The following is a 115,343-nucleotide window of genomic DNA, read 5'->3' as shown; positions in this document are numbered from 1 at the left end:
TCTCACATTAGAAGGAGCTAATGTCTTTAGTCAGGTGACTTAAATTATGTGCACAATTATATATGTGCGTGTACAAAAAATAATACAGTCACTTTGTAGCAGGGAAGCAAGCAATGGTGTGTGTGTCGTTCGATTTTGAGAAAGTATTTCAAGATCAAGTTTATACCTTCAAAGCCAGTGATGAGCGAAAGCATCAAGTACAGCAACTGACGGAAAAGCTAAAACAAGAAATATTTGACCTGGAGCAACGCATTGAGCAGATTGTGACAGCTGATAGTTGCTGCCGAGAGTCAATGATTAGAACCTTTCGTACTATGGTTAAAACGCGTAAACAATTACTGAAACAACTGATCGAAAAGTAAAGCTGGCTTAAGTTTCAAAAAAGGTTGCTTACAAGATTAGGGCTTTCTTTGGAGTTGTTTATTGATTTATTGGAGCGGAGAGTTTGCAGGTATACTCTCTTCTGTTTCCAGCTGGCTTGCATACATCTGAAAAATGCGGCTTAGGGTATAAAAAGCCAGAGCGCGTTGCTCCTGAGAGAGCTTGCTATTGATTTCATCACTGACATTGATTGCTTCGTTATAGCCATTTACTGCTGCCATTTTCATCATGATATAAGCCTGGGTATAGTCTTGATTTATACCGATTCCTCGATAATACATAAAGGCAAGTTGGTATTGAGCTTTGCTGTGTCCTTGCAGTGATGACAGCTCAAACCAGTATTTAGCTTGTTCAAGATCTAAATCCACTACAACCCCTTGGTAATACAAGTGGCCTAATAAATACTGAGCTTCTGGATCACCATTACTGGCTGCTAATTCGCAAGCAACGACTGCAGCAGGCAGATTTTCTGTTTCTGGGTTTATATGACAGCGCTCTGAAGCGGGAATTAATAACTGATTAAAACCATATTTCTCTGGTATGCCTATTTGACTTGAGTTGTGCTCTGCATGAGCAACACCAATATTTGTAACCAAAAAAAGTTGGCAGCAAATGAGTGAAAAGAGCAGGGATAGCAAAGGCCTCAAATGACGAATAGCTTGATTATACACTCCTGGTAATAAGGAGGAGTCAATGCGAAATTGCTGGCAAAAGCAGTTCACGAAGCTGGCCTTTTTCACTTTTTAAACAATTATTAGAGGCGCCCTAAAGTAAATTTATCAGACGATAATGGCTTTGCTAGTTTAACAAGCTAGCAGACTAGTGTCTGCTAGTTGTCGAAAATAAGCGCGCAGGGTTTATCGCAAAGAAATTATAGGTGTGAACTGGTATTTCTATAACAGTTTTGCAAAAGCGGCTTTGGCTGCGATCAAGGTTTTTTCAATTATTTCATCAGTATGAGTAATTGAAACAAACCCAGCTTCAAAAGCAGAGGGTGCTAAATAGACTCCTTGCTCAAGCATCGCGTGGAAAAAGCGTTTAAACCGCTCAAGGTCGCAATTATTGGCTTGCTGAAAACTAGTGATTTGCGAGTCTTCAGTAAAAAACAGGCCAAACATGCCGCCTATTTGCTGGGTGGTAAAAGGAATAGCTTGTTGACTGGCGAGCGTAGCTAAACCGGCTGTAAGCTTGCTGGTTGTAGCTGTTAATTTTTCATAAAAATCGGGTTGATCCAGCTGTTGTAAAGTAGCTAAGCCCGCCGCCATGGCAACTGGGTTACCTGATAAAGTGCCTGCCTGATAAACCGGTCCTTCGGGTGCTAAGTGCGACATGATTTTTTGATTGCCGCCAAAGGCTCCAACGGGCATGCCTCCGCCGATAATTTTGCCTAAAGTGGTTAAATCTGGAGTCACTTGGTAATAAGCTTGAGCCCCGCCTTTGGCTACCCGAAAGCCTGTCATGACTTCGTCAAAAATGAGTATGCTTCCATATTGATCACAAATACTGCGTAAGCCTTCTAAAAAACCTGGTGCTGGAGGAATGCAGTTCATGTTGCCTGCTACTGGCTCTACAATAATACAGGCGATTTGTTCACCTAATTCTTTAAAGGTTGCTTCAACTTCGTTTAAGTCATTAAAAGATAGAGTAATCGTATGGTTAGCTAAGTCAGCAGGCACACCAGGAGAAGTAGGCACTCCCAATGTTAATGCCCCAGAGCCCGCCTTGACTAATAATGAGTCTGCATGGCCATGGTAGCAGCCTTCAAATTTAACAATTTTATCCCGGCTGGTATAACCCCTTGCCAGGCGAATAGCGCTCATAGTGGCTTCGGTACCGGAATTGACCATCCGTACTTTGTCCATACTAGGGACCATTTCACAAACCTTATCGGCCATCGTGACTTCCAGGGCAGTAGGAGCGCCAAAGCTTAAGCCCTGCTTAATTTGCTGTTGAATAGCCTCCATCACGGCTGGATGATTATGGCCTAAAATCATTGGCCCCCATGAGCCGATATAGTCGATATATTGTTTGTCATCTTCATCATAAAGGTAAGGACCTTGTGCTGATTTAAAAAATATCGGTGTACCACCTACCCCTTTAAAGGCTCTTACTGGGGAATTAACCCCGCCAGGAATATGTTGTTGGGCTTGCTGAAAAAGGTGTTCTGACTTGGACATTAGGCTTATTCCTATGTAAAACAGGCGTAGTAGTCTTCAGTTGATTAAGAGATACAGCTTGCTCCTGAAAATAACTGAGTAAATTGCTGGGCAGTGCCTTGAATATTATCGCTGGCAAATAAACCATGAATAACCGCCATCAGATGAGCACCAGCATTGATAACCATTGAAGCATTATCCAGCGTTATTCCGCCAATGGCTACTATAGGTAAAGGAATATTAGCTGAGACTTGCTGAATTATGCATAAGCTTGCTGGTGGCGCATTAGGTTTGGTAGCGGAAGGAAAAAAGCGACCAAGAGCAATATAGTCTGCACCTTGTTGATAGGCTGCTTCTGCTAATGGGTAACTATCATGGCAGGTCACACCAATGATGGCATTTTTCCCCAGGACTTCTCTCGCTTGAGTAATGGCTTGATCCTGCTGGCCTAAATGAACGCCATCTGCCTTTACCTCTGCAGCCAGGTGAATATCATCATTAATAATCAAACAAGCATTATACTGCTGACATAGTGCTTTTAGCTGACTGGCTTGATTGAATCTTTTTATTTTATTTTGAGATTTATCTCGATATTGTAAAATTCTCATGCCCCCTTTGAGGGCAGCTTCAACAGCACTGATTAATGCATTTGTGTCAGGAAGCAGTTGGCTGTCGGTAATACCATACAGGCCGTGAAGCTGAGTCGTCATAATTTTTAATAGGAGCGTCGAGTAGGAATTAATTGACCACTGCCGATTTGCACAGCATTTAGCAAGCTTTGGTACGTAAAATCCAGTGCTTGCTGGCAGGCTGAATTAATCGGCTTTTGTAAGGCAAGCTGAGTTGCTAATGCTGAAGCGAGCGTACAGCCAGAGCCGTGAAACTCCCCCGGCAATCGTGGAGAAAATAAAGTCTGTGCTGGTTGATTACTGGTAAACAGTTGGTGTTGTATAGTGTTGGCTGAGTCTAAAAGATGGCCGCCTGTCGCTAGTACCGCTTTAGTACCCTGCTCAAGCAATAATTGGGCTGCTTGGTTTATTGACTGCTTTGAGGTTAATTGCTGTAGCTCAATAGTGTTTGGGGTGCAAATAGTGGTTAACGGTAACAACTGATGTTTAATGACCTCAATTAGTTGAATAGTCGCAAGAGCTGTTCCTCCGCCGGCTGCAAGTACTGGGTCTAATACTACAGGGCAGTGTGGAAATTGTTTTATAGTGTCAGCAACTAGCGCTGCATTTTCAGAGCTGCCAAGCACACCTAATTTAAAACCATTAGGCTGAATATCGCTGAGTAAAACATCTGTTTGTTCTGCCAGTAATTGGGTATTAACTGGCTCTAGCCGTTTTACATTATGAGTATTTTGTACTGTTAGGCTGGTAATTAATGATGCGCAGTGACCATCATTGGCTTTAATGGCTTCAATATCGGCTTGAATACCTGCACCGCCAGTTGGGTCTAGGCCAGAAAAACAAACAATAACAGGTGGTTTTGATGATTTGTCAGTTTTTTCAGCCATTTTTACAGTGCATCCAGTGCTTCTGCTAAGGTTTTTACACCAATAACTTGCATATCGGCAACAGCCCCTTTGGGAGCATTGGCTGCAGGTACAATGGCTTTTTTAAAACCATGTTTCGCTGCTTCATAAATCCGCTCTTGGCCACTGGAAACAGGGCGAATTTCCCCGGATAAACCAACTTCACCAAACGCCACTACATTGTGAGGAATTATCTGGTCTTTTAAGCTGGAAACCATGGCTAAAATAGACGCTAAATCGGCACTGGTTTCAGTCACACGCACACCACCCACTACGTTGACAAACACGTCCTGGTCGCTGGTGAAAATGCCCCCATGACGAGTCAGTACCGCTAATAACATGGCAATCCGGTTTTGGTCCAAACCAACGGTTACCCGCCTTGGGTTGCCGAGTTGAGAGTCAACCACTAAAGCTTGAATTTCTACTAAGAGTGGTCGGGTGCCTTCCCATAAAACATTAATAATGGAGCCAGGGGCAGGCTGCTCTGAGCGAGATAAAAATATAGCCGAAGGGTTTTTAATTTCTCGCATCCCTTTCTCGGTCATGGCGAAAATACCTAGCTCATTAACCTGACCGAATCGGTTTTTAGTGGCGCGTAAAATTCGAAAACGAGAGTCGTCAGTATTACTCAGCATCAGTTGGGTATCGATAATATGGGAGAGAGTCATTGGTCCCGCCAAAGAGTTATCTTTGGTCACATGCCCCACAATCAATAAGACGGTATTGGTTTGCTTAGCAAAGCGAGTTAAAAATGAAGCACTTTCTCTAACTTGGGAAATACCACCAGGTGCAGAATCAACCCCTTCAAGAAACATTACTTGGATCGAGTCAATCACAATAATGCTGGGCTTTTCCTGTTTAGCCACTTCAACAATTTGGTCAACGGAGGTTTCTGCGAGCATTTTTAATTGATGTTTGGGTAAATCTAAACGCTCGGCACGGGCTGCAATTTGTTGCAGGGATTCTTCGCCAGATACATATAAAGCAGGCTGGTTTTGGGCTATATGACAGAGCGTTTGTAATAAAATCGTGCTTTTTCCTGCGCCTGGGTGGCCTCCAATGAGCACAGCGCTACCAGGCACAAAGCCACCACCTAAAACCCGATCAAGTTCACTGATTCCACTGCTAAAACGAGGGGCTTCGGAAACATCGACATCTTGAAGTAGGGTTATGTCAGTACGACTACCAGCAAATCCGCTAAAATTTGCAGAAGCTGCGCGACTGGCTGGAGAGGCCCCTAACTTAATTTCAGTAAAAGTATTCCATGCTTTGCAGTCAGGGCATTGCCCTTGCCACTTGGAAGACTCACTGCCACATTCTGTGCATACAAAAGCTGTTTTGGCTTTTTTAGCCATTGTCATTAAACCCTGCTATCAAGAAGTGAACATTTTAGCTGGCAGGGTTAGCTTGGATCAATCACAGCCGAGTGCGCAGAGTTCTCTTTCCAACAGATCAGTTGAGCCAAGGTTAAGCTCAGTCAGACGCCGTAGATGGGAAATACTGTCAATATCAATTTGAGTACAAGTAAAACCTATATGATCGCCTTCTTTATGGGCAAAGCGCAGGGCCATCGTAATATTGAGAACATTATCCAGCTGAATTTTAGCTAGCAGGGGTTTATCTGGATTAATATCAAAATCTTTTGGGGCTTTTACAAGAATCCCTTTTAAGGAAATATCAACCAGTGACACTTTCCAATCTTGCTCGTTTTGAGTGAGGACAGTGCCTGCATCGAATGCAATACGACTAAACTTGCGCCTTTCTTGATCACCAGAAGAATCTTTTGCCATAGCGATACCTATATCCAAGATCAGCTTACTTAACTATAGCTAAGGCGGTTAAGGGGGCAAGTAAGGTGTGGTTGTGAGGCTGTCGCGAAATAGTGTAAAAAATAAGATTGGTGTTCGATATGGAATAATAGGCTATTCTTCCACCGCTCTTGAAATGCCTTCTCTGGCATATCAAGAGCTAAAGCGACATCCCTGTCGCAGCTACAGAATTTCCTATTACTCCATATACACAGGCTTTAGTGATAGCCCTCCTACCGAGAGAGCTAAAACGAGATTTTACGACAGTGCTAGTGATTGAGTGTGAGAGATAAGGGGGTTAAGCCAATCGCTTGTATTTCACCCGTTTCGGTTGAGCATTATCGCCCAGACGCTTTTTCCTGTCGGCTTCGTACTCGGTGTAGTTGCCTTCGAAGAAGGTTACGGTTGAGTCGCCTTCGTATGCCAAAATGTGAGTAGCAATCCGGTCTAAGAACCAACGATCGTGGGAAATTACTACCGCACAGCCTGGGAAGGCCAGTAAGGCTTCTTCCAATGCACGTAAGGTTTCTACGTCCAGGTCGTTTGAAGGCTCATCCAGTAATAATACGTTGGCACCTTTTTTCAGGGTGTTTGCCAGGTGTAAACGGCCGCGCTCACCACCGGATAAATCTTTAACGAATTTTTGTTGATCGGAGCCTTTAAAGTTAAAGCGGCCCACATAAGACCGAGATGGTACTTCGTAACTACCGATACGGATCATATCTTGGCCTTCGGAAATTTCTTCCCAAACCGTTTTGCTGCCATCCAAGCTATCTCTGCTTTGATCAACAAAAGCCAGTTCTACGGTTTCACCAATAGTCACTTCACCACTATCAGGCTGCTCTTGACCTGAAATAAGTTTGAATAAAGTGGATTTACCCGCACCGTTACCACCGATGATACCGACGATGGCTCCTTTGGGAATAGCAAAAGATAGGTTTTCAAAGAGTAGCTTGTCACCGAAGGCTTTGCTGACGCCATTAAACTCAATGACTTTTTCACCTAAACGTGGACCCGGTGGAATGTAAATTTCGTTAGTTTCGTTACGGCTTTGAAAGTCTTGTGAGTTCATTTCTTCAAAGCGAGCAAGACGGGCTTTGCTTTTCGCCTGGCGGCCCTTGGCGTTAGAGCGAACCCACTCTAACTCATGCTTGATAGCTTTGTCTTTTGCTTGTTGCTGCTTTTCTTCAATGGCTAAACGTTGTTCTTTGGTTTCCAGCCAATGGGTGTAATTACCCTCAAATGGAATACCGTGGCCACGGTCAAGCTCAAGAATCCAACCAGCAACGTTATCAAGGAAATAACGATCGTGGGTAACCGCGACGACAGTACCTGGGTATTCATGAAGGAAGCGTTCCATCCAGCCCACGCTTTCTGCATCCAAGTGGTTAGTTGGCTCGTCTAGTAGCAGCATGTCTGGGTTAGATAATAATAAACGGCATAAAGCTACCCGGCGTTTTTCACCACCTGATAGGTTTTTCACTTGAGCATCCCAAGGCGGTAAACGAAGTGCATCAGCCGCGACTTCCAGTTTGCGCTCCAGGTTATGGGCATCGGCGGATTGAATAATATTTTCCAGACGAGCTTGTTCGGCTGCTAATGCGTCAAAATCTGCATCAGGTTCGGCATAAGCGGCGTAGACTTCATCAAGACGTTGCTGGGCTTCTTTAATTTCAGAAACGGCTTCTTCAACAATTTCTTTTACATTTTTCTCTGGATCTAGCTGGGGTTCCTGTGGCAGGTAACCTACGTTGATGCCAGGCTGTGGGCGAGCGTCACCTTCTATTTCGGTATCGATCCCTGCCATGATTTTTAGCAGGGTAGACTTCCCTGCACCATTTAAGCCTAAAACACCAATTTTGGCGCCAGGAAAAAAGGAGAGAGAAATGTCTTTTAAAATTTCACGTTTGGGGGGAACCACTTTCCCCACTCGGTTCATAGTATAAACGTATTGAGCCATTGTTATGTATTAACACTTTGCTTGGTTAAAAATGCTGCACAAGGTACCGAAAGCGGTCGCTGATGGCAATCCGTAGCAGTCAGTTTTTGATAATAGATGTGTCGAATATAAGACGAAAAATGCCGTAATTAAACCGTTTATCAGCAAACTTGAGTAAAATAGTTAATGTTGTTGCCGTTATTTCATATGCCTTGCATTGCTCTAATGAGGTACAATATTACTTTAATTGCAGTTAGCAGACCTGTATATGGGTAAAGGTCTTAATAGTACATGACATTTTTAGTGGTAGTGCTTTTTTAGTAAAGGCATTCTACTGCAAAAAGTACTATCACTAAAAAGTACTACCAATAAATTAGCGCCTTTGGCTTTTCAGTAAATAGCGGAGCATTGCCGCGGTAACCTTGTGTTTAAGATGGGAGTAGAGGATTTTCATGTTTACACGTGATATGAATATTGCCAGTTTTGATCCAGATCTATGGCAAGCGATGCAAGACGAGACCTGTCGGCAGGAGGAGCATATCGAGCTGATAGCTTCTGAAAATTATGCCAGCCCGCGGGTAATGGAGGCGCAAGGCTCTGTGCTGACTAATAAGTATGCTGAAGGCTACCCTGGCAAGCGTTATTACGGTGGTTGTGAGCATGTTGATGTGGTTGAAGAGCTGGCTATAGAAAGAGCTAAAGCCTTATTTAAAGCAGATTATGCTAACGTTCAACCTCACTCTGGTTCCCAGGCAAATGCAGCAGTTTACATGGCTCTGTTGAAGCCAGGCGATACTGTTTTAGGAATGAGCCTAGCTCACGGTGGCCACTTAACCCACGGTGCAAAAGTAAGTTTCTCTGGTCGTATATATAATGCCGTACAGTATGGCTTAAACCCTGAAACGGGTGAAATCGACTATGATCAAGTTGAGCAGCTTGCTCTGGAATACAAGCCAAAAATGATTGTGGGCGGCTTTTCTGCTTATTCTCGTGTAGTTGACTGGGCTCGCTTCCGTGAAATTGCTGATAAGGTTGGTGCTTATCTTTTAGTGGATATGGCTCATGTGGCTGGTTTGATTGCTACAGGTGTTTACCCTTCGCCTGTTCCACATGCTCATGTAGTCACAACGACTACCCATAAAACCTTAGGTGGTCCTCGTGGTGGTTTGATTCTTGCCGCTGGCAACGATGAAGAATTACAGAAGAAATTAAACTTCGCTGTATTCCCTGAAAGCCAGGGTGGTCCTTTAATGCATGTGATCGCCGCAAAAGCGGTTTGCTTTAAAGAAGCTATGAGTGAAGAATTTAAAGCCTATCAAGAGCAAGTGGTTAAAAATGCTCAAGCTATGTGTGATGTTTTCTTGAGCAGAGGCATTAAGATTGTTTCTGGTGGTACCGATGATCACCTGTTTCTGGTTGATTTAATCGATAAGGAATATACCGGTAAGGATGCTGATGCTGCATTAGGCAAAGCAAATATCACTGTAAATAAGAATGCAGTGCCTAATGACCCGCGCTCACCCTTTATTACCAGTGGCTTAAGAATTGGTACTCCAGCAATTACTCGCAGAGGTTTTAAAGAAGCGGATGCTAAAGAGTTAGCAGGCTGGATCTGTGATGTACTGGATAACATCAATGATGAGTCAGTTGCTGAGTCTGTTAAAGAAAAGGTAAAAGCAATTTGCGCTAAATTGCCTGTTTACAGCTAATTGCTGAAGCATCGCTAAAACCTTACAAAAAGCCCGGCATTTGCCGGGTTTTTTGTTATTGCTTAATCTGGCATAGCACGCTGGTTTTTGTCATTATTGCTTCCCCCTAAATACTGCTGTGTGAATTTTAAACTATACCCAAAGCGAAGGGTTTTTAGGGGCGGCTGTCAAGCGATGAAGCCCCATGAGTTTATGTGTTTATAAATGATTGGGGTGAAGACAGTTTATTGCTCCTCGGCAATTGCTCCTGCATTGCTCTAATTAGTGGTATCCATACCACCATGCATAAACTGCATTCACACCATCCATGGTGCTTAGCGGCGACAACAAACCCTAAAAATCATTCGAGAAGGGTATATATGTATTACTTAGTAGGTGTCACTTTACTTTGGGCTTTTTCATTTAGCTTAATTGGTGTGTATCTGGCAGGCCAGGTAGATGCCTATTTTTCGGTGTTAACGAGAATCATACTTGCCAGCTTAGTGTTTTTGCCTTTTCTAAGAAAACAATGGCTAAAGCCTGGTTTAATGCTCAAGCTGATGGGGGTAGGGGCTGTGCAGTTGGGAATGATGTATGTGTTTTATTACCAGTCATTTCTCTTGTTAACCGTACCCGAAGTCCTTGTATTTACGATATTTACGCCAATTTATGTGACGCTAGCTTATGACTTGTTAGCAGGACGGTTTTCCCCCATTTACTTGTTAACGGCTGGACTGGCTGTATTGGGAGCAGCGGTAATGCGTTATGACAATTTAACCCAAGATTATGTGCTGGGCTTTTTTGTCGTTCAGGCCGCTAATCTCTGTTTTGCATTGGGGCAGGTGGGTTACAAAGTCATTATGCAGCGAGAGTCAGAACAGTTACCCCAGCATGCCGTGTTTGGTTGCTTTTATTTGGGTGCCTTAGTGGTAGCCCTGGTTGCTTGGGGTGTTATGGGGCAGCCCAAATATCCTGAGTCAGGGCTACAATGGGGAATTTTATTATGGCTAGGTATTGTCGCCTCTGGTGTTGGCTATTTTCTTTGGAATAAAGGTGCAACCCTGGTTAATGCCGGGGCACTAGCTATCATGAATAATGCGCTTATTCCTGCAGGCATTCTGGTTAACTTGCTGATTTGGAACCGAAATGCTGATATTTTGAAGCTCTGTTTAGGAGGGAGCTTTATTCTGATTGCTTTACTGTTAAATGAATACCTGGCCAAGCGGTTTGAACGTAGGGGGCCAGTAGAGGCCTAGCTTGTTAGAAATAGTTTGTTGAGATAGTTCGTTGAAAAAGCTTTTTATCGAAGTGTTTGGTATTTTGTTAGGAATGCTTTCTGTTGTGTATACCGTTTCGATAATACACATGGATATGCGCCAAGCTTATTACCAAGAAACAGGAATACTGCCTGAAATGGATCCACGACTCAACGTTACTATTGCTGTTTTTTTGGCTGTCTTTGCTTTAATAGCAGTAGGATTGACTGAGCTGGTTCGGTTGTGGGTATTCGAAAGCCGGATGCTTGAGTTTAAAGCGGCTGTATTATTTGGCTTGATATCAGTTAGCTTTATCCCATGTATGTTTTTTATCCCTGAGCTAGGCTGGTTTGGACTTTTAGGTGTTCAAATAGTATGCATGGGGCTTTTTTACTACTTTCTTAGGCGATTCTGTATAGAGAAGCCCCTGAGTAAGTTGGTAAAGTGATACTCAGGGATCCATCTCCCGCATAAAAGAGCACTTTATAGTGTTATCCTTAAGCTATTAATAAAGATTAATGTAACATCCTTGGTGGTACGAATCAGTTTACATATCTTCAATACTAATAACTTCATCTTTATTAATAGATTTTTTTCTTCCTTTACTATTGATATACCAATAGAACTCTGTCTCCTCGTCAAAAAAGACATTGTCTGTTGTTTCAATTGTTGATCCATCTTTCATCTGAATTATTTTGGGGTTAGCGCAACCAGCTAAAATAACCAAACTTAAAGATAGCAATACTTTTTTCATGATTCGCACCAATATAAATTTGTTTGATTGTATGTTTATTTAACAATAAACACCAGCTTGTTTTGTCACCTCAATGTAAAATAAAATATAATGATAGGGGGGGCGAGCCAACATCCATAAAATTTATATAGCTTGTGTATATGGTTTTATGTTTGAAGATGCGTTGAGAATATTTTAGGTGAAGTCTTTGATCGTTTTTTATTAAGTGAGGTTGCACTGATTTTTAGTGCCGATTATAAATTAAGGATTTTCATAATAACCCTCCAAAAGTAAATCATAATACTTATCGTAGAAGCCATCTTGTTTTATCGCCTGTAAGCCTTTATTAAAAGCTTTAAGTAAAGGCTGTGCATCTTCTCTTGTTTTTGGAAATAATAAATGGGCAGTGCTGCTAAATAAAGGGGTGTGGTGGTAGGTTAAGGTTTGAGCTTGGGGGGCAGAGAATTCTTTTTGTAAAAGACTATAGCCGGCAACTGTAGCCATTAAGAAAAGATCAACTCTTTTTCTTAACAGCATTTTGAAATTAATTTTATCTGACTTATTAACAATTATATTTAATGTGCCAGTCTCTTGAGCTTTCCAAAACTCTGGCGTGTAGGTGTAGCCTCTGGTGGCACCAATTCGGTATCCTTCTAAATCTTTCAGGGTTTTCCATGTTGTAAAAGCAGTGGTTTTTAAATGGAAAAAAACCACATCCTCAGAATATAGCGCGTCGCTGTAATAAAAGGATTTCGCTCTTTCTTCAGAGTGGTACCAAAATGCGGTAGCATGGTATTTCCCTTTTTGTCCTTCTTTATAATTTCTTGCCCATATGTGGTATGTGTAATCCACTTTGTAGCCTTCTCGTTGAAAGGCTTCTGTAATCATGTGGTGAACAAATCCGCCATGCTTGTAATCTTTAGCTGACCAGGGAGGGTATTCGCCAGTGGTGATTTCTAATAAATTTGCTTCTTCTGCAACAGCAGAGAAACTAAGTAAAACGATAAAAAGAGCAGTTAGCAGCCTCATGAGATTTTATTTCAAGTAGAGTGTTAGCTAAAAGCTTAGCAGTTTCTGGCTGAGCTGTACTAGTAGCTGGTGCTGAGAAGGGCTTTGCTTTTGTAGCTGTATCCAGTAAGCTGTTGTTATTGGGTGACTTCGCATCCATCTTCCCACAAGAGAAGGCTGATCTGCCAGGAAGTATTATTTGTAGCTTGACTCTTTTAAGTAACATTAACTGATTGTCAAAGTATATATGGCTAGTGCCTGTAGAGTGGGACGTTGGCACTGTTAGGCTAGACAAAGGTAAATGTTATGCCCTTACTCATTTCTGCGCGTGCTTTTAAGCAGCAAGCAAAATCTATTGTTAAACACTGGCCTCGTGACTCTATTAAACATGCTACGGCAAGAGAATTACTGGCCCAACTATATGGGTTTAACAGTCACCATCACTACATTAACTACCTTAAACATCAAAATGGTCTATTTCCGAAGATAAACCGCACCCTGGTTTTTTCGTTATATCCTGGCTGGATAAAAAAGCTGGCTGCCTTAGCTGGAATTAATGAAATTCAGGCAAAAAATATGATTATTCAATTATGGCCTGGTTTTTTAGAGAACAGTCAATTGGCGAATCAAAAAATGTATGCCAGTAAAATACATTTTTTAGGTGAGTGCGTTGACTTGTTACCCGATAGCACAATCCATTTTACATTTGACGATAAGCCATCTATCAAAGATGTGATTGAGTCATTAGGCTTGCCCCATGTTGAAGTGGCTTACATAACAGCTAATGAGCAGTCTGTCGACTTTACTTATTTATTGAAAAATAAGGATACAGTTGTAGTGCATCCGTATCCTCATCCACAAGCGATTGTGCAACAACTGCCAGAGTCGGGGCCGCGTTTTCTACTTGATGTTCACTTGGGTGGGCTGCTTCGCTACTTGCGGATAGCTGGTTTTGACTGTTTCTATCAGAACAGTGATCTAGGAGATCAAAAGCTTGCATCTATTGCTGAACAGCAGCAGCGTATTCTGTTAAGCCGGGATATTGGTCTGCTAAAGCGAAGTAATGTCTGCTATGGGCGTTGGGTGAGAAATACCGATCCATTGGCTCAGTTTATTGAGATTATGGCGTTTTATCGACTTTATGATTTGGTTCGACCGTTAACCCTATGCAGCAAATGTAATGGTGAAATAAAGGCAGTCAACAAAGATACTATTTATGATCAGGTGCCTGAAGGTGTGTTTGAATTTTATGATGAGTTTAATCAATGCCAGAGTTGTCAGCAGGTGTACTGGAAAGGTAGTCATTACCAGAAGATTCAAGCAATTTTAGAAAAAGTTTCTCTTTAGTTTTGTGGGTGCTCTATAGAAAACGACAACTGAATTATTTGGTACGGTACGCTCAACAGTGCTTGATTTGGTCAGTTTGTTGTATTGATGAGTTACCTCCCCCTGTTTGTATGGTGTTGACTTAATTCAACCACAGGCTTGTATTAGTGCTATTTATAGGTAGTATGCTTGACTATAAATTACCAGAATTATCTATTGTTTAGGGCTGAAGAAAAGGCTCTAAAAAGCAACTAAATGCAGGAATCGGGTTGGGCTCAGAACTACTATGCATTGTCCGTTTTGTGGTGCGCATGACACTAAGGTCACAGACTCTCGGTTAGTAACTGAGGGTAACCAGGTAAGGCGGCGTCGTGAATGTCTGTCTTGTAGCGAGCGTTTTACGACTTATGAAACTGTTGAGCTGGTGATGCCTCGGTTGATTAAGCAAGACGGAAGTCGTGAGCCTTTCGATGAAGATAAACTGCGAGGGGGAATGCTGCGTGCTTTGGAGAAGCGCCCGGTCAGTATGGAGCAGGTAGAAGAGGCCATTAGCCGACTTAAGCACCGGGTTCGAGCCAGGGGAGAAAGAGAGGTGGAATCTTTGCTGGTTGGCGAAATGGTTATGCACGAGCTAAAAAAACTGGATGAAGTTGCTTATATTCGTTTTGCTTCCGTGTATCGGCAATTTAAGGATTTAAACGAGTTTCGTGAGGAAATTGACCGGCTAAAGCAGGACAGTGAAAGCTGACGCTTTTCAAATCGGTATTTTTCTACTCCTCTTTCTATTGAGATTGTCGCAAAAGTCATTTTTAGCACCCTCTCCTGCTGGGAGAGGGCTGGGGTGAGGGTGAACCCCTCATCCTAACCTTCTCCCCACGGGGGAGAAGGGGTTTGATTTGAAATACTTTCGCGACACCCTCTTTTTGTTTTGTGGCAATTTTAATGAGGTGAACGCGTGTCAACAGAATTCTCTGCCATTGACCATGCCATGATGAGCCGTGCCTTACAGTTGGCAAAACAGGGGCTATATACAACTAGGCCGAACCCTCGGGTAGGTTGTGTGGTAGTTAAAGAGGGTAAAGTTATTGGTGAGGGCTGGCACCAGAGAGCTGGTGAACCCCATGCGGAAGTTCATGCGCTTAAACAAGCTGGAGCAGCAGCAAAAGGTAGTACTGTTTATGTCACTCTTGAACCTTGTAGCCATTTTGGTAGAACCCCACCCTGTGCTGATGCTTTAGTAGAAGCGGGTGCTGCCAAAGTCATTATTGCCATGCTTGACCCCAACCCACTGGTTGCTGGAAGTGGGAAAAAACTCTTGCAACAACAAGGAATTGATGTGGAAGTAGGATTGCTGTACGGGGAGGCTTATCAGCTTAACCAGGGGTTTTGCCAGCGTATGACTATTAAACGACCGCTAGTGCGCTGCAAGCTTGCTATGAGTATCGATGGCCGTACAGCTAAAGCCAGTGGTGAAAGTCAGTGGATTACAGGATCTGCTGCCAGAGCTGATGTGCAGCAGTGGCGTGCCAGAAGTTGTGCAGTGATAACTGGCGTCAAAACAATTATTGATGACGATGCAGCATTAACCGTTCGCTCTGAGCAGCTCCACATAGAGGCTGCAAAAGCGTGCCCACCGCCCTTGCGCGTTGTTGTCGATAGTCAGCTTAAAATACCAGTATCAGCAAAAATATTTAATGGTGCAGGTAAAGTACTGGTTGCGACGACTTGTAAAGAGCCCAATGCGATTAGTCGTATAGAAAAGCTGGGAGCAGAAGTTGTCGTATTTAATGATACAAGTACGACAGGTTCAGTAAGTGGTGATAATAGTAATCAGCGGGTGCCTTTAGATTTATTACTTAACTACTTGGCTGAGCACTGTCACTGTAATGAAGTTATGATCGAAGCTGGTTCTACCCTGGCTGGTGCATTTACTAAAGCGGGGTTGGTAGACGAACTAATAGTGTATATGGCTCCTGTTATTATGGGGCATGAGGCAAAGCCATTATTAACGGTTTTCGATATGCCCAAAATGGCGGATAATATTGCTCTTGAAATGAGAGATGTTCGCCAAATAGGTAGAGACTGGCGAATGCTGATCCAACCCATTAATAAGCTTAGTTAGCTATCTTATGTTTACAGGCATCATTCAAGCGGTTGGTATAATCCGCTCGCTTAGCCCCCATGCAGGGGACTTATCGCTTACCATTGATACTCAGGATTTAAGGATAGCAGGTGTGCAATTGGGTGATTCCATTGCGACCAATGGTGTCTGTTTGACGGTTGTAAAACTTGGCCAGCAAAGTTTTACCGCTGATGTATCAGCAGAAAGTTTACGTTGCTCCACTTTGGCAGACTTAAAAGCAGGGGACCCTGTTAATTTAGAAAAAGCCATGACTCCAACCACCCATTTTGGTGGCCATATCGTCAGTGGTCATGTTGATGGTGTTGGGACGATAGTTAAACATTTTAAAGATGCTCGAGCTCATCGGTTTTGGCTAGAAGCGCCAGCTCAACTGGCAAAATATATTGCTGAAAAAGGCTCGATAACGGTTGATGGTGTCAGCTTAACAGTCAATGAAGTTAGTGGTAGTCAGTTTTTACTTAATATTGTTCCTCATACCATTACTAACACTATTATTAAACACTATAGCCAAGGCACTCAGGTTAATCTTGAAGTGGATATTATCGCTCGGTATTTAGAGCGCTTATTAACAGCAACTGATCAGCAGTCTGAATCCCCTATAAATAAAGCATTTTTAGCCACTCATGGCTTCTTGAAGTAACAGGCGGAAATACTATGCAGCTAAATGCCATTGAGGAAATAATCGAAGATATTCGTCAGGGTAAGATGGTTATCTTGATGGATGATGAAGATAGGGAAAATGAAGGTGACCTGATTATTGCCGCTGAAAAAGTGACGCCAGAGGCAGTAAACTTTATGGCGAGTAAAGCACGAGGGCTGATTTGTTTAACTCTGACTGGCGAACGTTGTGATTATTTAGGTTTGCCCTCTATGGTGCAGGGCAAGAATGGTGGTCAATATGGCACACCATTTACTGTTTCAATTGAAGCGGCCCATGGAGTCACTACTGGTATTTCTGCTGCAGATAGGGCAAAAACAATTCAAGTGGCGGTCGCGCCTGACAGTAAACCAGATGATATTGTTCAGCCTGGTCATATCTTTCCTCTGAGAGCGCAGCCGGGTGGCGTGCTGAGTAGAGCGGGCCATACTGAAGCTGGTTGTGATCTGGCCAGGTTGGCAGGGCTGACACCTGCTGCAGCTATTGTGGAAATTATGAACGAAGATGGTACCATGGCCCGCCGGCCAGACCTGGAAACATTTGCGGAGACGCATGGGTTAAAAATCGGTACCATTGCCGACTTGATTCACTATCGGATATTAAATGAAAGAACCGTTACAAAAGTGGATCAGCAAACGTTAACAACCGAGTTTGGCGAGTTTGAACTCACAGCGTTTAAAGATTCTATTCAAGGTAATACCCATATTGCATTGGCACTTGGTGAAATCGGTACAGATGAGCCGACCCTGGTAAGGGTGCATGTGACTGACCCGATTCGTGATTTGCTAGCAGCGCAGCCTCCTCAGCATTCAAGCTGGAGTATTCAAAAAGCGCTTAAAAAGGTGGCAGATGAAGGTAAAGGGGTAGTGGTGCTGTTGAACCCAACAGCCTCACTAGATTTTCAAGGTAGCATGAACCGATTTTTTCACCCGGAGCAAAGCCAGCGAGCACCAGGCCAATCTGGCTCAGGGGCTTACTTAATGGTTGGGACCGGCTCACAAATTCTTAGAGAGCTAGGGGTAGGTAAAATGAAACTGCTTAGCTCGCCAATGAAATTTGGTGCTATTTCTGGGTTTGAATTAGAAATTTGTGAATATATCCCGTTTGAAGAGGCATAGTAATCAATGTCAGAAATTAACACAGTAGAAGGCTTCTTAACCCCCAATGATGGTAAATATGTCATCGTTGTTGCTCGCTGGAATGGCTTTGTGGTTGAGAGCTTACTGCAAGGGGCTATTGATACACTGATTAGGCATGGTATTGATCGGGATAACATAACGATTGTTCGTTGCCCAGGTGCATTTGAAATTCCTCTCACTGTAAAGAAAGTTGCCAAGCAGGGGCAATATGATGCCATTATTGCTTTAGGTGCAGTGATTCGTGGCGGTACCCCTCACTTTGAGTATGTGGCCGGCGAGTGTACCAAAGGGCTAAGCACCATTTCTTTAGACTATGAACTACCCATTAGCTTTGGTGTGCTGACAGTAGACACTATTGAACAGGCGATCGAGCGTTCTGGTACCAAGGCGGGTAACAAAGGCGAAGAAGCGGCTTTGTCAGCGCTGGAAATGGTAAGTTTGTTAAGTAATTTAGAGGCTTAAGTTAAGTGAGCGACGCAGTATCACACCCTACTGGGGATAAACCCAAACCTTCAGCTCGCCGTAAGGCTCGTCAGTTTGCACTGCAAGCACTTTATCAATGGCACATGGCTGGTGGTAATGTGGCAGCAATTGAAGCGCAATTTCGTACTGATAATGACATGAAAAAAGTGGATGTCAGCTATTTTCATGATTTGCTTCATGGTGTTACCCATAGCCTGGCTGATATCCAACAAGCTATTGAGCCTTATCTAGACCGCGATTTAAAAGAGCTTGATCCAGTTGAACTAAACACCCTTCGTATCGGGGCCTTTGAGCTGTTAAAGCGAATTGATGTTCCCTATAAAGTGGTAATTAATGAATCAATTGAGCTGGCCAAGCGGTTTGGTGCTGAGGAAAGCCATCGATATGTTAATGGGGTGTTGGACAAAGTCGCTGCTAGAGCCCGTTATCAGGAAGTCAATAGCCACCGGCTGAAACCATAGTTCAAACCGTTCATTGTGCTCTGATGAGCTACCTATGATCGGGTGAAATATCCAAGCTGTCAGTAAATCAGTGGATTTTGGTAAAGATTGAGCGAATTCCAACTCATTGCTAATTATTTTAATCAGCCATCCCTGACCTCGGTAGGTGAGATCCCTGCTGAAATAGGGATAGGTGATGACTGTGCGCTACTCTCAATTCCTGAACAGCAACGACTGGCTGTGTCTATAGATACATTGGTTGCTGATGTTCACTTTCCTGCGGAAGCAGCCGCAGAGCAAATTGGTTATCGTGCCCTTGCTGTGAGTGTCAGTGACCTGGCGGCAATGGGAGCCACTCCAAGCTGGTTTACCCTTGCCTTGACCCTCCCTGAAGCCAATGAGTATTGGTTGGCGGAGTTTGCCAAGGGCCTTAGTCTTGCAGCAAGCCAGTTTGGCATTAGGCTGATAGGAGGTGATACCACTAAAGGGCCTTTGACGATTTCCATCCAGGTACAAGGAATGGTCAGTGCCAGGCATGCCATGCTGCGCAGTAATGCGAAGGTGGGTGATCATATTTATGTGTCTGGCACCTTGGGTGATGCAGCAGCAGCGCTTGACTATGTGATCCCCCAGCCAACCCTGGCAGCTGCTAATGAAAATTCCTCTGTCGCTTATTTGTATCAGCGCTACTTCCAGCCAGAACCACGTTTGGCTCTGGGTAAGCAGTTGGCAGCACTCGGTGTAAATTGTGCCATTGATATTTCTGATGGATTACTGGCTGATTTAGGCCATATCCTGTCAGCCAGTGCCAAAGTGGGGCCGTGTTTGGGGGCGCAAATTGACCTCACTGACCTGCCTATCTCCAAAGCGCTTATGAGCCACACAGATAAAGCCCGAGCAACTAGTTTAGCTTTAACAGGAGGGGATGATTATGAGCTGTGTTTTACAGTACCTGCAGATCTTATCCAGCAACTGTCTCCTTTGATTGAAGCTGGTGAAATAACCCTGATAGGCCATATTACTGCTCAGCCAGGCATAGTCGATAATCTTGGTCAGCCAGTGATGGTTGCCTGCTCTGGCTATCAACACTTTTAGTGGTGCCCTTTATATGTCCGAAATCCCAAAAGTAACTCTAGCGAGTGTCTTACGTAACCCTGTTCATTGTCTGGCTTTTGGCTTTGGCAGTGGAACCGCGCCAATAGCTCCAGGGACATTCGGTACCTTGGCAGCAGTGCCTATTTGGCTGTTGTTGTGTCAGTTACCACTGGTTTGGTACAGCCTGATAGTATTGGTTGCTGCTGTTGTGGGGGTCTGGCTGTGTGGTAAAGCAGCAGAAGATCTCAAGGTGCATGATCATCCTGGCATTGTTTGGGATGAAATGGTGGGCTACTGGATTACTATGTGGGCTGCTCCTGCTGGATGGTACTGGCCAATATTAGGTTTTGCGCTGTTTAGGCTTTTTGATATCTGGAAGCCTTGGCCAATTTCAGTGGCTGATCAACACCTTAAGGGGGGGGTTGGGATAATGCTGGATGATTTGTTGGCTGGATTGTTTGCCCTGGGAGTAATGCAGCTAGCTTATTATTGGGCAGTCTAATATAGCGCTACACTTAGTTCATAATTCTGTCATTAAATGCTGTCATTGAAAATGATGCAGTGGGTCATGGAGGGGGTGATGAGTAAAAGAATCCTAACCTTAAGTTTGCTTGCTGGCATAAGCTACTCACTGTTCTGTTCTGCTGAGCCACAGGTTAGTGTGGTGGGTTTGTTTAGTGGTAAAGCCGTCGTCAATATTGATGGTAAAAGGTACATATTAAAGCAGGGTAAAACAGGGCCAAAAGGCATTAAGTTGATTAGTGCCAATGCTTCAGAGGCTGTACTGGAAATAAATGGTAAAACCCGCACCTTTGGTTTGTCACGTGACTACAGCAGTCAATATTCTGCACCCAAAAAAGTAACAGTTACCCTTAACCGCTCTTCAGACGGCCATTACTATGCCTATGGTGCTATCAATGGGGTGCCCACAAAATTTCTGGTTGATACTGGTGCTACTTCTGTTGCAATGAACTCGATAGTAGCCAAGGCAGCTGGGGTTAATTATATTGCCGACGGTACTCCAATTAATACGGCAACTGCCAGTGATATAGTCAAAACCTTTAAAGTAAAGTTGCAGTCAGTGAGTATTGGCGGTATCAAGGTCAATAATGTTGAGGCAGGGGTTCATGAAGGTCGAATGCCAGATATTACCCTGTTAGGTATGAGCTTTCTTCGTCATGTCAAAATGATCGAAGAAGGTAATGTATTAACGTTAGAGCAAAAGTATTAGTAACTGTAATTGTCATCTGCGAAGGGATTGTTTTTTTTAGTCTTGATAAAAACTGTTGGCTAAGCCATCTCATAGCAGTAGTGAGTTAGGAGTGATTGTGTCGGTATCATTTGTTGCTTCATCAAAGCTTCCCACCCCGTTTGGAGTGTTCGATATGCACGGCTTTATAGATGAGCTGACTGGTAAAGAGCATGTTGCACTAACAATGGGGAATGTTAGTGATGGTGAACCAGTATTAGCACGTGTTCATTCCGAGTGTTTGACAGGTGATGCATTATTTAGTTTGCGTTGTGATTGTGGGGCTCAGCTTCAGGCTGCATTAAAAGCAATCGCAGAAGTAGAGCGAGGAATTATTCTTTATTTACGGCAAGAAGGCCGGGGAATTGGCCTGTTAAATAAGATCAAAGCTTATCACTTACAAGATGGTGGCGCAGATACTGTTGAGGCTAATGAACAGTTGGGTTTTGCAGCAGACTTGCGTCGTTATGATATGTGTCAGCCAATACTGAAGTATTTGGGGATTGGTAGCCTGTGTTTAATGACAAATAACCCTGCAAAAGTCGCTGCCCTGGAGAAAGCGGGCTTAAAAATCATTGAGCGAAAACCGATAGAGACTGGCAGAAACCCCCATAACGAACGTTACTTGTTGACTAAGGCAGATAAGATGGGGCATTGGATTACGCCTCCCGAAACCTAAAAATGACACTATATACAACTAAAAAAGCCAGCAATTTGCTGGCTTTTTTAGTTGGCTTACAAAGCTAGTCAAGCAAGAGAGGTGTGAGCCTTTGGTTCTGCAGCTAAACGTGCTTTCACTGTAGTAACAATACTTGCTACATCTAAACCACATGCTGTGAGTTGTTCACTGCGCTTGGCTTGCTCAATAAACTGATCAGGAATACCTAAGTTAATAACTGATACGTTAATGTCCAGTTGATGGAGTAGTTCGTTAACGCCTGAACCTGCGCCACCCAACACAGCGCCATCTTCAATAGTTACCAATAATTTATGGCTTTCTGCTAGTTGCTTGACGAGCTCCTCATCCAAGGGTTTGGCAAAGCGCATATTGGCAACTGTTGCACCTAGTTCATCAGCAGCTTCAAGGGCATTTTCTAGTAATGTGCCAAATGCAAGGATAGCAGCATCATGACCTTGTTTAACTACTTCACCTTTGCCAATAGGTAGGATTTCAAGCCCTTCAGTAATCTCAGTACCTACTCCTGTACCACGAGGATAGCGAACAGCTGCAGGCCCTTGGTGTTGGTAGCCTGTAGACAGCATGAGTCGGGTTTCGTTTTCATCAGAAGGGGTCATGATGACCATTTCAGGAATACAACGAAGGTAGGCAATATCATAGCAACCGGCATGGGTTGGGCCATCTTCACCAACCAAGCCAGCACGGTCAATAGCAAATAGGACGTCAAGGTTTTGTACTGCAACATCATGCACTAACTGGTCATAGGCACGCTGTAAAAAGGTTGAGTAGATAGCAACCACAGGCTTTAATCCTTCACAGGCCATACCTGCTGCAAGAGTAACAGCATGTTGTTCAGCAATGGCAACATCAAAATAACGGTCAGGATACTGCTCAGCAAACTGAATCAGGTCTGATCCTTCTTTCATGGCAGGGGTAATCCCTATCAGCTTCTCATCAGCTGCTGCCATGTCACACAACCAACTGCCAAACACATTGGAGAATTTGGGCTTTTTCACTTTTGGAGCAACAGGCTTAACTGGCGGTGCTGGCTCTAGTTTAGTAATGGCATGGTAACCAATGGGGTCTTCTTCAGCAGGATTAAAACCTTTGCCTTTTCGGGTAACTACATGAAGAAACTGAGGGCCTTTCAGGTCCTTAATATTGCTTAAAGTATGAACCAGTGTTTCCAGGTCATGGCCATCAATAGGGCCGATATAGTTAAAACCAAGTTCCTCGAACAATGTGCCAGGAACTACCATGCCTTTCACATGCTCTTCAGTTCGGCGGGCTAACTCCCAGGCTTTGGGGATGTTACTTAATACCTTTTTGCTGCCCTCGCGCATGGAGTGGTACATTTTGCTAGACAGAATTTTAGCAAAGTAGTTAGAAAGTCCACCCACATTATTAGAAATAGACATGTCATTGTCATTAAGAATGACCAGCATATTGGCATTAACGTCTGATGCATGGTTAAGTGCTTCAAAAGCCATACCTGCTGTGATTGCACCATCACCAATAACAGCAATGGATTTACGGTCTTCGCCTTGCAGTTTTGAGGCAATTGCCATGCCTAAGGCTGCACTGATGGATGTGCTGGAGTGACCGACCCCAAACGTGTCGTATGGGCTCTCAGAGCGTTTGGGAAAGCCTGCCAGTCCATCCTTCTGGCGCAGGGTGTCCATCAACTGGCGTCTGCCAGTCAGCAGTTTGTGAGGGTAGGCTTGGTGGCCAACATCCCATACCAGTCGGTCGTATGGGGTATTAAACACATAGTGAAGGGCGATGGTGAGTTCAATGACTCCCAGCCCAGCACCAAAGTGTCCGCCGGTCTGGCCAACACAAAAAAGTAAATATTCTCGAAGTTCTTTTACAAGTTGCGGCAGTTGTTCTTCAGATAGTTTGCGTAAATGTTCTGGCAAATCCACCTGATTCAAAAGTGGTGTAGCTGGTTTTGTTAGAGGAATCTCATTAAACATTGACATGCAAACTCATTCTAAAATGGGGATGAGCTCAGGCTTTAAGCAGGTAATGCTGGAAAGTGCTTTATACTGCACTAGTGGTACACCGTTAGTTTACGTAAGGGGCACCACTAGCACCCTGTGACCCAAAGCGGGCTATTTTACCTGAATTATGAATTTTTGACCATTTCAACAGGGTTTGTTCTAGCCAGAATACTTCACCAATCTACAGAAATGTTGGAGGTACTAATAGAGTTGTAGTCTGTATGAATGCCACTCAACTATAGTTCATATTTCTAGTATTGAGTTATGCACTCAGGTTAGTGATTCCTTTGGATAATAAGTAATGCCAGCTGCTTGAGTGGGGCAGCTGCTTGGCCAAGTGGTGCTAAAATAGCCAGTGCTTCATCAGTTAGTTGCTGAGCCTTTTGTTTAGCTTGTGATAAGCCCATTATGGCTGGATAGGTAGGCTTGTCATTAGCAATATCTGCTCCCTGAGTTTTACCTAAGGTTTCAGTATCAGACTCAATGTCCAATATGTCATCCTGAATTTGAAAAGCAAGACCGACGGCGTCTGCAAAGCGACCTAGCTGCTGCCAGGCTGACTCCTCTACTTGATTACTGGCCAGTGCACCCAGTTGGATACTGGCTTTGATGAGTGCGCCAGTTTTGCAATGGTGCATATTTTCAAGCTGCTCAAGCGAGAGTTGCTTACCAACAGAGCTTAGATCAATTGACTGGCCTGCAACCATGCCATTCATGCCTGATGCCTGTGCCAATATTTGGATTTGCTTGAGTTTGGTTGAGGGTGGCAGAACGCAATCTGGATACCAGTCGTTGGTAGATAAAGCTTCAAATGCTAGCGCTTGGAGTGCATCACCTGCAAGAATTGCAGTGGCTTCATCAAAAGCAATATGGCAAGTTGGTTGGCCACGACGTAGCGCATCATCATCCATTGCGGGCAGGTCGTCGTGAATCAGGGAGTAGGTATGGATGCACTCAATAGCCATTGCTGCTGGGTCAGCATTTTCTAGGCTGCCATTTAGCCCAGCACATGTTGCATAAGTGAGTAATGGACGAAGCCGCTTTCCACCTTGGGTTAAGCTATAGTTGATTGCTTTTTTTAAATAAGGTGCAGTATTTGGGCGGCTACTTACAAGGTTATCAAGCAAATGGTTGGCTCGCTGTTGTAACTCAACCAGTTGCTTCTGTTGCGACATCATAATAGCTAACTACTCTTCGGTATCAAATGGCTCAATGGTTTGTAGGCCATTTTTTTCAAGCAATAAATTCACTTTTTGCTCTGCTTTAGTTAATGACTGCTGACATTCGCGAGTGAGCTTGATGCCTTGTTCAAAGGCTTGTAATGAATCTTCTAAGGAAAGTTCACCTGATTCAAGTTGTTCGACTAGTGTTTCTAGCGCTGTCAATGACTCCTCAAATGAGGTTGAGGCTTTTTTTCTGGCCATAAGCATACTCCCCTGTTGATGGTTGGCAACAGTACCTAACCCAGCCTTGCCGGTCAATGGGGTGCGTTTTTTAAGAAACTGACTAGACTTTGAAACTGGGGCATCTCTACAAACTTTCAACCTTATAGATTAAGGAGTGTACCGGTGGATCTTGCGACACTGGTAGGGCTACTTGGCGCATTTGGTATCGTCTTGGCGGCGATGGTGCTGGGCGGTTCGGTGCTGGTATTTGTTAATGTACCGTCACTGTTAATTGTTATTGGTGGCAGTATTTTTGTTGTTTTAATGAAGTTCACATTGAAGCAATTTTTGAGTGCTGTGGGGGTGATGGGTAAGTCCTTCAAGTTCAACTCTGTCGACTTAAATGTGTTGATGGAGCAGATTATTGACCTGGCTGAAACTGCGCGGAAAGGTGGTTTACTGGCATTGGAAGATAAGCAAGTTGACCATGAGTTTTTGCAAAAGGGTATTCAAATGCTGGTGGATGGCCATGACCCGGAAGTGGTTAAGGCTGTGCTTTCCAAGGATATGCGACTGGCTATTGCTCGTCATGAGTTGGGGGCGAAAATTTTTTCATCTATTGGCGATGTGGGGCCAGCGATGGGAATGATTGGGACATTAGTAGGCTTGGTACAGATGCTATCCAATATGTCTGATCCTAAGTCAATTGGCCCTGCAATGGCGGTTGCTCTGTTAACTACCTTATATGGTGCAATGCTAGCAACAATGGTTGCGCTGCCTGTAGCAGATAAGTTATCAGTGCGTCGTGATGAAGAAGCGTTAAGTAAATCATTGATTATTGATGCGCTACTAGCCATACAAGAAGGGCAAAACCCTCGAGTGATTCAAACCATGCTGAAAACTTATCTGCCGGAAGGAGTGCGTGGCTCTGAGGAAGGCTGAAAGGTCAAGCTATGGCTGATGATAATGACGAATGCGAATGCCCGCCGTGCCCGGCCGGGATACCTGCTTGGGTAATGACATTTGCTGACTTGATGTCATTGCTGATGTGCTTTTTTGTCTTGTTACTCTCATTTTCTGAAATGGATGTTAAAAAATACAAACAGATTGCTGGCTCCATGGCCAGTGCATTTGGTGTGCAAAATATTATTAAGCAAAAAGATATTCCCAAGGGTACCAGTGTTATTCAGCAAGAGTTTAGCCCTGGGCGCCCTGAGCCTACGCCATTAAATATTATTCAACAGCATACGACAGATGTAACCAAGCAAGAACTGGAGGCCAGTACGGAGCAGCTTGAGGCTGCTGATGGGGTTCAGAGTGAAAAGTTTCAAGAGTTGATTGAAATCATGCAGCAGTTGCAAGAAGAACTCGATCAGGAGGCGATGAAGCTAGCTAATTCACTTCAAGAAGAAATTGATAAGGGGAATATTGAGGTAGAAACCAAAGGACGAAAAATAGTGATTCGGGTTCAGGAGAAAGGCTCTTTTCCTTCTGGGTCTGCCGAATTGCAGCCAGATTTCATTCCCGTGATGGCAAAAATAGCAGAAGTGTTGTCTAGTCATAAGGGTAGTATTTCTGTAGAAGGCCATACTGACTCAATTCCAATTGATACAGAAGAGTTTCCATCAAACTGGGCGCTAGCATCAGCCAGAGCAGTTTCTGTGGCGCATGAGCTGATGGCCGATTCTCGTATGGATCAAAGTCGGTTTCAAATTAAAGGTTTGGCTGATACCCGGCCTCTGGTGGATAACGAAACGCCAAGCAATCGGGCAAAAAATCGTCGAGTAGAAATTGTGATAAAACAAGGAGAGGATAAAGAGCTTAAAGATGGCTTGAATGAGTTAAAAGCTGAAGACAAGGATCTATTTGAAAAATTACAGGAGAAAGAGCCAGACTTTTTCTTAACGCCAGATGAGATTTTTTAACTGAGATTTCAAACGATGGAAGAGCGCCGCCGTTTTTTTCGCATAGATGATAAAGTAGGACTATACTTTAAAGCCATTTCTGAGCAGGAATGGGGGCAGTATAAAGACAGCGGTATTGCTCCAACTACAGACTCACAAGGTTTACCTTGTCCCGCATTAGAGCAGCAAATAACAGATGCAATAAATAGTTTAAGGCAAGTTTCTGGCGAAGCCGCCGAAGTAGCCTGGCTACTTAATACCAAAGTTAATGGTTTGATGGAACTCATTGCTGAAGATACTGCGCTCCCTGAGTTGGTAAAATCAATGGATGTGAATATCAGCGCTTGTGGAATGGCGTTTCGGGCAATGAAGTCTTTGCAGCAAAATCAACTGTTGTATTTGGAAATTACTTTGAAGCAACAGGAGCAGCCATTGATAGCACTTGCAAAGGTGGTCAGTTGTAGTGAGCTTGAAGAAGCAGCAAGCCTTGAGCAGTTTCTGGTGAGAGTGGACTTTTGTGATATTGAGCCAGATGCTCAGGAACTATTGATTCAGTATGTAGTTAAGCAGCAGGGCCAACTGCTACAACAGAAAAAACATCGTAAGTGAAGAGCATTAAAAAAGCCCCAATAACAGATGCTATTGGGGCTTATAAATAAGACAGTCTTACTACTTAACTAGTTTTTTTTGTTCCACACATTTTGGTCCATAGTACGATCCAAGAATGGGAATTTCTTACGGTCAAATACAGGTTTCTTGTTAGCTTTCAATTGCTCATCAAAATCTTTCAATACTGTAAAAGCAATCTTAGACAACAATAAGATGGCAATAATGTTAATGATGGCCATTACACCCATTGACAAGTCAGCCATATTCCAAACCAGGCTTACTTTTGCTACTGCACCGAATAAAATCATGCCAAGTACAACTAGGCGATACGCAAATAGTAAGGCTTTACTTTCCTTGATAAACATCAAGTTAGTTTCGCCATAGTAATAGTTTGCAACGATAGATGTGAAAGCAAACAATAAGATAGCGAAGGCAATAAAGTAGCTACCCCAGGTGCCTACGTGCTCAGTAAGGGCTTCTTGAGTTAAGTTTGAGCCACTAAGTTCGCTTCCAGGTACTAGCTGGTTAGATAGTAGAACGATAGCTGCAGTCGCTGTACAGATAACCACTGTATCTATGAACACACCCATCATTGAGACAATACCTTGGGTTGCTGGGTGTGGTGGATTAGGGCTGGCAACTGCAGCAGCGTTTGGTGCACTACCCATACCCGCTTCGTTAGAGAATAAGCCACGCTTCAAGCCGTTCATGAAGGCTTCTTTAATCATCCAGCCAGCAGCACCACCTGCAGCGCTTTCTAGTTTGAAAGCATGATCAAAGATAGTGGAAAATACGCCAGGTAATTTGTCAATGTTCATGAGGATAACAACGACGGCTATCAGCAGATAAATCAGCGCCATGACTGGCACGCAGTATTCTGCAAAGCGGGCAATAGAACGGATTCCGCCAAAGATAACAATGGCCGCAACAATAATAATGGCGAAGCCAATGTAGTAATCAATAAACTTGATGTCGCCTGTGTTAAAGGCAGTTTGCATGGCTGCAGAGATGGTGTTGGATTGAACGGCATTGAACACCAAGCCAAATGCAATAATTAAGCTGATAGCAAAGATAATTCCTAGCCAGCGTTGTCCTAGGCCTTTTTGAATATAGTAAGCAGGGCCTCCACGGAAGGTGCCATCGCCACTATCTGTTTTGTAAACCTGAGCTAGGGTACACTCAATAAAACTAGTAGCCATACCAAGCAGAGCGATTACCCACATCCAGAAAATAGCGCCTGGACCGCCCGCATAGATAGCCGTTGCTACCCCAGCTAGATTTCCTGTGCCTACCCGTGCTGCTAAGCTGGTACAAAATGCCTGGAAGGAGGAAATATTGCCGTCACTGCTTTGGCGACTGCTAAACAGGGCTTTAGCTGAATAACCAAACCGTCTGATTTGAATAAAGCCTGAAAAAACTGTGAAATAAATCCCTGCAGCTAATAGCAACCATATCAGAAGGTTACCCCAGATAAGGCCGTTACCGGCATCAACAAAGCTGCTAAGCGCTTGTTCCAAAGCTTCAAGGCTGGTCACTGTTTCTGTTGTACTCATACTGCATACCTTTGTTTTACTACTTAAGTTGGCGATGCATAGTGACATTGCCGATAAGACATACATAAGGAGGCGAAGCATAATGGTGGTAAGTCGCTTTTTAAATAGTACTTATACGTAGTGACATAAAATAAAAAATATGGCTAATGAGGTTGGTGAGGTATAATTTGATAGTGCCAGACATTAAAACAGAAAAAAGTTAACTTATTGAAATATAATAACTTATTGTTTAATTTTGATGCCGGGATTCAAGCAGTCAGGCTGCATATGCTTTGTGTCTAACAAGTGTTTTGAAATAGAAACATTTTTTTTAAAATGTTTAAAATGTGATCTATATAAGGGGCGGAATACGCTTCTTAAGGCCTTCAATTCGCTTTGTAAATAAATAAGTTCAAGAAAAACAGTATAACTACCTACCTGTATGTGAACTTAGGTGCTTATTTAGGCCTGGTTATTTAGTCAAAATGTCTGAAACTTGAGTAAGAAGAGTCTGACTTCAAGCAGGGTAATCATTGGATTAGACTTGAATAATTATAAAGCAGAACAAATATTGGCAAGCTGTTGTCACTAGATAGCGGTTATTAATGAGTTTTTTAGTGAGCGTAATACAAGGTCTGTAGGCTTAGGGAAATGCCTGAATTGGTAAAATAGCAAAGAACGCTACTAGAAGTATGATCTTTATCGCTATAATTGTTGAATAGACTGCAATGCTAAAGCTCTACCTCTCACACAGTCAGGTCGATATAGAGGATGTCAACGTCTAAACGGTTTCAAGTATTTGTTAGTTCTACCTATCGTGACTTGGTAGATGAGCGTCAGCAGGTATTTCTCGCCTTGCTTGGGTTGGGCTGTATTCCTGTTGGGCCTGAATTTATCCCTGGATTTGATAATGATAGCGACGATTGCTGGCCAAAGGTACGCCAGCAAATTGATGAAAGCGACTATGTCGTCTTATTGCTTTCTGGGCGCTATGGCACTTTGACTCAAAGTGGGATTAGTTTTTTACATCGTGAGTATACCTATGCAAATACGCTAAAGAAGCCAATTTTGTGCTTTATTCGCGATCCTCGTTATCCATTAGCACCCAACAAAAAAGAAAGAACAGCTGATGGGGTTGCCCGTTTCAGGGTATTCCGTGATTCTTTGCAAAAGCATGAACACTTATCCTGGGATACCACTGACAGTTTAATCATGTCGCTGCGTCAATATCTGCCGCAGTTTATGGGTAAGCATGAGGCAGTTGGCTGGGTTAGGGCTAATGCGCTTCCTGATCAGCAAAACCAGCAGGGGGCTAAACTGAGCTTTTCTGAGCAACTGACTGAGTTGCAGGAAGTGAAAAATGCGTTGAATTATCCTGACATGCTGCAGCAAAATCGTTCTGTTGCCTTACTTAAGCAGTCTGTTGAGTTGACCTATATCTGTAATATCTATATTCAGGGTAACTGTAAGCTGATAACTGAAAAAGCATCGTTGCTTTGGCAAGATATTTTTACTGCGTTTGTTAGCCATATGCAGCAAAGTGCCTCAGAAGACCGAATTAAGCAATCATTAGCGCATTTTTTAGAAGAGCGTTTTGCTAACACGATTTATGAGCAAAATCAGGAAGTTCATGCAATTAACGACTTTCAGTTTACTGATACCTCGCTACGAATGATTCGCTTGCACTTACGGCGGATGGGGTTGATTAGAAAGGATACCTTGCGCTCAAGTCGAACTCGCTCTGTTTGGCAGTTAACTCCAATTGGGCGCAAGGCATTGCAGGATCTTTCAATAGCTGAAACCATGAAATCCTAAGGTTTGCCATCGGCTATATTATAGTGCTTCGCCTCTGAGATTAAGTACTACCTCCTGTAGTTTGTCTGCAGAAACGGCTTCTGGTTGAATTAAGTCACCAGTTATTACTGAGACTTTGGACCAAAAGCGCTTTGGACGCTTCGTTAGAGCGTGCCCTCCTTTATGGCTGAAGAAGCTACCCCATAAACCTCGCAATGCCATTGGGATGACGGGGACAGGGTCGCGTTCGATAATTTTTTCAATACCTCTTTTAAACTCATTAATTTCTCCGTCTTTGGTGAGCTTGCCTTCAGGGAAAATGCAAACTAACTCCCCTTGTTTGAGTGCTTCAGAAATACGTTCAAATGCAGCATTAAATGTGTCAGGATTTTGATTGCGAGAAGTAATAGGTATTGCCTTAGCAACTCGAAAAATAAAATTCAGTACCGGTAGATCATAGATAGGCTTATACATCACAAAGCGTACAGGTCGGTGACAGGTGCCGGCTAGTAATAGAGCGTCTACATAACTGACATGGTTACAAACAATCACGCCAGGACCATCATCTGGAATTTTATTGATATTCTCACTACGTACTCGATACATGGTGTGCGTAAGTAAATAGATTAAAAAGCGCATGGCGAATTCAGGTACAGTCGAATATACATACACCGCTATGACTGCATTGAGTAAAGCCAATACCAGAAAAAACTGAGTGATCGTGAGCCCTGCAACGCCAATAAACAAAATGCCGCATAATGCACTTACCACCATAAACATTGAGTTGATAATGTTGTTGGCAGCAATCACCTGGGCTCGGTATTCCTCTGGAGTGCGATGTTGTATCAAGGCATACAAGGGTACAATAAACAGGCCGCCAAAAAAGCCTATTAAGGTCATGTCAATCAGTACACGATAGTTACTACCGCTTCGGAAGAACTCAGTAAAGCTTAACAATTCTGCTGAGCTGCTTGGTTGTGTTGCAAAGAACAGGTCAACCCCAAAAATAGTTAAACCAATGCTACCTATAGGAACAATGCCAATTTCAATCTTGTGGCCAGATAAGCGTTCGCAAGACATTGAGCCCAGCCCAATACCAATAGAAAAGGCTGCCAGCAAACTGGTGACAACACCTTCAGCACCACGCAATATTTCTTCAGTAAAATTAGGCAGCTGAGTTAAATAAGCCGCACCTAAAAACCAAAACCAGCTAATGGCCATAATTGAGAGGAATACTGAATGAGACTGTTTAGCTTGTTTGATGATGCGCCAGGCCTCAGTAACTGGGTTCCAGCTTATTTTGAGAGAAGGAGCGCTAGCGGGTGCTTCAGGGATTTCACGACTGCAAATATAACCAATAATGGCAAATACAATGATGGATATCGAAATCCAGGTAGATGCCATTTCCAAACTGGCCAATAAACCCCCCGCAATGGTGCCAAACAAAATCGCGAGGAACGTACCCATTTCAACAAAGGCATTTCCACCGACTAGCTCATCTTCATAAAGGTGTTGAGGAATAATAGCGTATTTGACAGGGCCAAAAAAAGCGGATTGGGTACCCATTAAAAACAGGATAAACAACAGTAACCAAAGGTTATTAAAATAAAAGGCAACGGCAGCGGTAAGCATAATGCATATTTCAAGGATTTTAACTCGCCGGATAATTTGCGACTTTTCATACTTATCCGCTATCTGCCCAGCTAAAGCCGAAAACAAAAAGAAGGGTAAAATAAACAAGCCAACGGCTATGTTAATTAAAATGTCTTCAGAAATTGACGCAGTCTGACTACCAAATTGAGTAATATTGAAAGTGACTAAAAAAACCAAAGAGTTTTTAAAGATATTGTCATTAAAGGCACCAAAAAACTGGGTAAGAAAGAAAGGCAAAAAGCGGCGTCGTTTCAGTAACCCAAACTGACTTTTTTCCTCATTAGGGTGCATGTTTACTACTCCTTTATCTTTTTTAGGCGTGCCTTAGCTTGTAAGCCCTGTTAAAAAGTAATGTATTAATTGTTCTAGCATGTATTCGGCGCTTGTTGTATTGCTAATAAACAACTTATCACCTAATGCTAGGCTGGTGATGCCATGAACACTGCCCCAAAGCGTTCGAGCAGTAAGCTTAATTGCCTCTGTTGATTTGTTAGGACTGAGTTGTGCCAGCTGATCTTCAACTAGCTCAAAGAGTCGGTTTATCTTTTGTTGATGCCATTCAGGTACAGACTCGTCGTTAGACATTTTGTGGGTAAAGACTAAAGCCCAGTGATTGGGCTCAGTTGCTGCAAACTGTAAGTAACACTTTGCGAGTGTGCTGATAGCTTTTTCTGGCGACTGATCGTTTTGAGAGCCGCTATCAGTCAGCTGCTGATATAGGCGGTCTAGGGTTCGGCCATTGACTTGCAGCAACATATCATTTTGGTGCTGAAACAAGGTGTATAGAGTGCCAGGCGTGTAGTTAATAATGCTGGCAATCTTTCGTACAGAAAGCTTGTCTGCAGGTAGTTCATCAAGTAGTTGCTCAATTGCCTTTAAAGCCATTTCCTTGATTTGTTCCTGGGTATGTTCGTGTCTTCTTGCCATAACATTTAGCTTCGCTTAGGAATGGGGTTGCGCCAAGCAATCGACTACTCTAATTGAACGGTGTTCAATTAGAGTAGTCGATTTAGCTGATAGATACAAGCTGCAATGGTGAGTAAGTGGGAAGGATGCTGTTTGGCAGTATTGATTATTAAAAGTTATAGGAAATTCTATGACTATAGTTTTTGTTGATAATCCTTAATCAATACTGACCTTAAGTCAGCTGACATATTAAAGTCACAGCTACTATAGTAAAGCATAGGTTTATATAATAGAGACTGTTTCGATGAGCATTAAGTTGGTTGCAGTACTAATCAGCTTCTTAGTTAAGTTTAGTGTGGTGTACGCCTCTGCATTAAATGTCACCGTGCCTGTACTGTCTTATCGAGCAGCTGCATTTGATTATCAGTATAGATTACTTGAGTTTGCTTTGGAAAAATCAGGTTATAAATATCAATTAAAAAAAGTAAAACTTGATACTTCTCAGGCTCGTCTAGAAAAAATGTTGAATAAAGGAGATCAGGTTAATGTATATTGGATGGGAACCTCTATAGAAAAAGAAAAACAGTTGACCCCGGTTCGTATTCCAATACTTCGAGGACTGCTTGGACACAGAGTATTTATTATTCATAAACAGGATCAGGAGCAATTTAATCAGATTAAAACAATAGATGATTTAAAAAAAATGGTTGCTGTGCAGGGGATCGGTTGGTCAGATATAAAAATTCTTAAAAATGCGGGTCTTAATACGATAGCTAAAAAATATAAAACGATTTTTGATATCATTAATGCTGGTGGTAGGGTTGATTACTTCCCAAGAGGCGTAAATGAAGCTTGGGATGAGGTAGAGCAGTTTAAAAAAACTAGTCCTAATATAACGGTTGAGTCTAAAATATTACTTGTTTATCCATTTGCAATATTTTTCTTTGTCAGTCCAAACCATCCTGAAATCGCTCAGGCACTTACTGAAGGGTTAACAAAATCTTATAAAGACGGTAGTTTTATGGAATTTTTCAATAATCACCCAAGTATTGTCGCTTTGTTTGAGAAGGCTAATATTGAAGGCCGGATGAAACTTGTGATTAGTAATCCTTTAATGAGTCAGGAAACTATGTCGATACCAGATGAATACTGGCATACAAAGCAGTAATTATCAGGTTATAAACTTAATGCAATAGGTAAAATGCTGAATGAGAGTCAGTTAGTGGTGTCAGATAGTCATGCTAATATGGAAAAAACTAACTAGACGAAACTCTTTAGCAGCAAAATCGCTGGCACGTATTCTATTAATTAGCTCTATTGTTACTTTATTTGTTATCTGTGCACAAATTTACTCCGATTATAATGCTGATATAAGTGCCATAGATGAGCGATTGAGAAATATCGAAAGAAGCTATTTAATAGCAATTGGTGAGCAAGTTTGGAATTATGATATTGATACGCTGAACGGTTTACTTGAGGGGATTGCGCAGCTACCTGATATTTCATCGGTTAAATTTGTTGCTGAAAACGGGTCTGAGTACTCGAAGCAGAATGTTGGTGAGGTTGAATACCCTAAAGCAGAAACATTTAAAATTAATTATGAGGTAGAAGGAAAAGTCAACATCCTAGGAGAACTTACCGTTGTTGTTGATTTACAGAGAGTATATCAGCGACTCATTGATCGCTCAGTTTTTATTTTGATCTCACAGTTTTTCAAAACATTTTTAGTGTCGACCTTTATTTTGTTTATTATTTATTATTTGATAGTGCTTAGGATAAATAAAGTTATTCACTTTGCATCTTCATTTTCGTTGAATGGTATGAATGATGTTGATATGGAAGATTTTCATGCTGAAAATATTAAAGGTGAGGATGAGCTATCTGAATTATTCAGAACGATTGCAAAAATGAAAAAGCAGTTGGAAGAGGAGGTAAAGCAAAAAGAAGAAAATCAGCAAAAGTTATTTCAACAAGCAAACTTTGATTCATTAACCAAGCTGGTTAATAGAAAGTGTGCGCTTGATCGGCTTGAGTTATTGCTAGCTCAGTCAAAGCGATATAGTAATTCATTAGGTGTTATCTATTTGGATATCGATCACTTTAAAGATATTAACGACTCATTAGGACATGATGCAGGGGATAGTTTACTCATTAAGTCAGCAGATCGTATTAGAAATACTATCCGGCAAGAAGATATAGCTTGCCGGCTGGGAGATGATGAGTTCTTGCTGGTATTAACCAGTTTAAAAACGCCTAATGCGATCGAGGTGGTGATTGAAAAACTGAAGCTGAGTTTTGTAAAGCCTGTTGATATATCTGGAAAAGCCATTTATGTTACGTTGAGTATTGGTATTTCAATATATCCTACAGATGGTAATACAGTACAAGAATTAATAAAGAATGCCGATGCAGCATTATATAGTGCAAAAACAGCGGGTAGAAATTGCCATAAATATTTTGAGCCAAAAATGAACTCTTGGTCTAAACAGCGTTTAGAAATCAGCTCAAGATTGCGTAAAGCAATATCTGATAATGAGTTTACTATACATTACCAGCCATTATTATGTTTGAAAACGAATAAAGTAGTGGGAGGCGAAGCATTAATTAGGTGGTTTAATAAAGAGGAGGGGATAACTCCACCTGACAGGTTTATTCCTTTGTCTGAGGAAAATGGATTGATTGTTCGTATAGGTGATCAGGTTACTGAAATGGTATTTGCAACGGTTGTTAGGTGGAGTTTGTATTGGGAGGAAGAGTTTAGAATTGCACTCAATATTTCGGCTAGAGAGCTACAAGAAGCGAATTTTGTTGACCGTCTTACACAACAAATAAAAAAATATAGTGTTAAAAAATCGGCAATAGAAATTGAAGTGACGGAGAGATTGCTGCTTGATAATAGAACTCAGTCTGTTAAGAATTTATTAAAATTATCTTCACTTGGTATTCGACTATCACTGGATGATTTTGGTACGGGCTATTCATCATTAAGTTATCTGCAAAAATACCCATTCAGTACTTTAAAGTTAGATCGCTCATTTTTAAAGCTGGTTCCTCATAATGAAAAAAGCGCGGCTTTATCTTCCTCGATTATTCACTTAGCGCATAGCTTAGGTTTTGAGGTTATTGCAGAAGGTGTTGAAACTCAAGAACAATATGAGTTTCTCAAAGCAGAAGGCTGTGATATTGCGCAAGGTTATTTTATTGCCAAACCAATGAGTGTAGAAGAGTTTGAAAACTGGATGGATCAATGTGGTGGCTACATACATATAGCACCAGATGACAAGGGTTCTAAAAAACGAGCTAATCGTTGAATTTTTATTATTTGGTTGAGTTTTAGTCTACAGTAGACCAGTTTTAGTGATTAATAGTTTGCAAACCTGGTGAAGGCTGTTGTGAAAGGATGCTAAAAATAAGTCAAGTGTCCAATATGGAATAACAGTGGCTTTTTCTGCCGTTAGTCTTGTAGTAGCTGATTACCCCTGTTTTTTAGCTCTAGAATATCCCGTTACCCCATATCTTTTGTGTCTCTTTCATATGACAGACAACACTATTCATACACTCTCCCTTGAGAGAGTAGGGCTAAGGGGGAATACAAGTGAAATACTTCCCCTGTTGCATGTGCTCCTATTGGCACTATAATATCGGCCATTTTTTAAACTGACGTTCAACAAAAAACACTAGAAGTACAACATTAAATGTAAGGTAGTAGATGAAGAAATTTACACAATGGCTAGTTGTAGCTGGGGCAGCTGCATCCTCCTTGGCAGGAGCTAGCATCAACAACACTATGGTAGGCACCTTGCCTGGCGATGTTACAGTCACCGAAAATGGTGCGGCAAGTTATCGTATTCCCATTGAATTGCCTCCAGGTGTGAATGAAATGCAACCTGATTTGGCGTTGGTTTATAACAGCCAACAGCGAAATGGATTGTTAGGTATAGGCTGGAGCTTATCAGGCTTATCCTCCATTACCCGCTGCCCAACTACTTTGATTCAAGATGGATTTATTGATGGGGTAGATTTTGACGATAACGACAAGTTTTGTCTAAGTGGTGATCGATTAGTAGCCGTTAATGGTAATTATGGGGCAAGTGGTACTGAGTACCGCACTGAAAATGCCAGCTACCGTAAAATTGTATCTTATGGCTCAGCAGGTAATGGTCCAGCCTATTTTAAAGTCTGGTACAAAGATGGTCGCATAGCTGAATTTGGAAATACTGAAGACTCTTTAGTAGAGGCCCAAGGCAAAGCAGATGCATTAAACTGGGCAATAAATAAAGTAGAAGATCGGTTTGGTAATGCCATTAATTACCAATATTTAGAAAATAGTGATACTGGAGAACATTATCCTGCTTCTGTTTCTTATGCTGGTACTGAAGTTAAGTTTGAGCTTGAAGATAGACTTGATGTGATTTCTGGCTATGTTTCTGGTTCTATGTATCAAACTAAAAAACTACTAACAAAAATAAATATTTTTGTACCTAATAAAACTAGCCATTACGTTATTAACTATCGTGCTACAAAAGAATTGAAAAATAGCTTATTCGATTCGATAGAAAAATGTAGCTCAAATGAGTGTTTACCTAAAACTCAAGTAAGTATTGAAGATAACCCAGCGTCTTTTATAAAGCTATCTAGTACTTCAACTGGTCGTAGAGGTGATATTCATGGATGGAACTCTGGATATCGCTATTTTGTAATGGATATCAATGGTGATGGCCGACAAGACATGTTAATGCGAGATGGTGAAGGGACATTATCCAGCTGGCTTTCCAATGGCAAAACCTTCGAGCAGGCTGGGGACACGCCAACAGGCAAAAGGGGAGATCGCTATGGTTGGAATTCGGGGCATCGCTATTTTGTAATGGATATTAACGGTGATGGCCGACAAGACATGTTAATGCGAGATGGTGAAGGGACATTATCCAGCTGGCTTTCCAATGGCAAAACCTTCGAACAAGCTGGGGACACGCCAACAGGCAAAAGGGGGGATCGCCATGGTTGGAATTCGGGACATCGCTATTTTGTAATGGATATCAACGGTGATGGTCGACAAGACTTGCTAATGCGGGATGGTGAAGGAACTTTATCCAGCTGGCTTTCCAATGGTAAAACCTTTGAACAGGCAGGATATACGCCAACAGGCAAAAGGGGAGATCGCCATGGTTGGAATTCGGGGCATCGCTACTTTGTAATGGATATCAACGGTGATGGCCGACAAGACATGCTAATGAGAGATGGTGAAGGGACATTATCCAGCTGGCTTTCCAATGGCAAAACCTTCGAACAAGCCGGTGCTACACCTACGGGCAAAAGAGGAGATCGTCATGGTTGGAATTCAGGGCATCGCTATTTTGTAATGGATATTAACGGTGATGGTCAACAAGACATGCTAATGCGGGATGGTGAAGGAACACTATCCAGCTGGCTTTCCAACGGTAAAACTTTCGAACAAGCCGGTGCTACACCTACGGGCAAAAGGGGAGATCGCCATGGTTGGAATTCGGGGCATCGCTATTTTGTAATGGATATTAATGGTGATGGAAAGCACGACTTATTGATGCGAGATGGTGAAGGCACATTGTCGAGCTGGCTGTCAAATGGACAAACACTAATTGAAGCGGGAGCTATTAGAACAGGCCAAAGTGATAGAGGTGATTGGAATACTGGGCATCGTTACTTTGTAATGGATTTTAACGGAGACGGTAAATCGGATATTGTCACTAGAGATGGGGATGGAAAATTAACTCCATTTTTATCTACCTGGAATTCTAGTAATATAAAGCTATTCACCAACGGCCTCGGCTATGTTGCCAAACTGTCGTATAAGCCATTAACCAATAAATCCATTTTCACCAAAAGCTCTGGTAGCCAATATCCAGTTAGAGATATTCAGCCTACAACTTATGTAGTGTCTAAGTTGGAAAAAGCTAATGGTATCGGTGGCTTCACTACTACAACCTATGAATATGAAGGTTTAAAGTTTCACCAAAAAGGCTTGGGGTCATTAGGCTTTGCCAAGATGACTAGCATCCAAGTAGATACTGGGATTAAAACCATTAATCATTATGCTCAGGATGTAGCTAATCGAAAAATTGGTTTACTCTCCCATAGCCAAACTTTGTCAAAAAATGGCGTGGTATTAAAGGATGTTACGCAGGATTGGCAAGTTAACAAACTAAGTGATGGAGATATTCCTCGTTATCAAGCCTTGTTAGCTAACAGTAAAACTATCCAAAAATCATTACAAGGTAAATTACTGTCAACCATCACTCAACAGTTGACTTATGACGAGTTTGGTAATGCAACAGAAAAACACACTACTACTGTTGATAAATATGGTAGCTACCAACAAACAGTAAATACAACTTACGATAACAATGAAGGTCAGTGGTTATTCGGCTTAGCTACGCGTATTGAAGACACCCGCAGTAGTGATTTTTCTGCTAGCTTAACCCGTACTCGTGCTCTTAGTTTTGATCAGAATACAGGTATTGTATTACAAGAAACAGTAGAGCCTGATAATGGTGATTTATTCCTGAAAACTCAGTATGAGTATGATGGTTATGGTAATCGAATTGCTATTACTCAAAGTGGGCCAGGGATTAAAACTACTACGACTCGCTTTAATTTTTCTGATAATGGGCGCTTTTTAAAATCGTCAGTTAATGCGCTAGGGTTTACTACTCATCAAGTTATTGATCCGTTCTTTGGTGTAGCCACACGCACGACTGATGCTAATGGTAAAGTTACTGAGTTTACATATGATAGTTTAGGTCGTGCTTTAAAAGAAAAACGTGCTGATGGTACTGAAACTGTAATCAGTCGTGGCTGGTGTAATGATGCTTGCCCAGCGAGAGCAAAATATTGGGTAACCACTACTGCTAGTGGAAATAGACCAGTAACCGTTTATTTTGATAGTTTAAGTAGGCAAGTACGAACAAAAACCCAAGCGTTAACTGGGCAATCAGTGTTAACCGACACTGAATATAGCTCATTAGGTGTTGTTAAGCGCCAATCACAGCCTTATTTTTCAACAGATACTCAAGTCTATTGGACAAGGTATCAATACGATGAATTATTAAGGGTTACACAAACAACTGCACCTGATGGTTCTATTACTAAGACAGAGTTTGATGGTTTAAGTCAAACAGCTATTAATGAAAAAGACCAAGTAAGCACTATTAATAAAAATGCGCTTGGGCAAGCAGTGAATGTAGTTGATGCCTTAGGCAATACCATTCAATATCAATATGATGCTTTTGGCGGATTAGCAAAAACTACTGATCCGGTAGGAAATATAACAACCATTGAATACGATGCTCGTGGTCGTAAGGTTGCAATGAATGACCCTGATAAAGGCCGCTGGACATATGGTTACGATGCACTGGACCGATTAACTCAACAGCAAAACGCTAAAGGTCAAATTACTAAAATCGAATATGATCTACTTGGGAGAAAGGTTAAACGCATTGATAATGCACAACTAGATAAAGACCAACAGGAAATAAGTCAGTGGGTTTTTGACAAGTCTTATAAAGGTGTATTAGATCAAGTAACTAGCCCTAATTTTTCAAAACAGTTTAGCTATGATCAATATCAACGGCTGGTAAGTACAATACAAACCGCGTTTGGTGAATCTTTTACGATTGCAACTGAGTACGATAATTACAGCCGTCCTTTGGTTACTACTTATCCTACAGGCTTAACCACTAAAAATGTGTATAACGAAAGAGGCTATTTAGTTGCTATAACTGATGGTAAGGAAAAAAATCCTAAAAAATACTGGCAAGCTAAAACGGTAAATCCGCAAGGGAGTGTTATAGAGTCGGTATTAGGTAATGGAGTGGAAACTTTACGTTATGTCGATCCACAAGCAGGTCGGGTTACTGATATTGCTGCAAACTTGGGGTCAGTAAATCAAATTGAACTACTTCACTTTAGCTACGATAAGTTAGGAAATTTACTCAGCCGTGAAGATGTTCGCCAAGGGATAACGGAAAGCTATAGTTATGACCAACTTAATAGATTGACTGAAAGTACTGCTGTTTTAAACGATGGCTATAAAAATACCCAGCATGTCTCATATGATGAGTTAGGTAATATTACTTTTAAATCGGATGTGGGTAACTATAGCTACGGTGGCAGCTGTGATAGTGGTGTTAATGCTGGGCCTCATGCAGTTACCCAAACCGCAGGCGTACAAAACGCCCATTATTGCTATGATTTAAATGGTAATATGGTGTCGGGTAATGGCCGTACAATTACTTATACGGCATTTGATAAACCAAGCCTAATTACTAAGGGCAATTTATCTACCGCTATTGACTATGATACCAACCGTTCTCGTATCCGCCGGATTGATAATACCAGTAATGGTAATACAACCACTTACTATATGGGAGGCATTTACGAAAAGGTTGTAGCTAATAACAGCAAGGTAGAACACAAGCATTATATTGGTAGTTTTGCAATTGTTACCCAAGCGGAAGGGAAAGATAAAACTAATTATCTACATAGGGATCACCTAGGTTCTATTGTTGCAATTACTGATGAAAAAGCGAATGTAGTTGAACGCTTTAGTTATGATCCTTGGGGCAAAAAGCGTTTTACTAACTGGAAACCTAGCACTAACTATACTGCTCTACCAAGCAAAGTAACGACTCGCGGTTTTACAGGGCATGAAAACCTGGACGCAGTCGGTCTAATCCACATGAATGGTCGGGTTTACGATCAAAATCTTGGTCGCTTTTTAAGTGCTGATCCATTTATTCAAAACCCTTACAATTCACAGTCATTAAACCGATATACTTACGTATATAACAACCCACTAAACCGAACAGATCCAACTGGGTATTTTAGTTTTAAAAAACTAAGAAAGAAAATTCGTAAGTTACATAGAAAAAGTCATTTTTTAAGGCCTGAATTTGCCTTAGAAAGAGCTACCTTCAAGTGGACTCAGCGTAAAGTGCATAATGAAACCATGCGTCTTAGAAGCAGACTTTGGCTTTCAAGAAAAGTAGATGCTGAGTTTGTTCGCAGCAAGTCACTAAGATTTATAGGGCAAGTTGTAGCTGGTGCTTTAGATTACAAAGGCTGCGCTGGTAGGTGCTCTGCGGCATATAATGCTTATCTAACGTCAATTATGGGTGGTGACTACCGTGACGCCTATAAGGCTTTTGCTAGGTCTTATGCCAGCTATGTAGCAGGACAAGCTGCATACAATGCTACTTATCAATATGCAGCTAAATATAATCTGGACTTGAGTTATCAGAATAACTTTTCATTAGGGGAGAATACAAAGTTAGCTGTAAAGTGGGATATAACGAAATATGCAGCTTCTTTTAATAAAGGTGTTGTATCCTCAACTATTTCTGGTGGGAAAAATCCACTAAAAGATGGTGCTATGGGTGGGTTACAATCGTTTGGTTTAGATATTGCCTACTTGGCTAGAGCAGCTTATAGGCCTCTAGCTGGAATTGGCGAGGATATGACAGTATTTGACTTAACAGAAAGGTTAAATGGTGTTGCTGAGGTTGCTAATGAATTTAAAGGTTCTTTAAGAAGTATGGGAGTAGATTTCGATTCTGGTCCTCCAACAACACATGGAATTGCAATTCATTTTCGAACAGTCAATCTTAATCCAGGTGAAGTACGGGTTTTATCTATTGGTTACGCTAATGATTCTTTTATGAAGGAACCTTTTACTATTACACAAGATATTGACAATAATAAAATAGTCAGTGTAAATGGATCGAGTATGTAATTAAAACAAAATTCTTAAGCCCACTTAGGTGGGCTTGTTATAGGAAAATATATTTTTTATGAGACTTGATGGCTAATGATTTTTACCTAAAAATATGTAAGGATTGGAAATAATAAAAATATTGTGAATTCAATCTCTATTGAAATATCTTGATATAAACACTTATCTCAATGTGGAAATCTTCTTTAATCTAAAATTTTCTTAAATTAATTAAAAAGCCTACCAAACTAATTCAGCTTAACAGGCTATATACACTTAGGAACACCCCAGCCTCTTTTATTGAAACCATTCACCAATCTGTAACACGCTTATGGCCATATCAACAATAATGGAACAACTGTTTAACTTTGTGGTCTCTTATACCTTACGGGTTTGATTTCAGTAGTGGGCTTAGTCCCGTGCTTTCGCTGAGGTAGTTGGGCTAATTGAGAATAGAGTTGTAAGCAATTAGGTTGCTAACAGGCCCTTAGCTAATAGAGCGAGCGACTAGATGTATTAAACTTGAATAATCTATTGGTAATAAAACAGCACAACTAAGATATATAATGAAAAAGCTTACTTATCTTATTCTCTTCATTATTAGCAGTACCTTATTACTGGTGGCTTGTGCAAACAGACCAGTGGGTATTGCTTTTGAGCCCTCATCTGCTTTGCCCGAATATAAGCAATCAAGCTTTAGCCTTTATCTAAATGAAACCAAGCAATGGCTTGCAGAGAATCGTGCCTATTTAACTGATAATACCCGTCATGAGCTGATACTTAATTCACCCTACGAATTACGACCAAAGCAGAAAACGACAAAAGGTGTATTACTGGTTCATGGACTTGGGGATTCCCCTTATTCATTTATTGACATCAGCCGCACCCTACAAAAACAAGGGTTTCTAGTGCGTACTATTCTGTTGCCTGGTCATGGTAGTAAGCCTGCTGACTTAATGTTGCCGACATTGTCTGATTGGCAATCAATTGTGAGCTATCATACTAAGCTAATGGCAAATGAGGTTGATGAACTGTGGTTAGGAGGCTATTCGACAGGGGGCAATTTGGTTACCTCTGAAGCCTACCGAAACGATAAAGTTACTGGTTTGCTATTGTTCTCGCCTGCTTTTCAAGCTACGAGTGATGCTGTCAAATATGCCCCAATCGCAAATTGGTTTATTGATTGGGTAGATGTTGATCCAGAAACTAATATTACCCGTTATGAGTCATTACCTACTAATGGTGCGGCGCTTTATTACCAGACTTCAGAAATTGTTAGAGACGATTTAGCAAAGCCATTTAATAAACCTGTGTTGATGGTGTTGAGTGAGACGGATAGTGTAGTAGATAGTCAAACAACAGCAGGTTACTTCACCCAAAGCTTTACCCATCCGAATAGTTTATTAATTTGGTATGGTGGCAATCCTCCGCAAGACAAGCGTACTATAAGTCATACAATGAAACTGCCACAGTATCGTATTAGTGCAGGTTCTCATATGGGGCCTTTATTTTCCCCAAACAATCCTCGTTATGGGCAGTTTGGAAATACCCGTATTTGTAATAATGGCCAGTCCGAAGAAAAAGAAGCACTATGTTATCAAGGCACTAAGCCTTGGTTTTCAGGCTGGGGTTATCAGGCAGCTAATAATGAAGCCAATAATAACGTATATGCGCGTTTAACCTGGAACCCCTATTATGATGAGCTAGTTTCTCAAATGACCAAGCTTATTCGCAGCACAGCAGTCGACAGTCCATCTAATGTAGCCAGTAAATAAAAACTAGCCTTAACAGAATAAAGTAGTTTTTTAAACTTTCTTGTATTTAGTATATTAAACTTTAATTTTATATTTTTTAATATAGAGTTACATGCCAAGAAACTACTATTCTCACACAGCCTCTATATAGCTAGCGCTAAAAAGTATTAGTAAAATTTTCAGACACTTGGTCTTGTAACTAAGCCTATTTATATGTTTTCAAAAATATTACACTAGACAGTTTGAGTGGTAGAAGGGTAACTTGGCAACACACTAATTAATAAAGGGATGCTTATGAATATACAGTTAAACAAAAGTGTTTCTATTATCTTAGCTGTTGTTATTAGTTGTATAACATACCTCCCTACTCATGCCAAAAGTCGATACACGCCTAACAGGAGTACCATTGATTACTCAGCGGCACTTTCGCCAAAAAAACAAGTTAAGTTAGAAAAGCATCACAAGCGTGCTTTACAATATATTCCTCCCTCTAAGACTAAATCTGAAGATTCTAATACCGTTGATCTTAATGCAGAGAACTTTAAATTATTAGCAGTAATGACACCTTCTATGCCCAAGGCTGGTAAGTATATTAGTGCTTCAACACCATACCTTAATGAGTATGTGAAGGGCGCTTATGTCATGTTTAGAAATATTCGAATGTATGAACTGGATGAAGTGCTAGATGAAGATGCATATACATATGATACAGCGGGTAATTTACCAAAGGAGCCTATTGCACATGTGAGTGTAGTACCTCGTTCAGGTTGGGTTGGCTCAAGTTATTATCGAATTGCAGTTGACTTTATGCCTTCAGGAATTAGCAAGTATGATAATGATAAAGCGATTGAGCTGTTAACCTGGAATTCAGGTGAGTCACTAGGTGTGATGAATCTTTCTAAAGAAAATAATGACCAAATGTTAACTTATATTTCTGACCCTTTTGTGGTTGAGCATGATATTGATGAAGGGTTGCAAGTTTCTTGGACGCCAATGCCAGTTAATTTACATACATCTGGTGATGGCCATTACTATAGTGGTAACACTGGTAAAATTTACGCTATTAGGCTTTATCAAGTGCTATATTAATCCGAATATCTTATTAAAGAGATTAAGTGAAAATAGTTTATTTTATAGGGGCGCTTTAATGCGCCCAGTACTAGTTTAAAATGTCCCGCTTCCCTGTGGTTGCCGATTCAAAACTTACTGAATACCAAATAAGGCTTTGATTATTATCTACATTGCATGTGCTCCCGGAATTGCTACGTTTGTAAAAAAACTTACCAGCACAATAAGGAGTATCGCTCCTTGTAGATGGTCGAGGTCGATTTTGATCTAGATAACTCTAATTTACTCAGTGTTGGTTTAAGGAATACGGAATTTGATACTATACCCGTCGCGAATCATTTTTAGGTTTTGTTATCATCGTTCCTCACCCCAATCACCTATTAATATAGGCTCATGAGGCTTCGTCACTTGATGGCCTCACCTAAAAGTCCTACGCATTGGGTATATAATATGGAATTTGTGCAAAAATAGCCGGTTCTTGGACTTATTGGCTGAATTTGAAAGGGCTACAGGTGAGGTGGGTGGGGAATAAAGAACTCAGCATACCGTGAGGAGATGCTGGTTTTAAGCTCGCCTTCAGACCCAAATAACCCTACCTTAGAAAGTCGATTGCTAACAGGCGCGGCTCACCCTGATGTTGTTGATAAATTACTCAGTGACGTAGAGCAAAGTAGGCAAAAAGTCATTAGTGAAGTCAATGAAAGGCTACATGACTTTGTTAATACGATCGAAGGATTAGGTGGTATTAATTTTAGCGAACCATATTCGAGTGATAGCTCTACTGTCGGTAGTGAAAAATTATTCAAAGGGATAAAGCAGATTCAATCAACTTGGAATCATATACAGTCTACCTTTGGTAGATTAAATAATGCACTAACAAAAGCTAAAGACTTCGGAGTTTCTGATGAATACTTAGCAACTGGACTGAATGCTATAGATTTTCGAACTAAAACAGGACTTGATGCGCTAATGTATATGGAGTCAGCTATTCAAGCTTCAGTAGATACCTTTTTAGAAAAGGCATCGCAACTGATGAAATCAGGAGATCAATTAATTAGTAACATCGAAAGCTATGAGGAAAAGAAAAAAACTTGGGAAATGGTTGAAACAATTATGAGCTTTGTTACATTAGCAACTGCTGGAACAGGGATGGTGAAAGGTATTTTCAAAGGAGCTCGTTCCTTTATGAAAAAATCTGGTGAAGCTGTGACAGCTAAACAAGCTGCTGATACTGCTCGAAATGCAGCAACTAAAGAACTTGAAAAGCTTAACCGTATGAATGGGCACCCACATGGGATGCTTAAGGTTCAGCAAAGGAAGCTAGTACTTCAAACTCAGAAAACTGCAGGCGATGAACAAGTAAAATTTTTAGCTATTCAGAAAGAAGTGAGTAAAGTAAGAAATAACTTAATTGAAGTAGCTGGTATAAAACCTGTTGATTGGTCAGCTACCAGTGTTAGGACATCATTATCTACTGTAAATAAATATAAACAAAATCCAAGTAAAGTAAATACAGAAATCAAAGAAAAGGTGACAGACTTCATCAATCGAGGAGATAGTTCTTTATTGCAGCAATCAGAAAGTTTCAAACGCTTTCATAAAACTTTTATTGATCTGTGCATTGAGTACTCTTGGAAAACAAACAGCTATACAAGGGTTTCGGAGAGTGAAAATAATGGTCATCTAACTTACAAACAGGAGGTCTATAGAAATGCTGCTCGTACTAAATCGACAACTTCAAAAGAATATCAGAAAATAAAGTGGCAAATGGTAGAGGATGCTAAAAAGCTCAACGAGAGAAACGATGACTATTTTTATTATGTAAAGGATGATAAAGAAGAATATCCATTGGCTTTAAAGAATAAATATAGCCTAACATTAAACAAGCTATATACAGGATCTTATATTCCAGTTACCCATAGAGATGTGTTAGTTAAAGGACATCAGGATACAGATAAACCACCAAAAGTTGATAATAGTAAGTATAAATGGTGTCCCCGCGGCGACTGTTAAAAAGCCGGATGAGGGTGTAATTCAACACAAGATCAATGCCCAAACCCTGCTTAAAAGTATCCCCTTGGCTAGTGTGTAGCAATAAATTTTTTGCAATTTATACGCTTGCTGAGGAGACACGAACAAACTACACAACATTAACTTTACCTGATGCACCAGAAATGACTATACCTCTTCGATAGCCATATTACGTCAGAAATAGTTAAAGGAAAAATTACTGAATGGATTTCAACTGTCGTTGAATCTGGGCTAAAATGCTTTGACAATTTCATTAAAACCTTAATGAAATATAAGCAGCCAATCACTAATTATTTTATTCGACGTGACAACAGTGGGTTTGTGGAAGGCTTCAATAATAAGATGAAAGTGTTAAAGCGTCGGTGCTACGGATTATCCAGTACTAAAAGACTATTTCAGCGACTAGACTAATAGTGGAGACTATGGGGTTGGATTATCGCTCACCCAGCGATGTTTTTTTAGAGTATTTAATAGTAGCTTAGAAAATAATAGTTAGTAGCTTAGAAAATAACAGTGGTGCGTTTCAGATGATGGAGGGCGCAATTCAAAAAGAAGACGGTAGCAGTCAGCCTCTTATAATATCATGTATAGAAGACAAGTTATTATTGACTTACCTTTACTAAGATGTTACTAATAAGTAACATCTTAGGGGTTAAGTTAGGCATTTATATTTTCTATCGAGTTAAGTGCTAACTTAGAAAAAACAAAGGGGCAGTTAGAGTGGAGTATGTGTTTTGTTAAAGAAGTTTTGTGTACTATTCGTTTGCTTTTTAGCATTTCCATTATTAGCTGATAGTTATAAAAATATTGCTCTCATTTCAGTATCAACCCAATATGATGAAGAAAAAATAGAAACTGTTGTTGATGCTTTATTGAAAAATGGTTATCTTATTTCAAGAAAACACTTGAACCAAGTCGTTTCTGACTTTGGCTATGTAAATACAGAAAAAGCTAGGGCAGAAAGTTTAATAAATGCTTTATTAGATGATGATATAGATATTATATGGTTTGTTAAAGGTGGTGGTGGTGGAGTAAATATTCTACCTTACCTTCATATGGAAAAGGAAAGATTACTATCAGCAAAACCTAAAATATTAATTGGCTTTAGTGATGTCACAGCCATTCACTCATTTGTGAATGAAACCCTACAATGGAAATCTTTGCATGGTGTTGTAGCAAGCTATAACAAGGACAACAAAGATAAAAATGAAAAAAAGATACAAGTAAATGACTTAGAACCGATACCTTTGGTGGAACAGATATTATCTAAGGGTGTATTTTACCAAAATGTCATTCCATTAAATACGTTAGCTAAGAAAGGTGCTAATGGCGAGCTAAGAGGTGGTAATTTTACTTTAGTTTCTTCATTGTTTTCTACAATATATGAGCCAAATCTATCAGGTAAAATTCTTCTGTTAGAAGATATTGGCACATCGTTCCGTCAATTAGATAGGCGTCTTCACCAACTTTTGTTTAAGAAAGAGTTAGATGTCAGTGCAATCATATTTGGGCAGTTTTATCCCCTTGACCCAACAGATGAACAACGTCTAATTTATAAGTCTGTAATTGAGAAATTTGCACAACAATTCAATAAGCCTGTTTATTATTACCCTTATGTAGGCCATGGAAGAAAAAATCATCCATTAATCTTGGGAACTAATTCTACTCTTAAATGTGAAAAAGAGTCTGAGTATTGTTTTATTAGAGAATAACCTTATCAGCTATTTTTTGGCCTAAAAACTGGTTAGCTTTTATATAAAATTTAGCCAGTTTTACCATGAAAATCAATCACTTAGGGCTTTGCGACACAACCCAGCAATGGTACGTCAGAGAGTGGCATTCATGAATCGTTAGGAGAGTGAAATGAAAAATATAGTACTCTACTTGGCTCTTTCACTTACTTCGTCGAGCATTTTCGCTTTGGAAATAACATGTCCTCAGCAGATTTCTACGAACCAGTCGTTGGTTGAGCCAGTTGCAGAGTGGGAAGAATTTATTCGGCCGTCTGGCGTCGATCGGAATCTGAAGCAATCAAATATCTATCGAATTGACCTCTATGACGGAGAGCCCAAGGAAATTGCACAGCTAAAACCAAATGACGTAAATGCTTCTAATCAAACCTGGATTTTTTCCGGTCCTGCACCAGCTAACAGGCCAGTTTATATGTCTTGCGCTGCAAGCAATTTTGATCCTACCAAAGCTTTTCACAGGGACAAATTACCAGTCCAAAAGCGGACTAACGTTTAGATAAAAGTTAGTCAGTTTACACTATATATAGCCAAAGCGAATGGTATAAATCAATCATTTAGTGTTTTTCTACACATCTTAAAGTCTTAACTGGCTAGTTTAGATCTCTAATGTAATTATTAATAATATTTGAGTTGTCAATAATATAGTTAAACTCTTCTATAACATTCGACTCTATATCCTTGCTGAAACCAAAATGTCCACTTACCATATTTATTTTATGAGCGTGATATTCTTTAAACCCATTTTTATGTAATATCCATTTAAATGTAATTAACTCATACAGCGCACCATCAACTCGTTTTTTTATAAACATAAGTGCAAGGCTATCAATATTATTTGAGTAAATTATTTTGGCTTTATGTTTTAAATTTTCATTTAAAAGAGACGCTGCATAGTCATTTATTATAGTTCCAATGGATTTTAAACTATTAAAATCATCCGTTTTTAATTGGTTGTGCAAAAATAAAGCCATACCAGTTTCTATGAAAGCCGACGACCATTTAAATAACTTCTCTCTTTCTTCTGATTTTGCTAAGGTAAATATAACAGTTCTTTTATTTGATATTGATTCTTTATATGCTCTTGCCCAAGGCATGAAATTAATTTCTACCTGATTTCTTTTGCACTTTAATTTTTTTGCAGTATGATATAATATATCGATTGCAATTCCTTTAAATACTCCATCTTTTTCAATGTAATTAAAAGGTGCTAAATTTTCAGTAACAAAGCTAATATTTTTAAGGGGGCAAGCATAACCACTAACGCTTAAACTAATGATAGTTGTCAAAATATATATACTAGCTTCTAAAATAGTTTTCATATACTTAGTTTAGTGTAATTTTATACTTTTATTAATTATATCTCTTATTGTAATATGTTATAATTAGCTCCCTTCATGTATTTAAATTTGATAACTAGCATTTATCGGTAGCTGCCGTAGAAAGATCTTAAATAACTAATTTATAAGGGCTACAGGAGAAGAGCGCTCAACTTAGAAACCCGCAACCAGTAGCTCTTCCTACACGAGTCTTCATTAACCTCAGTGTTGAGTTCCCCTCTATCAACACTGCATACCTTATAATCAAATTGTCAAAAATATAATGATAACTGGCACTAACTGGCCTTATCGGCTGTTTTTGAAAAAGCTTCAGGTGAGGTAGATAGGGGTAGAAACAGGAGGTTGTGAAATAGCAATAGGGTAGGTGAATATAAAAGGGGCAACTTCTAGAGCTAATACCTGAAGATTAACTAAAAGATATCAAAAAAAAATTCAAATTTTTAATTGCTAAGCTAATAATTATTAAAACTACTCTCCCATATTTTTTGATATTTTTTTATTAGACGCTTGGTTAAATTAATAGCTTTAAACTCATTCATCTTTTGGCTAAGTAATTGATAATACTTTCTACAAGGTGACTTTTTAGAAATAGCAATGTACATCCCCTCTGATGTTACATATGGTTTTAAAGGCACAATTTGATTTTTTAAGTCAGTTGAGGCTAATGCTGATAAGGTTGGATATAGTCCGTATATCATATAGTCAACTCGTTTTTTATTTAATTTATTAATTACATTTAGTAAACCATGAGACTGCTCTATTTTCAAGTGATCAGCCGCATAAGCATCGAACTCTTCACCAAAGCTGTTACCAATTAAAGTAGCTCCTCTGAAGTTAACTAAGTCACTCCATTTTTGATAGTTAAACGTAGATAATTTCCTAGTAAAAATTGCTACAGGATCTTGCATGAAAGGTGGAAAAACATAATCCATGTACTCTATTCTCTCTTCATTTATATATGGACCAGCTAATATATCGGCAGCACCAGTCTTTGTAACTTTTTGTGCTCGAGCCCAAGGTAATGGTAAGGTTGTCATTGGTATAGCTATGTCTTTAAATGCACGCCGTAGAATTTCTACAGCAACTCCTGTCATTTCTTGTGATTTACTGTCAGTCCAAGTGATAGGGGGGTATTCTGCATTGCCTGCAACCACAAGACGATCACATGTTTTTGCTGATACAGTTGGTATATATAAACAAAAGCTTACGGTGAACAAAAGTCGATTGAGGCAATACATATAACTCATATAATCTTTTAGATACCTATTCTCTCTACTTCTAATGGTGGCTCTTCTGTAGGGAACCATCGTTTGTAGATAGTGCTAAAGCTTCCATCTTGTTTCATAGCCTTTAGTGTTGCAAGCCATAAGGTGACTACTTTTTGATCTGAATTTTTTGAAAAACATATATAGAGTTTATCTTCAAAAAAAGTATATTTCTTTTCTATATCTAACAAAGAGAACCCTGCCTGTTTTAAAATATCACCAACTGTAACACTAGAAACAGCCCATAAATCTATTCTTTTATTCATGAGCTTTTGAGCATTAGTCAGGGGTTTTATTGCTTGTTTTAAATTCGTAACCCCCTGTTTGGTCAATAGTTGTTCAGCAAATCCTTCTCGAGTAACACCCACTTTTAATTTACCAATTTCATCTAAACTTGATAATGACAAATTATTTCCTTTAATACTATATAAACTGAGCTTTCCTATAGCAATAGGGCCTATCAAAGTGAATAATTTTTCTCGTTCAGGTGTGGCTGACATACTAAATAATACAGTATTTTTTCGCTCCTCTACCATTTTATAACCTCGTGCCCATGGTAGAACTTGTATCTTAGTTTTATCATTTGTCTTTGCTAGGATTTCCTCAACCACTTCTACAGCAAGCCCTGTCACCTTCCCGTTTTCAGTAAAACTGATCGGAGCGTATTCTTCTGTTATAATTTTCAACTTATTTGCATACGCTAGTGAAGAGATATAGCTTAAAGCAAAAAAAACTATTAGAAATATTCTATTTATATTCATACAAGCCATAAAAAAGCCCTCTCTCTTTAATTTTTTGAGTATAGCTTAGATATTGGAGCAGGTTTCAATTCGGAAATTAGCTTATAAATGGGGATTGAAGCCCAATGGGGCGAAACTGTATCTTAAGGAAGGTTAATCTTGAGTTAGTGTCTAAAAATCGATTTGGAGACACAATAGCCTACTAAGTGCTAGATATTATTTAGTAAACACAATCAAACTAAAACTACTTGATATACCAGACAATTAGGGCTTAGGGTTTTGCTACACAGCAAGAGCACTGCTCTGCTATAGCCTTGTGATGGAGGCTTTGGCTCCATGGGCAGCTAGGTCAAAAGTATATAATCCTTCAAACGGGCTGTTTTTCTGGGATATCACTTGCTTAGATTTATTGATAATCAAGACATCAGCCTCTTTTGTTGCTGCCCACTTTTACTTTTTCAGAAAGCCGATAATTGTTCATGGCTCGCATGTTCGAAGGCTTCCATAAGCACAGGAACCGGGGCGCTTTCTGGCCCCCGTATTAGTTTAAAATAACCTGCTTCCCTGTGGTTGCCGACTCCAATGCAGCATCTGCCAAAGCCAGTGCTTGTAAACCATCATGCTGATTTGCCAGTGGTTTTTCGGTGCCGCGAATAGTAGCAATAAAGTTATCTAACTCTGCTTTATAGGCATCTGCATAACGTTCTAAAAAGAAATATAAAGGCTTTTCGCTTATAACCCCTTGTTCACCACTAAAAGATAAATTAATTGCAGTATTATTATTGGCTTGCAACATACCCTTACTGCCGAATACTTCGATTCGTTGATCATAACCATACACAGCCTGACGGCTATTGCTGATTTGACATAGTTTACCCGATGTAGTTTTGAGTATTACCATAGCAGTATCAACATCACCTAATTCACCAATGGTTGGGTCAATCAAGCAGCTGGCACTGGCAAATACTGCAGTTGGTTCTTCATTTAATAGCCAACGGGCCATATCCAGGTCGTGAATCATCATATCTCTAAATAGCCCTCCTGTTGCTGGCAAAATATGAGCAGGTGGGGGAGCAGGGTCACGACTGGTGATGGATACCATTTGTAACTCACCAATTTTACCCTGATTTAACTGGTTATGAAGCTGATTGAACTGAGGGTCGAAACGGCGATTAAAGCCTAAAGCGCATGCTACTTGAGTATCTTCTATCACTTGCAGGCATTCTTTTACTCGATCAATATTGAGGTCGATGGGTTTTTCACAAAATATGGTTTTACCTGCTCGTGCCGAGCGAATCATTAAATCTGCATGGGTATCGGTTGAGCTGGCAATAATAACTCCGGCAACTGTCGTATCTTCCAAGGCTGTATCTACATCAGTGACAGTTGCGCCATACTGCTCTGCCATTTGGTTGGCTACTGTTCGATTAACATCCACAATATATTTAATTTGTACATCGGGATGCTGCGATACATTTGCGGCATGGATTGAGCCAATTCGACCAGCGCCGAATAAGCATAAGTTAATCATTAATTACTCTCCTAATGTATACCCTTCACGAATGATCTTTATACCCCTAGGGCACAAGTGCTTTGTTATCTTCGCTAAGCACCAAGGATGGTGTGAATGCAGTTTATGCAGGAGCAATAAACTGTCTTCACCCCAGTCACTTATTTCAATAAGCTCCTGGGGCTTCCTCGCCTCGCCTAAACATCCTTCGTTTTGGCTATGTTTTTTTATCAAATATAGAAATAATTTTTTATCTATTGGTCTTCATTAAGTTGATTGCTACTTATATTTCTTCCTGTCGATAAGCTAGCCCAATGGAAAGTGCTTGAGCAATACATAAAGAAGAAGTCAGTGAACGAAATGAACGTACCTCAGCTTCTTTTACTACAAAACTCACAGTTGCTTGTTGCACTAATGGACTGAGCTGACTATCAGTAATCACGATTAAAGGAACTTCAGCAGGCTTTGCTTTTATTGTTTCTTGAGTTTCTGTTGCATAAGGTTTAAAGCTAATGGCAACCATTGCATCCTGTGGTTGAATAACGCTAGCTTGCTCTCTAAACATGCCACCCACTCCATCAACTAGAAATGCGCTTTTATCAATATGACGCAGTGCATAAGCAAAGTAAGAGGCTATGACAAAAGAGCGGCGAAACCCGACTATATGGATCACATTCGCCTTTTCCAGAATATTGATAGCTAATTCTAACTTATCGGCATCTGCTTCAGCTTTTAGTTGGTCCATGGCAAGCATGTTAGCTGAGGCAAACTCATTCAGTAGCTGAATAGGTGAGGTAGGGCTTGGCTGGCTTAGTTGCTCTTTAGCCAGGCGAATACGCTCGTTATAACTGGGGTTATCCTCAACCAGCTTGGCTCGAAAAAGTCGCTGCATATCACTAAACCCTTGAAAGCCAAAGGCATTGGCAAATCTCACCAAAGTTGAAGGAGGTACATTGGCATCTTGAGCAATGGCAGCCACTGTACCAAATGCAATATTTTTCGGGTGATCCATCACAAACTGTGCGACCTGCTGAAGCCGCTTACTCAGAGAAATATGTTTAGCTGTAATGGCAGACTCCAGCTCTGCCAGGCTCTCTGGAGGATTGACAACCATGTATGGATACCTTGTTATTGTAATGTTTCATTTATAGCGCATAACTGCTAAAAATGAAACAAATATTTCATTATAGATTTTTATAACAAAAAAATTTTAATAAATAGTGGAAATGAAATAAATATTTCAATATAACTGTAAGGGCATTAGAGTAGTGGTTGAATCAAAATGCTGTTTTGGTTAAAAATCAAACTAATGTTGATCAAATAATAAATAACAACTGAAGCAGGTAGCTAAAAATAATTCTAAAAAGCAATCAGCAAAGAACTGGTAAAGAATTGATATAGATAGTACCTGTCCAAACCCAAAGCATAGATTTTTAGTTGATATGCATGATTGTAAAGGGATGTCAGTCACAGCAAACTCTAAACGTCGTTAGCGAAGGGCATAATTATAAAGAGCATAATTATAATAAGGAGCTTTGAGTAATGAAGAAATTAATTATCGCTGCTGCAACGGCTATCAGTACTTTTTGCGGTGCTTTAACAGCTGACACCTCTCGTGTCGTCGTTGTCAGTCATGGACAGCCTCAAGACCCTTTTTGGTCGGTGGTAAAAAATGGCGTTGATGAAGCAGCTAAAGAAGCCAACGTAAAAGTTGAATACCGATCTCCAGACTCTTTCGATATGGTAAAGATGGCGCAAATTATTGATGCTGCTATTGCGACTAAGCCGGATGGGTTAGTGGTATCTATACCCGACAAGGATGCGTTAGCTGAGTCGATAAAAAAAGCCGTCAATAATGGTATTCCTGTTATATCAATGAATTCAGGTGCAGATACCTATAAACAATTAGGTGTGAAACTCCATGTAGGACAGAGTGAGTACTTAGCGGGTAAAGGTGCTGGCGAAAGAATGCGCCAGAATGGGGTAAAAAAAGGGCTGTGTGTTAACCATGAACAAGGTAACGCAGGATTGGATCAACGTTGTGATGGTTTTGTGGAAGGAATGGGAGGGAATGCTGCAATTTTGGCAGTGAGTACGGACCCTACCGAGGTGCGAAATGCATTATTAGCCTATTTAAATAAAAACAGAGATGTCGAAGGTATTTTAACGTTAGGCCCTATTGGCGCTGACCCTACTATTGCAGCAATTGAGCAAGCAGGAGCAGCAGGAAAAGTTAAAATAGGTACTTTTGATTTATCCCCCGCTATTTTAAAAGCGATCAAAAAAGGCAGTATGGATTTTGCTATTGATCAGCAACAATATTTACAAGGTTATTTACCGGTTATTTTCCTATCACAATATACTAAATATGGTGTACTACCTAATGGTGAAGTACAAACTGGTCCAGGTTTTGTCACGCAAGAAAATGCTGGGCAGGTGGTAGAGCTAAGCAAAAAAGGTATTCGATAGAGTTGTATTTAATTTATTGGGTATCTTTAGTTGCCGGCTAGGAAGGGTGTTTTCAATATGAGTTCAACAACAGCTGCATCTGTGGTAGATCTTGCAAAAGATGAGCGATTGCGAACACAAGGCATTATTCGCAAAGCAATGCATCGTCCTGAATTAGGTGCGGTAGCAGGGGCATTATTAGTATTTGGTTTTTTTGGCATATTTGCTGGCGACAGTGGTATGTTCAGCGCCAGTGGTACGATTAACTTTCTAGAAGTGTCGGCTCAGCTGGGTATTATCGCTGTGGCGGCTGCATTATTAATGATTGCCGGAGAATTTGATTTATCCATTGGCTCTATGATCGCATTTTCTGGTTTGGTACTAGCTATTCCAGTATCGGTATGGGAATTGCCCATGTGGATGGCAATTTTAATTGCATTTTTTGGTGCAATAGGAATTGGCTTTCTCAATGGCTATTTAGTCGTAAAAACTAAACTTCCGTCTTTTATTGTTACTCTGGCCTTTTTATTTATCTTACGTGGTTTGGCAATAGGATTTACTCGTCTTATTACCGGTAGAACACAAGTAGGTGGGTTAAAAGAAGCCGCTGAAAATGACTGGCTGGCATCACTATTCAGTGGTGAAGTGGGCGCTCGCTTATTCTCCTGGTTTACAGAAATGGGCTGGCTTGAAACTAATTTTGCTGGACAGCCAATGGTAACTGGTATACCTGTTTCTATTATCTGGTGGGTGGTTATTGCAACACTTGCTACCTGGGTATTATTAATGACTCGGTTTGGTAACTGGATATTTGCCTGTGGTGGTGATGCAAATGCTGCGAGAAATGTCGGGGTGCCAGTTAATAAGGTCAAGATCACTTTATTTATTTTTACTGCATTAGCTGCAACGGTTTTTGCCTGTCTACAAGTATTGGATGCAGGTTCAGCGGATACCAACAGGGGCTTATTAAAAGAGTTTGAAGCTATTATTGCAGTGGTAATTGGTGGTGCATTATTAACCGGTGGTTATGGTTCTGCGATAGGTGCAGTATTTGGTGCACTTATTTTTGGCACGGTTCAAATGGGGATTTTCTATACCGGTGTTAATACTGACTGGTTTAAAGTCTTCATGGGCGTGATGATGTTGCTTGCTGTGATGTTTAATAATTACGTTCGTAAAAAATCGACAGAATCCCATTAAAGGTAGGAGCATTAAGAATGAGTGATAAACCTTTAATTGAATTAAGAAACGTCCATAAATACTTCGGTAGTGTCATTGCTTTACAAGATATTTCTTTAGCCGTTTCAGCTGGAGAGGTAATGTGTTTATTGGGGGATAATGGTGCAGGTAAGTCTACATTAATAAAAACATTATCAGGGGTACACCAACCTACCCAGGGGCAAATGTTTGTCGAAGGCCAGGCGGTTTCGTTTAACTCACCAGCAAACGCCCTTGACCATGGTATAGCAACGGTATTTCAGGATTTAGCCATGGTTCCATTAATGGGCATTACTCGTAACTTTTTTATGGGACGAGAGCCTACCAAAGGTAAAGGTATCTTTCGTCGTATCGATTGGAAGCTAGCAAACCAAGTAGCCAAAGCAGAAATGGCAAAAATTGGTATTGATGTGCGCGACCCTTCTCAGCCAGTGGGTACATTATCGGGCGGTGAGCGTCAATGTGTGGCAATTGCGAGAGCGGTTTATTTTGGAGCGAAAGTATTAATTTTAGATGAGCCCACTTCAGCGCTTGGAGTTAAACAGGCTTCAGTTGTTTTACGTTATATTGCTCAAGCTAAAGCACGTGGCTTAGCCGTTATTTTCATTACTCATAATGTGCATCATGCTTATCCAGTGGGTGATGCCTTTACTATATTAAAACGTGGCACCAGTTTTGGTACTTTCCGTAAAACAGAAGTCAGTCGTGAAGATGTTTTGGCTATGATGGCTGGTGGTGATGAAATGGAGAATCTAACAGCAGAACTAGAAGAGTTTGCACGGGTTGATGCTTTTCAAGAAAAAGAAATAGAAGGCTCAACTGATAATAAAAATAATTCTGCTGAAATTATTGAAAATAAATCACTGGCGACACTTTAAGGTTTATTTAGCCTATAAAGGCCTCTCACGAAGGATGAGCAATGGAAAAATTACGAATTGGTCTTATCGGCACGGGCTACATGGGTAAAGCTCATAATATTGCATTTAAAGCCTGTCCGGCAGTTTTTCCTTTATTGGCAAGTATAGAGTGCGAAATGCTTGCAGAAGTAAACCAAACGTTAGCTGAGCAAAAAGTTAAAGAACTTGGTTTTAATCGGGCAACGGGAGATTGGCGAACCTTAGTGAATGATCATAATATTGATGTAGTCGATATTTGTTCGCCGAATTATCTGCATAAAGAAATGGCTCTTGCGGCTATTGCAGCAGGTAAACATGTTTATTCAGAAAAACCATTGGCATTAAATGCTGTAGATGCCAAGGAAATGACAGAAGCTGCTGAAAAAGCAGGAATTAAGACGCTTGTTGGCTTTAACTATGTAAAAAATCCGGTTGCACAGTTAGTAAAGGAAATTATTGAAAACGGTGAAATTGGAAACATCGTTCATTTTAGAGGCACTCATAATGAGGATTATTTAGCTGATCCTAATACCCCTTTTAGTTGGCGGTTAAAAAGAGAGTTAGCAGGTTCTGGTACGTTAGGAGACATGGGGTCGCACATTATTAATATGGCTCAATATTTAGTGGGTGATATTAATGAGGTGATGGCCGACTTGCAAACAGTAATAAAAGAACGCCTTTTGCTTAGTAATAGTCAAACCGAAAATAACAACCAATATGCCAAAGTAGAAAATGATGACCAAGCACATATGATGGTGCGGTTTTCAAATGGTGCAATAGGCACGCTTGAATCAAGCCGAATTGCTTGTGGCAGAAAGATGGGCTTAACCTATGAAATAACAGGTACAAAAGGCGCTATAGTGTTTGATCAGGAACGACTAAGTGAACTACAGCTGTTTACTAATACTGATCCTAGTAATCGACAAGGTTTTCGTACCATCTTAGTGGGGCCTGAACACCCGGATTATGCTGCTTTTTGTGTCGCATCAGGTCATGGCCTTGGTTATAACGATCAGAAAATTGTTGAAGTACGTGATTTGGTTGAAGGTATTTGTGCAGATAAACCCATGTGGCCAGATTTTCGTGCAGCTTATGAAGTAAATAAAGTATTGGATGCGGCAGAACTGTCTTATAAAGAAGGTCGTTGGATTAAACTTAGTGAAATAGAGTAAATAATGTAAGACATGTAGATAAAAGGGTTTATTTATTAAATCTTCTTTCTCTAGGGAAGATAGCAAGTAGCTCCCTCTCCCTCAGAAGAATCTTGCAAAAGGTCGCTGAAAAAAATTCCAGTATTTGATATGGAATAACAGGGTATTTTTCCGCCGCTCTTGAAGTGCCATCCCTGGCCCATCAAGAGCTAAAAAGGCATCCATGCCTTGGCTACAGAATACCCTATTACTCCATATCCGCTGACTTTTGTAATGGCTTTCAAGAAGAGGACTAGGGAAAGGGCAAGTTTTCTGCGTGTACAAAAAAATCTGATGAAGGGAATTTACTGTAATGACAATTCACATCAAAAACTATCGGGAAGGTTTTCCTCTGGGTATTACTGACATTACCCGTTATGACGAGGCTGAAGATAATACTGGTATTGCACTGGCTGTACATAAACTATCTGCAAACGAAGCCTATAATACGACAACTGAAGTTGAAACTGCCTGGTTGTTGATGCGTGGTGAAGTCACAATTGAAGTAGATGGAAAAAATTATACATTAATCAGGCAATCGTTATTTGATGAATCACCAAAATGCATACATGTTTCAGCTCAGACAATAGTCCAGTTTAATTGCCAGTCTGATACAGAGTTTACCGTTTATCAGGTGCCTAATACGAAACGCTTTGCTTATAAAATTTATACCGATGTAGCAAATGAACACCGTGGTAAAGGTCAAGTAGGTGGTGCTTGTTTGCGTTTTGTCAGAACCATTTTTGATCTTAATAATGCAGACCCTAATGCTGAGCTAGTATTAGGTGAGGTGGTAACGATGCCCGGACGTTGGTCTAGTTACCCACCGCATCATCATCCACAACCAGAAATTTATCATTATCGGTTTACCCATCCTCAAGGTTATGGGCATGCTGAGCATGGTGAAGATGTATATAAAATAAAGCAGTTTGATACGGTGAAAATTTTTGATGGGAATGACCACCCGCAAACAACTGCGCCTGGTTATGGGATGTGGTATTCCTGGGTGATACGTCACCTGCCTGATAACCCTTATACCGTGCCTGAGTTTACGCCAGAACATACCTGGACTCAAAACTCAGATGCACAGATTTGGTTTCCTGAGGAGTTAAAGGGTAATGAATACTAAGTACTTGGATGTCATATGTCTTGGCCGTGCTGCTGTTGATTTATATGGCCAACAGATTGGTAGTCGATTAGAAGATGAGTCTTCTTTTGCAAAATATTTAGGTGGTTCATCAGGTAATATTGCTTATGGCACTGCTCGGTTAGGTTTAAAATCTGCCATGTTAACCCGCGTGGGTAATGAGCATATGGGGAGGTTTGTAAAAGAAGAGCTTAGCCGGGCCGGTGTTGATGTTAGCCATGTTAAAACTGACAATGAACGATTAACCGGGCTGGTACTGTTAGGGATAAAAGATCAGGATACTTTTCCTTTAATATTTTACCGTAATGATTGTGCTGATATGGCAATTAGTGTGGAAGATTTTGATCCTGAATTTATTGCATCCAGCAAATCATTATTAATTACAGGTACGCATTTCTCTACAGAACATACATTTCATACTAGTTTACAAGCGATGAAGTGGGCGAGAGAACAGAATACCAAAGTCATTCTGGATATTGATTATCGCCCAGTATTATGGGGATTAACAGGTTTAGGTGAAGGGGAAAACCGGTTTGTATCTGCTGATAACGTTACCCAGCATTTACAGACAATATTACCCTATTGTGATTTAATTGTTGGTACAGAAGAAGAGTTTCATATTGCTGGTGGCTCTACCAATACGGTTAATTGCCTAAGCAACATACGACGTCTAACTGATGCTGTACTTGTGGTTAAGCGAGGACCTTTAGGCTGCAGTGTTTTTCCAGATAATATTCCTGAAAAATTAGATGATGGTTTAACAGTTCATGGAGTAAAGGTTGAGGTGCTTAATGTATTAGGTGCTGGTGATGCCTTTATGAGTGGCTTTTTAAGCGGTTGGTTAAGAGATAAATCGTTAACAGAGTGCTGTCAGCTAGCTAATGCTTGTGGGGCGATAGTGGTTTCGCGACATGGTTGTGCACCTGCCACGCCTACTGAAGAAGAGCTGAATTATTATTTAGCGAATGCTGAAAATATTTCCAGGCCTGATGTAGATCCTCATTTAAATTATTTGCATCGAGTCACGACTCGACACCCCGTTAATTGGGATGAGGTGTGTGCCCTGGCCTTTGATCATCGTAAACAATTTGTTGAAATGGTGAATGAAACAGGGACTAAAGACAATAAAATTGCTGTACTTAAAAAATTATTATTAAAAGCTACTCAGTTGGGTGCTGACAAGGCAAGTTTGACGACACCTGGTGTATTAATTGACGACACTTTTGGTCGAGCAGCTTTAAATGAGGTGTCTGGCAAAGATTGGTGGGTTGGTCGGCCAGTAGAGTTGCCTGGTTCTCGTCCTGTAAATTTAGAAGGCAAAACCAGCATAGGCAGTCGTTTAGTCAGTTGGCCAAGTGAGCATATTGTTAAGTGCCTGGTTTTTTATCATCCTGATGATGAGTTAACACTACGTCATCAGCAGGAGCAGCAAGTGATTTCGTTATATGAAGACTGCTGCGCCAGTGGCCATGAATTTTTGCTTGAAGTGATTCCACCTAAAGACTTACAAGTAAATGATGACACTATACCAAGAGCATTAAAGCGCTTTTACAATTTAGGCGTTTATCCCGATTGGTGGAAATTGCCACCACAATCTGGCCAAACTTGGCAGCAGGTCCAACAGTTAATTACCAATAGAGCACCCCATTGTCGTGGTGTGGTTATTTTAGGCCTGGATTCCCCTGTTAATGAATTAAAGAAAGGTTTTAAAACGGCTGCAGCGTATCCAATTGTAAAAGGGTTCGCTGTGGGTAGAAGTATTTTTGCTGAAGCAGCCCGCCAATGGTTGAAAGAGGTTATAACAGATGAACAGTTTATTGAGTTGGTGGCGAATAATTATCAACAATTAATTGATGTGTGGCGAGCTAGCAGACAATAGTCCCTAGTATCGAATAAAGCCTTTAACGAGTAGAAAAATAGGAGAGTAAGGTGAATACAGTCCGGTTAACCATGGCTCAAGCATTGGTTAAATATCTTGCTGCTCAGTTTGTTGAAATAAATGGAAATAAATTACCATTATTTGAAGGTGTTTTTGCAATTTTTGGTCATGGTAATGTAGCTGGTCTGGGTGAAGCTTTATTTCATGCACAGGATCAACTGCCGACTTATCGTGCTCATAATGAACAAGGTATGGCCCATGCTGCTATTGCATTTGCCAAAGCCAATAATCGTCGACGAATGATGGCTTGTACTACGTCTATAGGGCCAGGGGCGACGAATATGGTAACCGCAGCAGCATTAGCTCATGTTAATCGTTTGCCGGTTTTACTTTTACCTGGCGATGCTTTTGCTAGTCGATTGCCTGATCCCGTTTTGCAGCAGGTAGAAAATTTTGCTGATCCAACCATAACCGCTAATGACTGTTTTAAGCCAGTTTCTCGTTATTTTGATCGTATTTCCCGACCAGAGCAGATTATTACCAGTTTGCCAGTGGCGATTGCTACATTAACAGATCCTGCTAACTGTGGGCCAGCAACATTAGCATTACCACAAGATGTGCAAGCGATGAGTTATGATTACCCAGTAAGCTTTTTTGAGCCTAAAGTGCATCATATATTGCGTCAGCCACCGGATCAACGACAGTTGATGGATGTGGTTACGGCAATCGAAAAAGCAGAAAAACCACTTATTATTGCAGGTGGTGGCGTACATTATTCTGAGGCAATTGAAGAGCTGACTTCATTTACACAACTATTTAATATTCCTGTGGCTGAAACCCAAGCAGGCAAGGGAGCGTTATCTTGGGATCATCCTAACCAATTAGGTAGTATTGGAGTAACAGGCAGCCAAGCCGCAAATACGACAGCAGAGCAGGCCGATTTAATTATAGCAATAGGTACTCGATTGCAGGATTTCACTACAAGCTCTCGTACCTTGGTGAAAGACCACCAGCAACTTGTACAAATTAATGTTGCTCAGTTTGATGCAGTAAAACACAATGCACTCCCTTTAATTGCTGATGCAAAAGTAGCATTGCAACAATTGTCGCAGATTTTTTTAGATAAAAAAGAAAATAAAAAATTACAGATAAATAATGACTGGCTAACCACTGCTCAAGCAAATATGGTTGCCTGGAATAAAATAGTCGATGAAAAAACAGCAAGTACTGGTAGCTTATTACTCACTGATGCTCAAGTACTTGGTGCAGTTAATCGAGCGACAGATACTAAAGATATAGTGGTATGTGCTGCAGGTGGTTTGCCAGGTGAATTACATAAATTATGGAAAACAGCAGATCCGAAAGGTTATCACGTAGAATATGGTTTCTCTTGTATGGGCTATGAAATTGCTGGTGGGTTAGGTGTTAAAATGGCCTGTCCAGATAGAGACGTGGTTGTGATGGTAGGCGATGGTAGTTATATGATGTTGAATTCAGAAATAGCTACTTCAGTTATGCTAGGAAAAAAGTTAATTATTATAGTATTAGATAATCGTGGCTTTGGCTGTATTAATCGATTACAGCAAGCCTGTGGAGGAGCACCTTTTAATAACTTATTAGCCGATTGTAAAACCATAGAAGCAGGAGCGCCTGTCATTGATTTTGCTGCTCACGCGCAGGCCATGGGAGCAATTGCTGAACATGTTCAAGGCATTACAGAATTAGAAGCGGCTTTAATGCGAGCTAAACAGGCCAATCAAACCTATGTCATCAGTTTAAATACTGATCCTGTTCATACAACTAGTGATGGTGGGTCTTGGTGGGATGTTGCTATACCTGAGGTCTCTCAACGTGAGGAAGTCATTGAGGCAAGGGACAAATATGAAAAAGCTAAAAAGCAACAACCTTATTAAAATACTCTTCGTATATGGTTCTTTGAGTATTAATTATTTAAATTAAATCATTATGAATTATGGATGATAGTAAAAATATGGCAGTAAAAATTGGAATTAATCCCCTTACCTGGACAAACGATGACATGCCAGCATTAGGGGCAGAAACACCCCTGGAAGTTTGTTTAACTGAAGGAAAGCAGGCAGGGTATAGTGGTTTTGAATTAGGTAATAAATTTCCTCGTGAGGCAGAAGTATTAGGGCCAATCTTAGATAAGCACGGTCTGCAGTTAGTATCAGGCTGGTACAGTGGTCAGCTAATGACGAGGACTGTAGATGAAGAAATTGCAGCTATTCAGTCCCACCTGCAATTATTGAGGTCACTGGGTTCTTCTGTAATGGTATTTGCAGAAGTGACTGGTTGTATACACGGTAAAAGACAGACTCCACTAACATGCCGACCGGTGTTTGCTGAAGCAGACTGGCAGTCTTATGCAGATCGATTAACGCAGTTAGCAGATTACACCCTTAGTGAAGGGGTTAAAATTGCTTATCACCATCATATGGGCACTGTGATTGAAACCGAGGCTGAAATCGATCAATTGATGGTACTAACAGGAAAGTCTGTTGGCTTACTGTTAGATACCGGACACCTGACTTATGCTGGTGGGGACCCACTAGCAACAGCTAAACGACATATTCAGCGTATTTGCCATGTGCACTGTAAAGATATTCGGCCAGTGATTTTACAGTGGGCAAAAAACACTGACAGTAGTTTTTTAAATGCTGTTTTGCAGGGAGTATTTACTGTACCCGGTGATGGTTGTATTGATTATCCTAGTATTTTTCAATTATTAAGAGAGCATGATTATAACGGCTGGTTAGTAGTAGAAGCAGAGCAAGACCCTGCGATAGCTGATCCATTAACTTACGCAAAAATGGGCTATCACTATTTAGCTGAGCAAGTATCAAAGGCTGGCCTAAAGCTTGTTAGCTAACTGGTACTAAATAATTATATTCTAAATAACTTTTGAATATAGAGTAATAGGATATTCTTACGCTACAGAATACCCTATTACTCCATTTAATCGATAGCCAGTTTTATTCGGGTGGTAAGAGAAAGGGGAATTGTAAACATGCAAGTAATTAATAATTTTATCAATGGTGTACAGGCTAGCAGTGAAAGTGGACGAGTAGCTCCTGTGTTTAACCCTGCTACGGGTAAACAAACTGCAGAAGTGGTGTTATCAACTGCAGCGGAAACACGACAGGCAATTAGTGTGGCTGCTGATGCATTTACAAAGTGGGCAAGTATTACCCCACTTAACCGTGCCAGAGTGCTATTTAAATTTAAGGAGTTGGTAGAAAAACACCGTAATGAGCTGGCTGAAATTATCAGCTCCGAGCATGGCAAAGTATATAGCGATGCACAAGGAGAAGTGACCCGTGGTCTTGAAGTAATAGAGTTTGCGTGCGGGGTTCCTCATTTATTAAAAGGGGAACATTCACTTAATGTGGGTACTAATGTTGATAGTCATTCTATGATGCAACCTTTGGGAGTGGTTGCTGGGATTACTCCATTTAATTTCCCTGCTATGGTACCAATGTGGATGTTTCCTATTGCGCTAGCTTGTGGGAATACTTTTGTATTAAAGCCTTCTGAAAAAGACCCAACTTGTCCTATTCGTCTGGCAGAGTTATTAAAAGAAGCTGGATTACCCGATGGTGTTTTTAATGTAGTGAATGGCGATAAAGAGTCAGTTGATGTATTACTAACTGATAGCCGTATTGAAGCGGTTAGCTTTGTTGGTTCAACGCCAATTGCTGAGTATATTTACCAAACCGCTTGTGCTCATGGGAAACGCGCGCAGGCACTAGGTGGCGCGAAAAACCATATGGTAATAATGCCTGATGCTGATGTAGACCAGACAGTGAATGCATTAATGGGAGCAGCCTACGGCTCGGCAGGTGAACGTTGTATGGCAATTTCCGTTGCTGTAGCTGTAGGGGACCAAGTGGCAGAGCAGTTGATTGACAAGCTTATCCCTCAAGTTGAGCAATTAAAAGTTGGCCCAGGGCTTGGTCAAACCCCAGAAAATCATATGGGACCATTAGTCACTAAAGAGCATCGAGATAAAGTAGTTAGCTATATTGATGCAGGTGTTGCTGCAGGAGCTAAGCTGGTTGTTGATGGCCGCGACTTTGTATGCAAAGGGAATGAAAATGGTTTTTATGTAGGTGGTACTTTATTTGACCATGTAAAACCTGATATGAAAATTTATCAGGAAGAGATTTTTGGCCCAGTTTTATGTGTTGTTCGGGTACCTGATTTAAAAACGGCAGTAGAATTAGTTAATGCTCACGAATATGGGAATGGAACTGCTATTTTTACTCGGGATGGTAATGCTGCCAGACAGTATTCGCAGCATATTCAAGTAGGCATGGTGGGGGTTAATGTACCTATTCCTGTGCCTATGGCATTTCATTGTTTTGGTGGTTGGAAGCGTTCACTATTTGGGCCGCTCCATATGCATGGGCCGGATGGAGTACGCTTTTACACCCGAATGAAAATGGTAACCTCTCGTTGGCCTGACAGTGCAACGGTGCAAGGAGCAGAATTCTCAATGCCCACAATGAAATAGACAGATACACAAATTCTGCTAATAAAAAAATCGCAACTTGCTGGGTTTTTCTTATTAGCATTATAGTCAATTGAAACTACTGATTATTGTAGGGCAACTTTTTTGGTAATTGAGAGTGACCGTAGTTATTTGCTAACTGAAACCAGTGGTGGTATTTTTCGCTGTTAATCAAAGAGTATATCCAAGCAACTTGGAGTTTTAACAGGCAGGAGATAGTCTATGCTACTAGTAACAGAATCAAGATTAGTTGTTATTGAAAATGCGTATACTATTATTTGTAATTTATATATTTCTTTCAGCTATATGTGTTAGCTGTCCTCTGAAAAAAATTAAATTCATATCTGAGGAGTTTCCACCCTATAACTATATGACGAGCGACGGGGTAATTAAAGGTATTGCAGTGGATGTTCTTGTTGCTGCATCAAGGCTTGTTAATTGTGCTATCGGTAGAAACAGTATTGAAATACTGCCCTGGGCTAGAGGATATAAAAATGTACTAGTGAACGCAAATACCTCTTTATTTAGCATGAGCTTTAGCAAAGAAAGATCCAAGCTGTTTCTATGGGCAGGTCCATTTGCAAAGACTAAAAATGTATTAATAGCAAAAAAGGATAGTGGAATTATAGTCGATGACGAAAACCCTTTAACCAGATTTATGATTGGTGCAATACGAAATGATATTAGTCATCAACTAGCACTTAAGGCTGGAGCAAAGCCCAATAATTTTAGTTATGGAAATAAACCAGAAAATTTAGCCAAAATGCTTTATAAAGGTCGAATTGATGCTTGGGCATATAACTATATTACTGCAAGGTGGATTTTTAGGAAGCTGCAATATTCGTCAGATGAGTTTGAGATTGTTTACAATTTGAGTGAAAATGATAATTTTTTTGCTTTTAATAAAGACTCTGATAAGAAAGCAGTTGAATTACTTCAAGAAGGAATAAATATGTTAAAAGAAAACAAAGGCAAGTATGGAGTGTCACAACTTGAAGAAATAGTGAGTAATTACCTTTAAAAGTTAAGAAAGGGAATGCCGAATTCGTTGTACACTATATCTTATAGTGAAATCATTTGGTTTGTAAGTAATTGCTTTATGATGCTGTCATAAGAACTCCCCCCTAGAAGGAATACTTCATCAGATATCAACGATTCTGAGCTCTCAGGCTAAATATCGTACTTCATTTTCTGATAGGCTCTGACAAATCTTGGTGGTTCTAAGATTTAAGGCCCATTATCTCCATTTAAGTTGAATAGATGACAATTTATACGGCACTGGTTTACACTGTCGCCTTGATTTTGGATGAATTTAATACTTGCAGCAGTATGTAGATGGGATTTGCTGAAAGTAAATAATTACAATCAAAAAAAAGGTGTGTGTTATGACAATTCGTAGAAGCTTCTATTACATTACGGCATGCTTAGCATTATTGCTCAACACGGCTATTGTCAATGCAGAAATGCGCTGGGATATGCCAACCCCATATAGTGATTCTACTTTTCATACCAGGAATATTCGACTATTTGCTGATGAGGTTCTAAAAGCGACTAATAATGAACTAAATATAACTGTTCATAGTGCTGGATCGTTAATAAAACATCCAGAAATAAAGAAATCAGTTAGGCGTGGCATAGTCCCAATTGGTGAAGTTTTAATGTCGCGGTTATCAAATGAGGATAGTTTTTTTGCTCTCGATTCAATTCCATATTTGGCAACCAATTATCAGCAGGCCAGAAAACTCTGGCAAGCAAGTCGTAAAAGAACAGAAGAAAAACTATCAAAGCAGGGATTAAAACTGCTGTTTTCTGTACCCTGGCAGCCTCAGGGTTTATTTGCTAAGAAGAAGGTAAAGGCAGCAACTGATTTACAAGGCCTTAAGCTAAGGGTTTACAACAAGTATACAGAAAGGCTTGCTCAATTACTTCAAGCAATACCCACACAAATAGAAGCAGCTGATATAGCTACTGCGTTTTCAACGGGAAGGGTCGATTCTATGATAACTTCGCCAGCAATTGGCGCAAATACGAAAGCATGGGACTTTTTAAGTCATTATCATCATTTTCAGGCCTGGATACCGAAGAATATGGTGATTGTAAATGCTAAACAATTTTCCAAGTTAAGTAAGGATGCTCAGGCTGTCGTATTAGCCGCAGCCAAGCAAGCTGAAGAGAGAGGTTGGCAGATGAGTGAACAAGAAACCAACGAAAAAGTAGCTGTGATGAAAGCCAATGGTCTGAAAGTAGTGTATCCCAGTGATAAGTTGCACTCTGAATTATCTTACATAGGCCACGTTATGACTAAAGAATGGCTTAATAATGTAGGAGACGAAGGTAAAAGTACCTTAGCTATTTTTAAACAGCTATAGCGTTAATTAGTAACGCTGATTAATAGCTATATTTTCGCAGTTTAAGTAGTAATATATATGAGATACTTTCTGGAAAAAATATATAAAATTAGTGGTTTTTTATCTGCTTTCTGCTTGATTGCTAGTTGTCTTATTGTTTTTGCTCAAGTGTTGGGACGTATTATTGATAAGTTGTATAAGCTTTTTACGGGCGAAATTATTGGTTTAATGGTTCCTTCTGCAGCTGATTTCATCGGCTGCTTACTTGTTTCTGCGTCATTTTTTGGTTTAGCTTTTACTTTGAATAATAGGCAACATATTCGAGTTAAAATCGTTATTGAGCAAGTGGGAGCAGGTTGGCAAAAACGACTGGAGTGTTTTAGCTATAGTACAGCAGTTATAGTTAGTGGATATTTTACTTATTATACCTATTATTTGATGATTGATAGTTTAGAGTTTTCTGAGGTTACGCCTGGTATTATTCCAATCCCACTATGGATTCCACAATTAGCTATGTTGATTGGTGTGGCATTCTTTATGATAGCGGCTATCGATGGTTTAATAAAAGCTTGTTGCCAGCCAGTAAAACACCAATTATTAATTAATGCCGAGTAACCTGCTTAAAAACTCATCTCTAGGAAGTTAACTAATGGAAATTGGTTTAATTGCACTCATTCTAACCATAGTTTTGTTTGCTTTACTGGCAGCTGGGGTATGGGTATCCATTGCTTTGATTTGTGTTGCTTTAACTGCAATGGTGTTGGGCTCTCCTGTTTCACCCGGTGATGTTCTGGTTACAACTATATGGGGAGCAAGTAATTCTTATGAGTTGGCATCATTACCCATGTTCATTTGGATGGGAGAAATTTTATTTCGAAATAAACTCTCAGAAGCAATGTTTGCAGGTTTAGCTCCTTGGCTTGGGAGACTGCCTGGCAGATTGTTGCATGTTAATATTTGGGGATGTGGTATTTTCGCTGCGGTTTCAGGCTCTTCGTCTGCGACTACTGCAACAATAGGTAAAATGACGTTGCCAGAGTTGGCAAAAAGAAACTATGACGAAAAGTTGTCAATTGGTACGTTAGCAGGTTCTGGAACTCTGGGTCTACTTATACCACCTTCAATTATTTTAATTGTTTACGGTGCGGCTACAGACCAATCCATTGCTCGATTATTTATAGCGGGCATAGTGCCAGGATTATTACTATTATTGTTGTTTACAAGCTATGTAATAGTCCAGTCTACAATAAAAAAAACGAAAAGTGGAGGTTTAGTAAACACCAAAATAACAGCTGATGAACAATATACTTTTAAAGAGAAGGTTGCTGCATTAAATAAATTACTGCCTATTGTTTTTCTTATTGGTGGTCTTATTGGCTCAATTTATTTTGGTATTGCATCCCCTACAGAGGCGGCTGCTGTGGGTGTAATATTGTCGCTATTTATTACTAAAATGAAAGGAACCTTATCAACGCAAAGCTTTATTGAATCTATTATGGCGGCTACAAGTACCTCATGTATGATTATCTTTATTTTAGCAAGTGCTGCGTTCTTAACCTCTGCAATGGGCTTTACTGGCATTCCTCGTGAACTAGCGAACTGGATTGGTCAACTACAATTATCTCCAGTTTTGCTGTTAGCAGTGCTTACAGTCTTTTTTGTTATTTTAGGTTGCTTTTTAGATGGTATATCGGTTGTTGTGCTGACAACGTCTATTATTCTTCCTATTGTTGAAAGTGTTGATATTAATCCTATCTGGTTTGGAATCTATTTAGTAGTGGTAGTTGAAATGTCGCAAATCACACCACCTGTTGGTTTTAATTTATTTGTCATTCAGTCGTTGACTGATAAAAACATACTAACTATCGCGGGCTATGCGTTTCCTTTCTTCTTATTAATGTTATTTGCTGTGGTACTTATGTGTATTTTCCCGCAAATTGCTTTATGGTTACCTGAGCAAATGAATAATTACTAATGAGGATAGCTAGAGGTGCCCTAAAGTGTATATTAGAACAATGAGTCAGCAGGACTTTGATGGATTTTGGCCGACTTTTAAGCACATTGTAACTGAGCAAGAAACCTATGCGTTTGAGCCAGCAATATCAAAGCAGCAAGCTTATGAGTTGTGGTGTTTACAGCCTTTAGAAACCCATGTAGCAATAGAAGCTAAGGCGATGGTAGCACTTAATGATTCAGAAAAAGCAGAAACAGTCCTTGGCTCCTACTATTTAAAACCCAATGCTGCTGGCCCAAGTAGTCATATCTGCAATTGTGGTTACATGGTGACACTTCAAGCAAGAGGACAGGGCATAGCTAAACTGTTGTGTATTCACTCCCAGGAGCGAGCACTAGCGCTAGGTTTTAAAGCAATGCAGTTTAATTCGGTAGTTTCGACCAATGAAGTGGCAGTGAAATTATGGCAAATGCTAGGGTTTTCTATAATAGGAACAGTACCTAAAGGTTACCTACATAAAAAGCAGGGGTTTGTAGACACCTATATTATGTATAAATGGTTAACATAAAATTGAACTAATGCCTGAAGAGTTGGCCTAATACTCTTATTTCTTGCCTAGTGGTTATAAAGAGTAGATGATATGAGGTTAGGCACTTTGATAGTTTCTATTATAAGGCTAGTTTTATCCTGTTGTGTAGCCATAATTCCTTTTGCAGTGAATGCAAATGAACTGATATATTGGATTGATGTTCCCAAATCAAAACCAACTGTTGCTACTATTTCAGTGGATACTTCCCAATTAGGCGATTTTATTTTATCCCCTTCTAGAGATATCCCGGCTTCTAATCAAACTGCGTTGGACATAAGCTGTATAACCAGTCAAAAGTCGAGGCTAACCGTTAAATATGATAAGCCAATTCGTTGTGAGTCTATTCAATGGAGTGTACGATTTAAACCTTTAAAAGCTAATGAGTATGATGCTTCGAGCCAGCAAAGTATTTATTCGCCAACAGGTTGGTGGCTGCTTTTCGAGTGGGGAAATTTACCAAGAATTATTGGAAATGAAGCGGCTGCTATTTGTGTAGTTGGTCGTGATGATGTCTGTAAAAAATTACCCGATATTCATTCAGCTCCCTTGTTATTTGCATGGGGCAAGCAAACAGCTACCATTACTACTGATAAGCTGAAGCTAACCCTGTTTGCAGACTCAACTATACTAACACCTGAATTACCTAATATCAGCCGTCAGTTGGAACGGCAATATACCTATTTGAGCCAGGTTTTTTCTCAAAACAGACTATTTGATTGGTCTTTAATTTGGGTTGCAATTGATCAAAAATATAAAAAAGTTGGCGGGGCAGCAGGCACTAATGCCTATATTGCAAATTATTTAGTTGCTGATGATGAGTTAACGGATAAAACCCTGCCTATGTTATTAAGAGTGTCTGCTCACGAAACAGTACATGGTCTATCAAACTACACACTGCCAAGTTGGATAAACGAAAGTTTGGCAGAATACTATGCATTTAAAGCAGTCCAACTTTCTATGGTGAAAACCAGCGCTCCAGTAGATGAATGGGCAAAGAGACGAAATACCTTCCCACACGCTGATGTAGGGTTGTATATAGCGCATAAAAAAGTAACAGAAGATAAGGATATGAGCTATTACCCATTATTTTATCTTAAAGGGTCAGCATTTTGGCAAGAATTGGACTTGGCGCTGCAGGCGTCAGAAAAAAAACTAGACGACTATATCTCGTTGCTATCTTCCCCCAATATTCAGTCGACTGATTTAAATCAGGCATTTATTGATGCTATGATAAAAATTATTGGCTCTAGTCACTGGGCTACAATCAGCAATAAGTATTTATAGTTATAGTAGTGTAAAAATGACGCTAATCCTAACAGGCACATCCCAGGCATTAGGTGATAATACCCAAAGTGCTATAAATAAAGTGCCAATCAGACAACCAGTGTTTTGTAGTGATCAAGGTCTTGAAACAGATGAGCAGTATGAGGAACGGTTTCACGGAGGGCCTGAACGAGCACTGCACTTTTATCCAAGTGAGCATTATGCCTATTGGGAAACCTATTGGCAGGCAATGCAATTAGAGAGTCCTGGTTTCTCATTCAAACCGGGGGTTTTTGGCGAAAATTTGTCTGACAATCAGTTTGATGAAGACAACTGCCATATAGGTGATATTTTTAAGCTAGGTGAAGCTGTAGTGCAAATCAGCCAGCCTCGTTCCCCCTGTTATAAGCTGAATATTCAGTTTAATTATCCACAAATGTCAGTATTAATGCAGGCAAATGGTAAAACCGGGTGGCTATTACGGGTGTTGCAAGAAGGTATGGTAAAACCAGCTGACCAGTTGGAATTACTCGAAACCTCTGATGAGCGTCTATCAGTTAGGAAATGTGCAGATATTTTGTATAACAATGCTTTTAATCAAACTGACCTTGAGCATTTGGCTGCCCATAATGCACTCTCGAAAAACTGGCGGCGGCATGCCAGTCATTGGTTAGAAGACGGTAAGCCAAATGATTGGACTCGCCGCCTGCTAAATAAATAACTTAAAGTTAATTAAAGCTAGCTGAATCTAAGGGTAGTTTAGCCCACTCAAAAGGAATATTATTTTCTTTTGTATAAGTTTCAAAAAGATCTACCGCCTCACGAATACGACTAATATATCTTGCAGCCGACTCCTGATGGAATCCAATAGAAATGTATACATTTTTGTCAGGGTTTTGACGCCATTTATTTACATTGCGTTTTAAAACAGTAAGCATTTCTTTACCAGTAATATAGTCAGCCAATATTCCATTATCAGGTAATTCCCATAAAGGAGTATAACTAGGGCCGATTAAATAAGGTTGAGAAACAGTATTCACATCCCCCCATAATTCTGTCAGCCAATTATATAGTCGATCTGACCATCTTCTTCCTTTTAATAAAATAGTAGCGGCTGCTGAAGAGTCGAATTTGAAGCCTTCTGCAGAAAGTGCGTTGATGACATGCGGGGCAGCCATCCAACCACCAGCGCGAAAACTAACAGGGTAATTAAAACCTGCATCAACCAGTGTTTGGTTACTAAATTGAATTACATTTCTTAATTCATTCTGTGTGTAGGCGCTTATGGGTACATTATGGCCACAATCACCTGTTAGACGACATCTGTTTAAAGTGATAGGGCCAGGGTGTGACCAATTTGGTTCTGTACGAAAGTTGACTCCTGCTGCCTCTATTAAAGAGCGCCAGGCATGAATATGTAAGCCGTGTTCATCATTGGGCCTTAATACTGAACGGATAGCTTGAGTAACGGTATGATGATTAGTGTCTGGTTTAGTGTAGTAAGCTGCATTTAAAAACTGAAGTAAACCTACTTGTGGGTAGTCTGCACGAAAATCGTTCATTGCTTGTAGGTTTTGATCCTCTAAGGTTCTACCTTCCCAATCTACACTGACAATGGCAATCACTTTACCTTGTGCATTTGCAGTATTCCAAAGGGTAAAGAATAAGAGGAGAAAAAAAATGATTATTTGAATAGATGTATGATAGTATTTACTCGCTTTCATTTAAATCCCTTTTATACCCTTCGCGAATGATTTTTAGGATTTGTTGTCATCGCCTCTTGCCAGAATGCCCTATTATTTAATAGGTTCATGGAGCTTTGTTAACCGACAACAGCCCTAAAAATCCATTAGCATGGGTATATTATTGTTGATAAGAGTTAAGCGCTATACTGCTAATATTGGTACAGCTTCTGCAGATCATACTTAAAAGTATCGTTTTATGGTAGAAATTAATGAAGTATATTTTTTAGAAAATGATTAAATATATTTTATTAGTTCAATAATACTAACCTATGATATGTCCAAGTCATGGAAACTCATAAAAACCACTTTTAGGCACAATAAGGCGAAGTTATGAATCGGATTGAAGAGATTATTTCGTTGTTAGGTTTGGAACCACACCCTTTTGAATCTGGGTATTATAGACGAACCTATGAATCAGCACATTATGTTGAAGGGATGGGAGAGGGTAATAGTAATAGAAGTCTATGCACATCAATTTTTTATTTACTCACTAAAGACCGTCCAATTAATGTGCTGCATCGTAACAAGTCAGATATTATTCACTTCTTTCACTTGGGAGGCGCAATTCAGTATACAACTGTTACTGATGAAGGAGAGATAGTTCATCAGGTACTAGGCTCTAAGCTCAACCAAGGTCAGCACTTACAACTACTAGTATCGGGTGGTGTTTGGAAAGCAGCTGAATTGCTTGAAGGAGAATATGGGCTAATCAGTGAAGTGGTAATTCCTGGCTTTGAGTATGCTGATAATGAAATCGCCACCATCGATCACCTGCAAGGCTTTACAGGAGCTATTCGGGAAAAGCTTCGACTGCTGATCAAATAATGTACTCTTAGAGGAAGGTTTATATAAATGCATGGTGGTATGGATACCACTCATTAGGGTAATGCAGGAGTAATACACTGGTTTCACCCTAGTTATTTGGTTTATCTAGACCCTTGCAAGGTTGCTTAGGGGCTAGTAGTGATGCATCCGATTGCCCTAAAAACTATATCTACTATACCTGGTTAGATTGCGTATAATAAGGGCACCTCTACTTAGGTTTATAGTCAGTTAACAAGGGGTTGGGGTAGCAAAGAAAACCAGCCCTTAATCATTATCAAGGTTACAATATGAGCAAGTCATTACAAGAGCAGTTATTAAAAGCGGGGTTGGTTGATAAGAAAAAGGCAAACCAAATAAAGAAAGATCAGCATAAGAAGAAGAAAACCAAGCAAAAGAGTAAAGAAGCAGCTGTTGATGAAACTAAGCTGAGTGCTCAACAGGCTATCCAAGAAAAAGCTGAGCGAGACAGACTGCTAAATTTAGAACTAAAAGCTGAAGCTGAAAAAAAAGCTATTGCTGCACAAATAAAACAGTTAATTGAGCTGAATAAAATTAATAAAGGTGAGGGAGAGGTAGGTTATAACTTTACTGATGATAAGAAGGTTAAAAAAATTTATGTAACCGAAAACCTTCAAATTGATCTTAGTAAAGGCCGATTGGCAATTGTAAGACTTAATGAAGGCTATGAGTTAGTGCCAAAAGTAATAGCAGAAAAAATTAAATTAAGGGATGAATCGTGCATAGCATTTCTGGCCGAAAATACACAACAAGATATTGATGAAGATGATCCTTATGCAGATTATCAGATCCCTGATGATTTAATGTGGTAATGTTTTATTTTGCCTATGGTTCTAATATGTCCGTGCCACGCTTGCAGCAGCGTATTGGCGAGGCCAACCTGGTTGATATCGTCAAGTTGACAAGTTATCAGCTACGCTTTCATAAGCGTGGTATGGATGGATCAGGTAAATGTGATGCTTACTATACCGGGAATAGTACGGATTTTGTTTGGGGTACCATTTATCAGTTGGGGGCAAGTCATAAACATCAGCTTGATAAAATAGAAGGCCTTGGTAAAGGATATTTAGATAAAATAGTTCGTGTAATCAGCCCGCAAGGAAAGAAATATGATGCTGTTATGTATTATGCTATCTGTATAGATGGTAGTTTGATCCCTTTTGATTGGTATAAAATGCATGTGGTCTATGGTGCGAGATCTGCTGGTTTGCCTTCTGATTATCTTCAAATGATTGAGTCTGTAAGAACTATAAAAGATGCTAATATTTACCGGACACATCAGGAACTGTTGATTTATAATTAGAGTTTAAGAAGTAAAAATTAGTTATTTAAAACGGGGCGGTATTGAGCTTCAATATCTCACAAGTTACTGTTGAATATAAAGAACTGATTAGCTATCCACAACGAGATTGGCATTGTAATGAATGATAACATGGTTTGGGCAGTAATAATTGATGCCATAGACTGATGATCTCCTCCTAACTGCCTTGACAAAATATAAGATGAAGGTGCTGTAGGTACGCTAAAAAAGATTATAATTACAGTAGCTGTAATAGGGGTTAATGAAAAATAACTGATAATAAATAGGGCTACCATAGGTTTAAAGGCAAACTGAACAATAGAAGCTAATAATGATGGCTTCCAATCACTGAATAACCTTCTTAGCTCTAATCCTGCTCCTACTGCCATTAGGCCAATAGGAAAGGCGGCACGACCTAATAATGAAATAGAATCGGCTATGGCTTTGGGTGGCTGAATATTCAGAATATTAATCAATAAACCTATCAAACATGCAATAATTAAAGGGTTTTTGGTAAGTTGAGATGTAAGTGAAGGTGAGGCACTATTATCAGATTTAATTAATAAACAAAAAGTAGTTACACATAAAATATTGATTAATACAATCATGGTGACAGCGACGAGCGCGCCAATCACTAAACCTTCATCGCCAAATAATGCATTGGTAATAGCAAGGGCTATAAATGTGTTAAAACGAATACCACCTTGAAAGACAGAGGTAAATGTTGGTTTAGACAGGGACTTGTCAAACAATAACCAAGCTGCAAGCAATAAACAGCAAGCGAAAATTGTGGTATTGGTTACCATTATAATGCTTGTCCAAGGTAGCTCAGCCAGAGAATGACGCGTAATGGTGTCAATGAGAATGGCAGGTGCTAAAACATAATAAGTAATTTTTTCGATGCCAGACCACACGTTGGTTTGAACATTAGCGAGGTGCTTAATGACATAGCCACTGGCAATGGCAAAACAGATAGGAACAAGTGCTTCAATTATAGTGATCATAACCAGGCTTTTAAGCTAGCGTATTTTTGGTTTAACGCAGTGATGTTGACTGCTTAGGCATAGACAGGTGGTATTATAATGCTTAACTAGTCTTAAAAAAATTTTAATTTTCTTGATAAACAGTTAAAAAAAACTCAACTAATAACATGCTTCACCATCAGCTCATACACAAGCTTGGTGACGGGAGCACGACTATTGTTGAGTTTTTGGTAAACGCCAATAGAACGCTTTAGAGGCGGAGTACCAAATAGGATTAGCTGAAAGGATTTAGCCAGTTGTTGTGATCGTTGCCTGCTTAATGGCATGATGGTAATGCCTAAGCCATACTCTACCATTCTTAAGGCGGCCTCCATTGAATCAAGTTCCATCCATTCGTTAACCTGAATTCCACGCTGCATTAGCTCTTCATCAATAATGGCACCCGCCCAGGCCTTTTTATCAAAGCGAATAAAGGGAACTTGATGCAATAGCTTGGTTTCATCGGCTATGGTTGCACCCTGATTCGCAACAATATAGAAGGGTTCTTCAGTATAGGGTGTAAAAGAGCAGTTAGAAGCATAATGAGTAATAGGTTCGGTGATTAGGGCTGCATCAAGCTGGTTTTTTTCAATCCCTTTCGCCAGCTCGGCTGACTGGCCTCTTCTTACTTTAATTTGCAGGTTAGGGTGGTCTTTATGCAGGCTAGCCAAAATAGGAGCTAGAGGACCAATTTGTACACTGTGAATTGCACCAAGAGAATATTGCCCAGAAAAATGCTCACTATCGTCTAAGTCGTAACCTAACTGATTATATAGGTTAAGTATCTGTTCAGCTCTAGCTAACACCTGTTGTCCATTGTGATTGAGCTTCGCGTTGCGACCAGATCGATCAAATAAAGAAGTATTGAGTTGTTGCTCAAGCGTTTTAATTTGCAAGCTTACAGCAGACAGCGTTAACCCTAACTGATCGGCTGCAGCAGCAAAGCTGCCAGTTTCTGTAATGGCTTTTAAGGCACGTAGCGCTTTGATGGACATGGTAGCAGGAGAGGTTCTCCATTATTGTTTGTTGAAGGATTATTAATCTATTTAGTTTCCTATTATATAGCTTTTTCAGCTGAGCTGTTGTTATTTCATATAGTCAATATTGGTTATCAAATACTCTAACCTGAATATTTCACCAAACCACAGGGTGTTATGGTACTTTTCTATAAAGTTATGCTTGCTAACGTGTTTTAATTTCTCAATAGCGCTTGCTTAAGTTCTCTTAGCAAATTATTGAGGATACGACTGATAATCTATGAATAAATAATAAAGATGTGAATTACTTGTGTTTAATGTATAAATGATTGTGTTTGATATATAGTTGAAGGTCCATTCATCCCATATTTATGAGATAAATAGCTGGCTTTGGCCATAAATAATTTACATTGGTTTTATGAGGAATAACTAAAAATTAAAATAAAAATAAAGGGATGCTTAGTTTATTATGCTTTAGTGTAATAGTTACTATTTTGCAACGAGATATCTGATTAATCTTCACGTCTATATACCCTTCTTGAAACAGTTGTAGGGATATTTCGCCTTATTTTTAGCACTGTGCCAGATCAAGATTAACAGGACTCACCGCAATGATAGTGAAGCCACTTTCCCCTTATTCTATACGATTAACGTTGTCTACTTTATGTTTGGCTGTTGCAGGTGCCACTCATGGAGCTTCTGTTAAGCATGAAGTAAGTCAAAATAATAAACCTGCTGATAATAATGCAAAGATGGCAGAAATTGTTGGAGGAAAGGAGTCGAACTTTGCAGAGCGGAAGTTTATGGCTTGGCTTGATGAGTGTGGTGGCAGCATCTTGAATAATGAGTGGATTTTAACTGCTGCTCATTGTAAAGGTGTAAAGCGAGCAACAGTTGGGCGTTTTGATCGTACCAATAACCGTGAAGGCGAAGTGATTTCTATTGAGCGCTTTATACCTCATCCAAAGTATAAGCGTGGTTCGTCAGATAATGATATTGCATTGGCTAAACTGAGTCGCCCAATTAAAGCCAATATAGCCAAAATAAGAATAGCTGACATTAATATTCATCATTCTGCTGCTCAACCGGGTGCGATGATGACTGTTGCGGGTTGGGGAGAAACCCGGCAAAAAAATATTGCAGCCACTTTAGGTCTACCTAGAAAACTACGTGAAGTAGACGTACCTATTGTAGAGCAACAGGAATGCCAGCGAGCTTACTATGGTTTAACTGATAATATGGTGTGTGCTGGCTATAAAAAAGGCGGCAAAGATTCTTGTCAGGGCGATAGTGGTGGCCCTTTATTTGTTAAGTGGTATAACGAGTTATATCAAGTAGGCATTGTTAGTTTTGGTCAAGGTTGTGCCAAACCAGGTTATCCAGGTGTGTATACCAAAGTAGCTAACTACACAGATTGGATTAAAAAATATGTGGATGTAGACTCCAATCCTAAGCCAAACCCAGGGCCTGGTCAGCCAGATCCAAATGATCCGAATGGGCCAGGTTGGCCTGACCAGCCTGGTCCTGGGAAACCAGATCCTACTGATCCGGACGGTCCAAATAAACCTGGCCCAAGTGATCCCAATGGACCTGGTTGGCCAGACCCCGATAATCCAGATCCTAATGGTCCTGGTAAACCTAACCCTAAACCAGACCCTGATCAGCCAAACCAAACCTGTAGTAAACCTGACTTAATAAAGGGTAATTTACTTGAGCAGCCAGACTTTAACCAGTTGACAAAGTGGCGTGCATACTACACTAAAGCAGTAAAATTAAAACAAATAACAATGAAAAAAGACTGTGGTAATGATTACCAAGTCGATGTGAGTGGCCGTGGCAGTTATTATGATGGTGTCATTCAGAAAATTAAAACCCCATTGAAAAAAGCCACAACTTACCAGTTCAGTGCCAAGATGCAATTAGCAAAAGGACAGGTCAAAGACTTTGGGTTTGCGGCTTTAGCTTTGAAAAGCGAAATAGGAGTTTACTACTATCAATATATTGGCATTGACCAAATTACCGATCAGGAAAAAACACTAAAAGGTGAATTTCAGTTAAATTCGGTAGGTGGAGAAGTAAAAGCAGCACACTTATTATTATTTGGTCCAAAGGGAAAAAAGAACCTGATAATTGATGAGGTAAAAATTGCTGAAAAAAATCGTAACCAGCCAGATCCAGATGTAGTACTTAAGCATGACTTTGAAACCAATATCCAAGGTTGGCAGGCAGCTTGGAAAATGGGTGAGCTAAGTCAAAGTGCTGATCGGGCGAAAGATGGCCAATTCAGCTTGCATATTGGTGAGCGTAATCATTGGTATGCGGGTGGGGTTTTAGCAATTACCGATAAAATAACTGCAAACCAAGGTTATACCTTAAGTTTATCTGCAAGTCTTGGTAAGTCTGTTAAAACACCGCAAACGTTAGATATACGCATATTTTATGTGGATGATAAAGGGTATCACTGGAAGTCAGTTAATACGAGTAAAATCCCTGTAGGAGAGAGCTGGTATGATATTGCTTCAGATTTTGCGATTAACCCTACAGGCCAACTGAAAAAAGCAGAGCTTTATATATTTGGTCCTGAGCCAAAAGCAGACTTATTTGTTGATGCAATAAAGCTTATCAAAACAAGTAATGTACCAAAGCCAGATCCGAAGCCAGATCCAAAACCAGATCCAAAACCAGATCCAAAACCAGATCCAAAACCAGATCCAAAACCAGATCCAAAACCGGATCCAAATGGACCAGGTTGGCCTGATAAGCCAAACCCCAAACCCAATCCAGACCCAGGTGATAATGATAAACCGGGTGATGACACTAATGGCTCAGGGTTATTTGAAAAAATGACTGCAGCAAACTGCGTAGATGGTCAGTATAAAGAGCAGGGGATGGGTAATCCTACAACCAATATTGATCATATTATGAAAAACCATAAAACTAATGCGCCTCTTGCCGATGTCTCTAAAACCATTTTTGCTGCACTGGATGCCCGTTATCCATTTGGTGCAGAAATACTGCGTAAGGCGCCTAAACAAGGTGGGCAAACATGCTCGGACTACTGGATTAAGCGAGCTAAAAGTATATGGAAAGGTTTGCCTGCAAAAGAGCTATTTCATGCAGCAGACTTGGCTGTTCATGAATGTGGTCATGGTTTAGCGCATAAATTATCCAGTTGGTCTGAGCAAGCTCATCCTATCGCTAAAGATGTCACTTTTACCTGTCCGTTGAGAAAGTCACGAAAATATCCAGCGTTATATAATATTCAACATGATAAATTCACTGCTGATGTACCTAAAAATCACTATGATGACACCTATATCAATAAAAATAGCCCAGTAGGAAAACAAGGTTGGGAGTCTGTAATGGATGAGGCAGTACAATACAGTCATTCACTCTCAATTGGCTATGCATTTTATGATTATACCACCTATGGTAGTGAAGCTGATGCGGGCTTGAGCTTTGTCTGGTATATCCAGCGTTACTTGTATTTCTTACGTAATAATCATAAGGAAATTTATAATGAAATTCTTAATAATAATTGTTGGAGAAATGCTATCCTGACATTGTGGGGGAAAGTCTGGCGGTATGAAGATAAAGCACTATCCGTTAAGGAAAACCCCAGAGAAGATAATCTCACTTCTGAAAAAACCAAGCTATTTTTAAAAGCTGTTCAACGGCCAGAATTAATGGCAGAAATCCAGGCTATTCGCGACGCCCATCAGTGTAAATAAAAAAATCCCCCTTTCTATTGTAAATGTGGCAACAGCTAAAATATATGCCTCATCTGAAAGGGGGTTGTGAGTTAAAGCACTATTTAAGGCCTGTTAACGCTTTTTCTGCATCTATAGACATAGCTTTAAAGTCACCATTTCGTAGTTCAGTAACAGCATAGAGGAAGCGTCCTAATCGGCCATTTCCATCAATAAATGCATGATAGCCAACTACTCCTGCAAAGAGCTGCTTACCTAATGTACTGCTAGGTACAGAGTTACTCTTAAGCCCTTCAAGATGCCGTTTAAACATAACTTCACCGCCAATACTGGATGGCAATGGGCTTTCTGGTACTGGACCACGAAAGTCTTTATTGATATTGGGTACTAGTTTTTGGTGCAGCTCTTTAATGACAGAAAAGTCAGTTAAATCCTTGCCATTATTTACATATTCTTGCAACAAGACAGAGAATTCATTTCCATCATTGCCTCTCGAATTTGATGCATCGAGAATCCAATTTACGGCACCATCTGCATTGTTGCTGTAGGTCGTTGGTTTTCCATCCTTAATTAGAGGCTGATCAAATACTCCTCCAGTTAAACTTTTTTCCCTTAGCCCTGCAATATGTTTATGTGATTTATTTAAGTTGGCTACTTCTATACTCAGATAAATGTCTATTTGCTCGGGACTGATTTTTGGATGAGACGCTTTCAATTTATTAACTATTTCTCGTGAGGCGCTATTTCCTATTAGTTTAACCAACTCCGCTCCATTTCCCTCTGATAGTACTTTAATTACAGCAGAGTCAATCTTTTTAAAGTTTTTGTTTGGAATATATTTACCTATTTTGGGATTATGTCTAGTACCTATGACTTCATAGGCACCTTTAATATCTTCTCCGGGTATAGAGTCTTGGATGGCGACTTCTTGGTTTCTTTGTGCTGCAGGGTCTTTTTTGTATAAACTGGCTACATCTATTCCTTGAGGGCTATTGCCTATCTTATATAAGTAACCAATAGTATTACCCTCAGATGAACGACCAAACGCATAAGTAGCTGCCTGATTTTTACTTGAAGTTGTTGCAACATAAGCACTATTGCCAGCAAAATTTAAGTGATTACGCAAATCTGTATTTGTACCTTGGGGGGTAAAGCCTTCACCGAATACTTCCCGCGGTGCTCGGCTATCTCCTCTATAGACTTTTTCATATTGAGTAGTAGGATAGTTGGCCGCTGGCTTTTTAGGTCGGCTACTTGTATCAGCTTGAGTTGTCTTTGAACTTTGTCCTGCTTTTTCTGAAGATGCCGCTTGAGAAGACTCTGCTGTATCGTTTGACCTGCCACCATTATCTTTTGGAAGTGGTGATAACCCGCCAGCATTTTGTAGGCTATAGGCAGTTCTTTCGAGGCGTGACATAGGCCGCCATTTTGCATTGGAGTCATTAGTTTTACGAGTCCAGCGTAAACCATCTACATTTGTAAATCCTACGTAATTAGCTTTTTTTCCATTAAGACTAAACTGACGTAAATAAATAGGTGATGAGTCAGTGTTTTCTGTTTTCAACCAGCGCTGGCCACCTAGTTGTATTAAATGGTAGGTATTATCACCGGCTGTTTCTGTGGAAGCTTTTGTCCATGTTGAACTGTTGTTTTCTACCCCAGACTGTCGATACCAGAGACTATTGTCTTGATCTCGCTTAAAAAATTCAACCTCTTTATATGAGCCTATCAATGAAGTTTTCTGAACATTTTCTGGTGTTTTGACAAATGCATCATCTGGTAGACGAGATGGTGATAACGACACATCAACAGAAGTCTGGCCATTTTTTTCTACTTTAAAGTTGCCTTTTGCAAGGTTTAAGCTATCTAAGTTTGTTTGATTTAATGCATTAGATTTAAATCCACGAGCTGAATGGGTTCCACCAATTAAGGTGCCGAGTAATTGCTGGTAATTACCGGTTTTAATAGATGCTTTTAAGTCTCGGGCAGTGGTCACTATATCAAGCGTGGTCTCAGTAGCAACAATCCCCCCTTTAACTAATTTACCGCCCGTTTTACTGGCTTTTGATATAGCTGCACCCAGTTTTCCGCCGGGTAAAAAACTAAGAGTCAGAGTAACGACATCTAATGGGTCGATTTTATGGCCATTAACGGCAGCATCAATCATTCCGGCGACAGCCTGAGTAGCTGTAAGCACCGCCCCTGCACCGGTAAATGAAATAACGCCGCTTACTACAACATCAACCCAGCTACCTACCTTTGCAGCTTGCTCTTGACGGTGTTGAACCTGCTGTAGATCATCGCCATTAATTGCACTGACAATTAGTGATACATCTTTTGCTAAATTGGTAAAAGGCTGGGTAAATGACTGTAAACTAACATTTTTTCCAAACTCAACACGGAGTTGATAAGGAATGCCAACCGCAGTGGGTAAATCCAATGTACTACCGTTTTGCATAAAGTCTACGGCACGAGGTATAAGGTTGATAAAATTTTTGCTTAGGCTTTCACTCGGGTTGCCAACAATAGCGGACTCCTTTTCTTGAACTAACTGCTCTGCTATTTCATTAATATTGGCAAGAGGGGCTTTATAGTAGCGAAAATGTGTTTCAGGGTTCCATTCAGAATTTGGTTTGCCAAATCCATCCAGAGCTGTGTTGACACCAAAATAGGTTTTTCCATCTGATTTATTGTAGTTAGAAAAGTCTGCTTTTAATGCTTCTCTTATCTCTGGGTTTCGTAAATCCTGATTATTATTGATAACAATGTAAGGTGGTTTATTAGAACTATTTAGTTGAATAAGTAAACCCGGCTGACTATTTTTATGTTTGCTAAGAAATAAAGTGTTTAAAGAATTATAACCATACACATCAACTTGTTGTAAGCGGTCAATGCCAGTCAGGGCTTCATGAGCAGCTCCTCTAATATTGTCATTTAAGCTGTTATCTTTAACTACCTGCTCAAGTACACTTCTAATCGCTGCGCTATGGATTGCAATTTTTTCCTCTTTATTAAGTTGCTGATACATGGCTCTGGTTTTATTCTCATCCAGATTGCTTTGGCTGTAGGCTGGTTGTACAGTTTGAGTTGGCCTTCCCTCAAGGTTTTGAGTACTTTCTGCAACACTTGTTGCAATTTTATTAATTAATCTTGCTATAGGTTGTTTAGGTTGCTTAATTTGTCTTGATCGGTGTGAACCAGTTACTTCGTCTGAGAATTCACGACTCCCTTGTGTAGGTAAAGGAGTGGCTATCGTTGGTATAGACATCACATATTCTTCCTAATAATCAATTGAATAAAATAAATGAATAAGTTTGGCTAGTTAGGATACAGTAATGAAAAGGTTTAGAAGAAAAAGTTGTGCGATTTTGATCAATTTGCTAATTAAGGATTTATTCAATTAAGTGGGTTGTTTGTGTGACTTCAATATTCAATTATGATGTTCAGCAAAATACCTTGTCGGTCTATATTGGGTGTTTTGAGTTTTGTTTTTTTTCTGTGCATCAATTTTCTATTTGTTCTTCTTATTAATATATAACCAACGGGACTCTATATTAATAAATTAGCTGGCTTAGAATATTTTGTCTGGTTATTATGGGTGAATGTCCACTTGCTATAGGAGCTAATAATAAGTTGGGTTTGTTTTTTATCTTGATCGAATAGATAAAATATTATTTTAATTGTCATTTTGTTTTACATTTAGCTGCAATATTAAAGAATTCTAATTATCTAAAATAAATAAAAGCTATTGAAATATAAAGGAAAAAAGTTTGGCCCGTCTTTTGCTAAGTAAGTGCTCCAAACATAATATTATTAAAAATATATAACGTTGCCGCCAAATTAAGGAAAGTAGGTATGTCTGGTATATTTGGACTTAAATCAAAAAAACTGCGTATGCTGATAGGCTCTCTGTCTGCATCGGTACTACTGGCTTCAGCCTCTGTGTCAGCTTCAGTAATCAATATAACAGCACAAGATAATTTTAATAATAATCAGTATCTGGGTGCAGGCAAGCACAATGGGTCGTTTAATATCAACTCTCAATTGAATAAAAATATTAGTAACTATAAAGTGAGAAAAGCTTCTTTTATGTTTACTTTTATGGATGATAATAATGATTACTCATATTCAAACAATAGATGGAAAATAAAAGAGTGGCGTTGGGGACCTTGGAATAAAGAGCATGAAATTCGCTATAAGCACCTAAAGAAAAAACAGAATGCATTTGAAAAAGCTACTGTCAGTATTGGTAATGACGCTCTTACTGGGCAAACTCAGTATTATAATACTGGTGAGCGTAAAACTGGCCAGAATATGACAAAAAGAAAAAATGGTTGTGCTTTTGCTATTTTGTGGTGGTGTAAAGCCGTAAAATGGGAAATCACGACTAATTTTTATTATGAGCAAGAACTTGGCTATAAAGGTAATTTCTCATTAAATGCAATGGTTGATCAGGCTGGTTTATTCGATTTAGGCCAGGATGGTATCCTGAACTTTGCAATCAATGTAATGGGTGACTTGAAACTGGTCAATGCTAAGCTTAATGTTGAGTTGGAAGAGATGGCTCAGCCTCCTGTGCCAGTGCCTGTGGCACCTACCTCTTTATTATTGCTTTCAGGCCTTTGCTTTTTCATTAGGCCTTTAACCCGCCGTTTAGGTTAACAATAAAAACTAACCAGCCATTGGAGCTGGTTAGTTTATTCACTGTTCACTTCCTAACTGAAAAGACCTTATCAGTCGTCTAGCTCAACTTCTACAATTGCACCAGTTTGTGCATTGATTTGGACTTCCCATAACTTGTTCTGAGCATCTTGCACTTTAGCTTCATACTCATACACACCAGTGTCATCATCTTGTTCTATATTAGAGTAAATAACCGTTGTTCCTTTTACCTGGCTTTTTGCTTTACTTTCTAGCTCGGCTAATGGCTTGATTGTACCCGCTTTTGCTAGTTGCTCAGCTTGTTGTGGAGTGACATTAATATCAGCAACAACACTAGAAGCAGCAAAAACTGAAATAAAGGCGACTAACATAGGTTTCATTGTAAACTCTCCGTTCTCATGCTAATTGAACTTGTTTGACAGTAGCTGTCGGTTGATGGGTTAGGAGTGTATAGTGCTTAGCTTAATTCAAGCTTAAAAGAATTTAGTTTGACTGGTTTGGTCGGAAGCTATTCTAGTTAAATGAATATGCATGATAAATGATTGTGCATACCAGCTTATTGGGGTTATTAATAAGGGTTTTCCGTAATCGGTTGGTAGATATCCTTACAAAGATATTTTATTTTTGGATTTTCTTTGCATCGACATTTGATACAGCACTGGCACTATAAATAATGTTAAAAAGGATGAAAATACTAAGCCCCAAACAATAGCGGTAGCCACTGGCGACCAAATTAGTGAATGCCCCCCTAAACCAACTGCTAGAGAAAATAACCCGGCAATTGTTGTCAATGTCGTAATGATAATGGGTAGCATCCTTCTTCTGGCGGCATAAAATGTGGCATGCATTAAGCTCATATTTTTGGCCAAGTTGTTATTGGCGGTAGAAATCAAGACTATAGCTGCATTTACGGCAATACCTGCTAACGCAACTATGCCATACATTGTAAATAAGCTTAGTGGGTTACCAGAAACTAACAGGCCTAACACTACCCCAACAAATGCCATTGGAACAGTTATTAACACCATCAATGGTTGGAAATAACTTTGAAATTGGGTGCTTAAAATTAAATACATTAAGCCAATACCCAGTAGGAAAAGCATGCCAATAGCATCAATACTTTCTTGAATATCATCCAGCTCACCCGAAAAATCTAATGAAGCATTTGGGTAATTTGCAGCAATGGTTGGCCAATAATCTTGGATCAGTTTATTAGCAGCTACTGTATCAATCTGTAGTTTGTCGATATCTGCTTCTAAGGTAATGGTTCGCAGAAAATTATAGTGGCGGATATTACCTTTAACTTGTTCTGTATTGGCAATGACCAGTTCTCGTAGTGGGACATTGTTACCCTGGGCGATGGGTACTGATAGTCTGAGTAGTGCTTCAATGTCATCAAATTGATTATTGACAGCAGATGTAGATTTTAAGCGTAGGGCAATGCGATCCCCTTCGTGCTGTACATAACTGACAATTTCACCATCGACTAACATTTTAACAGTACGATGGATATCTGAAGGAAGAATATTTAATTGATTGATTGCATCGTAGTTTAATTTTAACGTTAAACTATTGCGACCTTGGCTATCGTCATCAGTGATATCTTTAAACCGATTGTCCTTTGCCATAAAAGCTTTTAGTGCATCGGTAGCTTGGCGTAATTCGGTGTAATCCTTTCCTCTGACTTTTACGCTAATTGGTTTACTGGTAGGGGGCCCACCAGCTAATTTTAAGAAGGAAATATTAGTGGCGCCTACTACTGTGGCAACTTTAGTGCGCATATCTTCAATAATTTGCTCAACACTGCGTAAGCCATCAGCCGGTGGCTTTAAACTGACTAGTACTTGACCTAAATGTTCACCAAACAGAGGTTCTGTTTCAGTGAACATTTGTCCGGAATAGCTCACAATAGAACGCGTTTCTTCCGTTGATAAATCCCGATAAGCTAATTGTTCAACTTCTAGTACCTTCTCCATGGTTTCATCTAGTGAACTGGTGGTGGGCATTTCGACGTTAATATAAAACAGGCGGATGGTATCGGCGGCAAAAAAATCCATTCTAATTAAGCCACTGCCTACCGCAGTTAAAGAAAGAATAAACAACAGAACTAAAGTAGCCAGGGTTTTGATAGGGTGGCGCATAATTTTGATTAAGGCAAACCCGTAATACACTTTTAATCGATGGATAAAGATTTGTCGGTATTTATCCACTTTTGAGGGGTTAGCAAATGACACTTTGGCGGCGAGAATATGGCCTGGCAGCATCCAGTAAGCTTCAATCAAGCTGATAGCAAGCGCTGTGGTAACAACCAAGGGAATAATCATCATAAACTTGCCTAGAATCCCTGGCAGCAGCATAAGTGGTAAAAAGGCTGCAATTGTCGTAAGTACTGAGGCTGTAACAGGGCTGATGACTTCAGTTAACCCTGTCCAGGCTGCTTCAATGCCTGTGATTCCTTGTCTTAATTTGCTGTAAATGGATTCCACAACCACCACTGCATCATCTACGAGCATACCCAGAGCAATGACAATAGCTAACAGTACAGATGTATTTAAAGTTTGATCAAGAATATTCAGGGTAATAAATGTACCAGCTAGGGTAAAAGGAATACCAATGGTTACCAGAATGCTGATCCGTGATCCAAGGAATACCCAGGAAACAAACAAAACAAAAATAAGTCCTAGTAATGCATTATTTTGCATAATGCTAAGCGCATTTCGAGTAATTAGCGTCTGGTCGTCGATTAAACTGATATTAACACCAAGCTCTTCAGCATAAGTATTTTTTTGGATAACAAATTGGCTAATGCGCTCAACAAGTTCCAGGGTATTAGTACTTTCCTGCTTCATAATGGCAAACAGAACCGCTGGACGACCTTGAAAACGAACCAGCCGGTCTGCTTTTGCCCGCGCTTGTACCACAGTTGCAATGTCGCCCAAACGGATTTCTGATAGGGATCCTTCATTTGTGAGGATAGGTAATTTAGCTAATTCGTCAGGGTTGGTGGTGGTGCCTTCAATGCGAATTAACCACTGATCTAGACCGATACGGGCACTCCCTGCTGAAATATCAGTATAAAAATTACGAATGGAATTAGCGATAGTGACAGGAGATATGTTTAATAGTTGAATTTTTTCAATATCAAAGCGTACTTGAATTTCTGGGTCTTTTTCACCGGTTAACTGTACTCGATCAACGCCTGGTATGCGGGCTAGCTCGTTTTCTAAAATACTTGCCTGACGCCGTAGATTTTCATCATCAGCAGGACCTGCTACTACGACTGTTGCAGTAGGAAAAGCATTAGCAGAGGTAATTTCCACGATATTGGGGCGCTCAACTTCATCGGGTAGTTCATCTTCAACATTATTAATTTCTCGACGAAGATCAGCCATTCGTTTATCAAAAAGGCGTTGATTGATATCTTGAAAGCGCACCAGAATGCTGGACACTCCCTCACGACTGGTGCTGGAAACAAATTTAATATCTTGAATTTTTTCTAATGAATCTTCGAGAATATCAGTAACTTTTCTTTCAATATCTTTTGCTGAGGCACCTGGTAGCAAGGTAGTAATTTGAACCCAATTGAAATTAATGCTGGGGTCCTGCTCTCGTGGCAGTTGTTGATAAATTAAATACCCCATTAATAACACTAATCCAAAAAGCAGATTAGTCAGTTTGTGGTTTTCAATTAAACTGCGAAGCCACATTATTGTTCTGCTCCTTGGCGTTGATAAGCTTAATGGTTTGTCCTTCGACAAGGCCATGGCGACCATCAATAATCACTAATTGATCAGTGGCAATACTTAAAGGAATTGGACGGCCTTCCTGGGCTTGTTCAGCTGCTATAAACTGTGCCTTATTATCATGAATTATGAATATGCCATAATGACCATTACGTTTTTGTAACAGGTGAGCAGGTAAGTGAGGGATAGGACTTTGCCACAATAGCCGACCGGTGGTGCCTGTAATTATACTTTCAGAGGTAAACACTAAACGTGCTTCACGACTTCGAGTGCTGTTCTCAATAAATGGTAGAAAAGAACGTAATTGTAATGGGTATTTTTTACCATTGGCTTTCAGCGTGTAGGATTTTGCCTGTTTGAATGTGAGCTCATCAGTTAATGCTATTTTGGCGGAGACTTCTAGTTGATTGGTTTGTAACAATTCAACAACCGGTGTGCCAATGGCTAGCATTTCTCCTACGTCGGCCATTTTTTTTGTTACCAGGCCTGAAAAAGGTGCAGTAATTTGACAGTATTGAGTATTAAGTTTGGCAATAGCTAAAGTTGCTTGTTGAGCTTGTAATTGTGCTTGAATATCTGCCACATTAGTTTTATTGCGATCAAACTCTGCCTCGCCAATATTTTTTTGTCGAGCCAACTTTTCACTGCGTTTAAGCTCACGCTGATTAAATGCCAGCAGGCTTTGCAACTGAGCGTACTTGGCTTGTTGTGACTGCTGATTAAATTGAGTTTGTTGACAATCTAGCTTGGCAAGCAGCTCCCCTTGCTTAACCAAATCACCGACATTAACAGGCATATGAATTAACCGAGCATTTATTTCTGCTGGTATCTGGCTTTGATTAAGGGCTACAACCTTGGCGGGAGCCGATTGCTCTGGATAAAACTGTAGTTGGTTAACGGTTTTAGCGCTGACTAACGTAGGCGTGTCAGACCAACTCAACTGGGTTGTGGCCGTAAGGCTGATAGTGATACAAGCTTGAAGGATGATTAAAAGAAATCTCATATTAAAGCCTGCTATTTTACAGAATCATTGTATTGCGATGACAGTAACACCGACCGACTGGTCGGTCAATAGAGCGAGCACATAATCTCCATATGCTGTGATGTTGTTGTCAGGAGTTGTTTAAGTAACTTTCCAACATATCAACAAAGTCTTGCCAAATAGCCTGATAACGCTGTTTGTCTTGATAAATACTTTGATGCACACCAAAACCAATACTGAAGATATCTACCATTCGAATGGCTCTTGTTACTTTCTCGTCACTGACTGTATTACTGTAAAACTGCTTTATGGCTGGAGATATCTGGGCACAAACACTATCTAACAGCTCCTGGGCTAGTAACCGAAATTGAGGGTCTTGCATTCCTTTTGGTAGAAAGCCGTAAACCGTGTTGATTAGCCGAGGATCCTGAAAGAAGCAATCAAGTTGATACTGCCCAACAGCATAAAGGTATTCTCGCATAGAGTTAAATTGTTCAATAGGCACACTTTGCATACAGTCTTCTACGATCTTCCTAATAACCGCAAAAACCACTTCATCTAAATTTTTGAAGTGGTGATACAGCGTACCTTTGGCAATGCCTGCCCGTTGAATAAGTGCGTTAGTTGTCAGCGCCTCATAGCCAGAGTCGCCAGCAATTTCAAAGGCCGCCTGAATGATGTTTTGCCGGGTTATTTCTGCCGAAGCTTTACGTGTAAGTGACATATGCTTTCATAACTATTATGAGCTAAGAGTCTATTTTAGGTTTCACCGACTGAGTGGTCAATGAAATTTTGAGGATGAGTAAAGGACTGGATTATGAGAGTAGTGGGGTTATTAATCTATTAGATGCTGTGTTGGCAAATCCCAAGGTTGCTGAAGCTGTCTTTAAGCAGTAAAAACTAAACTCAATAATGTTTGTTACTTATGTAAATAAGAATAAACCGTTAGCAGTATACTTTTCAAAATAGTACCTGAAAAAATATCCAACTATTTTGGCTGGATTCAATAAAAAGGTACTGATGTGCTTAGCTAAAAATAGCCGTTAATTGGTGGAGGAAACTACTATAAAAGAAATGGTTGCTCTGAAAAGTAGGGGCATGATATACCTAAATGAATGACTAAAAGGATATATTTTAAAGGACGTTTATGCTAACTATAGCAAGCCCTGCTAATAACCGTAATACCTGTTATGCTGATAATAATGCGGTTGATAATAAACAACTAATGGGAATATCTACCACAAGAAAAAATACAAATAGCAATAACCAATGTTCTGGGTTAGTAAAAAGTAAGGTAAATCAATATAAAGATAAGACTAAAAGTGTAGCTAGCAAGAATACTTGTAAAGTGAGGGCTGTTAAGGAACAAAGCCCTTTTAGAGGTATAATGTTAGATTTGATTTCTATCAATAGCAACCGACTTAAAAGTGTGAGTTTTAATAAGCTGTTAATGAATACATCAGGTGTAGGGGATATTGTTTCAAGATCCAACTTACCGGAAGACTTTCCTGATATTAGACCTGCTCAGGAGGCTGTAATCCCCTATGTGCTTGAACAAAAAAAGCATTATCTTAACGCTTCCACTAAACCAATCATTATCGATGTTTGGCAAAACCCCAGAAATAAGGCTTTATATATACAAGATGGCCAACACCGTTTTGTGGCTGCATGTATATTAGGTAAGCAAGTCCTGCTAAGACTGAAAAAAATGGGATTTTCTGCTTTTAATGGTAGCTGGGGGCAAACTAAATATATTGATACACTGGCTGCTAAGGATCGAATTAAAGTCTAAAAACCAGTTGTGATATAACACGGACTATGACGTTTTAATAGCCCGTGTTATTAAAAGGTAATTAACGAGAAAACTGTATTGACCAGCCTATAATGATACCAGTGATAGGGTCTGAGTTATTCGATGTGTCTTTAAAAGCGAGCTGCCAGTTTTTTCCTTTTAAGTTATTAAAAACATTAGCAGGGATGGTGGAAGTATAGGTTTTTTGTATGCCATCTGAGCTATCGCCATCATTTCTCATGATAAAGTAGCCAGCCCTTGTCGCTTGGCTGACTAAGGCTATTCTTAGCTTGCTATGATCCCGGTGCTTGACAGTTAAGCGAACAATTGCTGATTTTGAATTTGGCGCGTTCTGCGGTATATCAAGTCCTTTACTGAATTCATATTTACCTGTTTTAATTCCGTAGGCTTTGCGATCCTGATAAATATACTGACCATTGTCGTTGTTATCGCCATTATCATCATCGGGGGTGGTATTGCCTTCTTTTATCTGTAAGAACTGGGCGCTAACAGGCCCCCATTGACCACTGCTGTCTTTTGTTCGTACATACACGATGTGTCGTCCAGGTTCTAAACCAGTGGTATCTATAGTACCAGTAATATTACCTTGTCTTCCTGTTACTTCTAGTGGAGCTGATGTGTGGCCTGCAGTCCAGAACGGAGTGTCGATTGAATATTGGGCTTCAGTTATTCTTTGCGTGCGTTCTCTGCCATTGCTGTGGTTAAAATTAGCATCGGTTGCGCGAGCTGTTAGCCTGACTTGGGTTCCAGGTTCTACTTCACTATTTCCTGAGTTGAGGGATAATTCAAGTGTTTCTGGACCTGATGGGGTCATATAAGGTGTTCGGGCAACTTTTGCTGCATATAACAGCGCTTTTAAGTTGTCTGGCTTAACTGTTTTATTAAATGATTCGCAGGGTTCAAAAAAAGTGCCTGACTTGCCTAGTTCAAAGGTAAATGCAGCGACACCTAATTCACCATAAGCAAAGTCATCACTGGCGCCAGTAGTAGGGTATAGGCCTGAAGCTTGCTTGGGTGAGTACTGATTAAACCAGGCAAAACGACGTCCTAATGTTTGTAATTCCTTGCTATTTGGTGCTGTTTGACTTGAATCCCCCCAAGGCCATAACACAAGGCCGCCATGGCTATGGATATCAATAAAAATACCTTTGGTATTTAGTGGGGCTTTGTCTGTTCGGTTGGGGGCTCTGTTATCTTCCCAAATTGTTCTCATATAGCTTTGGATGGCTTGGGTTTCTAACTCAGATGCTTCACTTAAGCCGCGATAAGTATCGTCACATGCATTATCACTAGCGCCAGTAATATTATCTTCCCAGTTGTGTGAGAAGTTGCGATTTAAGTCAATACCATTTTTATAAACGGGGCGGCAGCTCCCTCCGCTATCAGTAAAATTTGCATTTTTTCTTTGAAACTTGGTTAAACGATTTTCAGCTATTTTTCTTCCATCCGGGTTTGAGTGAAGCATAAAATGGACTTCATGATGATCTAAAATCCAGGTTATGTCAGCATCTTTACCATAGTTGTTGGTCAAATGACGAGCGAACTCTAATGCCAGAGGGGCGGTGGCGTATTCTCTGGCATGTAGTCCACTATTTAAAAATAGTTTGGGTTTATCACCTTTAATGGCTGTGTTGGTTAACTTGAGCACTTTGATATCATAACCTTGACTACTATTATCTGGATGCTCTTTTTTCCAGGAGTTACCGACATCCAGCCACTGAGCAATATTAGAGAACTTGTTAGCTATTTGTTGGGCTTCTGTAAAGGTTTCTTCAACGGTTTCATAGCATTGAAAGCCAGGAATACCACCAGCGTTTTCATCTAAACCTGAGCGTAAAGAAAGAGAAGGTTGTTGCATTTTTTCTTTTATTTGCTCAAGTTCGCGATTTCTTTTTTTAATCCACTGAGTGGCTTTTTTGATATCAGCTTTAAAACCTTGCTGTTTGGCCGTGTCGATTAATCTTTGTTTTTCTTCCTGGGATAAGTCTAAAATTAAACTAAACGATTTGTCATGAGATTCTAACATTTGACCATGAAAGCTTATTTTAGCTTTATTATAGATTTCTTCGCTGTCAAAAGTGACTTTATAAATAGTGCTGAGCGCTGCCTGCTCTTGATCTATAAAGATGATGGCTTCAGAATTATGCTCATTATTAGTAGCAGCAGTGGGAAGGGCGATAATCCCTAAGGTTACACCTATTAATGAGGTAAGTGTATTTTTAAACATGGAATTCCTTACTTTAATCTAGTAGTAAAGTAGTCTGCTTTTTATGCGGAAGTATGGCGACTGGTTGAACTTGAATAATTATTAATAGCAGTCAAATAAATAACGTGTCGACCGTTGGCAAGATTATAGGTTGCTGAGCTTATTTAAGTTATTAACTATGTCATTAAATAAATTGTTAAAATATTTTTTTGTTGGTTTTTGTGATGCAAAAATGCAAGAACTGGTGTATTGTTCTCACTGAGAACAATACACTTTGTAAAATGTCTGAGTTTTTATGAAAAATCATTTTATGAAATGTCTGATGTAGCAGCAATGTCTTTATATTTCTTGTGCCGATTATATATCCTTTATGAATATTTTGATTACCTTTATACATGTTCTATTACTGCTAGTCATGTTTGCGCTTTTCTTTATATATGAATATAAAAGGGTATTTTATTTTTCTGTAAATGGTGAAACCAGTTTTGATCAATAAACGCTTGGTTTCCCAGCATCTAGCGGAGTTGGTAGGCATGACGTTAGGGCTATTGAGTATTTAGAAAATTAGTTTCTGGGGGTTCAGTAAGGATCGCTACTAATGGGCTTAGGCAGTATGGATTGGCGGCTAATAGGGGTATTGCTGTAAAGCTTCTTTTCCTGGCAGGGCATAAGCGGCTCAGCGATACCCCTATCAACCATTACTGAGGATGCTAAAGGTTGATCAAAAAATCAACATGTTTACAGTTATAAGAAGTTTAAGAAGAGTTATTAGAAATGAAGCTAATAGGGCTGCCAGCAAGACTATTAACGCCTGTGAGGATGAAAAAGGCTTGGCGGCAACCCCATCAACGGAACTAGCTGAGTATGCGCCTGACTGTTCAAAATAACAACAAGTTTATTGCTGGGTTTAGGTTAGAGGTCCGCAAAGCCAGCAAACAAGCAGGCATCAGGGTAATTTAATGGTTTGCTTAATAGACTGGCAACCCGATTGCTTAGCACAAGCATTAGGATTGGATAAAGGTTGCTAGCCGTATGCGAATATTATTGGTGACGGGGGCGTGATGAATAAGTAAGAAGTGTTTTAAGCAAGCTGCCATCCTGAAAGCTAAGTTAGAAAAATGGAGCCTCTTATATTTCTTCCATAGAGTGATTTATTTTTATCAGTAATACTTGGTAGACCACTAGCACCATAAGGAATCTTTGTTATTTTTCCGCCTGATTTTAGGAACTCAGAGGTTTGTTCTTCAATTTTTTTATGGTCTTGAAGGCTTGATGTGTGTTGCTCTTTTCTGCGTGGCATGATTTACCTACTCCTATTGGATAAATTAAGAATAGTCAGCCTCTCCAATAAAGCTAGCGACCCCTGGTAGTGAAGAAAAAGCAGGCCGCTAATTGCTCTAGTATCTGTGCTTGAGTACAGAGGGTTTTTTAAACTACAGCATTAAGCTATTTATTGCTTTTCAGCAGCTCTGCATTCGTTGGGTGTTCCTCAAGTAACTCAACAAGTTTCCTTGCACTCTCTACAGGTTTAAGGCTCGTGAGTGCTTTTCGTAAAACTCTTACCCTTGCAATATCTTTCGTATTTAGAAGAAGTTCCTCACGACGCGTGCTGCTTTTAGCAATATCCAGCGCGGGAAAAATTCGCTGATTCGCAACTTCCCGTGATAAAACAATTTCCATATTACCTGTGCCTTTGAACTCCTCAAATATCACCTGATCCATCCGGCTTCCAGTATCAACGAGTACGGTTGCTAGAATGGTAAGTGACCCTCCATTCTCAATCTTTCTGGCAGCGCCAAACAGTTTTCGTGGTATTTCCATGGCTCTAGCATCAATCCCGCCAGACATGGTACGACTGCTACTCTTTCTCCCTGCATTATGTACTCGTGTTAGCCTTGTTAGAGAATCAATAACAATCATGACATTGTGACCTTCACCAGCTTCCTGAAGAGCGGTATTAAGAAGGTCATTGGCCACACGTGCGTGTTGCTCATAACTTTCATCAGAGGATGAAGCATGTACCTGTGCTGGCACGCTGCGCTTAAAATCAGTTACTTCTTCTGGTCGCTCATCAATGAGTAACGCATAAAGTTTTATCTCAGGGTAAGCCTTCCCCACTGCTTGGCAAATATGTTTTAAAATGGTCGTTTTTCCGGAGCCTGGTGGAGCAACAATCAAGCCTCGTTGCCCCATTCCAATTGGTGAGATCAAATCAATCGCTCGCGTGGTGAGCTGCTGAGAACCTAATTCTAAGCGAATGCATTGTGTAGGATTGATGGCTACACCATTTAAAAAGCGCCTTTGTGGGTCATTATGAGATATGTCTTGTACTACTTCACCTTCTTGTCTGGTGTCTTTATTTCTTTTCACCTTCAAACGTAGTATTTTTTTCGTCATGATATAGGTTTTTAACTCTAGAAAAATAAGTGTTTTCGCCGTGTTTATAGTAGTTCATAACACTTGGTTAAGGCGTATGTGCTTTTCGTCGTTATGAGAGTCATTCTGACATTTAAGCTAAGGCAGAGGTAAATAATTTTCCTCAAAGTGTTGTTATCTCGGTTCCTAATCACCAAGTGTGGATGCAGTTGATGCTATTATTGCTAGCCTCACAGCGGTACGTTAGCTCTAAAAACCCTTCACCCTCACCCCAGCCCTCTCCCAAAGGGAGCTAAATATAACTTTTGCGTAAAGGCTGAGTGCTCAAGGATTGGTCATAGATAATAACTATTTACTTGATAATATCTATTATTTTAATTTATCGGCCGGCTTTCCTTACACTGTTGATATGGTGTGTAGGGGAGGTCTGGTGATGTTCATACAGTTACAACAAGGGTTACGTACTTCATTCGCTCAGCAAGGCTGGCAGTTAACTAATAAGCGATTATTGTTGCCAGTGGTTTTATTTGCCTTGTTGCTTACCGAAAATACAAGAGAATTAACCATTGGGGTATTGGCCGATGCCTTTTGGCAGGTAGCTGCGTATGTGGCTGCCACCTTGGCACTATTTCACTACTTAACCGAACGTTTCGATAAGAATGGTTTTTTTCAGGAAAAACTAGCTGGTAGTAATACATTGCAAGTGTTGTTTGCTGCATTTATGGGGGCGTTGCCTGGTTGCGGTGGTGCGATTGTTGTTGTTACTCAATATGTTAAAGGCAACTTGAGTTTTGGTGGGGTAGTTGCCGTATTGACTGCAACTATGGGAGATGCAGCTTTTCTGTTACTGGCAAGCAAGCCAACCGATGGTTTATTCATTATCGCTTTAGGCTTTGGAGTAGGGCTGGTTTCTGGATTATTGGTAGATAAAATTCACGGTGAGGATTTTATGCGACCTAAACTGAAGCAGCGGCCTGCTCAAGCCAGTTGTAATAAGGCTAATCTATGTAATCGAAATATAATCAAGTTGCAGGGTCAATTTTGGCAGTGGATGTTATTACCTGCCATGACATTTGCGGTGTTGGGTTCATTCCAAGTAGATACCGACCAGTTATTTGGCTTCGCTGAAGGGACTTCTGCTGGGTTAGGAGCTGCTGCTGCAATGATTGCCATTCTGTTGTGGGCAACAACACGGGAAGTGACCAGCTATGAGTCAGCGGTTGCGGAAGACCCAAAAGCTAATAACGTGGCGCTATTTCAACGAGTAGCACAGGATACTAACTTTGTAACAAGCTGGGTAATTGCTGCCTTCTTGATGTTTGAGCTGGTTGTGTATTGGTTTGATATTAATTTAGCCGCGCTGTTTGCGAATTGGGCTCCTATTATGCCTTTGATGGGGGTAGTGATAGGTTTGTTGCCTGGTTGTGGTCCACAAATATTAGTAACCAGCTTGTATATCGGTGGTGCAGTGCCAATGTCAGCACAGGTAGGGAATGCAATCAGTAATGATGGTGATGCGCTTTTTCCAGCCATTGCCTTAGCTCCCAAAGCAGCGGTAATGGCAACCCTGTACTCAACTATCCCTGCACTGGTTGCGGCTTACAGCTACTTCGCGATCTTTGAGTAACAATATACTCTTTGTGAAAGGTAGAAAGGTAGAAAGGTAGAAAGGTAGAAAGGTAGAAAGGTAGAAAGGTAGAAAGGTAGAAAGGTAGAAAGGTAGAAAGGTAGAAAGCACCAGGAATGGTGCTTTATCAAGCTGGCACTATTAGAATGGCGCTTTTGGAAAGTGAAGCGCCTTTATGCTCAGTTATCGCCATGCCTTTCATGCCGGCAACCATGCCGATGTGCTCAAGCATCTAACAGAAGTTTTGACTCTGGACCACTTACTGCAAAAGCAGGATAAGCCACTGTGCTACATTGATACTCACTCCGGTCCTGGGATGTATGCATTACTCCAAGGCTATGCTCAGCAAAATACAGAATATGAAACTGGTATAAGTAAGCTTTGGCAGCAGAGAAGTTTACCTGAGCCACTGGCACGCTATGTTGAGGTTGTGGCTGCGCATAACCCTGGCGGTTCATTAAAGTGCTACCCTGGGTCTCCTGCGATTGCCAAACATTTACTCAAATCTGATGATCGGCTCCAGCTATTTGAACTGCACCCAAAAGACTTTGAGCTGTTGCAAGATTGGGCAAAAGGTAATCGCCGTATTCGAGTGCAACGGGAAAATGGTTTTGAGCGTTTAACAGCTATTCTTCCTCCCCCAGAGAGGCGTGCGCTAGTACTTATCGACCCTCCTTATGAAGTTAAACAAGACTATCAGTTGGCCATCACTGCATTACAAAGAGCGCTTAAACGATTTCCAACAGGGGTCTATTTACTTTGGTACCCGTTACTGGCCAGGCCAGAAATACAAACCATGGAGCGCAAACTCAAGCAGCTTGCTGGTCGTTACCTTCATGCTAGCTTGCAGGTGCAGGATGCTAGCTCAGGTGGGATGTTTGGCAGTGCCGTGTTTGTGATTAATCCACCATGGAGACTAAATGAACAGTTGGGACAATGTTTGCCGTTTTTACTCCAACAGCTGGGGCAGGACTCTGCTGCTAAAATCAGTTTGAACTCCCATGGACTGGACTGAGAGAGAATACAGCTGTGATGTGGCCTGGAATTGGCATTGCCCTTAAATAAACATGGTTAAACAAACCTTTGTCGCTTTTTAATAAAAGCAACTCAGGCGTTGCTTGACAGGATGTTTGTCCCAGTCATAAGGTTCATAAAGTATGCAATATTAAAATGGTGGATGATGTTTAATTCACGTAGACAATTAGTAACGATGACGCTAGCCAGTGCAATTGGTTGTTTTTCGCCTCTATCAATGGCGGCTAAAAGCCCATTCTGGACCAAGCTTACCATACCGAATGATGCGCCAGCGCAAGCAATTGGTACCTATCAGGCAGGCTGCTTGGCAGGTGGTAAATCCTTGCCGCCCAATGGTAAGGGTTATCAGGTAATGCGGCTAACGCGTGGACGATTTTATGGCCACCCAGACCTGGTTGACTTTATTACAGGTCTGGCAGGTGGAATGGCTGAGTATAATGTCGGTACTTTGTTGGTAGGTGATTTGTCCATGGCTAGAGGAGGCCCATTTGTCAGTGGTCATCGAAGTCACCAAAACGGCTTAGATGCTGACCTGTGGTATAACCTGGAAAAGGACCGGCCTTTATCATTGCATGAGCGTGAAGCGTTGGGAGCTTATTCATTAGTGACTGCGAATGGACGTACAGTTAAGCCTAGGCTATGGAGTAATAACCATCAGCAAATGCTAAAACTGGCAGCCTCTAATCCAAAAGTGGATCGAATTTTTGTGAATGCTGCGATCAAAAAGCAGCTATGTAAAACTAAAAGCAGCGCAGATGATGGTTGGATTCGAAAAATTCGCCCTTGGTGGGGCCATGCCGATCACTTTCATGTACGGATGAAATGCCCTGCTGATAGCCCGCAGTGTAAATCGCAAGCGCCGATACCCAAAGGAAGTGGTTGTGATAAGTCATTAGATTGGTGGTTTGCTAAACACAAACCAGCCCCCAAAAAGAAACCAAGTAAAAAGCCAGTGAAGCCCAAACCAAAGCTACCTTATTGGAAGCAAGTGAAGCTGCCTAAAGCCTGTAGCCAGATATTTAGAGCTAAATCTAAGTACTTTCATTAATAATATATTCTTCGCGAATGGTTTTTATAGCATTAGGGGTATAAATAACCCTTCGCGAAGAATATTAAACTGGTTTTAGTGCAACTTTAATAACATCTCCCACCTTTCACCTTTCTACTTGCGGCAAACTTGTCGCCATTCTCATAAAGCCTATTGAATGATCTGTTATAGGTTTGTTACACTCAAATTATCTTAAACGATTTAGATAGCCAATTTGTAGGGTTTTAAATATTAGAGTGCTCTCAAGTAATAAGGTTGGTTACAAAAGTCGTCTATGTGTATGTAAAAACTAACAAACAAAATAAAGAGAAATCCTCAACTGTCATAAATAAGATAATTATAAAAAAGTTAGGAAGTCCTAAGCGCACAAGGCTAATTTGTTGTGGGTGTAGGACTGGGCTTAAAAAAACAAATATTAGGAGTTGCCCATGAAGACGATAGCTCGCTGCTTATCTGGTGGTTTGTCCTTCGGACTATTACTTTTAGCAAAAATCGCTTTTAGTCAAACATTAACAATTTCTTGTGGGGCTGTTGGTGCAGAACTGTCTTTATGTAAAGAGGCTGTATCAGCGTGGACTAAAAAAACCGGCCATCAGGTGGAGGTTATTTCTACTCCCAACTCATCAACAGAAAGGTTGGCGTTATACCAGCAAATATTCTCTGCAAAAAGCAGTGATATAGATGTGTTTCAAATCGATATTATTTGGCCAGGGTTGTTGGCTAATCACTTAGTAGACTTATCACCCTACACCAAAGGCGTAGAAAAACAGCATTTTCCAACATTAGTCGAAAATAATACGGTCAGTGGTAAATTAGTGGCTATGCCTTGGTTTGTCGATACAGCATTTTTATACTATCGAAAAGACTTGCTTGAAAAATATAACCAGCCGGTCCCTACTACTTGGCAACAACTGTCGGATATTGGGAAAACTATCCAAAACCAAGAGCATGAAAAAGGAAATGCACAGCTCTGGGGGTATGTTTGGCAAGGGCGTGCATATGAAGGGTTGACTTGTAACGCTTTAGAATGGCTCTCTAGTTATAATGGTGGATCAATTGTTGATAATAATGGAAAAATTACCGTTAATTCAAAAGCAGCTGAATCAGCACTTTCGCTAGCTGGACAGTGGGTTGGGCAAATTTCTCCGCCAGGGGTTTTGAATTATACTGAAGAAGAAGCCAGGGGAGTATTTCAGTCTGGCAATGCTGTATTTATGCGTAACTGGCCTTATGCTTGGGCGTTAGCTCAGGGCGAAGAAAGCGCTATCAAAGGTAAAGTGGGAATTGTTGCGCTGCCAAAAGGAGGTCCTGAAGGAAAGCATGCATCTACATTAGGTGGTTGGCAACTGGCAGTTTCAAAATACTCAAAGTACCCTAAACTAGCGGCTGATTTAACCTTATTTTTAACCAGTTATGACATTCAAAAACAACGATTATTAAAAGGGGCCTTCAACCCCACAATTAAAAGCCTGTATGAGGATCAAGAGGTGATTGCTGCAGCCCCGGTGGCTAAGACCTTAGTTAAATCCTTGGAGCAAAGTGTCGCTCGACCATCCACAGCAACCAAGTCAAAATATAATCAGGTGAGTAACTTATTTTTTAATGCTGTGCACAATGTGTTGGCGGGTAAAGAGGCCCCCAAACAGGCGCTTAAAAAGTTAGAAAAGAAATTAAAACGAATAAAGCGTAAGAAGTGGAATTAAGCTATAGCCAAAGCGAATGGTTTTTAGGGGAGGCCGTCAAGCGATGAAGCCTCATGAGTTTATGGTTTTATAAATGATTGGGGTGAAGAGCGATGACAACAAACCCTAAAAATCATTCGAGAAGGGTATATAGCTATGGAACAGTCGCTTGCTAAACAACAAGTGCCCAAACGGACATTAACATTGTTGCCAAAAAACTTGTCTGCTCAACAGCAACGGGTATTGTATGCTTGGGCCTTTCTGATACCAACCATCATTTTGTTATTGATGGTGGCAGGATGGCCTCTATTAAGGACTATTTGGTTTAGTTTTACTGATGCCAGTTTAGCGAATTTGGATGAGTTTGAGTGGATTGGTTTTGGTAACTACCTTTCTTACGAAGAGGGTGAGTACTATGGGCTATTAACGGATGGTGAATGGTGGCAGTCGGTTTGGAATACCGTATTCTTTACTGTAATGTCCGTTAGTATAGAGTTAGTGCTGGGAATATTGATTGCCTTGGCTTTAAATCAACAATTTCCTGGGCGTATTATTTTTCGTACGGTGGTATTAATTCCATGGGTTATTCCTACCATTGTTTCTGCTAAAATTTGGGGGTGGATGCTCCACGACCAATTCGGTGTAATCAATCATTTGCTGGTTTCAGCTGACTTGATTGAAAAACCACTGGCTTGGACTGCAGACTCGGATTTATCGTTATGGGCAGTGATTATTGTGGATGTATGGAAAACCACGCCATTTATGACGTTGCTTATTTTTGCTGGCCTACAAATGTTACCAACGGATTGTTATCGGGCTGCCAAAATTGATGGTATTCCACCATTAAAACTATTTTTCAGAGTGACCTTACCTTTATTGGCGCCTACTGTTATGGTGGCTGTTATTTTCAGAGCATTGGATGCATTAAGAGTATTTGATGTGATTTATGTGTTAACGGCGAATAATGCCGATACCATGTCAATGTCAGTATTTGCGCGTCAACAGTTGGTAGCATTTCAAGATGTGGGGTATGGCTCAGCAGCTTCAACTTGTTTGTTCTTTATAATTGCTTTAATTACCTTGGTGTATTTATATTTAGGAAGGAAACAAGTGGGAATGGATAAGTAAATACCCTTCGCGAATGATGTTTATGCTTTGTTATCTTCGTTTTTCACCCCAGTCACTTATTATACATAAGCTCCTGGGGCTTCATCACTTGATAGCCTCGCCTAAACTATCCTTCACTGTGGGTATAAAGATTTTGTTGTGCTTAAATACAGGTTATAAGAATACCACGTTGAGGTATTGCTATGAGTAAATTAAAAACAATAATTTATAAAATATTTTTTTACTTGTTTTTACTGGTAGTAACGGTGTTTTCACTATTCCCTTTTTATTATGCAATAGTGACTTCCCTAAAAAGTAAAAGTGAGTTGTTTAGTGTTGATTTATTGTTAAATAAAATCCAGTTGACTAATTACCAAAGTGTGTTGACCAATGACAGTTTTTTATGGTCAATAGTCAACTCTGTGTTAGTGGCTAGTGCGGTGGTGGGTATTTCATTATTGGCGGCAGTGACAGCTGCCTATGCACTAGGACGCATTGAGTTCAAAGGCCGACGTACGTTGATGGTTATTGTGCTAGCTGTGTCGATGTTCCCTCAGGTAGCGGTGTTGGCTGGTTTATTTGAAGTAATTCGCTGGTTTGATTTATATAATAATCTATTAAGCCTGGTAATTTCTTATACATTATTCACCTTGCCGTTTACGGTTTGGGTATTGACCACTTTTATGAGGCAGTTGCCAAAAGAGTTGGAAGATGCAGCGCTGATTGATGGCGCAACCCCCTGGACGACGCTAGTTAAAATTTTAATGCCATTAATTTGGCCTGCTGTCATTACCACTGGCTTGTTAGCCTTTATTGCTGCGTGGAATGAGTTTTTATTTGCGCTGACATTTACGTTAACTGATGATCAGCGAACAGTACCCGTTGCTATTGCACTTATCAGCGGCAGTTCTCAACATGAATTACCATGGGGAAATATTATGGCTGCGTCGGTGATAGTGACTATTCCTTTAATTATTTTATTACTTATTTTTCAACGAAGAATCGTATCTGGATTAACGGCAGGTGCCGTTAAAGGTTAGGAATGTAAATTATGCAGCAAAATACTGATTGGTGGCGTGGGGCTATTATTTATCAGATATATCCACGTAGTTTTTTTGATAGTAATAATGATGGCATTGGTGATTTGCCTGGCGTTACTGAAAAGCTACCCTACATTGCTAGTTTAGGTGTGGATGGAATTTGGCTTTCGCCTTTTTTTAAGTCTCCCATGAAAGATTTTGGGTATGATGTGTCTGACTATCGGGCTGTCGACCCCATGTTTGGCCATCTTGACGATTTCAAAGCGCTGCTGGAAAAGGCCCACCAGCTAGGCTTAAAAATATTAATTGATCAGGTGTTAAGCCATACTTCGGATCAACATGCCTGGTTTCAGGAAAGTCGTCAAAATAAAACCAATCCAAAAGCTGATTGGTATGTATGGGCGGATGCGAAGCCTGATGGCAGTCCACCCAATAATTGGTTGTCGCTGTTTGGTGGTTCTGCCTGGCAGTGGGATTCTCGCCGCCACCAGTATTATTTGCATAACTTTTTAGCGAGCCAGCCCGATTTAAACTTTCACAATGAAGCGGTTCAACAGCAAATGTTAGAGGAGGTAAAATTCTGGCTGGATTTGGGGGTTGATGGCTTTAGGTTAGATACTGTTAACTTTTATGTGCATAGCAAAAATTTAGAAGATAACCCACCGCTACCCAAAGGTGCAAAAAAATCACTTGGGGTGCGGCCAGACAATCCTTATTCATTCCAACGGCATGTATATGATATTTGCCAACCAGAAAATGTGGATTTTATTGTTAGGCTGAGGCAGCTACTGGATCAATACCCTGGCACAACAACGGTTGGTGAAATAGGGGCTGATGATACCTTGCAAGTCATGGCTGACTATACCTCTGGTGGTAATAAGTTGCATATGGCGTATACCTTTGACCTATTAAACCCCCAGCATGATGCTGCCTATATACAACAAGTGATTAGTCAGCTTGAAGCGCAAATCGGTGATGGTTGGCCATGTTGGGCGTTGAGTAATCATGATACTGTGCGTAGTGTAACTCGCTGGGGTGAAGGTCATCCATTCCAAGCTTTTGCTCAGGTAAGTCTGGCGATGTTAATGAGCATGCGTGGTAGTGTTTGCTTGTATCAAGGAGAGGAGCTGGGCTTGCCAGAAGCCGATGTGCCATTTGAAGCAATTCAAGACCCCTATGGTATTCCTTTTTGGCCGGAGTTTAAGGGACGTGATGGTTGCCGAACACCTATTCCCTGGCGGCAAAATGCGACAAATGCTGGGTTTTCTCAGGCAGAGCCTTGGCTACCGATTGTAGAACAGCATCTTCCTTTAGCTGTTAGTGAGCAGATAGTGAATCCTAATTCATGTTATCAGTTTATCCGACAGTTTATTCAGTGGCGGCAGCAGCAGCCTGCATTGCGTGCTGGCACCATAAAACTGGTTGAAGATACGGGTGAGGCTTTAGTTTGGTGGCGACATCATTCAGACCAGCAATTGTTGGTAGCTGTTAACTTAACCGCAGATACCTTAACGATACCCCTATCAGTTATTAATGATCAATCAGGAGCAAATATTGAGGAATTGGCTGGACATGGTTTTAAGGCGCGTTATGAGAATGATCAGTTGATTTTACCGCCTTATCAGGTGTTCTTTGGCCAGTTATTTTAAGATCTTTTTCACGGGTATTTAAAGTTTCAGTTAGTTGTAAAACTGCTTTACACTAACTGAAGATAACTGTCGCCGAATTGATTAATGTCACATATGCCCTGTACGAATGGCTTTTAGATGTAACCATCAAATGACTAAAGTCACATGAATCGATAAATAATAGCTGATTGAAATGATGATAAAAAGTCTTAGCAATCATTCGTGAAGGGTATAAATAAAATAGAAGGTGTAATATGCATGCCTCGAGCAGAAGTAAAGAAGCTAACCCTTAAAGATCTGGCAAAAATTTTAGGTGTTTCAACAGCTACTATTTCGAACGCCTTTAATCGCCCTGATCAACTGTCGGCTAAATTAAGAGATAAAATTTTAACTGAGTGTGAACAGCTGGGTTATACGGGTCCTAATATTGCTGCCAGAGCATTAAGAACAGGGGAAACAGGTATTGTTGGAGTAATGTTGTCAGATCCGCTGCGATATAACTTTAATGATGCTGTTGCCCATGGCTTTTTGAGTGGTTTGGCTGAGGTGTTTGATGAACAACACGTCAGTATGTTACTGCTTTCCAGCAAGGAAGCGCCATATCATAAACCTAGTATTGAAGCGGTACCGGATTATTTTATCGTTTATGGTGAACCTCGTAACGCCACTGTGCTTGAGCGACTTGAGCGTCAACATAAAAAAATTGTTACCGTTGACTTTGATTATAGGGATTATCCATCGGTCAATATTGATAATTTTCAAGGCGCATTTGATATCGCTCAATATGGAGTGAAACAAAGCGAAGACTGTCGTGTAGCTATTCTAGGGCTAAGGCTGATTGATGAGCCTCTATTGGCTAATATTGCTGGCAAGCCGCTGCTTGATGCTAGCCGCTCAATCTCTAGTCGACGCTTAGATGGTTATTTAGCTGCATTGCAGCAAGCTGGAATGATTATTACACCAGAGCAAATATGGAGTATCCCTGTCAACGAAGCAGAGATAAGCTATGAAGCTGCCAGGCAAGTATTGTCAGCTGAAACCAAGCCGAATTTATTATTATGTATGAGTGACCGAGTAGCACTGGCTGCTATCAAAGCTGCAGCAGATTTAGGGATAGCTATACCCTCTGAACTACGCGTTGCTGGCTTTGATGATATTCCTGAAGCAACAGTTTGCCATCCAGGCTTGACCACAGTCCATCAGCCATTTGTAGAAAAGGGGCGTGTAACAGCTAACCTGTTATTACCGGGCCTTGCACCCATAGAACAAAAGAGAGTATTGCCAATTGAGGTGGTGAAGCGTGAGAGCTGTTGAGTAGCAAAAATATCAACTTGGAGCCCAGTGACGAATGTTCTAGAAATCTTATACTACAAGGAGAAAACTGTGTTTTTAAATGGAGTTGGTGTTGTTCTTTGTGGTACTCAAGTAGACTTCTTGGGTATGTCTATTGCATGGTTGTAAACAGAAGCAGCAGGTAGATAAGTCGCATAATATACTTGTTGCAAAAATATTTACCTCTATCCTCGAAGACAACCTTTTAGTTGGTCGTAGCGTTTTATGTTGAGTCTAGAAACGTAGCTTATCATTCAACTACGGTTATTCATAAAATAGGGTGCTATGAAGTGCTAAAAGCTCGACCAGATTGCAACGGGCAGACGCTGTCATTACATGATCAGTTTATTTGGTTAGCGACTTTTAAGACGGTCCACCCGCTGTCAGTGAGTTACATTGCACTATCCAGCAACACGAACATTAACAGCACATGGGCCTTTCTTACCTTGGCCTACTTCAAACTCTACTTTATCTCCGTCGCGGGGCTCTTGGCCTTGAATTTCTGACATATGAAAGAATAGGTCTTTACCTTCGTCTGGAGTAATAAAACCAAAACCTTTGGTTGAATCAAAAAATTTAACTCTGCCTGTGCTCATTTTTCTCTCTTATTCATGTGAGTCCAGAGTGATTTATAGGGGGTAATTAATAATAAATCAAATGTTTTCGACAATTTTTACAACAATAGTAACTGGTCTTTTCCAAAGCTATTTAACCAACAACCAGCACAAAGCGGAGTTCAAGCAAGCCACTCACAAGAAGCACCTTGACGAGATTCAGCTATAGCCACCCCTTTGAGGGAATCATCTGTATGAGCCGTCGGTGATGACTTGCCCGTCTGCATCTGTACGTACCGCCAGCTGCCACAATGACAAGCTGCTTTTAACTCAGAAAGCTTTTCCGCCCAAGCAAGTAGATAGCGGCTGCCCTCAAATAAATCCCCCTGAAAGTCGGTTCTTAGCCCATAGCATAGCCCATAGAATAGGACTGGAATATGGAGCTGATTTACTACCTCACTCCTTACAAGAATACAACGTTGGAGGCAAAAGCTAACCTGTTTACAACGTTGTAGTGTGTCCCTTCAGCTAGTATGCAGGAACCCCATGGCTTTTAAATTATTAGATTCACATTAGACACTCTAACGCTTATGATGAAAAATAGCTTTAATATACAGGACAAGGGGTATGGATTTTTTTTCATCTATCAACCGGGGTTTTCGAACTTTCAGAAGTTAGTTAATCCTCTTCAGGATGGTGCAGAAAGTGGATTCTATATCGCTGAACATGAAGCTAGCAAAGGTCACTGGGCAGAAGGATATATGACAGATTAGAGCGGAGTTAACACTAAGGATTGTAACAATTACTGTCGTACAATTGAATCAGGATGGAAAAAATCCATTCCTGATTCAAAAGTAGAGTCGTGTTTATACTAAAAACTAGCTAGCTTTAGCTCTTTTTTCGGAGCTGACAAAGGTTCCCTTAGCAATATCCACTATAGTCTTGCTGCCATCTTCTGATAAAGCAAAGTATAAAGCCCCATCGTTATTTAAATACAGATTACAATTGTTAGGCCCTTGTGCATCTGTATACCAAAATGCACTTCCATTATCAACAATCACTAACCGTCCATTATATTTTCCATCTAGGTCTTTATTGCCTGCAACAATTGCATATGATGTTGCTGGCGTTATTTTATGGTTTGTGCCACCATTTTGAACTACTTCTCTAGGGGCTTTACTCAGTTGTTCATAAAGGACAATATTTCCATCGTTCTGGTATTGAAGTTGAAATTGGTTATTTGGACTAACTAGCCCTTCGTTGATGTTTTTTTTATCTTGTGGATTTGTAGGAAGTAAAACTTGGCCTGAATTTAAAGCTCTGGCATTACTCATAATATTCCCTTTTAAGATAATGACCGGTATATACCCTTCGCTTTGGGTATAGCTCTTACTTGTCTTTTATACAAACTATGTCAATAATCTACTAATTAATTTCGATCGATGAGAAATATAGCAGATATTTGCATCTTGTATTAGTGAATTTAAGTTGAATATTGTTTGATAGACCTAAAATGTATTCAAATAAAATGTTGCAATAGTATTGTGTGTATTTAGACGTAAAAAAGTACGTATCTAATGTTTTTACTGTTCCATAAGGCTGAAATAAAAAAGGCTTAAATTTCAATAAAAAGTTAAAATAAAGCTATAAAGAACCGGATGGATAATGATAAGAAAAAACTCTGCCTGATAATCTAAACTATCCAAATGCCTATAAACTGCTATATTCACAACAAAAATAAATATTTCAGGTTTCATGTTATCCGCCAAGGAAAAAGGTGGCTACTTATGTCTGTATCCAGAAATGAAGGAAACGGACAGAGGGTGGATGAGTACCTATAAAAAGGTCGTACCAAGCAGCCAGGAATAAATGGGTAGAAAGGGCCTTTTGATACACAGTGACAGGTGTGTATCAGGCCGGCTAATTAATTAATCGACTTGGTTTGCTGCGCTTGATGAAAATGCTGGCGACATAAAGAAACATAGCGCTCATTACCGCCAATTTCTACTTGTGAACCTTCGGTGATAACTTGTCCATCTGCGCCGGTGCGAACTACCATTATGGCTTTACTGCCGCAATGACACACTGTTTTTAGCTCAGAAAGCTTTTCAGCCCAAGCTAGTAGATATCGGCTGCCCTCAAATAACTCCCCCTGAAAGTCAGTTCTTAACCCATAACACAGGACTGGAATATTGAGCTGATCTACTACCTGACACAGCTGTTGAACTTGCTCGCGAGTTAAGAACTGGGCTTCATCTAATAACACACAGTCTATGGCTTCCTGATTGTGTAAGTTGGCCACTTCTGTCAGCAAATTGCTAGACTCGCTAAATAGTTGTGCTGGAGCTTGTAAGCCGATTCTTGAGGTAATGGTACCTACTGTATAGCGGTCATCGATAGCAGCAGTGAATAAAAGGGCATTCATCCCGCGCTCTTTGTAGTTATAGGCTGATTGCAGTAAAGAAGTGGACTTGCCTGCATTCATGGTGGAGTAGTAGAAGTAAAGTTGTGCCACTGTGTTTTAAGCCTGGTATTTTGAATAATGGAGCACAATATACCTTTTGCAAACCATAGAGGCAAAACTAAAAAGCCATTGCAGTTGCAATGGCTTTTAACAATCCATAGAGATGGATTACTCGTCAGTGAGTGGCTGTTACCAACTATTTATATTGGCTAATAATCTTTTTCACTTCACCTCTATTTTGCATTTGCTTTAACGAAGCGTTTAACTGTTGGATGGTTTGATCATCAGTGTTTTTGTTCATGGCTAGCCATAAACCATTTGAGTTAAATGTGTACACATTTGTTAAATTAAGCTGGTGACGTTTGGCGATATATGGCCCTGATAGCGAGCTAGTTGCCCATAAATCTATTTTTTTGAGCTTTAACTTAGTTGCATTAACTACATCGTTTTCTGCAGTTTCTATTTTAACGCCCTTGTCTTTCAAGTAGTCGCTAATTGGGTCAGACTCAAAACTACCGACGCGATATTTATTTAAGTCTTCCAATTTGCTGATTTTAATGTTGCTTTCAGGGTTGGCTAAAATAATCCAATCTTCCATAAATAAAGGGCCTACCCATTTGAATTTACTCTCACGTTCAGGGGTTCTGAATGTGGAATAAATACCGTAATTTTGTTTGGTTAATGCTTTATTAAAGCCTCGATCCCAGGATGCATATAAAGTGATTTCCAGGTCGCTGCTGGTACGATTGAATACTTCGCGAACAATCTCTGTGGCAAAGCCAGTCACTTTTTGGTTGCGACCGTAGGTGCTATCCGTGATAGTCATATTTAAAGGAGGGAAAGGCTCTGTCACCAAGTGGATTGATTGAGCGGATGATATGTTTGATGTTAAAGCAACAATGGCGAATAAAACTGCGATACAACGGTCAAACTTCATTAATGTATTCCTCGAAACGTAACAACTTGTCTGTATGGTTAAATTTTGAACAATTTTATATTAAATGGATCACTTATAAATTGTGAAACCCACCTATTTTTGTAAGTAGTTGCCGAAACATAATTGAAAAATAGGCAGTAAAATAAATTCTACTGATGAAAAATGCAAGTTGCTGATAAGCAGCACTTATGGGGCAGCTCTAATAGTTGTTTGCTGCCTCTAGCCTTTTGGTAGATTAGCAATCAAGGCATTGTGTAGACATGCTGGTGGCTTGTTGAAAGCATGTCCTATGGTGGGTGTGTACTTCCTGGTTTTAGCTTACTTTATGTGCCACTAGTCTAGAATTCGCCCCGTATTAACTTGCTTTGAAAGCTGTTGCATTTGTTGGTTCAGCGCTGTCATGAATGTCTGGCTGTCGTCATGCTGATCAAGCGGAGACCCAATGACTACATCGCTAAAGAAAGGCACCAGCAGCTTTTCCCCTTTAGGAAGTGACTTACCTAAGCCATAGGTAAAAACAGGGATAACCTTGGCAGTTGGATGGGCATTGGCCAGATGAAAAATTCCTTTTTTGAACTCTCCTAGCTGTTCAGGCTTGCCACGGCTGCCCTCGGGAAACAGGATTAAAATATCACCATCGGCTAATGCTTGATGGCACTCGCTTAATATAGATTCTTTAGGAATAGAGCCGTCTCGATGAAGGGGGATGATATTTAAAACTCGTAACGAAAACCAGCGAACCCAGCGATTTTTCATAAAATAATCAGCAGCTGCAACAGGACGTAAGCGGTATAGCTGTGTAAGAGGAAATAAACTCATTAACACCAGTGTATCCAAATGGCTATTATGATTGGCTGCTAGAATGGCGGAACCTTCATCTGGCAGATTTTTTTTGTGATGAACATTAAGGCCTATAATGAAAAATACAATTGGCCTGACCAGTAATGCAAAAAATAGAATTTTTAGCCAGTTTTTCATTAGTAGATATTTCCGGTTTTTTAAAAGATTGATTGGTTAATAATGTAAATAACGAATGAAATGGAAAAATAAAGGAGCAGTGAAGGTTAAGCTATCAACACGATCTAAAACACCGCCATGGCCAGGTATCATAGAACCGGCATCTTTAATCCCTAAATCTCGCTTTACTGCAGAAATCGAAACATCGCCAATAAATCCAAAGAGACTGATTAGCAAACCAGCACAAATGCTATACGTTAGATTTAAAGGGGTTAATAGTGGGGCAATCAGTACAGCTAGTAGGGTTGTTGCCAATATACCCCCTAACAAACCTTCAACTGTTTTTTTAGGGCTTACTGTCGCTAGTACTTTGTTTTTGCCAAAGAGC

Annotated in this window: 96 protein-coding genes (1 of these 96 cut by a window edge); 58 read left to right on the top strand and 38 right to left on the bottom strand. The window is 40.3% G+C overall.

The features are described from left to right. The first annotated feature begins 113 nt into the window (after positions 1 to 113). Positions 114 to 362 (top strand): hypothetical protein, encoded by a 249-nt coding sequence (locus tag OQE68_RS07155; protein ID WP_180569915.1) that lies wholly within the window; start codon positions 114 to 116, stop codon positions 360 to 362. Positions 363 to 428: 66 nt separating this feature from the next. Here OQE68_RS07155 and OQE68_RS07150 read toward each other — a convergent pair whose 3' ends face one another. The 7 genes from OQE68_RS07150 to ettA all read right to left on the bottom strand — a co-directional run bounded on the left by OQE68_RS07150 (position 429) and on the right by ettA (position 7,839). Beyond that, entirely contained in the window at positions 429 to 977 is a 549-nt protein-coding gene (locus tag OQE68_RS07150) for a tetratricopeptide repeat protein (protein WP_180569914.1), read from the bottom strand. A gap of 297 nt (positions 978 to 1,274) precedes the next feature. Then, positions 1,275 to 2,558, bottom strand: coding sequence for a glutamate-1-semialdehyde 2,1-aminomutase (gene hemL, locus OQE68_RS07145; RefSeq protein ID WP_180569913.1), 1,284 nt, complete (start codon positions 2,556 to 2,558; stop codon positions 1,275 to 1,277). Between the two features lie 44 nt (positions 2,559 to 2,602). Beyond that, entirely contained in the window at positions 2,603 to 3,247 is a 645-nt protein-coding gene (thiE, locus tag OQE68_RS07140; protein WP_180569912.1) for a thiamine phosphate synthase, read from the bottom strand. Between the two features lie 5 nt (positions 3,248 to 3,252). Beyond that, a complete protein-coding gene (gene thiD / locus OQE68_RS07135; protein WP_180569911.1) occupies positions 3,253 to 4,053 on the bottom strand; it encodes a bifunctional hydroxymethylpyrimidine kinase/phosphomethylpyrimidine kinase in 801 nt (266 codons plus the stop codon). A 2-nt stretch (positions 4,054 to 4,055) separates the two neighbouring features. Continuing rightward, positions 4,056 to 5,426, bottom strand: coding sequence for a DNA repair protein RadA (gene radA / locus OQE68_RS07130; protein WP_180569910.1), 1,371 nt, complete (start codon positions 5,424 to 5,426; stop codon positions 4,056 to 4,058). A gap of 57 nt (positions 5,427 to 5,483) precedes the next feature. Next, positions 5,484 to 5,861 (bottom strand): PilZ domain-containing protein, encoded by a 378-nt coding sequence (locus OQE68_RS07125; protein ID WP_180569909.1) that lies wholly within the window; start codon positions 5,859 to 5,861, stop codon positions 5,484 to 5,486. A 316-nt stretch (positions 5,862 to 6,177) separates the two neighbouring features. Next, entirely contained in the window at positions 6,178 to 7,839 is a 1,662-nt protein-coding gene (gene ettA / locus OQE68_RS07120; protein WP_180569908.1) for an energy-dependent translational throttle protein EttA, read from the bottom strand. A 431-nt stretch (positions 7,840 to 8,270) separates the two neighbouring features. Between ettA and glyA the strand changes: the two genes are divergently transcribed. From glyA to OQE68_RS07105, 3 genes are all read left to right on the top strand, one after another. Then, positions 8,271 to 9,527, top strand: a complete 1,257-nt coding sequence (gene glyA / locus OQE68_RS07115) for a serine hydroxymethyltransferase (protein ID WP_180569907.1) — start codon at positions 8,271 to 8,273, stop codon at positions 9,525 to 9,527. Between the two features lie 359 nt (positions 9,528 to 9,886). Beyond that, positions 9,887 to 10,762, top strand: a complete 876-nt coding sequence (locus OQE68_RS07110; protein WP_180569906.1) for a carboxylate/amino acid/amine transporter — start codon at positions 9,887 to 9,889, stop codon at positions 10,760 to 10,762. Between the two features lie 31 nt (positions 10,763 to 10,793). Continuing rightward, entirely contained in the window at positions 10,794 to 11,210 is a 417-nt protein-coding gene (locus OQE68_RS07105) for a hypothetical protein (protein ID WP_180569905.1), read from the top strand. A gap of 99 nt (positions 11,211 to 11,309) precedes the next feature. Here OQE68_RS07105 and OQE68_RS07100 read toward each other — a convergent pair whose 3' ends face one another. Both OQE68_RS07100 and OQE68_RS07095 read right to left on the bottom strand, forming a co-directional pair. Beyond that, positions 11,310 to 11,516, bottom strand: coding sequence for a YgdI/YgdR family lipoprotein (locus OQE68_RS07100; RefSeq protein ID WP_180569904.1), 207 nt, complete (start codon positions 11,514 to 11,516; stop codon positions 11,310 to 11,312). Positions 11,517 to 11,756: 240 nt separating this feature from the next. Beyond that, positions 11,757 to 12,524, bottom strand: a complete 768-nt coding sequence (locus OQE68_RS07095; protein ID WP_180569903.1) for a substrate-binding periplasmic protein — start codon at positions 12,522 to 12,524, stop codon at positions 11,757 to 11,759. A 285-nt stretch (positions 12,525 to 12,809) separates the two neighbouring features. Between OQE68_RS07095 and OQE68_RS07090 the strand changes: the two genes are divergently transcribed. The 11 genes from OQE68_RS07090 (at position 12,810) to ribA (ending at position 21,715) form a co-directional block, all read left to right on the top strand. Next, positions 12,810 to 13,850 carry a Mut7-C RNAse domain-containing protein gene (locus OQE68_RS07090; RefSeq protein WP_180569902.1) on the top strand — a complete coding sequence of 347 codons (1,041 nt, stop codon included), beginning with the start codon at positions 12,810 to 12,812 and terminating at the stop codon, positions 13,848 to 13,850. A gap of 265 nt (positions 13,851 to 14,115) precedes the next feature. Further along, on the top strand, positions 14,116 to 14,577 hold the full coding sequence (gene nrdR, locus OQE68_RS07085) for a transcriptional regulator NrdR (RefSeq protein WP_180569901.1): 462 nt from the start codon (positions 14,116 to 14,118) through the stop codon (positions 14,575 to 14,577). 207 nt (positions 14,578 to 14,784) lie between these two features. Continuing rightward, positions 14,785 to 15,951: a bifunctional diaminohydroxyphosphoribosylaminopyrimidine deaminase/5-amino-6-(5-phosphoribosylamino)uracil reductase RibD gene (gene ribD / locus OQE68_RS07080; RefSeq protein WP_266195559.1), complete on the top strand. Its 1,167-nt coding sequence runs from the start codon at positions 14,785 to 14,787 to the stop codon at positions 15,949 to 15,951. A gap of 7 nt (positions 15,952 to 15,958) precedes the next feature. Then, positions 15,959 to 16,612, top strand: coding sequence for a riboflavin synthase (locus tag OQE68_RS07075; RefSeq protein ID WP_180569900.1), 654 nt, complete (start codon positions 15,959 to 15,961; stop codon positions 16,610 to 16,612). A 14-nt stretch (positions 16,613 to 16,626) separates the two neighbouring features. Continuing rightward, positions 16,627 to 17,748: a bifunctional 3,4-dihydroxy-2-butanone-4-phosphate synthase/GTP cyclohydrolase II gene (gene ribBA / locus OQE68_RS07070; protein ID WP_180569899.1), complete on the top strand. Its 1,122-nt coding sequence runs from the start codon at positions 16,627 to 16,629 to the stop codon at positions 17,746 to 17,748. A 6-nt stretch (positions 17,749 to 17,754) separates the two neighbouring features. Then, the gene (gene ribH / locus OQE68_RS07065; RefSeq protein ID WP_180569898.1) at positions 17,755 to 18,231 is read left to right on the top strand and encodes a 6,7-dimethyl-8-ribityllumazine synthase; all 477 of its coding nucleotides are present in this window, start codon (positions 17,755 to 17,757) and stop codon (positions 18,229 to 18,231) included. A 5-nt stretch (positions 18,232 to 18,236) separates the two neighbouring features. Then, positions 18,237 to 18,713, top strand: coding sequence for a transcription antitermination factor NusB (nusB, locus tag OQE68_RS07060; RefSeq protein WP_180569897.1), 477 nt, complete (start codon positions 18,237 to 18,239; stop codon positions 18,711 to 18,713). 87 nt (positions 18,714 to 18,800) lie between these two features. Further along, positions 18,801 to 19,787 carry a thiamine-phosphate kinase gene (gene thiL / locus OQE68_RS07055; RefSeq protein ID WP_180569896.1) on the top strand — a complete coding sequence of 329 codons (987 nt, stop codon included), beginning with the start codon at positions 18,801 to 18,803 and terminating at the stop codon, positions 19,785 to 19,787. Between the two features lie 13 nt (positions 19,788 to 19,800). Then, positions 19,801 to 20,289 carry a phosphatidylglycerophosphatase A family protein gene (locus OQE68_RS07050; protein ID WP_180569895.1) on the top strand — a complete coding sequence of 163 codons (489 nt, stop codon included), beginning with the start codon at positions 19,801 to 19,803 and terminating at the stop codon, positions 20,287 to 20,289. 78 nt (positions 20,290 to 20,367) lie between these two features. After that, positions 20,368 to 21,018: a retropepsin-like aspartic protease family protein gene (locus tag OQE68_RS07045; RefSeq protein WP_180569894.1), complete on the top strand. Its 651-nt coding sequence runs from the start codon at positions 20,368 to 20,370 to the stop codon at positions 21,016 to 21,018. Between the two features lie 97 nt (positions 21,019 to 21,115). Continuing rightward, positions 21,116 to 21,715 carry a GTP cyclohydrolase II gene (gene ribA / locus OQE68_RS07040; RefSeq protein WP_180569893.1) on the top strand — a complete coding sequence of 200 codons (600 nt, stop codon included), beginning with the start codon at positions 21,116 to 21,118 and terminating at the stop codon, positions 21,713 to 21,715. Positions 21,716 to 21,783: 68 nt separating this feature from the next. Here the strand turns inward: ribA and dxs are convergent, their stop codons facing one another. From dxs to OQE68_RS07025, 3 genes are all read right to left on the bottom strand, one after another. After that, positions 21,784 to 23,697, bottom strand: coding sequence for a 1-deoxy-D-xylulose-5-phosphate synthase (gene dxs, locus OQE68_RS07035; RefSeq protein ID WP_255490970.1), 1,914 nt, complete (start codon positions 23,695 to 23,697; stop codon positions 21,784 to 21,786). Between the two features lie 296 nt (positions 23,698 to 23,993). Continuing rightward, complete coding sequence (gene ispA, locus OQE68_RS07030) at positions 23,994 to 24,896, bottom strand: (2E,6E)-farnesyl diphosphate synthase (protein WP_353618569.1); 903 nt, start codon at positions 24,894 to 24,896, stop codon at positions 23,994 to 23,996. Between the two features lie 9 nt (positions 24,897 to 24,905). Continuing rightward, positions 24,906 to 25,142 (bottom strand): exodeoxyribonuclease VII small subunit, encoded by a 237-nt coding sequence (locus OQE68_RS07025; protein ID WP_180569892.1) that lies wholly within the window; start codon positions 25,140 to 25,142, stop codon positions 24,906 to 24,908. Between the two features lie 144 nt (positions 25,143 to 25,286). On the opposite strand from OQE68_RS07025, the gene pomA reads away from it, so the two are divergent. Genes pomA through OQE68_RS07010 form a run of 3 tightly spaced genes read left to right on the top strand, consistent with a single transcriptional unit; the run spans position 25,287 to position 27,616 of the window. After that, positions 25,287 to 26,045, top strand: a complete 759-nt coding sequence (pomA, locus tag OQE68_RS07020) for a flagellar motor protein PomA (RefSeq protein WP_180569891.1) — start codon at positions 25,287 to 25,289, stop codon at positions 26,043 to 26,045. 11 nt (positions 26,046 to 26,056) lie between these two features. Beyond that, entirely contained in the window at positions 26,057 to 27,028 is a 972-nt protein-coding gene (tssL, locus tag OQE68_RS07015; RefSeq protein ID WP_180569890.1) for a type VI secretion system protein TssL, long form, read from the top strand. Positions 27,029 to 27,043: 15 nt separating this feature from the next. Further along, a complete protein-coding gene (locus OQE68_RS07010) occupies positions 27,044 to 27,616 on the top strand; it encodes a PilZ domain-containing protein (protein ID WP_180569889.1) in 573 nt (190 codons plus the stop codon). 68 nt (positions 27,617 to 27,684) lie between these two features. On the opposite strand, the gene OQE68_RS07005 is transcribed toward OQE68_RS07010, so the two are convergent. Further along, complete coding sequence (locus OQE68_RS07005) at positions 27,685 to 29,169, bottom strand: alanine/glycine:cation symporter family protein (protein WP_180569888.1); 1,485 nt, start codon at positions 29,167 to 29,169, stop codon at positions 27,685 to 27,687. A gap of 750 nt (positions 29,170 to 29,919) precedes the next feature. Here OQE68_RS07005 and OQE68_RS07000 point away from each other — a divergent pair. Further along, positions 29,920 to 30,963 (top strand): DUF4062 domain-containing protein, encoded by a 1,044-nt coding sequence (locus OQE68_RS07000; protein WP_180569887.1) that lies wholly within the window; start codon positions 29,920 to 29,922, stop codon positions 30,961 to 30,963. An 18-nt stretch (positions 30,964 to 30,981) separates the two neighbouring features. Here OQE68_RS07000 and OQE68_RS06995 read toward each other — a convergent pair whose 3' ends face one another. Both OQE68_RS06995 and OQE68_RS06990 read right to left on the bottom strand, forming a co-directional pair. Next, on the bottom strand, positions 30,982 to 32,886 hold the full coding sequence (locus tag OQE68_RS06995; RefSeq protein WP_180569886.1) for an MFS transporter: 1,905 nt from the start codon (positions 32,884 to 32,886) through the stop codon (positions 30,982 to 30,984). 33 nt (positions 32,887 to 32,919) lie between these two features. Further along, positions 32,920 to 33,522, bottom strand: a complete 603-nt coding sequence (locus OQE68_RS06990) for a TetR/AcrR family transcriptional regulator (RefSeq protein WP_180569885.1) — start codon at positions 33,520 to 33,522, stop codon at positions 32,920 to 32,922. Positions 33,523 to 33,805: 283 nt separating this feature from the next. On the opposite strand from OQE68_RS06990, the gene OQE68_RS06985 reads away from it, so the two are divergent. The 9 genes from OQE68_RS06985 (at position 33,806) to OQE68_RS06950 (ending at position 50,346) form a co-directional block, all read left to right on the top strand. Then, positions 33,806 to 34,669 (top strand): type 2 periplasmic-binding domain-containing protein, encoded by an 864-nt coding sequence (locus OQE68_RS06985; RefSeq protein ID WP_180569884.1) that lies wholly within the window; start codon positions 33,806 to 33,808, stop codon positions 34,667 to 34,669. A 70-nt stretch (positions 34,670 to 34,739) separates the two neighbouring features. Further along, positions 34,740 to 36,812, top strand: a complete 2,073-nt coding sequence (locus OQE68_RS06980) for a bifunctional diguanylate cyclase/phosphodiesterase (protein WP_180569883.1) — start codon at positions 34,740 to 34,742, stop codon at positions 36,810 to 36,812. Between the two features lie 398 nt (positions 36,813 to 37,210). Beyond that, positions 37,211 to 43,267, top strand: a complete 6,057-nt coding sequence (locus OQE68_RS06975; protein ID WP_266195558.1) for an FG-GAP-like repeat-containing protein — start codon at positions 37,211 to 37,213, stop codon at positions 43,265 to 43,267. Positions 43,268 to 43,812: 545 nt separating this feature from the next. Next, on the top strand, positions 43,813 to 45,021 hold the full coding sequence (locus OQE68_RS06970) for an alpha/beta hydrolase (protein WP_180571697.1): 1,209 nt from the start codon (positions 43,813 to 43,815) through the stop codon (positions 45,019 to 45,021). 273 nt (positions 45,022 to 45,294) lie between these two features. Next, positions 45,295 to 46,089 carry an SRPBCC family protein gene (locus OQE68_RS06965; RefSeq protein ID WP_180571698.1) on the top strand — a complete coding sequence of 265 codons (795 nt, stop codon included), beginning with the start codon at positions 45,295 to 45,297 and terminating at the stop codon, positions 46,087 to 46,089. A gap of 534 nt (positions 46,090 to 46,623) precedes the next feature. Then, positions 46,624 to 48,081: a hypothetical protein gene (locus OQE68_RS06960; protein ID WP_180571746.1), complete on the top strand. Its 1,458-nt coding sequence runs from the start codon at positions 46,624 to 46,626 to the stop codon at positions 48,079 to 48,081. Between the two features lie 186 nt (positions 48,082 to 48,267). After that, positions 48,268 to 48,510 carry a transposase gene (locus OQE68_RS30775; protein WP_353618599.1) on the top strand — a complete coding sequence of 81 codons (243 nt, stop codon included), beginning with the start codon at positions 48,268 to 48,270 and terminating at the stop codon, positions 48,508 to 48,510. 323 nt (positions 48,511 to 48,833) lie between these two features. Then, the gene (locus tag OQE68_RS06955; protein WP_219340259.1) at positions 48,834 to 49,811 is read left to right on the top strand and encodes an LD-carboxypeptidase; all 978 of its coding nucleotides are present in this window, start codon (positions 48,834 to 48,836) and stop codon (positions 49,809 to 49,811) included. Positions 49,812 to 49,962: 151 nt separating this feature from the next. Further along, positions 49,963 to 50,346: an STY0301 family protein gene (locus OQE68_RS06950; RefSeq protein WP_353618573.1), complete on the top strand. Its 384-nt coding sequence runs from the start codon at positions 49,963 to 49,965 to the stop codon at positions 50,344 to 50,346. Between the two features lie 94 nt (positions 50,347 to 50,440). On the opposite strand, the gene OQE68_RS06945 is transcribed toward OQE68_RS06950, so the two are convergent. From OQE68_RS06945 to OQE68_RS06925, 5 genes are all read right to left on the bottom strand, one after another. After that, a complete protein-coding gene (locus OQE68_RS06945; protein ID WP_180570157.1) occupies positions 50,441 to 51,169 on the bottom strand; it encodes a substrate-binding periplasmic protein in 729 nt (242 codons plus the stop codon). A gap of 470 nt (positions 51,170 to 51,639) precedes the next feature. Beyond that, complete coding sequence (locus OQE68_RS06940) at positions 51,640 to 52,341, bottom strand: substrate-binding periplasmic protein (protein ID WP_180570156.1); 702 nt, start codon at positions 52,339 to 52,341, stop codon at positions 51,640 to 51,642. A gap of 101 nt (positions 52,342 to 52,442) precedes the next feature. Then, positions 52,443 to 53,222 carry a substrate-binding periplasmic protein gene (locus OQE68_RS06935; protein ID WP_180570155.1) on the bottom strand — a complete coding sequence of 260 codons (780 nt, stop codon included), beginning with the start codon at positions 53,220 to 53,222 and terminating at the stop codon, positions 52,443 to 52,445. Between the two features lie 511 nt (positions 53,223 to 53,733). Beyond that, on the bottom strand, positions 53,734 to 54,723 hold the full coding sequence (gene iolG / locus OQE68_RS06930) for an inositol 2-dehydrogenase (protein WP_180570154.1): 990 nt from the start codon (positions 54,721 to 54,723) through the stop codon (positions 53,734 to 53,736). A gap of 262 nt (positions 54,724 to 54,985) precedes the next feature. Then, the gene (locus OQE68_RS06925) at positions 54,986 to 55,816 is read right to left on the bottom strand and encodes a MurR/RpiR family transcriptional regulator (RefSeq protein ID WP_180570153.1); all 831 of its coding nucleotides are present in this window, start codon (positions 55,814 to 55,816) and stop codon (positions 54,986 to 54,988) included. A 428-nt stretch (positions 55,817 to 56,244) separates the two neighbouring features. Here OQE68_RS06925 and OQE68_RS06920 point away from each other — a divergent pair, with 428 nt between their 5' ends. The 16 genes from OQE68_RS06920 to OQE68_RS06845 all read left to right on the top strand — a co-directional run bounded on the left by OQE68_RS06920 (position 56,245) and on the right by OQE68_RS06845 (position 74,886). Further along, complete coding sequence (locus tag OQE68_RS06920; protein WP_180570152.1) at positions 56,245 to 57,171, top strand: sugar ABC transporter substrate-binding protein; 927 nt, start codon at positions 56,245 to 56,247, stop codon at positions 57,169 to 57,171. Between the two features lie 57 nt (positions 57,172 to 57,228). After that, complete coding sequence (locus OQE68_RS06915) at positions 57,229 to 58,350, top strand: ABC transporter permease (RefSeq protein WP_180570151.1); 1,122 nt, start codon at positions 57,229 to 57,231, stop codon at positions 58,348 to 58,350. Positions 58,351 to 58,367: 17 nt separating this feature from the next. Continuing rightward, positions 58,368 to 59,246, top strand: coding sequence for an ATP-binding cassette domain-containing protein (locus OQE68_RS06910; protein WP_180570150.1), 879 nt, complete (start codon positions 58,368 to 58,370; stop codon positions 59,244 to 59,246). A 41-nt stretch (positions 59,247 to 59,287) separates the two neighbouring features. Beyond that, positions 59,288 to 60,436: a Gfo/Idh/MocA family protein gene (locus OQE68_RS06905; RefSeq protein ID WP_180570149.1), complete on the top strand. Its 1,149-nt coding sequence runs from the start codon at positions 59,288 to 59,290 to the stop codon at positions 60,434 to 60,436. A gap of 331 nt (positions 60,437 to 60,767) precedes the next feature. Further along, positions 60,768 to 61,583 carry a 5-deoxy-glucuronate isomerase gene (locus tag OQE68_RS06900; protein WP_180570148.1) on the top strand — a complete coding sequence of 272 codons (816 nt, stop codon included), beginning with the start codon at positions 60,768 to 60,770 and terminating at the stop codon, positions 61,581 to 61,583. Beyond that, positions 61,573 to 63,480, top strand: coding sequence for a bifunctional 5-dehydro-2-deoxygluconokinase/5-dehydro-2-deoxyphosphogluconate aldolase (locus OQE68_RS06895; protein ID WP_180570147.1), 1,908 nt, complete (start codon positions 61,573 to 61,575; stop codon positions 63,478 to 63,480). The genes OQE68_RS06900 and OQE68_RS06895 overlap by 11 nt, the downstream gene beginning before the upstream one ends. A gap of 50 nt (positions 63,481 to 63,530) precedes the next feature. Further along, positions 63,531 to 65,393, top strand: a complete 1,863-nt coding sequence (gene iolD / locus OQE68_RS06890; protein ID WP_180570146.1) for a 3D-(3,5/4)-trihydroxycyclohexane-1,2-dione acylhydrolase (decyclizing) — start codon at positions 63,531 to 63,533, stop codon at positions 65,391 to 65,393. Positions 65,394 to 65,470: 77 nt separating this feature from the next. Next, positions 65,471 to 66,370 carry a myo-inosose-2 dehydratase gene (iolE, locus tag OQE68_RS06885; RefSeq protein WP_180570145.1) on the top strand — a complete coding sequence of 300 codons (900 nt, stop codon included), beginning with the start codon at positions 65,471 to 65,473 and terminating at the stop codon, positions 66,368 to 66,370. A 138-nt stretch (positions 66,371 to 66,508) separates the two neighbouring features. Further along, a complete protein-coding gene (locus tag OQE68_RS06880; RefSeq protein WP_180570144.1) occupies positions 66,509 to 68,014 on the top strand; it encodes a CoA-acylating methylmalonate-semialdehyde dehydrogenase in 1,506 nt (501 codons plus the stop codon). Between the two features lie 259 nt (positions 68,015 to 68,273). After that, positions 68,274 to 69,032, top strand: a complete 759-nt coding sequence (locus OQE68_RS06875; RefSeq protein WP_180570143.1) for a substrate-binding periplasmic protein — start codon at positions 68,274 to 68,276, stop codon at positions 69,030 to 69,032. Between the two features lie 364 nt (positions 69,033 to 69,396). Then, positions 69,397 to 70,380, top strand: a complete 984-nt coding sequence (locus tag OQE68_RS06870) for a TRAP transporter substrate-binding protein (RefSeq protein ID WP_180570142.1) — start codon at positions 69,397 to 69,399, stop codon at positions 70,378 to 70,380. Positions 70,381 to 70,437: 57 nt separating this feature from the next. Further along, positions 70,438 to 70,974 carry a TRAP transporter small permease gene (locus OQE68_RS06865; RefSeq protein ID WP_180570141.1) on the top strand — a complete coding sequence of 179 codons (537 nt, stop codon included), beginning with the start codon at positions 70,438 to 70,440 and terminating at the stop codon, positions 70,972 to 70,974. 34 nt (positions 70,975 to 71,008) lie between these two features. Then, positions 71,009 to 72,334 carry a TRAP transporter large permease gene (locus OQE68_RS06860; protein ID WP_180570140.1) on the top strand — a complete coding sequence of 442 codons (1,326 nt, stop codon included), beginning with the start codon at positions 71,009 to 71,011 and terminating at the stop codon, positions 72,332 to 72,334. A gap of 40 nt (positions 72,335 to 72,374) precedes the next feature. Next, a complete protein-coding gene (locus tag OQE68_RS06855) occupies positions 72,375 to 72,881 on the top strand; it encodes a GNAT family N-acetyltransferase (protein ID WP_180570159.1) in 507 nt (168 codons plus the stop codon). A 72-nt stretch (positions 72,882 to 72,953) separates the two neighbouring features. Continuing rightward, positions 72,954 to 74,186, top strand: a complete 1,233-nt coding sequence (locus OQE68_RS06850) for a hypothetical protein (protein ID WP_180570139.1) — start codon at positions 72,954 to 72,956, stop codon at positions 74,184 to 74,186. A 16-nt stretch (positions 74,187 to 74,202) separates the two neighbouring features. Beyond that, on the top strand, positions 74,203 to 74,886 hold the full coding sequence (locus OQE68_RS06845) for an MOSC domain-containing protein (RefSeq protein WP_180570138.1): 684 nt from the start codon (positions 74,203 to 74,205) through the stop codon (positions 74,884 to 74,886). 7 nt (positions 74,887 to 74,893) lie between these two features. On the opposite strand, the gene OQE68_RS06840 is transcribed toward OQE68_RS06845, so the two are convergent. Then, entirely contained in the window at positions 74,894 to 75,889 is a 996-nt protein-coding gene (locus OQE68_RS06840; RefSeq protein ID WP_180570137.1) for a polysaccharide deacetylase family protein, read from the bottom strand. Between the two features lie 351 nt (positions 75,890 to 76,240). Between OQE68_RS06840 and OQE68_RS06835 the strand changes: the two genes are divergently transcribed. From OQE68_RS06835 to OQE68_RS06825, 3 genes are all read left to right on the top strand, one after another. Next, positions 76,241 to 76,735 carry a cupin domain-containing protein gene (locus OQE68_RS06835; RefSeq protein WP_180570136.1) on the top strand — a complete coding sequence of 165 codons (495 nt, stop codon included), beginning with the start codon at positions 76,241 to 76,243 and terminating at the stop codon, positions 76,733 to 76,735. Positions 76,736 to 77,022: 287 nt separating this feature from the next. Beyond that, on the top strand, positions 77,023 to 77,565 hold the full coding sequence (locus OQE68_RS06830) for a DUF2058 domain-containing protein (RefSeq protein ID WP_180570135.1): 543 nt from the start codon (positions 77,023 to 77,025) through the stop codon (positions 77,563 to 77,565). Beyond that, on the top strand, positions 77,565 to 78,056 hold the full coding sequence (locus OQE68_RS06825) for a gamma-glutamylcyclotransferase family protein (RefSeq protein ID WP_255490982.1): 492 nt from the start codon (positions 77,565 to 77,567) through the stop codon (positions 78,054 to 78,056). Before OQE68_RS06830 ends, OQE68_RS06825 begins: the two co-directional genes overlap by 1 nt. Positions 78,057 to 78,112: 56 nt before the next feature. Here OQE68_RS06825 and OQE68_RS06820 read toward each other — a convergent pair whose 3' ends face one another. Then, positions 78,113 to 79,057 carry an AEC family transporter gene (locus OQE68_RS06820; RefSeq protein WP_180570133.1) on the bottom strand — a complete coding sequence of 315 codons (945 nt, stop codon included), beginning with the start codon at positions 79,055 to 79,057 and terminating at the stop codon, positions 78,113 to 78,115. Between the two features lie 134 nt (positions 79,058 to 79,191). Beyond that, on the bottom strand, positions 79,192 to 80,070 hold the full coding sequence (locus tag OQE68_RS06815) for a LysR family transcriptional regulator (RefSeq protein WP_180570132.1): 879 nt from the start codon (positions 80,068 to 80,070) through the stop codon (positions 79,192 to 79,194). Between the two features lie 593 nt (positions 80,071 to 80,663). Between OQE68_RS06815 and OQE68_RS06810 the strand changes: the two genes are divergently transcribed. Then, entirely contained in the window at positions 80,664 to 83,783 is a 3,120-nt protein-coding gene (locus tag OQE68_RS06810; RefSeq protein ID WP_180570131.1) for a trypsin-like serine protease, read from the top strand. 79 nt (positions 83,784 to 83,862) lie between these two features. Here the strand turns inward: OQE68_RS06810 and OQE68_RS06805 are convergent, their stop codons facing one another. Further along, positions 83,863 to 87,030 (bottom strand): scabin-related ADP-ribosyltransferase, encoded by a 3,168-nt coding sequence (locus tag OQE68_RS06805; protein ID WP_180570130.1) that lies wholly within the window; start codon positions 87,028 to 87,030, stop codon positions 83,863 to 83,865. A gap of 587 nt (positions 87,031 to 87,617) precedes the next feature. Here OQE68_RS06805 and OQE68_RS06800 point away from each other — a divergent pair. Then, entirely contained in the window at positions 87,618 to 88,424 is an 807-nt protein-coding gene (locus OQE68_RS06800; protein ID WP_180570129.1) for a hypothetical protein, read from the top strand. 71 nt (positions 88,425 to 88,495) lie between these two features. Here the strand turns inward: OQE68_RS06800 and OQE68_RS06795 are convergent, their stop codons facing one another. The 4 genes from OQE68_RS06795 to OQE68_RS06780 form a co-directional block, all read right to left on the bottom strand. Beyond that, the gene (locus tag OQE68_RS06795) at positions 88,496 to 88,804 is read right to left on the bottom strand and encodes a PepSY domain-containing protein (RefSeq protein ID WP_180570128.1); all 309 of its coding nucleotides are present in this window, start codon (positions 88,802 to 88,804) and stop codon (positions 88,496 to 88,498) included. Positions 88,805 to 89,029: 225 nt separating this feature from the next. Beyond that, entirely contained in the window at positions 89,030 to 92,131 is a 3,102-nt protein-coding gene (locus OQE68_RS06790; protein WP_180570127.1) for an efflux RND transporter permease subunit, read from the bottom strand. Beyond that, positions 92,109 to 93,170, bottom strand: a complete 1,062-nt coding sequence (locus OQE68_RS06785) for an efflux RND transporter periplasmic adaptor subunit (RefSeq protein ID WP_180570126.1) — start codon at positions 93,168 to 93,170, stop codon at positions 92,109 to 92,111. The genes OQE68_RS06790 and OQE68_RS06785 overlap by 23 nt, the downstream gene beginning before the upstream one ends. A 109-nt stretch (positions 93,171 to 93,279) precedes the next feature. After that, positions 93,280 to 93,873: a TetR/AcrR family transcriptional regulator gene (locus OQE68_RS06780; protein ID WP_180570125.1), complete on the bottom strand. Its 594-nt coding sequence runs from the start codon at positions 93,871 to 93,873 to the stop codon at positions 93,280 to 93,282. Between the two features lie 423 nt (positions 93,874 to 94,296). Between OQE68_RS06780 and OQE68_RS06775 the strand changes: the two genes are divergently transcribed. Beyond that, positions 94,297 to 94,941: a hypothetical protein gene (locus OQE68_RS06775; protein WP_180570124.1), complete on the top strand. Its 645-nt coding sequence runs from the start codon at positions 94,297 to 94,299 to the stop codon at positions 94,939 to 94,941. A 61-nt stretch (positions 94,942 to 95,002) separates the two neighbouring features. Here OQE68_RS06775 and OQE68_RS06770 read toward each other — a convergent pair whose 3' ends face one another. From OQE68_RS06770 to rho, 3 genes are all read right to left on the bottom strand, one after another. Continuing rightward, positions 95,003 to 97,189, bottom strand: coding sequence for a M14 family zinc carboxypeptidase (locus tag OQE68_RS06770; protein ID WP_180570123.1), 2,187 nt, complete (start codon positions 97,187 to 97,189; stop codon positions 95,003 to 95,005). 1,084 nt (positions 97,190 to 98,273) lie between these two features. Then, on the bottom strand, positions 98,274 to 98,468 hold the full coding sequence (locus OQE68_RS06765; protein ID WP_180570122.1) for a hypothetical protein: 195 nt from the start codon (positions 98,466 to 98,468) through the stop codon (positions 98,274 to 98,276). A 146-nt stretch (positions 98,469 to 98,614) separates the two neighbouring features. Beyond that, positions 98,615 to 99,565 carry a transcription termination factor Rho gene (rho, locus tag OQE68_RS06760; protein WP_180570121.1) on the bottom strand — a complete coding sequence of 317 codons (951 nt, stop codon included), beginning with the start codon at positions 99,563 to 99,565 and terminating at the stop codon, positions 98,615 to 98,617. Between the two features lie 412 nt (positions 99,566 to 99,977). Between rho and OQE68_RS06755 the strand changes: the two genes are divergently transcribed. From OQE68_RS06755 to OQE68_RS06720, 8 genes are all read left to right on the top strand, one after another. After that, the gene (locus OQE68_RS06755) at positions 99,978 to 101,171 is read left to right on the top strand and encodes a putative manganese transporter (protein ID WP_180570120.1); all 1,194 of its coding nucleotides are present in this window, start codon (positions 99,978 to 99,980) and stop codon (positions 101,169 to 101,171) included. A gap of 175 nt (positions 101,172 to 101,346) precedes the next feature. Continuing rightward, entirely contained in the window at positions 101,347 to 102,186 is an 840-nt protein-coding gene (locus tag OQE68_RS06750) for a 23S rRNA (adenine(2030)-N(6))-methyltransferase RlmJ (protein WP_180570119.1), read from the top strand. 162 nt (positions 102,187 to 102,348) lie between these two features. After that, a complete protein-coding gene (gene mepA, locus OQE68_RS06745; RefSeq protein WP_180570118.1) occupies positions 102,349 to 103,254 on the top strand; it encodes a penicillin-insensitive murein endopeptidase in 906 nt (301 codons plus the stop codon). 428 nt (positions 103,255 to 103,682) lie between these two features. Then, positions 103,683 to 104,957: an ABC transporter substrate-binding protein gene (locus OQE68_RS06740; RefSeq protein WP_180570117.1), complete on the top strand. Its 1,275-nt coding sequence runs from the start codon at positions 103,683 to 103,685 to the stop codon at positions 104,955 to 104,957. 135 nt (positions 104,958 to 105,092) lie between these two features. Continuing rightward, positions 105,093 to 106,064: a carbohydrate ABC transporter permease gene (locus tag OQE68_RS06735; RefSeq protein ID WP_180570116.1), complete on the top strand. Its 972-nt coding sequence runs from the start codon at positions 105,093 to 105,095 to the stop codon at positions 106,062 to 106,064. 176 nt (positions 106,065 to 106,240) lie between these two features. Next, positions 106,241 to 107,083 (top strand): carbohydrate ABC transporter permease, encoded by an 843-nt coding sequence (locus OQE68_RS06730; protein WP_434801431.1) that lies wholly within the window; start codon positions 106,241 to 106,243, stop codon positions 107,081 to 107,083. Positions 107,084 to 107,094: 11 nt separating this feature from the next. Beyond that, positions 107,095 to 108,732, top strand: coding sequence for an alpha-glucosidase (locus OQE68_RS06725; RefSeq protein WP_180570114.1), 1,638 nt, complete (start codon positions 107,095 to 107,097; stop codon positions 108,730 to 108,732). A gap of 237 nt (positions 108,733 to 108,969) precedes the next feature. Beyond that, positions 108,970 to 110,025, top strand: coding sequence for a LacI family DNA-binding transcriptional regulator (locus OQE68_RS06720; RefSeq protein ID WP_180570113.1), 1,056 nt, complete (start codon positions 108,970 to 108,972; stop codon positions 110,023 to 110,025). A gap of 419 nt (positions 110,026 to 110,444) precedes the next feature. On the opposite strand, the gene OQE68_RS06715 is transcribed toward OQE68_RS06720, so the two are convergent. The 7 genes from OQE68_RS06715 to OQE68_RS06685 form a co-directional block, all read right to left on the bottom strand. Further along, complete coding sequence (locus tag OQE68_RS06715; protein WP_266195557.1) at positions 110,445 to 110,639, bottom strand: cold-shock protein; 195 nt, start codon at positions 110,637 to 110,639, stop codon at positions 110,445 to 110,447. Between the two features lie 140 nt (positions 110,640 to 110,779). Further along, the gene (locus tag OQE68_RS30770; protein ID WP_180570861.1) at positions 110,780 to 111,070 is read right to left on the bottom strand and encodes a thymidine kinase; all 291 of its coding nucleotides are present in this window, start codon (positions 111,068 to 111,070) and stop codon (positions 110,780 to 110,782) included. A 405-nt stretch (positions 111,071 to 111,475) separates the two neighbouring features. Continuing rightward, positions 111,476 to 111,931, bottom strand: coding sequence for a hypothetical protein (locus OQE68_RS06705; RefSeq protein ID WP_180570823.1), 456 nt, complete (start codon positions 111,929 to 111,931; stop codon positions 111,476 to 111,478). Positions 111,932 to 112,521: 590 nt separating this feature from the next. Beyond that, positions 112,522 to 113,112 (bottom strand): thymidine kinase, encoded by a 591-nt coding sequence (locus tag OQE68_RS06700; protein WP_180570824.1) that lies wholly within the window; start codon positions 113,110 to 113,112, stop codon positions 112,522 to 112,524. A gap of 145 nt (positions 113,113 to 113,257) precedes the next feature. Then, complete coding sequence (locus OQE68_RS06695; protein WP_180570825.1) at positions 113,258 to 113,998, bottom strand: substrate-binding periplasmic protein; 741 nt, start codon at positions 113,996 to 113,998, stop codon at positions 113,258 to 113,260. A gap of 333 nt (positions 113,999 to 114,331) precedes the next feature. Continuing rightward, positions 114,332 to 114,976, bottom strand: a complete 645-nt coding sequence (locus OQE68_RS06690) for a lysophospholipid acyltransferase family protein (protein WP_180570826.1) — start codon at positions 114,974 to 114,976, stop codon at positions 114,332 to 114,334. A 36-nt stretch (positions 114,977 to 115,012) separates the two neighbouring features. Continuing rightward, positions 115,013 to 115,343 carry the 3' portion of a phosphatidate cytidylyltransferase gene (locus OQE68_RS06685; RefSeq protein ID WP_180570827.1) on the bottom strand. It continues 593 nt past the right edge of the window, so 331 of the gene's 924 nt are visible here — the last part of the coding sequence; its start codon lies beyond the right edge, outside the window; its stop codon occupies positions 115,013 to 115,015.

Source organism: Spartinivicinus marinus (genome assembly GCF_026309355.1).
Lineage (GTDB): Bacteria > Pseudomonadota > Gammaproteobacteria > Pseudomonadales > Zooshikellaceae > Spartinivicinus > Spartinivicinus marinus.
Note: the sequence above shows the minus strand (reverse complement) of the source record. Positions and strands in the feature narration are given on the sequence as shown.

Coding starts and splice junctions, on each gene's coding strand:
- OQE68_RS06870 (WP_180570142.1), top strand. CDS start 69,397: ATGACAATTCGTAGAAGCTTCTATTACATTACGGCATGCTTAGCATTA.
- OQE68_RS06970 (WP_180571697.1), top strand. CDS start 43,813: ATGAAAAAGCTTACTTATCTTATTCTCTTCATTATTAGCAGTACCTTA.
- ribH (WP_180569898.1), top strand. CDS start 17,755: ATGTCAGAAATTAACACAGTAGAAGGCTTCTTAACCCCCAATGATGGT.
- iolG (WP_180570154.1), bottom strand. CDS start 54,723: ATGATTAACTTATGCTTATTCGGCGCTGGTCGAATTGGCTCAATCCAT.
- OQE68_RS07000 (WP_180569887.1), top strand. CDS start 29,920: ATGTCAACGTCTAAACGGTTTCAAGTATTTGTTAGTTCTACCTATCGT.
- OQE68_RS06865 (WP_180570141.1), top strand. CDS start 70,438: ATGAGATACTTTCTGGAAAAAATATATAAAATTAGTGGTTTTTTATCT.
- OQE68_RS06830 (WP_180570135.1), top strand. CDS start 77,023: ATGAGCAAGTCATTACAAGAGCAGTTATTAAAAGCGGGGTTGGTTGAT.
- OQE68_RS06950 (WP_353618573.1), top strand. CDS start 49,963: ATGAAAAATATAGTACTCTACTTGGCTCTTTCACTTACTTCGTCGAGC.
- nrdR (WP_180569901.1), top strand. CDS start 14,116: ATGCATTGTCCGTTTTGTGGTGCGCATGACACTAAGGTCACAGACTCT.
- OQE68_RS06920 (WP_180570152.1), top strand. CDS start 56,245: ATGAAGAAATTAATTATCGCTGCTGCAACGGCTATCAGTACTTTTTGC.
- OQE68_RS06720 (WP_180570113.1), top strand. CDS start 108,970: ATGCCTCGAGCAGAAGTAAAGAAGCTAACCCTTAAAGATCTGGCAAAA.
- OQE68_RS06965 (WP_180571698.1), top strand. CDS start 45,295: ATGAATATACAGTTAAACAAAAGTGTTTCTATTATCTTAGCTGTTGTT.
- OQE68_RS07075 (WP_180569900.1), top strand. CDS start 15,959: ATGTTTACAGGCATCATTCAAGCGGTTGGTATAATCCGCTCGCTTAGC.
- OQE68_RS06905 (WP_180570149.1), top strand. CDS start 59,288: ATGGAAAAATTACGAATTGGTCTTATCGGCACGGGCTACATGGGTAAA.
- OQE68_RS06935 (WP_180570155.1), bottom strand. CDS start 53,222: ATGGCTTGTATGAATATAAATAGAATATTTCTAATAGTTTTTTTTGCT.
- OQE68_RS06800 (WP_180570129.1), top strand. CDS start 87,618: ATGTCTGGTATATTTGGACTTAAATCAAAAAAACTGCGTATGCTGATA.
- ispA (WP_353618569.1), bottom strand. CDS start 24,896: ATGATGTCGCAACAGAAGCAACTGGTTGAGTTACAACAGCGAGCCAAC.
- OQE68_RS06690 (WP_180570826.1), bottom strand. CDS start 114,976: ATGAAAAACTGGCTAAAAATTCTATTTTTTGCATTACTGGTCAGGCCA.
- tssL (WP_180569890.1), top strand. CDS start 26,057: ATGGCTGATGATAATGACGAATGCGAATGCCCGCCGTGCCCGGCCGGG.
- OQE68_RS07155 (WP_180569915.1), top strand. CDS start 114: ATGGTGTGTGTGTCGTTCGATTTTGAGAAAGTATTTCAAGATCAAGTT.
- OQE68_RS06705 (WP_180570823.1), bottom strand. CDS start 111,931: ATGAGTAATGCCAGAGCTTTAAATTCAGGCCAAGTTTTACTTCCTACA.
- OQE68_RS06725 (WP_180570114.1), top strand. CDS start 107,095: ATGCAGCAAAATACTGATTGGTGGCGTGGGGCTATTATTTATCAGATA.
- OQE68_RS06765 (WP_180570122.1), bottom strand. CDS start 98,468: ATGCCACGCAGAAAAGAGCAACACACATCAAGCCTTCAAGACCATAAA.
- OQE68_RS06850 (WP_180570139.1), top strand. CDS start 72,954: ATGAGGTTAGGCACTTTGATAGTTTCTATTATAAGGCTAGTTTTATCC.
- OQE68_RS07125 (WP_180569909.1), bottom strand. CDS start 5,861: ATGGCAAAAGATTCTTCTGGTGATCAAGAAAGGCGCAAGTTTAGTCGT.
- OQE68_RS06775 (WP_180570124.1), top strand. CDS start 94,297: ATGCTAACTATAGCAAGCCCTGCTAATAACCGTAATACCTGTTATGCT.
- OQE68_RS06915 (WP_180570151.1), top strand. CDS start 57,229: ATGAGTTCAACAACAGCTGCATCTGTGGTAGATCTTGCAAAAGATGAG.
- OQE68_RS06980 (WP_180569883.1), top strand. CDS start 34,740: ATGCTAATATGGAAAAAACTAACTAGACGAAACTCTTTAGCAGCAAAA.
- OQE68_RS06795 (WP_180570128.1), bottom strand. CDS start 88,804: ATGAAACCTATGTTAGTCGCCTTTATTTCAGTTTTTGCTGCTTCTAGT.
- OQE68_RS06835 (WP_180570136.1), top strand. CDS start 76,241: ATGAATCGGATTGAAGAGATTATTTCGTTGTTAGGTTTGGAACCACAC.
- OQE68_RS07095 (WP_180569903.1), bottom strand. CDS start 12,524: ATGAGGCTGCTAACTGCTCTTTTTATCGTTTTACTTAGTTTCTCTGCT.
- OQE68_RS06740 (WP_180570117.1), top strand. CDS start 103,683: ATGAAGACGATAGCTCGCTGCTTATCTGGTGGTTTGTCCTTCGGACTA.
- thiD (WP_180569911.1), bottom strand. CDS start 4,053: ATGGCTGAAAAAACTGACAAATCATCAAAACCACCTGTTATTGTTTGT.
- OQE68_RS06715 (WP_266195557.1), bottom strand. CDS start 110,639: ATGAGCACAGGCAGAGTTAAATTTTTTGATTCAACCAAAGGTTTTGGT.
- OQE68_RS06785 (WP_180570126.1), bottom strand. CDS start 93,170: ATGAGATTTCTTTTAATCATCCTTCAAGCTTGTATCACTATCAGCCTT.
- OQE68_RS07090 (WP_180569902.1), top strand. CDS start 12,810: ATGCCCTTACTCATTTCTGCGCGTGCTTTTAAGCAGCAAGCAAAATCT.
- OQE68_RS06925 (WP_180570153.1), bottom strand. CDS start 55,816: ATGGTTGTCAATCCTCCAGAGAGCCTGGCAGAGCTGGAGTCTGCCATT.
- OQE68_RS06910 (WP_180570150.1), top strand. CDS start 58,368: ATGAGTGATAAACCTTTAATTGAATTAAGAAACGTCCATAAATACTTC.
- OQE68_RS06810 (WP_180570131.1), top strand. CDS start 80,664: ATGATAGTGAAGCCACTTTCCCCTTATTCTATACGATTAACGTTGTCT.
- OQE68_RS06960 (WP_180571746.1), top strand. CDS start 46,624: ATGCTGGTTTTAAGCTCGCCTTCAGACCCAAATAACCCTACCTTAGAA.
- OQE68_RS06880 (WP_180570144.1), top strand. CDS start 66,509: ATGCAAGTAATTAATAATTTTATCAATGGTGTACAGGCTAGCAGTGAA.
- OQE68_RS06820 (WP_180570133.1), bottom strand. CDS start 79,057: ATGATCACTATAATTGAAGCACTTGTTCCTATCTGTTTTGCCATTGCC.
- OQE68_RS06855 (WP_180570159.1), top strand. CDS start 72,375: ATGAGTCAGCAGGACTTTGATGGATTTTGGCCGACTTTTAAGCACATT.
- OQE68_RS06895 (WP_180570147.1), top strand. CDS start 61,573: ATGAATACTAAGTACTTGGATGTCATATGTCTTGGCCGTGCTGCTGTT.
- mepA (WP_180570118.1), top strand. CDS start 102,349: ATGATGTTTAATTCACGTAGACAATTAGTAACGATGACGCTAGCCAGT.
- OQE68_RS06995 (WP_180569886.1), bottom strand. CDS start 32,886: ATGCACCCTAATGAGGAAAAAAGTCAGTTTGGGTTACTGAAACGACGC.
- dxs (WP_255490970.1), bottom strand. CDS start 23,697: ATGTCAATGTTTAATGAGATTCCTCTAACAAAACCAGCTACACCACTT.
- OQE68_RS06825 (WP_255490982.1), top strand. CDS start 77,565: ATGTTTTATTTTGCCTATGGTTCTAATATGTCCGTGCCACGCTTGCAG.
- OQE68_RS06750 (WP_180570119.1), top strand. CDS start 101,347: ATGCTCAGTTATCGCCATGCCTTTCATGCCGGCAACCATGCCGATGTG.
- OQE68_RS06755 (WP_180570120.1), top strand. CDS start 99,978: ATGTTCATACAGTTACAACAAGGGTTACGTACTTCATTCGCTCAGCAA.
- OQE68_RS06735 (WP_180570116.1), top strand. CDS start 105,093: ATGGAACAGTCGCTTGCTAAACAACAAGTGCCCAAACGGACATTAACA.
- OQE68_RS07050 (WP_180569895.1), top strand. CDS start 19,801: ATGTCCGAAATCCCAAAAGTAACTCTAGCGAGTGTCTTACGTAACCCT.
- iolE (WP_180570145.1), top strand. CDS start 65,471: ATGGCAGTAAAAATTGGAATTAATCCCCTTACCTGGACAAACGATGAC.
- rho (WP_180570121.1), bottom strand. CDS start 99,565: ATGACGAAAAAAATACTACGTTTGAAGGTGAAAAGAAATAAAGACACC.
- OQE68_RS07045 (WP_180569894.1), top strand. CDS start 20,368: ATGAGTAAAAGAATCCTAACCTTAAGTTTGCTTGCTGGCATAAGCTAC.
- OQE68_RS07025 (WP_180569892.1), bottom strand. CDS start 25,142: ATGGCCAGAAAAAAAGCCTCAACCTCATTTGAGGAGTCATTGACAGCG.
- OQE68_RS06875 (WP_180570143.1), top strand. CDS start 68,274: ATGCGTATACTATTATTTGTAATTTATATATTTCTTTCAGCTATATGT.
- OQE68_RS07100 (WP_180569904.1), bottom strand. CDS start 11,516: ATGAAAAAAGTATTGCTATCTTTAAGTTTGGTTATTTTAGCTGGTTGC.
- OQE68_RS06945 (WP_180570157.1), bottom strand. CDS start 51,169: ATGAAAACTATTTTAGAAGCTAGTATATATATTTTGACAACTATCATT.
- thiE (WP_180569912.1), bottom strand. CDS start 3,247: ATGACGACTCAGCTTCACGGCCTGTATGGTATTACCGACAGCCAACTG.
- OQE68_RS06695 (WP_180570825.1), bottom strand. CDS start 113,998: ATGAAGTTTGACCGTTGTATCGCAGTTTTATTCGCCATTGTTGCTTTA.
- glyA (WP_180569907.1), top strand. CDS start 8,271: ATGTTTACACGTGATATGAATATTGCCAGTTTTGATCCAGATCTATGG.
- OQE68_RS06900 (WP_180570148.1), top strand. CDS start 60,768: ATGACAATTCACATCAAAAACTATCGGGAAGGTTTTCCTCTGGGTATT.
- OQE68_RS07110 (WP_180569906.1), top strand. CDS start 9,887: ATGTATTACTTAGTAGGTGTCACTTTACTTTGGGCTTTTTCATTTAGC.
- ribBA (WP_180569899.1), top strand. CDS start 16,627: ATGCAGCTAAATGCCATTGAGGAAATAATCGAAGATATTCGTCAGGGT.
- OQE68_RS06840 (WP_180570137.1), bottom strand. CDS start 75,889: ATGAAAGCGAGTAAATACTATCATACATCTATTCAAATAATCATTTTT.
- OQE68_RS06975 (WP_266195558.1), top strand. CDS start 37,211: ATGAAGAAATTTACACAATGGCTAGTTGTAGCTGGGGCAGCTGCATCC.
- OQE68_RS07005 (WP_180569888.1), bottom strand. CDS start 29,169: ATGAGTACAACAGAAACAGTGACCAGCCTTGAAGCTTTGGAACAAGCG.
- OQE68_RS07010 (WP_180569889.1), top strand. CDS start 27,044: ATGGAAGAGCGCCGCCGTTTTTTTCGCATAGATGATAAAGTAGGACTA.
- OQE68_RS06845 (WP_180570138.1), top strand. CDS start 74,203: ATGACGCTAATCCTAACAGGCACATCCCAGGCATTAGGTGATAATACC.
- hemL (WP_180569913.1), bottom strand. CDS start 2,558: ATGTCCAAGTCAGAACACCTTTTTCAGCAAGCCCAACAACATATTCCT.
- OQE68_RS06985 (WP_180569884.1), top strand. CDS start 33,806: ATGAGCATTAAGTTGGTTGCAGTACTAATCAGCTTCTTAGTTAAGTTT.
- OQE68_RS06780 (WP_180570125.1), bottom strand. CDS start 93,873: ATGTCACTTACACGTAAAGCTTCGGCAGAAATAACCCGGCAAAACATC.
- radA (WP_180569910.1), bottom strand. CDS start 5,426: ATGGCTAAAAAAGCCAAAACAGCTTTTGTATGCACAGAATGTGGCAGT.
- OQE68_RS06990 (WP_180569885.1), bottom strand. CDS start 33,522: ATGGCAAGAAGACACGAACATACCCAGGAACAAATCAAGGAAATGGCT.
- OQE68_RS06860 (WP_180570140.1), top strand. CDS start 71,009: ATGGAAATTGGTTTAATTGCACTCATTCTAACCATAGTTTTGTTTGCT.
- ettA (WP_180569908.1), bottom strand. CDS start 7,839: ATGGCTCAATACGTTTATACTATGAACCGAGTGGGGAAAGTGGTTCCC.
- OQE68_RS06815 (WP_180570132.1), bottom strand. CDS start 80,070: ATGTCCATCAAAGCGCTACGTGCCTTAAAAGCCATTACAGAAACTGGC.
- OQE68_RS06805 (WP_180570130.1), bottom strand. CDS start 87,030: ATGTCTATACCAACGATAGCCACTCCTTTACCTACACAAGGGAGTCGT.
- OQE68_RS06790 (WP_180570127.1), bottom strand. CDS start 92,131: ATGTGGCTTCGCAGTTTAATTGAAAACCACAAACTGACTAATCTGCTT.
- OQE68_RS06770 (WP_180570123.1), bottom strand. CDS start 97,189: ATGTTTAAAAATACACTTACCTCATTAATAGGTGTAACCTTAGGGATT.